The sequence below is a fragment of the Rhizobium sp. BK098 genome (assembly GCF_014193155.1).
Classification (GTDB): Bacteria; Pseudomonadota; Alphaproteobacteria; order Rhizobiales; family Rhizobiaceae; genus Rhizobium.
Window position 1 is genome coordinate 228,624 of sequence record NZ_JACHYY010000001.1, and the last position, 113,512, is coordinate 342,135.

At 59.8% G+C, this 113,512-nt stretch carries 104 protein-coding genes and 3 pseudogenes (2 of these 107 only partly in view); 52 read left to right on the forward strand and 55 right to left on the reverse strand.

Going from position 1 to position 113,512, the window contains the following annotated elements; all coding sequences use genetic code 11:
* Both FHT73_RS01110 and FHT73_RS01115 read right to left on the reverse strand, forming a co-directional pair.
* Positions 1–21 carry the beginning of a hypothetical protein gene (locus FHT73_RS01110; RefSeq protein ID WP_015340735.1) on the reverse strand. 294 nt of this gene lie to the left of the window's left edge, so the window shows 21 of its 315 coding nt (coding positions 1–21); the start codon lies at positions 19–21; its stop codon lies beyond the left edge, outside the window.
* A gap of 146 nt (positions 22–167) precedes the next feature.
* Complete coding sequence (locus FHT73_RS01115) at positions 168–1,754, reverse strand: trimethylamine methyltransferase family protein (RefSeq protein WP_112604676.1); 1,587 nt, start codon at positions 1,752–1,754, stop codon at positions 168–170.
* Between the two features lie 217 nt (positions 1,755–1,971).
* On the opposite strand from FHT73_RS01115, the gene FHT73_RS01120 reads away from it, so the two are divergent.
* Positions 1,972–4,785: a response regulator gene (locus tag FHT73_RS01120; RefSeq protein ID WP_183709344.1), complete on the forward strand. Its 2,814-nt coding sequence runs from the start codon at positions 1,972–1,974 to the stop codon at positions 4,783–4,785.
* Positions 4,786–4,853: 68 nt separating this feature from the next.
* Here FHT73_RS01120 and FHT73_RS01125 read toward each other — a convergent pair whose 3' ends face one another.
* The gene (locus FHT73_RS01125; RefSeq protein ID WP_183709346.1) at positions 4,854–5,681 is read right to left on the reverse strand and encodes an oxidoreductase; all 828 of its coding nucleotides are present in this window, start codon (positions 5,679–5,681) and stop codon (positions 4,854–4,856) included.
* A gap of 82 nt (positions 5,682–5,763) precedes the next feature.
* Here FHT73_RS01125 and FHT73_RS01130 point away from each other — a divergent pair, with 82 nt between their 5' ends.
* Positions 5,764–6,693: an AraC family transcriptional regulator gene (locus tag FHT73_RS01130; protein ID WP_183710117.1), complete on the forward strand. Its 930-nt coding sequence runs from the start codon at positions 5,764–5,766 to the stop codon at positions 6,691–6,693.
* Positions 6,694–6,732: 39 nt separating this feature from the next.
* Here the strand turns inward: FHT73_RS01130 and mnmD are convergent, their stop codons facing one another.
* A complete protein-coding gene (gene mnmD / locus FHT73_RS01135) occupies positions 6,733–7,467 on the reverse strand; it encodes a tRNA (5-methylaminomethyl-2-thiouridine)(34)-methyltransferase MnmD (protein WP_183709348.1) in 735 nt (244 codons plus the stop codon).
* On the opposite strand from mnmD, the gene FHT73_RS01140 reads away from it, so the two are divergent.
* From FHT73_RS01140 to FHT73_RS01175, 8 genes are all read left to right on the forward strand, one after another.
* Complete coding sequence (locus FHT73_RS01140; protein ID WP_183709350.1) at positions 7,466–8,650, forward strand: FAD-binding oxidoreductase; 1,185 nt, start codon at positions 7,466–7,468, stop codon at positions 8,648–8,650. The genes mnmD and FHT73_RS01140 overlap by 2 nt on opposite strands.
* Before the next feature lie 103 nt (positions 8,651–8,753).
* Entirely contained in the window at positions 8,754–9,461 is a 708-nt protein-coding gene (locus FHT73_RS01145) for a DUF1045 domain-containing protein (protein WP_112334229.1), read from the forward strand.
* A gap of 117 nt (positions 9,462–9,578) precedes the next feature.
* A complete protein-coding gene (gene puuE, locus FHT73_RS01150) occupies positions 9,579–10,502 on the forward strand; it encodes an allantoinase PuuE (RefSeq protein WP_183709352.1) in 924 nt (307 codons plus the stop codon).
* Between the two features lies 1 nt (position 10,503).
* Positions 10,504–11,001 (forward strand): 2-oxo-4-hydroxy-4-carboxy-5-ureidoimidazoline decarboxylase, encoded by a 498-nt coding sequence (gene uraD, locus FHT73_RS01155; RefSeq protein WP_183709353.1) that lies wholly within the window; start codon positions 10,504–10,506, stop codon positions 10,999–11,001.
* Positions 11,002–11,230: 229 nt separating this feature from the next.
* Entirely contained in the window at positions 11,231–11,593 is a 363-nt protein-coding gene (locus FHT73_RS01160) for a HepT-like ribonuclease domain-containing protein (RefSeq protein WP_183709355.1), read from the forward strand.
* A 7-nt stretch (positions 11,594–11,600) separates the two neighbouring features.
* Positions 11,601–12,101, forward strand: coding sequence for an ureidoglycolate lyase (locus tag FHT73_RS01165; RefSeq protein WP_183709357.1), 501 nt, complete (start codon positions 11,601–11,603; stop codon positions 12,099–12,101).
* The gene (gene uraH, locus FHT73_RS01170; RefSeq protein ID WP_183709359.1) at positions 12,098–12,454 is read left to right on the forward strand and encodes a hydroxyisourate hydrolase; all 357 of its coding nucleotides are present in this window, start codon (positions 12,098–12,100) and stop codon (positions 12,452–12,454) included. Before FHT73_RS01165 ends, uraH begins: the two co-directional genes overlap by 4 nt.
* A gap of 3 nt (positions 12,455–12,457) precedes the next feature.
* Positions 12,458–13,198, forward strand: coding sequence for a metallophosphoesterase family protein (locus tag FHT73_RS01175; protein WP_183709360.1), 741 nt, complete (start codon positions 12,458–12,460; stop codon positions 13,196–13,198).
* Here the strand turns inward: FHT73_RS01175 and FHT73_RS01180 are convergent.
* Genes FHT73_RS01180 through puuD form a run of 3 tightly spaced genes read right to left on the reverse strand, consistent with a single transcriptional unit; the run spans position 13,195 to position 16,924 of the window.
* Entirely contained in the window at positions 13,195–14,334 is a 1,140-nt protein-coding gene (locus FHT73_RS01180) for an alpha-hydroxy acid oxidase (RefSeq protein WP_183709361.1), read from the reverse strand. The genes FHT73_RS01175 and FHT73_RS01180 overlap by 4 nt on opposite strands.
* A gap of 47 nt (positions 14,335–14,381) precedes the next feature.
* Positions 14,382–15,689: a guanine deaminase gene (gene guaD, locus FHT73_RS01185; RefSeq protein WP_183709363.1), complete on the reverse strand. Its 1,308-nt coding sequence runs from the start codon at positions 15,687–15,689 to the stop codon at positions 14,382–14,384.
* Positions 15,686–16,924, reverse strand: coding sequence for a urate hydroxylase PuuD (puuD, locus tag FHT73_RS01190; RefSeq protein WP_183709365.1), 1,239 nt, complete (start codon positions 16,922–16,924; stop codon positions 15,686–15,688). The genes guaD and puuD overlap by 4 nt, the downstream gene beginning before the upstream one ends.
* Before the next feature lie 216 nt (positions 16,925–17,140).
* Between puuD and FHT73_RS01195 the strand changes: the two genes are divergently transcribed.
* Positions 17,141–17,476 carry a hypothetical protein gene (locus tag FHT73_RS01195; RefSeq protein WP_015340716.1) on the forward strand — a complete coding sequence of 112 codons (336 nt, stop codon included), beginning with the start codon at positions 17,141–17,143 and terminating at the stop codon, positions 17,474–17,476.
* Positions 17,477–17,479: 3 nt separating this feature from the next.
* Here FHT73_RS01195 and FHT73_RS01200 read toward each other — a convergent pair whose 3' ends face one another.
* A complete protein-coding gene (locus FHT73_RS01200) occupies positions 17,480–18,376 on the reverse strand; it encodes a LysR substrate-binding domain-containing protein (protein WP_112604717.1) in 897 nt (298 codons plus the stop codon).
* A gap of 102 nt (positions 18,377–18,478) precedes the next feature.
* Between FHT73_RS01200 and FHT73_RS01205 the strand changes: the two genes are divergently transcribed.
* On the forward strand, positions 18,479–18,682 hold the full coding sequence (locus FHT73_RS01205) for a hypothetical protein (protein ID WP_112604720.1): 204 nt from the start codon (positions 18,479–18,481) through the stop codon (positions 18,680–18,682).
* Between the two features lie 32 nt (positions 18,683–18,714).
* On the opposite strand, the gene xdhB is transcribed toward FHT73_RS01205, so the two are convergent.
* The 3 genes from xdhB to FHT73_RS01220 all read right to left on the reverse strand — a co-directional run bounded on the left by xdhB (position 18,715) and on the right by FHT73_RS01220 (position 23,626).
* The gene (gene xdhB, locus FHT73_RS01210) at positions 18,715–21,051 is read right to left on the reverse strand and encodes a xanthine dehydrogenase molybdopterin binding subunit (RefSeq protein WP_183709367.1); all 2,337 of its coding nucleotides are present in this window, start codon (positions 21,049–21,051) and stop codon (positions 18,715–18,717) included.
* A 260-nt stretch (positions 21,052–21,311) separates the two neighbouring features.
* A complete protein-coding gene (gene xdhA, locus FHT73_RS01215; protein ID WP_183709369.1) occupies positions 21,312–22,778 on the reverse strand; it encodes a xanthine dehydrogenase small subunit in 1,467 nt (488 codons plus the stop codon).
* A gap of 71 nt (positions 22,779–22,849) precedes the next feature.
* Positions 22,850–23,626 (reverse strand): 3-hydroxybutyrate dehydrogenase, encoded by a 777-nt coding sequence (locus FHT73_RS01220; protein WP_183709371.1) that lies wholly within the window; start codon positions 23,624–23,626, stop codon positions 22,850–22,852.
* A gap of 221 nt (positions 23,627–23,847) precedes the next feature.
* Here FHT73_RS01220 and glpK point away from each other — a divergent pair, with 221 nt between their 5' ends.
* From glpK to map, 9 genes are all read left to right on the forward strand, one after another.
* On the forward strand, positions 23,848–25,344 hold the full coding sequence (gene glpK, locus FHT73_RS01225; protein ID WP_183709373.1) for a glycerol kinase GlpK: 1,497 nt from the start codon (positions 23,848–23,850) through the stop codon (positions 25,342–25,344).
* A 184-nt stretch (positions 25,345–25,528) separates the two neighbouring features.
* Complete coding sequence (locus tag FHT73_RS01230) at positions 25,529–26,332, forward strand: membrane-anchored protein (RefSeq protein ID WP_183709375.1); 804 nt, start codon at positions 25,529–25,531, stop codon at positions 26,330–26,332.
* Positions 26,333–26,431: 99 nt separating this feature from the next.
* Entirely contained in the window at positions 26,432–27,346 is a 915-nt protein-coding gene (locus FHT73_RS01235) for an LD-carboxypeptidase (RefSeq protein WP_246712023.1), read from the forward strand.
* Between the two features lie 80 nt (positions 27,347–27,426).
* The gene (locus tag FHT73_RS01240; protein WP_015340707.1) at positions 27,427–27,801 is read left to right on the forward strand and encodes a YciI family protein; all 375 of its coding nucleotides are present in this window, start codon (positions 27,427–27,429) and stop codon (positions 27,799–27,801) included.
* Positions 27,798–29,054: an RNA polymerase sigma factor gene (locus tag FHT73_RS01245; protein WP_183709377.1), complete on the forward strand. Its 1,257-nt coding sequence runs from the start codon at positions 27,798–27,800 to the stop codon at positions 29,052–29,054. The genes FHT73_RS01240 and FHT73_RS01245 overlap by 4 nt, the downstream gene beginning before the upstream one ends.
* Positions 29,055–29,153: 99 nt before the next feature.
* A complete protein-coding gene (locus FHT73_RS01250) occupies positions 29,154–29,624 on the forward strand; it encodes an SRPBCC family protein (protein WP_112334248.1) in 471 nt (156 codons plus the stop codon).
* A gap of 30 nt (positions 29,625–29,654) precedes the next feature.
* Positions 29,655–30,083, forward strand: a complete 429-nt coding sequence (locus tag FHT73_RS01255) for a DoxX family protein (RefSeq protein WP_183709379.1) — start codon at positions 29,655–29,657, stop codon at positions 30,081–30,083.
* A gap of 51 nt (positions 30,084–30,134) precedes the next feature.
* Entirely contained in the window at positions 30,135–30,647 is a 513-nt protein-coding gene (locus FHT73_RS01260) for a GNAT family protein (RefSeq protein WP_112334250.1), read from the forward strand.
* Between the two features lie 149 nt (positions 30,648–30,796).
* Positions 30,797–31,549: a type I methionyl aminopeptidase gene (gene map, locus FHT73_RS01265; RefSeq protein ID WP_183709381.1), complete on the forward strand. Its 753-nt coding sequence runs from the start codon at positions 30,797–30,799 to the stop codon at positions 31,547–31,549.
* A gap of 9 nt (positions 31,550–31,558) precedes the next feature.
* Here map and FHT73_RS01270 read toward each other — a convergent pair whose 3' ends face one another.
* A complete protein-coding gene (locus FHT73_RS01270; RefSeq protein WP_183709383.1) occupies positions 31,559–32,143 on the reverse strand; it encodes a PadR family transcriptional regulator in 585 nt (194 codons plus the stop codon).
* A gap of 424 nt (positions 32,144–32,567) precedes the next feature.
* Between FHT73_RS01270 and sbmA the strand changes: the two genes are divergently transcribed.
* Positions 32,568–33,833, forward strand: coding sequence for a peptide antibiotic transporter SbmA (gene sbmA / locus FHT73_RS01275; protein WP_183709385.1), 1,266 nt, complete (start codon positions 32,568–32,570; stop codon positions 33,831–33,833).
* Positions 33,834–34,071: 238 nt separating this feature from the next.
* Here sbmA and FHT73_RS01280 read toward each other — a convergent pair whose 3' ends face one another.
* Positions 34,072–35,052, reverse strand: a complete 981-nt coding sequence (locus FHT73_RS01280; protein ID WP_183709387.1) for a polysaccharide deacetylase — start codon at positions 35,050–35,052, stop codon at positions 34,072–34,074.
* A gap of 179 nt (positions 35,053–35,231) precedes the next feature.
* Between FHT73_RS01280 and FHT73_RS01285 the strand changes: the two genes are divergently transcribed.
* The 3 genes from FHT73_RS01285 (at position 35,232) to der (ending at position 38,153) form a co-directional block, all read left to right on the forward strand.
* Complete coding sequence (locus tag FHT73_RS01285; RefSeq protein ID WP_183709388.1) at positions 35,232–35,813, forward strand: NnrU family protein; 582 nt, start codon at positions 35,232–35,234, stop codon at positions 35,811–35,813.
* A 214-nt stretch (positions 35,814–36,027) separates the two neighbouring features.
* Positions 36,028–36,711 carry a tetratricopeptide repeat protein gene (locus FHT73_RS01290; protein WP_183709390.1) on the forward strand — a complete coding sequence of 228 codons (684 nt, stop codon included), beginning with the start codon at positions 36,028–36,030 and terminating at the stop codon, positions 36,709–36,711.
* Positions 36,712–36,722: 11 nt separating this feature from the next.
* The gene (gene der, locus FHT73_RS01295; protein WP_015340696.1) at positions 36,723–38,153 is read left to right on the forward strand and encodes a ribosome biogenesis GTPase Der; all 1,431 of its coding nucleotides are present in this window, start codon (positions 36,723–36,725) and stop codon (positions 38,151–38,153) included.
* A 41-nt stretch (positions 38,154–38,194) separates the two neighbouring features.
* Here der and FHT73_RS01300 read toward each other — a convergent pair whose 3' ends face one another.
* Positions 38,195–38,635, reverse strand: coding sequence for a MarR family transcriptional regulator (locus FHT73_RS01300; RefSeq protein WP_183709392.1), 441 nt, complete (start codon positions 38,633–38,635; stop codon positions 38,195–38,197).
* 524 nt (positions 38,636–39,159) lie between these two features.
* On the opposite strand from FHT73_RS01300, the gene FHT73_RS01305 reads away from it, so the two are divergent.
* Positions 39,160–40,305, forward strand: a complete 1,146-nt coding sequence (locus FHT73_RS01305) for an FkbM family methyltransferase (protein WP_348648113.1) — start codon at positions 39,160–39,162, stop codon at positions 40,303–40,305.
* Between the two features lie 63 nt (positions 40,306–40,368).
* On the opposite strand, the gene FHT73_RS01310 is transcribed toward FHT73_RS01305, so the two are convergent.
* From FHT73_RS01310 to FHT73_RS01340, 7 genes are all read right to left on the reverse strand, one after another.
* Complete coding sequence (locus tag FHT73_RS01310; RefSeq protein WP_112604766.1) at positions 40,369–41,475, reverse strand: glycosyltransferase family 1 protein; 1,107 nt, start codon at positions 41,473–41,475, stop codon at positions 40,369–40,371.
* 123 nt (positions 41,476–41,598) lie between these two features.
* A complete protein-coding gene (locus tag FHT73_RS01315; RefSeq protein ID WP_112605608.1) occupies positions 41,599–42,516 on the reverse strand; it encodes a sugar kinase in 918 nt (305 codons plus the stop codon).
* 98 nt (positions 42,517–42,614) lie between these two features.
* Entirely contained in the window at positions 42,615–43,601 is a 987-nt protein-coding gene (locus FHT73_RS01320) for an oligopeptide/dipeptide ABC transporter ATP-binding protein (RefSeq protein WP_112604769.1), read from the reverse strand.
* On the reverse strand, positions 43,594–44,589 hold the full coding sequence (locus tag FHT73_RS01325; RefSeq protein ID WP_112604772.1) for an ABC transporter ATP-binding protein: 996 nt from the start codon (positions 44,587–44,589) through the stop codon (positions 43,594–43,596). Before FHT73_RS01325 ends, FHT73_RS01320 begins: the two co-directional genes overlap by 8 nt.
* Before the next feature lies 1 nt (position 44,590).
* On the reverse strand, positions 44,591–45,508 hold the full coding sequence (locus FHT73_RS01330) for an ABC transporter permease subunit (RefSeq protein ID WP_069612725.1): 918 nt from the start codon (positions 45,506–45,508) through the stop codon (positions 44,591–44,593).
* Positions 45,505–46,428: an ABC transporter permease subunit gene (locus tag FHT73_RS01335; protein ID WP_183709396.1), complete on the reverse strand. Its 924-nt coding sequence runs from the start codon at positions 46,426–46,428 to the stop codon at positions 45,505–45,507. The genes FHT73_RS01330 and FHT73_RS01335 overlap by 4 nt, the downstream gene beginning before the upstream one ends.
* A gap of 51 nt (positions 46,429–46,479) precedes the next feature.
* The gene (locus FHT73_RS01340) at positions 46,480–48,060 is read right to left on the reverse strand and encodes a peptide ABC transporter substrate-binding protein (protein ID WP_112399129.1); all 1,581 of its coding nucleotides are present in this window, start codon (positions 48,058–48,060) and stop codon (positions 46,480–46,482) included.
* A gap of 291 nt (positions 48,061–48,351) precedes the next feature.
* Between FHT73_RS01340 and FHT73_RS01345 the strand changes: the two genes are divergently transcribed.
* On the forward strand, positions 48,352–49,998 hold the full coding sequence (locus tag FHT73_RS01345) for an alpha-glucosidase family protein (protein WP_183709397.1): 1,647 nt from the start codon (positions 48,352–48,354) through the stop codon (positions 49,996–49,998).
* Here FHT73_RS01345 and ade read toward each other — a convergent pair whose 3' ends face one another.
* From ade to FHT73_RS01385, 8 genes and pseudogenes are all read right to left on the reverse strand, one after another.
* Entirely contained in the window at positions 49,999–51,696 is a 1,698-nt protein-coding gene (gene ade / locus FHT73_RS01350; RefSeq protein ID WP_183709399.1) for an adenine deaminase, read from the reverse strand.
* A gap of 121 nt (positions 51,697–51,817) precedes the next feature.
* Positions 51,818–52,266, reverse strand: a pseudogene (locus tag FHT73_RS01355) (DUF559 domain-containing protein).
* 120 nt (positions 52,267–52,386) lie between these two features.
* Positions 52,387–53,715 carry an aspartate aminotransferase family protein gene (locus FHT73_RS01360; RefSeq protein WP_112399126.1) on the reverse strand — a complete coding sequence of 443 codons (1,329 nt, stop codon included), beginning with the start codon at positions 53,713–53,715 and terminating at the stop codon, positions 52,387–52,389.
* 341 nt (positions 53,716–54,056) lie between these two features.
* On the reverse strand, positions 54,057–54,374 hold the full coding sequence (locus tag FHT73_RS01365; RefSeq protein ID WP_015340680.1) for a metalloregulator ArsR/SmtB family transcription factor: 318 nt from the start codon (positions 54,372–54,374) through the stop codon (positions 54,057–54,059).
* 372 nt (positions 54,375–54,746) lie between these two features.
* Positions 54,747–55,232 (reverse strand): annotated as a pseudogene (locus FHT73_RS01370) (pyridoxamine 5'-phosphate oxidase family protein); the annotation flags it as partial.
* A gap of 36 nt (positions 55,233–55,268) precedes the next feature.
* Entirely contained in the window at positions 55,269–56,318 is a 1,050-nt protein-coding gene (gene choV / locus FHT73_RS01375; RefSeq protein WP_112411580.1) for a choline ABC transporter ATP-binding protein, read from the reverse strand.
* A complete protein-coding gene (gene choW / locus FHT73_RS01380; RefSeq protein ID WP_112604793.1) occupies positions 56,315–57,172 on the reverse strand; it encodes a choline ABC transporter permease subunit in 858 nt (285 codons plus the stop codon). Before choW ends, choV begins: the two co-directional genes overlap by 4 nt.
* 172 nt (positions 57,173–57,344) lie before the next feature.
* Positions 57,345–58,301: a choline ABC transporter substrate-binding protein gene (locus tag FHT73_RS01385; protein ID WP_183709403.1), complete on the reverse strand. Its 957-nt coding sequence runs from the start codon at positions 58,299–58,301 to the stop codon at positions 57,345–57,347.
* 234 nt (positions 58,302–58,535) lie between these two features.
* On the opposite strand from FHT73_RS01385, the gene FHT73_RS01390 reads away from it, so the two are divergent.
* From FHT73_RS01390 to FHT73_RS01405, 4 genes are all read left to right on the forward strand, one after another.
* Positions 58,536–59,117 carry a thymidine kinase gene (locus FHT73_RS01390; RefSeq protein WP_183709405.1) on the forward strand — a complete coding sequence of 194 codons (582 nt, stop codon included), beginning with the start codon at positions 58,536–58,538 and terminating at the stop codon, positions 59,115–59,117.
* Positions 59,118–59,206: 89 nt separating this feature from the next.
* Complete coding sequence (locus FHT73_RS01395) at positions 59,207–59,593, forward strand: c-type cytochrome (RefSeq protein WP_183709407.1); 387 nt, start codon at positions 59,207–59,209, stop codon at positions 59,591–59,593.
* Between the two features lie 66 nt (positions 59,594–59,659).
* Positions 59,660–60,682, forward strand: coding sequence for a hypothetical protein (locus tag FHT73_RS01400; protein ID WP_183709409.1), 1,023 nt, complete (start codon positions 59,660–59,662; stop codon positions 60,680–60,682).
* A 197-nt stretch (positions 60,683–60,879) separates the two neighbouring features.
* Positions 60,880–62,019 carry a DUF2333 family protein gene (locus FHT73_RS01405; protein ID WP_183709411.1) on the forward strand — a complete coding sequence of 380 codons (1,140 nt, stop codon included), beginning with the start codon at positions 60,880–60,882 and terminating at the stop codon, positions 62,017–62,019.
* A 135-nt stretch (positions 62,020–62,154) separates the two neighbouring features.
* On the opposite strand, the gene FHT73_RS01410 is transcribed toward FHT73_RS01405, so the two are convergent.
* Positions 62,155–62,886 carry a LuxR C-terminal-related transcriptional regulator gene (locus tag FHT73_RS01410; protein WP_015340671.1) on the reverse strand — a complete coding sequence of 244 codons (732 nt, stop codon included), beginning with the start codon at positions 62,884–62,886 and terminating at the stop codon, positions 62,155–62,157.
* A gap of 565 nt (positions 62,887–63,451) precedes the next feature.
* Between FHT73_RS01410 and FHT73_RS01415 the strand changes: the two genes are divergently transcribed.
* Complete coding sequence (locus FHT73_RS01415) at positions 63,452–64,417, forward strand: hypothetical protein (protein ID WP_183709413.1); 966 nt, start codon at positions 63,452–63,454, stop codon at positions 64,415–64,417.
* A 14-nt stretch (positions 64,418–64,431) separates the two neighbouring features.
* On the opposite strand, the gene FHT73_RS01420 is transcribed toward FHT73_RS01415, so the two are convergent.
* Positions 64,432–64,947 carry a TIGR00645 family protein gene (locus FHT73_RS01420; RefSeq protein WP_183709415.1) on the reverse strand — a complete coding sequence of 172 codons (516 nt, stop codon included), beginning with the start codon at positions 64,945–64,947 and terminating at the stop codon, positions 64,432–64,434.
* Between the two features lie 168 nt (positions 64,948–65,115).
* On the opposite strand from FHT73_RS01420, the gene FHT73_RS01425 reads away from it, so the two are divergent.
* Together FHT73_RS01425 and FHT73_RS01430 are read left to right on the forward strand one after the other, a co-directional pair.
* Complete coding sequence (locus FHT73_RS01425; RefSeq protein WP_183709416.1) at positions 65,116–66,798, forward strand: formate--tetrahydrofolate ligase; 1,683 nt, start codon at positions 65,116–65,118, stop codon at positions 66,796–66,798.
* 160 nt (positions 66,799–66,958) lie between these two features.
* On the forward strand, positions 66,959–67,744 hold the full coding sequence (locus FHT73_RS01430) for a methyltransferase domain-containing protein (RefSeq protein WP_348648114.1): 786 nt from the start codon (positions 66,959–66,961) through the stop codon (positions 67,742–67,744).
* 101 nt (positions 67,745–67,845) lie between these two features.
* Here the strand turns inward: FHT73_RS01430 and FHT73_RS01435 are convergent, their stop codons facing one another.
* Positions 67,846–68,691: an extensin family protein gene (locus FHT73_RS01435; RefSeq protein ID WP_183709418.1), complete on the reverse strand. Its 846-nt coding sequence runs from the start codon at positions 68,689–68,691 to the stop codon at positions 67,846–67,848.
* Between the two features lie 274 nt (positions 68,692–68,965).
* Between FHT73_RS01435 and FHT73_RS01440 the strand changes: the two genes are divergently transcribed.
* Together FHT73_RS01440 and FHT73_RS01445 are read left to right on the forward strand one after the other, a co-directional pair.
* Positions 68,966–71,221 (forward strand): TonB-dependent hemoglobin/transferrin/lactoferrin family receptor, encoded by a 2,256-nt coding sequence (locus tag FHT73_RS01440; RefSeq protein WP_183709420.1) that lies wholly within the window; start codon positions 68,966–68,968, stop codon positions 71,219–71,221.
* A 420-nt stretch (positions 71,222–71,641) separates the two neighbouring features.
* Entirely contained in the window at positions 71,642–73,165 is a 1,524-nt protein-coding gene (locus FHT73_RS01445; protein WP_183709422.1) for an ABC-F family ATP-binding cassette domain-containing protein, read from the forward strand.
* Between the two features lie 12 nt (positions 73,166–73,177).
* Here FHT73_RS01445 and FHT73_RS01450 read toward each other — a convergent pair whose 3' ends face one another.
* Positions 73,178–74,077 carry a LysR family transcriptional regulator gene (locus tag FHT73_RS01450; protein WP_183709424.1) on the reverse strand — a complete coding sequence of 300 codons (900 nt, stop codon included), beginning with the start codon at positions 74,075–74,077 and terminating at the stop codon, positions 73,178–73,180.
* Between the two features lie 123 nt (positions 74,078–74,200).
* On the opposite strand from FHT73_RS01450, the gene FHT73_RS01455 reads away from it, so the two are divergent.
* From FHT73_RS01455 to FHT73_RS01465, 3 genes are all read left to right on the forward strand, one after another.
* A complete protein-coding gene (locus FHT73_RS01455) occupies positions 74,201–74,566 on the forward strand; it encodes an antibiotic biosynthesis monooxygenase (protein WP_183709426.1) in 366 nt (121 codons plus the stop codon).
* Between the two features lie 265 nt (positions 74,567–74,831).
* Positions 74,832–77,021 (forward strand): anthranilate synthase, encoded by a 2,190-nt coding sequence (locus FHT73_RS01460; protein ID WP_183709428.1) that lies wholly within the window; start codon positions 74,832–74,834, stop codon positions 77,019–77,021.
* Between the two features lie 53 nt (positions 77,022–77,074).
* The gene (locus tag FHT73_RS01465) at positions 77,075–77,860 is read left to right on the forward strand and encodes a TIGR02117 family protein (RefSeq protein ID WP_183709430.1); all 786 of its coding nucleotides are present in this window, start codon (positions 77,075–77,077) and stop codon (positions 77,858–77,860) included.
* An 86-nt stretch (positions 77,861–77,946) separates the two neighbouring features.
* Here FHT73_RS01465 and bluB read toward each other — a convergent pair whose 3' ends face one another.
* Positions 77,947–78,687, reverse strand: a complete 741-nt coding sequence (gene bluB, locus FHT73_RS01470; RefSeq protein ID WP_246712036.1) for a 5,6-dimethylbenzimidazole synthase — start codon at positions 78,685–78,687, stop codon at positions 77,947–77,949.
* 405 nt (positions 78,688–79,092) lie between these two features.
* On the opposite strand from bluB, the gene emfA reads away from it, so the two are divergent.
* Positions 79,093–80,007: a CDF family cation efflux transporter EmfA gene (emfA, locus tag FHT73_RS01475; RefSeq protein WP_183709432.1), complete on the forward strand. Its 915-nt coding sequence runs from the start codon at positions 79,093–79,095 to the stop codon at positions 80,005–80,007.
* Position 80,008: 1 nt separating this feature from the next.
* The gene (gene queF, locus FHT73_RS01480) at positions 80,009–80,473 is read left to right on the forward strand and encodes a preQ(1) synthase (protein ID WP_112604840.1); all 465 of its coding nucleotides are present in this window, start codon (positions 80,009–80,011) and stop codon (positions 80,471–80,473) included.
* A gap of 59 nt (positions 80,474–80,532) precedes the next feature.
* On the opposite strand, the gene FHT73_RS01485 is transcribed toward queF, so the two are convergent.
* Positions 80,533–81,345, reverse strand: a complete 813-nt coding sequence (locus tag FHT73_RS01485) for a DUF2076 domain-containing protein (protein WP_112604843.1) — start codon at positions 81,343–81,345, stop codon at positions 80,533–80,535.
* 231 nt (positions 81,346–81,576) lie between these two features.
* On the opposite strand from FHT73_RS01485, the gene FHT73_RS01490 reads away from it, so the two are divergent.
* The gene (locus FHT73_RS01490; protein WP_112340662.1) at positions 81,577–82,164 is read left to right on the forward strand and encodes an ATP-dependent Clp protease proteolytic subunit; all 588 of its coding nucleotides are present in this window, start codon (positions 81,577–81,579) and stop codon (positions 82,162–82,164) included.
* Positions 82,165–82,361: 197 nt separating this feature from the next.
* Here FHT73_RS01490 and FHT73_RS01495 read toward each other — a convergent pair whose 3' ends face one another.
* The 3 genes and pseudogenes from FHT73_RS01495 to FHT73_RS01505 form a co-directional block, all read right to left on the reverse strand.
* A complete protein-coding gene (locus FHT73_RS01495; protein WP_183709434.1) occupies positions 82,362–82,745 on the reverse strand; it encodes a VOC family protein in 384 nt (127 codons plus the stop codon).
* A pseudogene (locus FHT73_RS01500) lies at positions 82,711–83,903 on the reverse strand (MFS transporter). The gene FHT73_RS01495 and the pseudogene FHT73_RS01500 overlap by 35 nt, the downstream one beginning before the upstream one ends.
* Before the next feature lie 22 nt (positions 83,904–83,925).
* Positions 83,926–84,711, reverse strand: coding sequence for a DeoR/GlpR family DNA-binding transcription regulator (locus FHT73_RS01505; protein ID WP_183709436.1), 786 nt, complete (start codon positions 84,709–84,711; stop codon positions 83,926–83,928).
* Between the two features lie 190 nt (positions 84,712–84,901).
* Here FHT73_RS01505 and FHT73_RS01510 point away from each other — a divergent pair, with 190 nt between their 5' ends.
* Together FHT73_RS01510 and leuA are read left to right on the forward strand one after the other, a co-directional pair.
* Positions 84,902–86,086, forward strand: coding sequence for a benzoate/H(+) symporter BenE family transporter (locus tag FHT73_RS01510; RefSeq protein ID WP_183709438.1), 1,185 nt, complete (start codon positions 84,902–84,904; stop codon positions 86,084–86,086).
* A gap of 328 nt (positions 86,087–86,414) precedes the next feature.
* Positions 86,415–88,121 carry a 2-isopropylmalate synthase gene (gene leuA, locus FHT73_RS01515; RefSeq protein WP_183709440.1) on the forward strand — a complete coding sequence of 569 codons (1,707 nt, stop codon included), beginning with the start codon at positions 86,415–86,417 and terminating at the stop codon, positions 88,119–88,121.
* Positions 88,122–88,190: 69 nt separating this feature from the next.
* On the opposite strand, the gene FHT73_RS01520 is transcribed toward leuA, so the two are convergent.
* The 5 genes from FHT73_RS01520 to FHT73_RS01540 form a co-directional block, all read right to left on the reverse strand.
* Positions 88,191–90,035 (reverse strand): ABC transporter ATP-binding protein, encoded by a 1,845-nt coding sequence (locus tag FHT73_RS01520; RefSeq protein WP_183709442.1) that lies wholly within the window; start codon positions 90,033–90,035, stop codon positions 88,191–88,193.
* A 272-nt stretch (positions 90,036–90,307) separates the two neighbouring features.
* The gene (locus FHT73_RS01525; protein ID WP_015340649.1) at positions 90,308–90,511 is read right to left on the reverse strand and encodes a hypothetical protein; all 204 of its coding nucleotides are present in this window, start codon (positions 90,509–90,511) and stop codon (positions 90,308–90,310) included.
* Between the two features lie 100 nt (positions 90,512–90,611).
* On the reverse strand, positions 90,612–91,451 hold the full coding sequence (locus FHT73_RS01530; protein ID WP_183709444.1) for an anti-sigma factor: 840 nt from the start codon (positions 91,449–91,451) through the stop codon (positions 90,612–90,614).
* A 3-nt stretch (positions 91,452–91,454) separates the two neighbouring features.
* Positions 91,455–91,967, reverse strand: coding sequence for an RNA polymerase sigma factor (locus FHT73_RS01535; RefSeq protein WP_112334292.1), 513 nt, complete (start codon positions 91,965–91,967; stop codon positions 91,455–91,457).
* Between the two features lie 387 nt (positions 91,968–92,354).
* On the reverse strand, positions 92,355–93,293 hold the full coding sequence (locus tag FHT73_RS01540) for a metallophosphoesterase (protein ID WP_183709446.1): 939 nt from the start codon (positions 93,291–93,293) through the stop codon (positions 92,355–92,357).
* A 50-nt stretch (positions 93,294–93,343) separates the two neighbouring features.
* Between FHT73_RS01540 and FHT73_RS01545 the strand changes: the two genes are divergently transcribed.
* Positions 93,344–93,835, forward strand: a complete 492-nt coding sequence (locus tag FHT73_RS01545; protein ID WP_112604864.1) for an NUDIX domain-containing protein — start codon at positions 93,344–93,346, stop codon at positions 93,833–93,835.
* A 15-nt stretch (positions 93,836–93,850) separates the two neighbouring features.
* Here FHT73_RS01545 and FHT73_RS01550 read toward each other — a convergent pair whose 3' ends face one another.
* The gene (locus FHT73_RS01550; protein ID WP_183709448.1) at positions 93,851–94,840 is read right to left on the reverse strand and encodes a glutathione S-transferase family protein; all 990 of its coding nucleotides are present in this window, start codon (positions 94,838–94,840) and stop codon (positions 93,851–93,853) included.
* 324 nt (positions 94,841–95,164) lie between these two features.
* Between FHT73_RS01550 and FHT73_RS01555 the strand changes: the two genes are divergently transcribed.
* Positions 95,165–95,737, forward strand: coding sequence for an N-acetyltransferase (locus tag FHT73_RS01555; RefSeq protein ID WP_183709450.1), 573 nt, complete (start codon positions 95,165–95,167; stop codon positions 95,735–95,737).
* 34 nt (positions 95,738–95,771) lie between these two features.
* Here the strand turns inward: FHT73_RS01555 and FHT73_RS01560 are convergent, their stop codons facing one another.
* The 5 genes from FHT73_RS01560 to FHT73_RS01580 are packed head-to-tail and all read right to left on the reverse strand — an operon-like array spanning position 95,772 to position 103,050.
* Positions 95,772–96,194 (reverse strand): GNAT family N-acetyltransferase, encoded by a 423-nt coding sequence (locus tag FHT73_RS01560; protein ID WP_112334296.1) that lies wholly within the window; start codon positions 96,192–96,194, stop codon positions 95,772–95,774.
* Between the two features lie 2 nt (positions 96,195–96,196).
* Positions 96,197–98,269 (reverse strand): hypothetical protein, encoded by a 2,073-nt coding sequence (locus tag FHT73_RS01565; RefSeq protein ID WP_183709452.1) that lies wholly within the window; start codon positions 98,267–98,269, stop codon positions 96,197–96,199.
* A gap of 1 nt (position 98,270) precedes the next feature.
* Entirely contained in the window at positions 98,271–101,093 is a 2,823-nt protein-coding gene (locus FHT73_RS01570; RefSeq protein ID WP_183709454.1) for a DUF4159 domain-containing protein, read from the reverse strand.
* Positions 101,090–102,010: a DUF58 domain-containing protein gene (locus FHT73_RS01575; RefSeq protein ID WP_183709456.1), complete on the reverse strand. Its 921-nt coding sequence runs from the start codon at positions 102,008–102,010 to the stop codon at positions 101,090–101,092. Before FHT73_RS01575 ends, FHT73_RS01570 begins: the two co-directional genes overlap by 4 nt.
* A 26-nt stretch (positions 102,011–102,036) precedes the next feature.
* Positions 102,037–103,050, reverse strand: a complete 1,014-nt coding sequence (locus FHT73_RS01580) for a MoxR family ATPase (RefSeq protein ID WP_183709458.1) — start codon at positions 103,048–103,050, stop codon at positions 102,037–102,039.
* A gap of 167 nt (positions 103,051–103,217) precedes the next feature.
* Between FHT73_RS01580 and FHT73_RS01585 the strand changes: the two genes are divergently transcribed.
* From FHT73_RS01585 to FHT73_RS01595, 3 genes are read left to right on the forward strand one after another with little or no spacing between them, the layout of a single operon-like run.
* Positions 103,218–103,841, forward strand: a complete 624-nt coding sequence (locus FHT73_RS01585) for a DUF1285 domain-containing protein (protein ID WP_183709459.1) — start codon at positions 103,218–103,220, stop codon at positions 103,839–103,841.
* Entirely contained in the window at positions 103,838–104,473 is a 636-nt protein-coding gene (locus FHT73_RS01590) for a CoA pyrophosphatase (protein ID WP_183709461.1), read from the forward strand. The genes FHT73_RS01585 and FHT73_RS01590 overlap by 4 nt, the downstream gene beginning before the upstream one ends.
* Positions 104,470–105,726, forward strand: a complete 1,257-nt coding sequence (locus FHT73_RS01595) for a CCA tRNA nucleotidyltransferase (protein ID WP_183709463.1) — start codon at positions 104,470–104,472, stop codon at positions 105,724–105,726. The genes FHT73_RS01590 and FHT73_RS01595 overlap by 4 nt, the downstream gene beginning before the upstream one ends.
* Before the next feature lie 41 nt (positions 105,727–105,767).
* On the opposite strand, the gene FHT73_RS01600 is transcribed toward FHT73_RS01595, so the two are convergent.
* The 3 genes from FHT73_RS01600 to hemF form a co-directional block, all read right to left on the reverse strand.
* The gene (locus FHT73_RS01600) at positions 105,768–105,953 is read right to left on the reverse strand and encodes a DUF1059 domain-containing protein (RefSeq protein ID WP_015340634.1); all 186 of its coding nucleotides are present in this window, start codon (positions 105,951–105,953) and stop codon (positions 105,768–105,770) included.
* Between the two features lie 126 nt (positions 105,954–106,079).
* Positions 106,080–106,358: a hypothetical protein gene (locus FHT73_RS01605; RefSeq protein WP_015340633.1), complete on the reverse strand. Its 279-nt coding sequence runs from the start codon at positions 106,356–106,358 to the stop codon at positions 106,080–106,082.
* 184 nt (positions 106,359–106,542) lie between these two features.
* Entirely contained in the window at positions 106,543–107,454 is a 912-nt protein-coding gene (gene hemF / locus FHT73_RS01610) for an oxygen-dependent coproporphyrinogen oxidase (protein ID WP_183709465.1), read from the reverse strand.
* A gap of 171 nt (positions 107,455–107,625) precedes the next feature.
* On the opposite strand from hemF, the gene FHT73_RS01615 reads away from it, so the two are divergent.
* Positions 107,626–107,886, forward strand: a complete 261-nt coding sequence (locus FHT73_RS01615; protein WP_183710121.1) for a hypothetical protein — start codon at positions 107,626–107,628, stop codon at positions 107,884–107,886.
* A gap of 87 nt (positions 107,887–107,973) precedes the next feature.
* Here FHT73_RS01615 and FHT73_RS01620 read toward each other — a convergent pair whose 3' ends face one another.
* Both FHT73_RS01620 and FHT73_RS01625 read right to left on the reverse strand, forming a co-directional pair.
* Positions 107,974–109,125, reverse strand: a complete 1,152-nt coding sequence (locus FHT73_RS01620) for a hypothetical protein (RefSeq protein WP_183709467.1) — start codon at positions 109,123–109,125, stop codon at positions 107,974–107,976.
* A gap of 77 nt (positions 109,126–109,202) precedes the next feature.
* Positions 109,203–109,700, reverse strand: coding sequence for a tRNA (cytidine(34)-2'-O)-methyltransferase (locus FHT73_RS01625; protein WP_112604897.1), 498 nt, complete (start codon positions 109,698–109,700; stop codon positions 109,203–109,205).
* 395 nt (positions 109,701–110,095) lie between these two features.
* Here FHT73_RS01625 and FHT73_RS01630 point away from each other — a divergent pair, with 395 nt between their 5' ends.
* Positions 110,096–111,949, forward strand: a complete 1,854-nt coding sequence (locus FHT73_RS01630) for an ABC transporter ATP-binding protein (protein WP_112604900.1) — start codon at positions 110,096–110,098, stop codon at positions 111,947–111,949.
* Between the two features lie 107 nt (positions 111,950–112,056).
* On the opposite strand, the gene FHT73_RS01635 is transcribed toward FHT73_RS01630, so the two are convergent.
* Positions 112,057–112,668, reverse strand: a complete 612-nt coding sequence (locus FHT73_RS01635; RefSeq protein WP_112604903.1) for a LysE family translocator — start codon at positions 112,666–112,668, stop codon at positions 112,057–112,059.
* Between the two features lie 835 nt (positions 112,669–113,503).
* On the opposite strand from FHT73_RS01635, the gene petA reads away from it, so the two are divergent.
* On the forward strand, positions 113,504–113,512 hold the 5' portion of the coding sequence (gene petA / locus FHT73_RS01640; protein ID WP_112413579.1) for a ubiquinol-cytochrome c reductase iron-sulfur subunit. It continues 570 nt past the right edge of the window; 9 of the gene's 579 nt are visible here — the first part of the coding sequence; it begins with the start codon at positions 113,504–113,506; its stop codon lies beyond the right edge, outside the window.

Below are 113,512 nucleotides of genomic sequence, written 5' to 3' on the forward strand. Positions count from 1 at the left end.
TAATGTGCGAAGCACAGACATTGACATCCCTTTCCCAAAACACAGGCTGGCTCCTAGCCTAAGCCGAGTTTGACGTTGTGCAGGAAAGGGGGCGAAGTCGCGGCCAAAAAGAGGTTCGCGACATTAAATTTCGTCCATGATTTGAGGCGTAAAGCCTTTGTTTTCAATCAGAAATCTGTGGGAACGCCGCCCTCTGCCTTGCGCTTAGCGACAAAGGCATCGAGTTCCTCCTCGATTGCGGGATCGAGCGGGGGCCGTTCATAACGCTCGAGCGTTTCCTTATAGACGCGGTTGGCGTGATCGTAAGTCGTAGGGCTCCCGGCTTCCGTCCACGTCTCGTTGTTTCGCCAGTCCGACAGGATCGGAGAATAGAAGGCGGTTTCGTAGCGGGCAAGCGTGTGCGCCGTGCCGAAATAGTGGCCGCCGGGGCCGACATCGCGCACGGCATCCAGTGCCAGGGCGTCGGCACTGACATCGAGCGGCTTCAGGAATTCCGCGACCATCTGCAGCATGTCGACATCGAGGATGAATTTCTCGAAGGAGGCGGTCAGCCCGCCCTCGCTCCAGCCGGCCGCATGCAGCACGAAATTGCCGCCGCCCTGGGTCAATGCCCACAATGACAGCGCTGATTCGTAGGCGGCCTGCGCATCGAGCGTGTTCGAGGCGTTGGTGTTCGAAGTGCGGTAGGGGATGCCGTAGCGGCGGGCGAGCTGGCCGCCCGCGATGACCGCCTTCATATATTCCGGCGTGCCGAAGGCGGGTGCGCCCGTCTTCATGTCGACGTTCGAGGTGAAGCCGCCATACATGACCGGCGCGCCCTTGCGCACCATCTGGGTGAAGGCGAGGCCGCAGAGCGCCTCGGCATTCTGCTGCACCAGCGCACCGGCGATGGTCACTGGCGCCATGGCGCCCGCCAGCGTGAACGGCGTCACCACGACCACCTGGCCGCGCGAGGACATTTCGATGATCCCCTGCAGCATCGGGCCGTCGAGACGCAGCGGCGAGGAGGAGTTGATGATGGTAAAGAGCGAGGGTTCGCGCTCCATCTGTTCCATGCTGATGCCGCGGCCGATGCGGGCGATCTCGATCGCGTCGAGATTGCGCTGCTGGCCGAGCGAATAGCAGTGAAAGGCCTTGTCGGTGAGCTTCACGATGTCGGAAAGGCAATCGAGATGGCGCACCGAGGCATGGATATCGATGGGTTCGACCGGATAGCCGCCGGTCATATGGATGATATCGAAGGACTGTGCGAGCTTGATGAGCTTGCGGAAATCCTCCTGATTGCCGGCTCTCCTGCCGCCGTCGCGGTCGGCGACGAAGGGGGCGGAGGCAACCTGCGCGAAGACGAGATTGCGGCCGCCGATCTCTACGTTTCTCATTGGGTTGCGGGCATGCAGCGTGAAGTTCGAGGGGATCGAAGCGATCAGCTCCATGATCATGTTGCGGTCGAAACGAACGCGTTCCCTGCCGGGCGTAACGTCCGCGCCGGCAGCCTTCATGCGCTCGCGCGCTTCCGGCAGAATGATATCCATGCCGATCTCTTCGAGAATGGTCAGCGACGCCTCGTGGATATCGTCGAGCGCTTCGGGCGACAGCAGCTCCGTGCGAGCGAGATTGTTGACGAGGTTGAGGTATTTCGTGCCGCTCGGTTTGCGGCTGCGCTCGGCCCCGCGTCCTCCAGCCCGCCGCCGCCGTTCGCCCGTTGCCGTTGCGATCTGCGCTTCGTTCAAGGTCAGGCTTTCTTCGTCGCTCATGGCGCTCGCTCCCAATGATCCGCTGACGGATTCTTGGCAGAGTTTCCCCCGGTATGCCGCCGTCGTTTGCGACCAAGGCATGACCGTTATAGGACAGTGCATGGTCTGAACGCGACGTCGGTGCGATGGTTTAAACATGGTTAACGCCTTGTTAAAGCCAATTATGCTAGAGCGTCGTTCCATGAACTATCATGCGCGGTGAAAAGAGAGGCTCCGTTTGACCTTGGACGGTGAACTGCTCGACATAGCGTGCCGCCGGATCGCCAGTCTGGACAGGCCCGCCTACATCAAGAACAGCGAGCTTCGTTACGTCGCCGTCAACGATGCCTATGCGCGGTTCTTCGGGCACGATATCTCTGATTTCATCGGCAATCGCAGTCACGATCTCCTCGATGCCGGGGAGAGCGCCGACAGGGAAGATAGGGAGCGCCGGGCACTGGTCTTCGGTTCGGAAGAGATGGCACTGTGCTTCGACGCATCCGGCCGTGAGCGATCGCGCATTCAGATCGAGAGTTTTTCTCCTTCGGAAGACCGCGTCTATATTTTCGGTGTGTTTCTGGAAGCGCCCGCGAGGAGACTGCATCAGGATCTCGACAATATTCTTCGCTCGATGCCGATCGGTGTTCTGATCCATGACAGCGGCTACGTCGTCGAATACGTGAATGACGCCTTCTATGACATTTTCGAATTCTCGAAGGACGAGCGCTTCGAAGGCCGCCCCTATCGGGATCTCATCGCAAAACACTATGAGCTGGCGCGTTTCGATTCCGACGGCCGTAGCATCGACGACATTTATCAAGCGCGCCTGGCGGCACTGCGCAAGGCTGGCGAGCATCTGCAAACGGAAGTGAATTTTACCGACGGCAAATCCGTCATCATCGATGCGCGCCGCATCGCCAATGGGCGGACGCTGATGTCTTATACGGACATCTCCGCCGTCAAGCAGCAATTCCGTGAGATCACCGAAGCCCGGCTGGCGCTGGAACGCCTCGGCGAGCTGATGGCGGATGCCATGCAGGCCATGTCCCAAGGCCTACTGATCGTTCAGGACGGTACGATCATGCTGGCCAACGACCGGCTGAAGGATATGTTGAAGCTGCCAGCCGATCTCCTCGAGGTCGGTAAAAACTGGTCTGCGGCCTTCGATTATTGCGCGCAACGCGGGGACTTCGGTGAGGATGCCGAGGCTTTGCGGGCGTCCTGGGGGGAGAGCATTGCTGCCGGCAAGCCGATCTCCTGTGTATTCCAGATCAAAGGCGACCGCTGGATGCAACTGGACGCCGCCCTCGGCGAGCATCGCCGCTGGACCGTGGCGCTGACCGATGTCACCGAGATGAAGGAACGCGAGGCGGATTTGCAGCTGCTCCTGGCGCGCAGCAATGCCGCGGACCGGGCGAAATCCGAATTCCTGACGCATATGAGCCATGAAATCCGCACGCCTATGAATGGCGTTCTCGGCATGGCGGAACTGCTTGGCAAGACTGATCTCGATGCGAGGCAGAAGACCTTCGTCGATATCATCGTCAAGTCGGGCAATGCGCTGCTGACCATCATCAACGACATTCTCGATTTTTCCCGCATCGATACCGGCGAAATGCATCTGCGCAAGATGGCATTCGATCCCGCCGAGGCTGTCGAAGATATCGCGACCCTGTTGGCTGCGGCCGCATCGGAGAAAAATATCGAGCTGATGGTGCGCATCGCTCCCGGTGTGCCGGCGGCGATACTCGGCGATGCCGGTCGTTTTCGGCAGATCGTGACCAATCTCGTCGGCAATGCGATCAAGTTCACAGAGCGCGGTCATGTGCTGGTCGAGCTGGATAGCCAGCCCTCATCGGACGACAACATATTGCTCATGCTGCGTGTCGAAGATACCGGGATCGGCATACCGGAAGAAAAGCTCGATACGATCTTCGACAAATTTTCATTGGCGGATTCGTCTTTTGCGCGGCGGCTTGAAGGCTCGGGTCTTGGTCTCGCCATCACGGCCGGTCTCGTCGATCTGTTCGGCGGTTCGCTGTCGGTGGAGAGCGAATGGGGCAAGGGGTCGGTTTTCACCGTCCATCTGCCGATGCCGTTGGTTGCCGCGCGCGGCAAAGTCGCGGAGCTGCCGGCCAATGTCAGGGATGCCCGCGTCCTGATCGTGGAAGACGACGCGATCCATCGGCGCATCTTGAGCGAACAGTTGCTGCAATGGGGTTTCGACGGGCATGTCGCCGAGGATGGCAGGATCGCGCTCGCCATTCTGGAAGCTGCCTTCGATATGGGCGTGTCGGTCGATGCGATTATCGTCGACTACAGCATGCCCGGCATGAATGGCTATCAGATCGCGAACGCATTGCGCGCCGATCCGCGTTTTTGCGCTCTGCCGATCGTGTTCCTGACGTCGATGGGCGTCGCCGGTAGCGATAGGGAATTCGCCGCCGTCAACGGCCAGGCGCATCTTATGAAGCCTGTGAGGGCCAATGTGCTGCGCGGCACGATCATCGATGTCGTGCGCGCGTCGCGGCGGAAGAAACTTGGAGAGCGATTAGGCCCCGTTGAACGTCGGCTACCGATAGAGACGGAAGCCGCAGCCGCGATCGAGGCCACCGATCGGATGACGTCGGCCAAGTCAGGCAATACCATCGACGTTCTCGTCGCCGAGGACAATGAGGTGAACCAGATCGTCTTCACGCAGATCCTGCAGGCGACCGGCCTGCGGTTTCTCGTCGTGGAGAATGGCCAGGCGGCCGTGGACGCATGGCGCCAGCTCCGGCCGTCGCTGATCCTCATGGATGTATCCATGCCGGTCATGAATGGTCATCAGGCGACCCGTACGATCCGGCAGCTCGAGACGCAGGCCGGGCAGGGATGGCATGTTCCCATCGTCGGGGTGACCGCGCAGGCCCTGGATGTCGATCGCATGATGTGCATGCAGTCGGGCATGGACGATTGCATATCCAAGCCAATCAGCCCCGAACTCCTTGAGACGAAGATCCAGCAATATCTCGGTAATGTCGTTTTCCGGGAGGATCGGTCCAAGAACTAGGGTTCCGATCTTTAGACTTGAGCGCATGGCTGAATGCGGCCTTTGTGCAATCGCAACTGTCGCAGCCATCAGCCATCGGTGCAAACGGTAACGGCCTTCCAGGCTTCGATCTCCTGCTTGAGGCGCTCGATCCTATCAGTCACAAGTCCAAGAGCATCGCTGCCCAGCAGGAGTTGCGGTGGGGGCGTGTCGGACTCGATCAAGTCCAGAACGGCAGCCGCAAGCTTGTCGGGATCGCCGAGCTGCTTACCGCTTTTGGATTGCCGCGCCTGCCGAATCGGATCGAACAGCGCATCATAGTCCGCGATTGATCGCTCGGTCCGGACCATCGAGCGCCCGGCCCAGTCGGTCCGGAAGGAGCCGGGGCAAAGGGCGGTCACCCGAACGCCGAATGGTGCCATCTCCGCTCGCATGACCTCCGAGATGCCCTGAAGGGCGAACTTGCTTCCGCAATAATAGGCGATGCCGGGCATGGTGATCATGCCGCCCATAGAGGTGACGTTGACGATGAAGCCGCTGCGCCTTTCGCGGAAGCGCGGCAGGAAGGCCTTGGCGACCGCAACGGCGCCGAAGACGTTCACGTCGAACTGGCGGCGCATCTCCTCAAGGGGCGACTCTTCAAGAATTCCCTCGTGGCCGTAGCCGGCATTGTTGATTAGCACGTCGACCAATCCATGATCTTCCTCCGCCTGCCGAACGACATCCGCTATGCGGTCGAACTCCGTCACATCGCACAGGATGGGCCGCACTGCCGGCAAGCGTTCTGTCAGGGCTGCCCGCGACTGTTCCGAGCGGATGGTGCCGATAACCTTGTGGCCATTCCGGATCGCGGCGGCTGCAATTGCGAAGCCGAAGCCCGAATTCGCTCCGGTGATGAAAAATGTCTTCTGTGACATGGTCGAAATCTCGTCTTGATTGCTTGATGCCTATGACAGATAGTCTTCGAAATCATCGCCTGCGATTGCAAAACCTATGGGTATCTTGCCAAATCCTATGAAACCGAGCGATGAGGGTTCAAAGCGCCGGGAGTTGGTAGAGCTGGCAGGCCGTCTTGCTCCCGGCCAGGGATACAACCCAACGGCACTTGCCAGTGTCCGCATTCTCAGGACCGAAGCGATCCTTCATGATGTTCCCGTGCTCTACAAACCTGGCGCGGTCTTCGTCCTGCAGGGCCGAAAGCAGGGCATGCTTGAAGGCGAGGTCTATCTCTACGATGAGGAGCATTATCTGGCCGTGTCGGTGCCCGTTCCGTTCCGGATGGAATCGTCAGCCAGCGTCGAACGCCCTTTGCTTGCCGTTTATCTCGAGTTCCACATGCTTCTCGCTGCGGAGATCGCCTCGGACGTGGGGGCGAGACAGTCCGGAGCAGCGACCGGCAAAGTGAGAAGCCTGATATCGAGCAGAATGGAGCCGATGATCGAGGATGTCTTGCTGCGTTTGCTGCGGGCGCTCAGCGATCCTGTTGAGCTTGCGGTTCTGGGAACAGGCATCCTGCGTGAGCTGCACTACCGGGTTCTGGTCGGCCCGCAAGGCGGAGCGATGATCTCAGCTCTTCAGCAACAGGGCATTTCCGGGAAGATCGTGCGAAGTCTGGCCCGATTGCGCGAAGCCTACAATTCCGAGATTTCGGTTGCCGCGCTGGCGCGTGAGGCGGGGATGAGCGTTCCCTCCTACCACGTCCATTTCAAAGCCCTGACGGGCAGCAGTCCGATGCAATATCTGAAGGCAATGCGGCTCCACGAGGCGCGGTTGATGATCGCGCGCCACGACGGAACGATTGCGGAGGTGGCGGCATCGGTCGGCTATGCCAGTCCTGCTCAGTTCAGCCGAGACTTCAAACGGCATTTCCGGCGGACGGCCTCGGAAGAGGCCAAGTGGGTTCGCCAGCATCTTGGCGAGCTCATCTGAATCTCACGAGATGGTTGCCGCCTGGCCTGTACATCGGCCTCAGGCCGGCTTGATGCCGCAGAGCATTTCGCGCTTGCCGGCGAAGCCTTGGCGTCGTTCCACCACAAATCCTGCCGCCTGCAGGTTTCGTCGCACGAAGCCAGCCGCCGCATAGGTGGCGAAAGTGCCGTTCGGAACCGTCTTATCGTGAAGCGTCTGCATCAGTTCCGGCGACCACATGTCGGCATTGCGGGAGGGTGCGAAACCGTCGAGATACCAGGCGTCAAAGCCCTGTTCGGCGCGGCTGACACCTTCGAGAGCCGGACCGCAGACGACGCTGAGGCATGTATGCGCATCGAGCCTCAGGGACACGACACCCTGCGGCTTGTCCGGCCACGCGGCGGCAAGCGCCTGGCGCTCCCTATCAATCTGGGGCCAGTGCGACAAGGCACGGTCGATTTCCTCGGCCCGCATCGGATAGAGTTCGAAGGACATGAAGTGCAGGTTCGAACCGGGGGCAGCCTTCTGCTGCCACTGGCGCCAGGTTTCGCAGAAATTCAGGCCGGTGCCGAAACCGAGTTCACCGATGAGAAAATCCTGCCGTCCCTGCCAGCGGTCGGGAAGGCCATTGCCGGCCAGGAAGACATGGCCGCATTCCAACCGGCCGTCGGTCTGGCAATAAAAATGGTCGCCAAATGCGGTCGAATAGGGCATATCGCCGTCGCGCCATTCGAGCTCCGCGCTTGCTGCAGACGTTTCGGACGCCTTGGTCCGATCGGAAACTGGATTTGTCATGGAAAGAGCCGATAATCCTCCAAGAGTTGCTGGTCAATCGTCCGTCGATCTGTTGATTGTCGGTGGCGGGATCATGGGCCTGTGGGCGGCCGTTCATGCCGAGCGTCTTGGTATCCAAGTGCTGCTCGTCGAAGCTGGCCGTCTCGGGCAGGGGGCGAGCGGTGGCCTGCTTGGCGCGCTGATGCCGCACATGCCGGATAAATGGTCGGACAAGAAGCAGTTTCAGTTCGATGCGCTTGTCGCACTCGAGGAAGAGATCTCGATCCTGGAAGCGGAGACCGGTCTTTCGGCTGGCTATTGCCGCGCCGGCCGGTTGATTCCGCTGCCGAAGCCGCATCTTAGGCAGATCGCGCTTGGCCATTCCCATGATGCGGAAACGCATTGGCGGCATGGGGATCGGCAGTTTCACTGGCATGTGCTGGATGCGGCGCCCGTCGAAGGCTGGGTCGAGCCGTCCCTTGCCGAAAGCGGATTTGTCCACGATACGCTGGCGGCGCGCGTCGCGCCGCGCGCGTTTCTGGAGGTCCTGCGGAGGTTTCTCGCAGCGGCGCGACATGTTCGGCTTTGCGAGGGCGTTACCGTCGAGAATATCGATCCGGAGCGCGGCATTGTGCGTTCAAGCGATGGCGACATTCGCTTCGGCCGTTGCATCCTTTCTGCCGGCTTTCGCTCGTTTCCGATCCTTGATGAATTAACGGAGGGACGCAAAGCCTCGCTCGGCCAACCGGTCAAAGGGCAAGCGGCGATGCTGAAGGCCGATGTCGACGGCGACATGCCTGTTATCTTCCGCGATGGCCTCTACATCGTTCCGCATGAGAATGGATTGGTCGCGGTCGGCAGCACGAGCGAGAACCGATTTGACGATCCCTTATCGACGGACGGGCAGCTCGATAACTTGCTCAATGCGGCGCGCATCATGGCGCCGGTGCTGGCTGGCGCGGACGTCGTCGAGCGTTGGGCGGGCTTGCGTCCGAAGGCTGTGGATCGTGATCCGATGGTGGGTGCGCATCCCGATCATCCCTCGCTGATTGCCCTGACTGGTGGCTTCAAGGTGAGCTTTGGGCTGGCGCATAGGCTCGCGGAGGCGGCGGTGGGTGAGGCGGTGGGCGCACCCGGTTGCTTCAACTTGCCGCCGAGTTTCACTTTAGCGAGTCATATTTCAGTCATATCACATAAAACGTGAATGCAAGCCTCTTTCGGGTCGTCAATCTGTCACGCAAATCACCTATCTCCTTGGCCATCGGTGCCGGTTCGGTCTGCCTGACGTTACGCCCTGGAGGAATTTTATGCGGTATGCCATTTGCTTCACACCGTCTGCGAGCGATCCGCTGACGCTTGTGGCGGCGAATTGGCTCGGCCGCAACGTCTATTCCGGCGAGATGGTCGATCCGCCGGCGGTCCGTGGGCTTGGTATCCATGAGATCGCCTTCTACACCGCGGTTCCGCGCCGCTACGGCTTCATGGGAATTTTAAAGGCGCCGTTCCGGTTGGCCGAGGATATGTCCGAGGCGGGGCTGCTGCGCGATCTGATGCGGTTCTCCGGCACGGTCGCGCCCTTCGAAATCCCGAGGCTTGAGGTCGCGCGGCTCGGCGGCGCGCTGGGCCTCGTTCCCTCCGCTCCAAGCCAGCAGATGCATTTCCTGGCGGCATCGCTGGTGCAGACCTTCGATCAATACAGGGCTCCCTTAAGCGAAGCCGAAATAGAGCGCATCGATCCGGATGGCCTGTCGGCGACGCAATTTGCCAATCTGCATCGCTGGGGGCATCCGCACGTCATGGACGAGTTCCGCTTTCAGATGATGCTGACGGGTACGGTAAGCCCCGCCGACATGGCGCGCATCGAGCGTGCGCTGCGCGATTTCTTCGAGCCTGCCTTGGCTGCGCCCATCCCCGTTTCCAACATCGCGCTCATGATGGAAGAAGGCGCCGGTGGTCCCTTCCGAGTACACTCGCTGCATCCTATGGGAAAGGTCAGCGCCCGCAAGATCGCCTAGATTAGCGGATGGCGTTCACGCCAATACCCCGCTTTGAAGCGAAAGTGATTTTCCCACTTTCCGTCTCGACTTTCGCGGCGTGGATGCTACCGTTCCGCGATCAGAGAAGGTGCTTCAATGTCGGAAATCTATCCCCGTAATCTTATCGGCTACGGCCGCCACACGCCGGATCCGAAATGGCCTGGCGATGCCCGCATCGCGGTGCAGTTTGTGATCAATTATGAGGAGGGCGGGGAAAGCTGCATTCTCGACGGTGATCCTGGGTCGGAAAACCTGCTGTCCGAGATCGTTGGCGCGGCCTCCTGGCCGAACCAGCGCAATCTCAATATGGAATCGATCTACGAATATGGCTCGCGTGCCGGCTTCTGGCGGCTGTGGCGCATGTTCACCGAACTCAAGGTTCAGGCGACGGTCTATGGCGTGACGCTGGCCATGGCGCGCAATCCGGAAGCGGTTGCCGCGATGAAGGAAGCCGGCTGGGAAATCGCCAGCCACGGCTATCGCTGGCTGGAATACAAGGATTTCTCCGAGGATCTGGAGCGCAAGCACATTCTCGAAGCCGTACGGCTGCATACCGAACTCACCGGCGAGCGGCCCTACGGCATGTACCAGGGCAAGCCGTCCGACAATACGCTGCGGCTCGTCATGGAGGAGGGCGGTTTCCTCTACTCCTCCGATTCTTATGCCGACGATCTGCCCTTCTGGGTCGATGGTCTGAACGGCAAGCCGTTCCTGATCATCCCCTATACGCTTGAGACCAACGATATGCGCTTTGCGACGCCGCAGGGCTTCAATTCCGGTGACCAGTTCTTCACCTATCTCAAGGATGCCTTCGACACGCTCTATGAAGAGGGCAAGCATGGTAGCCCAAAGATGATGTCTATCGGCCTGCATTGCCGTCTCGTCGGCCGCCCCGGTCGCGCCGCGGCCCTGCGCCGATTCATCGAATATGTGCAGAAGCACGACAAGGTCTGGATCCCGAAGCGGATCGAGATCGCCAACCACTGGTATGAGAATCACCTTCCCGGGGGCGCGCGCTGATATGATCTCGCGGGACGATTTTGTCGGCCGCTTCGGCGGTGTCTTCGAACATTCGCCTTTCGTTGCCGAGCGCGCCTATGATGCCGGCGCCATAGTCGAGCCGCTGACCTCCGGCGGCGTGCACGCTGCGCTGATTCGGGCCTTCCGTGCCGCCAGCGAGGCGGAGCGACTTGGCGTGCTGCGGGCACACCCCGATCTCGCCGGCCGGCTGGCGATTGCCGGCCAGCTGACCGAGGATAGCCGCAAGGAGCAGGCCGGAGCCGGGCTCGACCGGCTGACCCCCGAGGAACACGCCCGGTTTACCGAACTCAATGCTGCCTATGTGACGAAATTCGGCTTTCCGTTCATCATCGCGGTCAAGGGGCTCGGCAAGGACGATATTCTTGCCGCCTTCGAGACGCGTGTAGATAATAGCAGGGATGCGGAGTTTGCGACCGCAGCAGCTCAGGTCGAAAAGATCGCCTTGCTGCGTCTGCAATCCATGCTGCCTGAAGCCTGACGTATAGCCTCAGGGCTGCGTCCTTCCTGCGTCTGGCCCAGCGCGGGTTTTCCCATTGAGGTATGCGCTATTTTTCGATCTACTCATGGCTTAGTATCCGCTTGGCAGGATACTAAGCCATGGGGCCACGGAACGCATTGGACAGAGATAGAAGCGGATGGATGATTGGTGACGCCAAGAGGCGCGTCATCGCACCGGAATCGGGTATTGCTGGCGGAGGAAAGCCAGCATGAGCCTGGATCGACTGATTACCTACCTCGAACGCATGCAGGAGGCTGCATCCGAAACCGGCCATTTCCTTAGGGAAATCAATCAAGTGACATTCTCCAAGAATGTCGAGAAACAGCGCGCCGTCGGCATGAATCTTCTGCTGGTCGGCGAGGCTGCCACACGCATTGCCGAGGACTATCCGGAGTTTGTTGTTGACCATCCGGAGCTGCCTTGGCATGTGATGCAGGACTTCCGGAATCGGATTGCGCAAGGGTATGTCGACATCGAGTTGGCGGCCCTGTGGGATATCGCTCACAAATCTCTTCCGGAGTTGCTCCTGCAACTGGACTCCATTCGCCACTGGCGAGCGGAGGGCGAATAATCATTCAATGACACAGCATCTCGATATCAATCCTTTGACAAAGGCCGCATTCGCGCCGTTCGGCGATGTCATCGAGGCCGATCCAGCAACCATGCGGTACATTAATGGCGGCACGACAGAGCGTTTCCATGCTTTGTCCAGCGCCGAGGCTATCGGAGAGGGAGCGCGGGTTATCCTGAACCTCTTTCACGGCCAGCCGCGGGCTTTTCCCTTCTCGATCGACATGATGGAGCGCCATCCGTTCGGCAGCCAATGTTTCGTGCCGCTGAACGGCCGTCCGTTCCTCGTCGTCGTCGCAGAGGATGAGGGCGGCAAGCCCGGCAGGCCGAAGGTTTTCCTGGCGCGCGGCGACCAGGGCGTGAATTACCGGGTCAATGCCTGGCATTATCCGCTGATGGCACTCGACGAGCCAAGCGATTTCCTTATCGTGGATCGCGATGGGCCTGGAAACAATTTGGAAGAGTACTTCTTCGACACGCCCTTCATCATCGGAGCACCGACGCTATGACCGGACTGACCACCCATGTGCTCGATACCGCTCTCGGCAAGCCGGCCGAAGGCTTGGTGATAGATCTCTTCAGGATCGACGGCGATGCCCGCAGGCATTTGAAGACGGTTACGACCAACTCGGACGGTCGCGTGGATGGTGGTCCAATTCTCATCGGCGACAGCTTCGTTGCAGGCACTTACGAGCTGCTGTTTCGGGCCGGGGACTATCTGCGTGCCAGCGGCACCAAGTTGCCGGAGCCGGCTTTCCTTGATCTCGTGCCGATCCGCTTCGGCATCGCCGATACGACGGCGCATTATCATGTGCCGCTGCTGATCTCGCCCTACGGCTATTCCACCTATCGCGGGAGCTGAGACATGCGCTTTGCAGCTATTGCGGACATCCACGGCAATCATTTAGCGCTCGAGGCGGTGCTTGCGGATATCCGCAGACAGGGCATCACCAATATCGTCAATCTGGGCGATTGCTTCAGCGGCCCGCTTACCGCGGGCAAGACGGCGGACATGCTGCTGGAATTGAATGCGCCGACGGTGCGCGGCAATCACGACCGCTATCTGATCGAACTGGCGCCGGAGGCGATGCATGTTTCAGATCGGGCAGCGCATTCTGAATTGACGGAACGTCACCTTGAATGGCTGCGCGCCTTGCCGGTCAGCACAGTTTATCTGGATGAGGCTTATCTCTGCCACGCGACACCGGCTGATGACAATGTCTATTGGCTCGAATCCGTCTCTACGGACGGTCAGGTCTATCTGAAGCCTCTGGAAGAGATCGAGGCGCTGGCTGCCGGCATCGATCTTCCGCTCATCCTGTGCGGGCATACCCATATTCCGCGTGCCGTCAGGCTTTCCGATGGGCGCTTGATCGTCAATCCCGGCAGTGTCGGCTGCCCGGCCTATGACGATGATCTACCCTATTTTCATAAGGTGGAAGCCGGCCATCCCTTTGCTTCTTACGCCATTCTGGAAAAGACTGGTGATCATTGGCTGCCGGTCTTCCGCCAGGTCGTCTATGATCACTTGGCGATGGCGAAGCTCGCGGCGCAGAACGGCCGCGAGGAGTGGGCGAGCGGTCTTGCGACGGGCTGGCTGCGTTAGAAATCAGCTAGAATCGACCGATCCACGGCCTTGATGTCCCGCTTGCCGCAGAGGGCCATGGAAATATCCAGCTCCTTGCGGATGATCTCGAGTGCGAGCGTCACCCCGTCCTTGCCCATGGCGCCGAGGCCATAGAGGAAGGGGCGGCCGATGAAGGTGCCCTTGGCGCCGAGTGCTACGGCCTTGAGCACGTCCTGACCTGAGCGTACGCCGCCATCCATATGGACCTCGATCCTGTCGCCGACGGCATCGACGATCCGCGGCAGCATACTGATGGAGGAATGGGCGCCATCGAGCTGCCGACCGCCGTGATTGGAGACGATGATGGCGTCGGCGCCGGTATCGACGGCCGCTTTTGCATCCTCGACATCGAGAATGCCCTTGATGATCAGCGGGCCACCCCATTGCTCCTTGATCCAGGCGACATCGCTCCAGGAAAGCTTGGGGTCGAACTGCGAATGCGTCCAGTGCGACAGCGTCGTCATATCGGAAATATCCTTGGCATGGCCGATGATATTGCCGAAGGAGCGGCGCTTCGTCTTCAGCATGCCCATGCACCAACCCGGTCGCATCGCCATCTGCCAAAGGTTTTTCGCCGTCATTTTCGGTGGAGCCGACAATCCATTACGGATATCGTTGTGGCGCTGGCCGAGGATCTGCAGGTCGGCAGTCAGCACCAGCGCCGAGCATTTCGCCGCCTTGGCACGATGGATAAGGTCGAGGACGAAATCGCGATCCTTCATCACGTAGAGCTGGAACCAGAAGGGCTGCTTCGTCACCGAGGCGATGTCCTCGATCGAGCAGATGCTCATGGTCGACAGTGTGAAGGGTATGCCGAATTCCTCGGCCGCGCGCGCGGCCAGAATCTCGCCATCGGCGTGCTGCATGCCGGTCATCCCTGTCGGCGCCAGCGCCACCGGCATCGAGGCCTTTTGGCCGACCATCGTGGTCGCCAGCGACCGGTCGGAAATGTCGACGAGGACGCGCTGGCGCAGCTTGATCTTGGCGAAATCCGCCTCGTTCGCCTCATAAGTCGACTCCGTCCACGAACCGGAATCGGCATATTGGAAGAACATTTTCGGCACGCGCCGCTGCGCGAGCGTCTTCAGTTCGGCGATGGTCAGCGGCGCGGTCATGGCTCTTTGCCTTCTGAATAGTTATACGGAGGTGGGTTCGGATTGCCTCATTGCAGGGTCGATTTCATCGGCTGTCCGGCGACATAGGTCTCGACGACGGCGCGGTCGTCACCCATGGTCTGCAACAGGAACAGTTCTTCGGTGAGGCTTTTCGTCACCTCCATCTTCAGCGCCATGGCCGGGGTTGCGGCTGCGTTGAGGACGATGAGATCGGCTTCGGTTCCGGAGTCGAGCGTGCCGATCTTATCGACGAGGGAGAGAGACTCGGCATTCCCACGGGTCATGTAATAAAAGCTCTCCAACGGGTTCAGCCGCTCGCCGAGCAGCTGCTGGATCTTGTAGGCCTCGTCCATGGTGCGCAGCATGGAATAGCTGGAGCCGCCGCCGATATCGGTGGCGACACCGATGCGAACGGGTTTCTCGCGGCGAGCCAGCGCCTTCAGCGGGAAGAGGCCGGAGCCGAGGAAGAGGTTTGAGGTCGGGCAATGCACGGCGACGGCACCGGCTTCGCTCATCGCGTCGGCTTCGCGCTCGGAAAGATGGATCGCATGGCCGAACAGGCTCTTCGGTCCAAGTAGACCGTAATGCGCGTAGATATCGGTGTAGTCGATCGCGTCCGGATAAAGCTCGCAGGTAAACTTGATCTCGTCGTGGTTCTCGGAAAGATGTGTCTGGATATGCAGATCCGGGAATTCGCGGGCGAGCGCGGCCGTTGCCTCCATCTGCGCCGGCGTGGAGGTGATAGCGAAGCGTGGGGTGATGGCGACATGGTTGCGGCCCTTGCCGTGCCAGTCAGCGATCACCTGGCGGGTCTCGTCATAGCCCATTTCGGGCGTATCGAGCAGGCCCTGCGGGGCATGGCGATCCATCATCACCTTGCCGCCCACCATGCGCATGTTGCGGCGCATGGCTTCGGCAAAATAGGCGTCGGCGGAGGTCTTGTGCACAGAGCAGTAGGCGACGGCCGTCGTTGTGCCGTGGCGGATCATCTCGTCATAGAAATGCGTGGCGATACGCTCCGCATGCGCACTTTCCACGAAGCGGCATTCCTCGGGGAATGTATAGGTGTTCAGCCATTCCAGAAGGTTGGCGGCGTAGGAGGCGATTACCTGCATCTGCGGGAAATGCAGGTGCATGTCGATGAACCCCGGCAGGATCAGATGCGGCCGATGGTCGATTTCGGTTGCACCTTCCGGCGCCTGCGCCTTGATTTCGGCATAGCGGCCCGTCGCGACGATCAGGCCGTTTTCGATCAGCAGGCCGCCATCACTTTCATAAGTATAGCTGTCGGCATCATCAAGGCTTTGCGGCAGGCGCTTGAAGGAAAGCAGGCGGCCGCGCAGAAGGGTGGTCATTGGCTCTTTTCTCCGATGGAGCTTTCGAACCAGGCGACCAGCAGCTTGCGTTCCTCCGGCGTGACGTCGGTGACGTTGCCGGGCGGCATGGCATGGCTGCGGCCGGCCTGGATATAGATCTCCCGGGCATGCATAGCGATTTCCGCGTCATTTTCCAGCGTTACGCCCTTCGGCGGGCGGACAATCCCCTCATAGACGGGTTCGGCCGCATGGCACATGGAACAGCGCGTCGAGACCATCTGCTTGACCGCTGGGAAATGGGCGTCGGAGGCGAATTGCTGGAAGGCGGGAGCGACTGCGTTCGCTTCCTTCTCGCCAGTCAGCACCCTCGGAACGGTCGAGAGCCACATGATGACGATGAAAAGGACTATCGTGACGATCCAGGTCCAGGTCGGGCGGCCTTTGCGCGCATGCGTGGTGTTGAACCAGTGACGGATGGTGACGCCCATCAGGAACACCAGCGCTGCGATTATCCAGTTGAACTGCGTGCCGAAGGCCAGCGGATAGTGGTTCGACAACATGAAGAAGATGACGGGCAGCGTCAGGTAGTTGTTATGGAGTGAGCGCTGCTTAGCGATGCGGCCATATTTCGGGTCCGGCGTGCGGCCGGCGATGAGGTCGGCGACGACGATCTTCTGGTTGGGGATGATGATCATGAAGACGTTGGCAGACATGATCGTCGCGGTAAAAGCACCGAGATGCAGGAAGGCGGCGCGGCCTGTGAAGAGATGCGTATAGCCCCAGGCCATGAAGACCAGGATGGCATAAAGCACGATCATCAGCCCCCAGGTGTTGTTGCCGAGCGGCGACTTACACAGCAGGTCGTAGATGATCCAGCCGATGGCGAGCGACGCCAGCGAAATCAGGATCGCGACGGGAACGCTGACATCGAGCACGTGGCGATCGATGAGGAAGAGGTTGGCGCCGCCGTAATAGACGATGCACAGCATCAGGAAGCCGGATAGCCAGGTAAAATAGCTCTCATATTTGAACCAGGTCAGGTGCTCCGGCATCTGTGCGGGAGCCACGAGATATTTCTGGATGTGATAGAAACCGCCGCCGTGAACCTGCCATTCCTCGCCATAGGCGCCGGGCGGAAGATGCGGGCGCTTCACCAGTCCGAGATCGAGCGCGATGAAGTAGAAGGACGAACCGATCCAGGCAATGGCGGTTATGACGTGGAACCAGCGGGCGGCAAAGGCCAGCCATTCCCACGCTATGGCGTATTCGTACATTCAGTTCCCCTTTTTCTTCCTCCGACTCGATACCTTGCAGAATGTTGAGAGCGGATGGAAGAGGGGTGTTTGATGTGCCGGTAAAAAGCAGCGGTCTTGTCTAGTGTCCGGGGCGCATTAGATCAGATTATGGCAGTTATTTAATAGAATGCCATTGGCTGCTTGGAGCGGGCCGTGTCCGCGGCGGCCGTCTATTTTTTCGACGGAGAATTGCCCATGCGTGGTATTCTGGCGTTCGTATTTTTTCTTCTCTCCGCAGCCTTTGCTCTGGCGCACGAGGCGCCCTCCGGCTGGTCCTACGACCCTTATTGCTGCAATGGCGACAGCAAGACGGGCGATTGCGAGATGATTCCGTCGCGCACCGTCACCATCGTGCCCGGCGGCTATCGAGTGACGCTCAATCCTGGCGACCATCGCTATGTAACGCACGCGCATATCTTCAATCTGCCGCAGGGTAAGACGATGCGCTCCCCGGACGGAGCCTATCATCTCTGTCTGTTTCCGGACGAGAACACCCCGCGTTGCTTTTATGCGCCTGACATGGATTACTGAGCGCTATTCCAGCGGCATGCCGAATTCGCAGAGGAGCCAATCCCTGAAGGCGCGGATTCGCGGCGTATGACGCCTGTTTTCCGGATAGGCGATCCAGTAGTCCGTATTGTCGGACGAAAGAATATCAAAGGGTTGGATCAGCCGGCCAGAAGCGAGATCATCCGCATAGAATTCCGGGGTCAGGATGGCGACGCCCTGACCGGCCAATGCCGCGCTCGCCTCGAAGGACTGGGCGCCGAGCCTGCTGCGCGGCCGGCCCTGAAGGCCAGGGTCTGGAACACCGGCTTCCTGAAACCATTGAGCCCACCATGGGTCGCCTGCGTCGATGATGCGGAGCTTCAGAAGGTCTGCCGGTTCGTGTATGCCGCCGATCGTCTCCGCAAGCGCCGGGCTTAGCATCGGCGTAAAATAAACCTTCATCAGCAGGTGCGCACGTAGTCCCGGCCATTCGCCACGCCCGTGGCGGATGGCGATGTCGGCGGACTCCCGGGCGAAGTCTATGATCGAGCCCGAGGTATCCAGCCGGACAGCGATATTGGGATGCTTCAGCTGAAACGAACCGAGATGACGGGCCAGCCATTGCGAGGCGAAGGTGGGGGTCGAATGGATGCATAGCGTCGTTTCGACTTCGCCTCTGATCGAAGTCATGGCCTCCTGCACCATGGCAAAGGCTTCCGACACTTTCGGTGCAAGCTGTTCTCCGGCCTTGGTCAACAGAATCTGCCGCGGGCGGCGCAGGAATAGCGGCTCGCCCAAAGTCTCTTCCAGCAGCTTGATCTGATAGCTGACCGCCGTCTGTGTCATGCCAAGCTCTTCGCCGGCCCGCGTGAAACTGCCGTGCCGGGCGGCGGCCTCAAAGACGCGGAGCGCATTCAGCGGAAAGCGCATGGACAATTTCATGGATAAGTTCTCTTTATGTATGCAGACGATAGTTCGATTGGAATTTCAGCATTTTTCGCGCCAGACTGCAATTCATATCATTGATCTAACTGAGGTATCGTCATGGATTGCTATGTCGTGGAACAGGTGGAAACCGCAAGGCCAAGCATTCTGGCTCGTCTTCTGGAATCGGTGACGCAGGCCTTTGTCAGCCACGCGGAGCCGTCGCCGCATCTCGATCTTGATGAGATGTCGGACCGCCTGAAGCGGGACCTTGGATTTCTTGATGGGCGGGAGCCGCGTTATGAAGACTGCCGACTGTTGTAGGGGGTAGGGAGTGAAAGCCCAGAGAAGGACAATCACATCCCCTTCAGCCGCTCGACCGCCATGAGCACCCGTTCCGGTGTCGCCGGCGCATCGAGGCGCGGGCAGATGCGATAATCCGCGACGCTGGCGACCGCCATCGATAGTGCCTCCAGCACCGAGATCGGCAGCATGAAAGGTGGCTCGCCCACGGCCTTCGAGCGGCCGATGGTGGCCTCGGTATTTTCGGACCATTCCGCCAGCCGCACATTGAAAATCTTCGGACGGTCGGAAGCGAGCGGGATCTTGTAGGTGGACGGCGCGTGGGTGCGCAGCCGGCCCTTCGCATCCCACCAGAGCTCCTCCGTCGTCAGCCAGCCCATGCCCTGCACGAAGGCACCTTCGACCTGGCCGATATCGATCGCGGGGTTGAGGGAGCGACCGACGTCATGAAGGACATCGGCGCGGTCGATCAGGTATTCGCCCGTCAACGTATCGATCGACACTTCCGAGCAGGCGGCGCCATAGGAGAAATAATAGAAGGGCGTGCCGCGGCCGGCCTTGCGATCCCAATGGATCTTCGGCGTCTTGTAGAAGCCGGCAGCCGAGAGCTGGACGCGGGCGAAATAGGCCTGCTTGACGAAATCGGGGAAGGGGATTTCGTCTTCGCCGACACGCACGCGGTTTGGCAGAAACCGTACCTCCTCGGCACCGACACCCCATTTTTCGGCCGCGAAGGCGACGAGCCTTTCCTTGATCTGCCGGGCAGCGTCATAGGCTGCCATGCCATTCAGGTCGGAGCCGGAGGAGGCCGCTGTCGCCGATGTATTCGGCACCTTGCCTGTAGTCGTCGCGGTGATCTTCACGCGGTCGATATCGACCTGGAAACTATCGGCCAGAACCTGCGCCACCTTCACATAGAGGCCCTGGCCCATTTCAGTGCCGCCATGGTTCAGGTGGATCGAGCCATCCTGATAGATATGCACCAGCGCGCCTGCCTGGTTGAAGGCGGTCATGGTGAAGGAGATGCCGAATTTCACCGGCGTCAGCGCGATGCCCTTGCGGATGAAGCGGCTGGAACGGTTGAACTCGATGATGGCCTTGCGCCGCGCCTGATAGTCGGAACTCTGTTCCAGCTCGTCGACGATGCGGTTGATGATATTGTCCGTGACCTCCTGATGATAGGGGGTCAGCGTCCGGCCCGAGCCCGGCTGGCCGTAGAAATTGGCGCGGCGGATTTCGAGCGGGTCCTTGCCGAGCGCGTAGGCGATCTCCTCGATCATGCGCTCGCCGCCGACCATCCCTTGCGGGCCGCCGAAGCCGCGGAAAGCGGTGTTGGAGACGGTATGCGTCTTCAGTGGCTTCGAGACCAGATGCACATGCGGGTAGAAATAGCTGGAATCCGCATGGAACAGCGCGCGGTCGGTGACGGGGCCGGAAAGGTCGGAGGAAAAGCCGCAGCGCGCGGCATAGGTGGCGTCGACGGCCTGGATGCGGCCTTCGTCGTCGAAACCGACTTCGTAGTCCACGAGGAAATCGTGGCGCTTGCCGGTGGCGCTCATGTCCTCGTCGCGGTCCGGCCGGAATTTCACGGCGCAGCCGAGTTTCTTGGCGGCGACGGCAGCCAGCGCCGCAAACTGGTTGCCCTGCGTTTCCTTGCCGCCGAAGCCGCCGCCCATGCGGCGCACATTGACGGTGACGGCGTTGGACGGGATGTTCAGGACATGGCCGACGATGTGCTGGATTTCGCTCGGATGCTGCGTCGACGACCAGACGGCAACCTCATCGTCCTCGCCGGGGATCGCCATGGCGATATGGCTTTCGAGATAGAAGTGCTCCTGACCGCCGATGCGCATCTGCGCCTTGATCCGATGCTTGGAATTCGCCATCTCGGTTTCGGGCTCGCCGCGCTTCAGGGTCATCGGCTCGTAGACGAGCGGTGCGCCATTGGCCAGCGCGCCATCGATATCGCTCCAATGCGGCAGGTCGCGATAATCGATCTTGGCAAGACGCGCGGCACGCCGGGCGGCATCGCGGGTCTCGGCGATGACAGCGAAGATCGGCTGTCCGTGGAATTCGACCTTGGTCTCGGCGAGCAGCGGCTCATCATGCCTACCGTTGGAGCTGGTGTCGTTGACGCCGGGAATATCGGTCCCCGTGAAGACCCAGACGACGCCCGGATAGGCTTTTACTGCCGAGAGATCGATGCCGGCGATCTCGGCATGAGCACGGTCGGAAAGGCCGAGTGCGCCATGCAGCAGGCCGGCTGGTTCGGGAATGTCATCGATATAATCGGCGGCTCCGGTGACGTGCTTATGTGCGGAATCATGGCGTAACGAGCCGTGCATCGAGCCGTTGATGACCTTGCGCTCCTCGAAGGTGGATTTGTCCATGCTTCAAGCCTCCAGGGTTCCCCTTCTCCCCAGTGGGGAGAAGGTGGCCGACAGGCCGGATGAGGGGGATGCATCGCGAAGCGATGCGTGTCCTGAGACTGGATAAAAGGAAGCTTGCTCTTTGCCGTGTAACCCCCTCATCCGCCCTTCGGGCACCTTCTCCCCGAGGGGAGAAGGTGGAAGGAAGCGGCTGCCGTCATCCGGCGAAAAGTGCCGTGCCGTGCCTGAGAAATACGGTCGAATAAACCCGAAATCCGTCATCATGCCAGCACCTCGAAGCGTCTCAATTCCTGCGGCGCACCCGATGTTTCCAGGTAGAAGCGGATGAGAAGGTTCTTGGCGGTCAGCTGGCGGTATTCGGCCGAGGCGCGCCAATCGGTGAGCGGCGTGTAATCGGCGTCGAAGGCGTTGCGTGCGGCCATGACGGTTGCTTCCGTCCACGGCTTGCCGATCAATTCCGCCTCGACGGTGCGAGCGCGCTTCGGCGTACCGGCCATGCCGCCGAAGGCGATGCTGATATCTGCGACATTACCGGCTGAATCCAGTGACAGATGGAAGGCGCCGCAGGCGGCCGAAATATCCTCGTCACGGCGCTTGGAGATCTTGTAGACGGCGAAATGCGCATCCTTGGCCGGATAGGGCACGAAGATGCTCTCGACGAATTCGCCGGGATTGCGGTCCTGCTTGCCGTAATCGATGAAAAAATCTTCGAGCGGCAGGTTGCGCGTGCCTGCCGTCGAACGCAGCCTAACCGTTGCGCCAAGGGCGATCAGCGGCGGGGGTGTGTCGCCGATCGGCGAGCCGTTGGCGATATTGCCGCCGATCGTGCCCATGTTGCGCACCTGCTCGCCGCCGATACGGTTGATGAGGTTGGCAAAAGCGGGGATCTTTTCGGCGATAACAGCAAAGGCGCGGCTGTAGGTGACGCCGGCGCCGATGGTCAGGCCTGCATCTTCAAGGGTAATTTTCTGCAGATCGGTCAGATGGTTGACGAAGACGACCGGGTTCAGCCGGCGCATCTGCTTGGTGACCCAGAGGCCGACATCGGTCGACCCGGCAACGACGGTCGCGGTCGGCTCGTCGGCAAGCACCTGCGCCAGTGCCGATACTGAACCGGGCACGATGAGACGATCCTCGCCCTCGGAAATCTCGATGGTATCGCCACCCTGCATTGCCCAGAGGCGGGCGATGATATCGGCCCTGGTCTTTTCGAGCGGATCGAAGAGCGCGCTCGGCCGCTTCTGGCTCACCTGTTCGGCGGCCTTGACGATCGGCTCATACCCCGTGCAACGACAGAGATTGCCCTGCAGCGACTTTTCGATCTGCGCCCGGCTCGGCTTTTCCGTCGTCAGCCAGAGGCCATAGAGCGACATAACGAAGCCCGGCGTGCAGAAACCGCATTGCGAGCCGTGGCAATCGACCAGCGCCTGCTGCACTGGGTGAAGCGTGCCATTTTGAGCTGCAAGATTCTCGACGGTGACGACATGGGTCGCATGCAGCGAGCCGACGAAACGGATGCAGGCATTGACGGATTCATAGTACAGCCCGCCATCGATCAGCCGTCCCACAAGCACCGTGCAGGCGCCGCAATCGCCCTCCGCGCATCCTTCCTTCGTTCCCGTCAGCCGCCGGTTGAGACGCAGGAAGTCGAGCAGCGTCTCGGTGGGGCGCAGGCTGGATAGAATGATATCCTCGCCGTTGAGGATAAAGCGGATGCTGTCGCTCATGTCGTTCCCGTTTATTGTCCATTTTGCGGGGCCGGAGGCGCTCACGCGAATCCGGCCCTAACCGTCAATGGTTATTCCGCGGTCCAGCCACCGTCAATCGAGACATGCGTGCCGGTCACCTGGCGCGCCTCGTCGCTCGCAAGGTAGAGCGACAGGGCACCGATTTCCTCGGCCTTGACGAACTCATGCGTGGGCTGGGCCTTGAGGATGACTTCGTTCTTGACCTGCTCCTCGGTCATCCCGCGTGCCTTGGCCGTGTCCGGGATCTGCTTTTCCACAAGCGGGGTCAGGACGTAGCCAGGGCAAATGGCGTTCACCGTCACGCCGAATTCGGCAAGCTCGAGCGCCGCCGTTTTGGTCAGGCCTAATATACCATGTTTGGCCGCGACATAGGCGGCTTTGAAGGGCGAGGCGACCAAGCCATGCGCCGAGGCGATGTTGATGATGCGCCCGTATTTCTTCGCTTTCATCAGCGGAATGGCGGCGCGGATGGTGTGGAAGGAGCTGGAGAGATTGATCGCGATGATCTGATCCCATTTCTCGATCGGGAAATCCTCGATTTTCTCGACATGCTGAATGCCGGCATTGTTGACGAGGACATCGACGCTGCCGAAGGTGGAGTTGGCAGTCGCGATCAGATCGGCGATCTCGGCGGGCTTCGTCATGTCAGCCGGATGATAGATCACCTTGCCGCCGCCGGAAGCTTCGAGCTTCGCCTTGATCGCATCGATTTCCTCGGGCTTTCCGAAGCCGTTGATGACGACGTTATCGCCCTTGGCGGCGAAGGCGGCCGCGATGGCGAGGCCGATACCGCTTGTGGAACCGGTGACGACAACTGTTCTTGCCATGATCTTCTCCTTGGACAGCGCAGCTTCCTGCTGCAGTGCAAACCGTTTCAGCCTAGTCCCAAACCCGCGGATATGGCAATCGTAATGCTGCCAGCCCTTTGGCCACGATGCCGTGAACCGGAAAGTGTAGCCTTCAGCGAAAAAATTTCGTTTTGCTTTCTTTTCACATTCGTTTTGCTCGCGTATCTGTTGCTTCGGGATGCAACAGGCGGGAGGAATGCATGAGCGGTTATGTCTTGGCGATCGATCAGGGAACGACGTCGACGCGGGCTATCGTTTTCGACGGCAAGATGAAGGTTGCCGGTGTCGGGCAGAAAGAATTCACCCAGCATTATCCGAAGCCCGGCTGGGTCGAGCACGATCCGGAAGAAATCTGGTCGTCCGTTCTCGTCACCGTCCGCAAGGCTATCGAAGCCGCCGGCATCACCGCTAAGGATATTGCTGCCCTCGGCATCACCAATCAGCGCGAGACCGTCGTCGTATGGGATCGCGAGACCGGCAAGCCAATCCATAATGCCATCGTGTGGCAGGATCGCCGCACGGCGGGTTATTGCGAAAAGCTCAAGCGCCAGGACCTAGAAAAGCTATTCACTCGCCGCACGGGCCTGCTGCTCGACCCTTATTTCTCCGGCACCAAACTGTCCTGGCTGCTCACCAACGTGAAGAGTGCGCGTGCCCGCGCTGCCAAGGGCGAGCTTTGCTTCGGCACCGTCGATACATTCCTGATCTGGCGTCTGACTGGCGGCAGGAGCTTCGTCACCGACGCCACCAATGCCTCGCGGACGCTGATGTATAATATCGGCGCGAACGAATGGGACGAGGAGCTGCTCGATATCCTGCGCGTTCCCGCTGCCATGCTGCCTGAGGTCAAGGATTGTGCCGCCGATTTCGGCGTCACGGAGGTCACGCATTTCGGCGCTGAAATCCCAATCCTCGGCGTTGCCGGCGATCAGCAGGCGGCGACGATCGGCCAGGCTTGCTTCGAACGCGGCATGATGAAATCCACCTATGGCACCGGCTGCTTCGCGTTGCTCAACACCGGCGCGGACATGGTGCGCTCGAAGAATCGCCTTTTGACCACCATCGCCTATCGGCTGAATGGCGAGACGACCTATGCCCTCGAAGGCTCGATCTTCATTGCTGGCGCTGCGGTACAGTGGCTGCGCGATGGGCTGAAGGCCATCCAGCGCGCTTCGGATTCCGGCGAACTGGCGGCCAAAGCCGATCCGCTGCAGGAGGTCTATCTGGTGCCGGCCTTTACCGGCCTCGGCGCACCGCATTGGGACCCGGATGCGCGCGGCGCGATCTTCGGGCTGACGCGCAATACCGGACCTGAGGAAATCGTCCGAGCGGCGCTGGAGGCCGTCTGCTATCAGTCGCGCGATCTCCTGGATGCCATGCATAGGGATTGGCGCAACGGCAACGGGGAAGGGACAGTATTGCGCGTCGACGGGGGCATGGTCGCCTCCGACTGGACCATGCAGCGGCTTGCCGATCTGCTGGACGCACCGGTCGATCGCCCGACGATCCTCGAGACGACCGCGCTGGGCGCCGCCTGGCTTGCTGGCAGCCGCGCCGGCGTCTGGCCGGATCGCGCCGGTTTCGCCAAGGCCTGGGCACGCGACAAGCGCTTCGAGCCTGATATGGACGCCAAGACCCGAAATGCGAAGCTCAAAGGCTGGAAGAACGCGGTCTCGCGCACCTTGAGTACACGGTAGAGGTGATCGGTACTCATCGACTGCTCACCCCAGGTTATGCCGTGTAAGATTTCTTTATTTTGCTTATATAAGTGCGCGCAGCGATACTCGTCTTGTTCGTGGCTCGGGGAAGATTGCGGGCCACGTTTCGCCGGACCGCGCCTTTTAAGGGCGGACGCCTTCTCGAGAGACGATAAAGCGAATAATGGCTGCTCAATTTTCTGAACTGAAAAAACATTACTATCGGCAGATCAAATATCATCTGACCCGGCCGAAGCCGCCGATGCTCGCCGAGCGGTTCGATGGGCCTGTTCTGGTGGTCGGCTCGGCGCCGGTTTCGAACAAGCCGGTGGATTTCGATGAAAGCTTCAAGGTTATCACCATCAACGGTTCGCAGATGGTGACGAAGGCCTGGGGGATCGAGGCGCCCGACGTGACGCTCGTCCAGTTCAACCAGATCGAAGGCACGAACACCAATGCCGTCGAGGTGCGCCGCGTTTTGAACGGCGAACGGACCAAGATGCTCTACGTCCTGCTCTGGCGGAAGGGGCGCGAGCGGCTGGAAGAGGGGTTGCGGAAGTTCAATTACAGCTACGACAAGCTGGAGATCGTCGATCGCTACAAGCGCATGGCGCTGCTCGACCGCGTCGGCGGGGTGAAATGCAGCGAGCTCGGTGCGGACGACAAATGCTCGAACGGTATAAATGCCGTGCTCTTCGCGATCTATAACGGCGCGACCGAAGTCATCATCACCGGCATCAATCCCGATTCCGGCGGGCACGTCTATAATCAGGAAAATCTGGCGCGGCTGCATGTGCGCAAGGACCGAGAGGTTCTCGAGCGGCTTCTCGAGCGCGGCTATCCGGTATTTACAAGCGACCCAGCCGTGTCGCAATCGATCGGTCTACCTTTATGGAAGGGCAAAACGGGGGCCGGCCGGACGGTGGAAGCCGATGCCCAGGGCAAGCGGCCGGCACCGCTAACGGCTGCGGCCGTCATCAATTCTTGAGATAAGGGCTCGCCAACGGTCAATCTGCGGCTGACGTTGGTCGTGATTCCGTGCCAAGATCGCAGCTTAGAATCACTCGATTGCGCAGAGGTCAGTCCAATGCTGATGCCGCCGCCACTACGGCCGGGCGACAAGGTGCGCTTTGTCTCGCCCGCAAGTTCGCCCGACAGAGATATGGTTCTGAGGCATGCCGAAATCCTGAAAGGCTGGGGGCTGAACGTCGATTTCGGCGAACATGCCTTTAGCAAGTGGAGTTATCTTGCCGGTACCGATGAGGAGCGGCTGGCGGATCTCAACGCTGCATTTCGCGATCCCAAAGTTCGGGCGATCTTCACCACGCGTGGCGGCAAAGGATCATACCGCATTGCTGATCAAGTAGATTTTGCTGCAGTTCGACGTGATCCGAAGTTCGTTATCGGCTTCAGCGACATCACAGCATTGCATTTGAGCCTGCTGAAACATTGTCATCAGGTCGGCATTCACGGCGCATTTTCCATGGGGCCGAATGAAGATGGTGTCAGTTCCTATACGCATGACGCGTTGCGTCAGGCATTGATGACAACCGAGGATGTCGTCATCGCCGCGCGCCCGGAAGAGCCGACATCGCGATTGACGACAAGCGGAACGGCCGAGGGTCGGCTGATTGGCGGCAATCTCGATATGGTGGCGGCGTCGGCCGGCTGGGCGTTGCCGGATATGCACGGTGCCATCCTGCTGCTTGAGGCCACCGGTCTGTACCCCGGCCAGGTGGATCGGCAGATGACCATGCTGCAAAAGGCGGGGCATCTGTACGGCCTGCTGGGGGTCGCAATCGGCCAGTTTACTAACTTCGAGTTCGATCGCTCTTATTCGGTGATCGATATTCTGCGCGAACATCTGGCCGAACTGAAGGTGCCGATCCTTGGCGGCTTGCCGCTCGGGCACGGCGATCGCCCGGCAAGCGCTTTTATCGGAGCCATTGCGGAGCTTGATGCCAAGGCCGGTATCCTGGCGATCCGGTGCGGAAACACCTGACGCCCTCTTCCATATTTTTTTGACGTAGCCTGTCGGTGCAGGTGATATTCCTTCGTCTTTAAAGGGAGAAGGGAATCTCAATGCTTTACGCGATCCTATGCTACAACGACGAAGACACCGTGTTTGCCTGGTCTAAGGAACAGGAAGACGCGACAATGGCACGGTTGATTGCCGTGCAGGAGCCGCTGGCAAAGGCTGGCAAGCTAGGGCCCGTGGCACGGCTGATGCCGACGACGGCAGCAACGACCCTGCGCAAGGGCAAGAACGAGCCGATCGTGATCGACGGTCCCTTCGCTGAAACGAAGGAGCAGTTGCTCGGTTTCTACGTGGTCGATTTCGAAACCCTCGACGAAGCCATCGGTTTTTCGAAGGAGCTTGCCGCGGCCAATCCCGGCGTCGGCTCCTATGAAATCCGTCCGCTTTACGTCTTCCGGCCGGGAGCTGTTGCAACATGACCGACATTGCCTGGATCGATATCGCGCTTACCAATGCCCGGCCACAGGTGATGGGTGCGCTCTTGCGCTATTTCCGCAATCTCGATACCGCCGAGGAGGCCTTTCAGGAGGCCTGCCTCAGGGCCTTGAAGACCTGGCCCGATAAGGGACCGCCGCGCGATCCCGTCGCCTGGCTGATTTTCGTCGGCCGCAATAGCGGTATCGATACCGTGCGAAAGCAGGCCAAATTGCAGAGCCTGCCGGATGAGGAGACGATCTCCGATACGAGTGATGTGGAGAGCGATCTGGCCGAGCGGCTCGATGGCTCGGGATATCGCGACGATATTCTCCGGCTGCTGTTCATCTGCTGCCATCCGGATCTGCCGGCAACGCAACAGATCGCGTTGGCGTTGCGCATCGTTTCCGGCCTTTCGGTGCAGCAGATTGCCCGCGCCTTCCTCGTCAGCGAAAGCGCTATGGAGCAGCGCATTACAAGGGCTAAGGCGCGCGTCGCCGCAGCAGGCGTTCCTTTTGAGACGCCGGGCGCGGTGGAGCGAAGCGAAAGGCTGGCGCTCGTCAGCGCCATGATCTACCTCATCTACAACGAAGGCTATTCGGCCGGCGGAACGCATCGCGAGGCGGCCGCCTTCGCCGACGAGGCGATCCGGCTTGGCCGGCTGCTGTTGCGGATCTTTCCCTCCGAGCCGGAAACCATGGCGCTGCTGGCGCTGATGCTCCTGCAGCAATCGCGCAAGGCGGCGCGGTTCGATGCCAATGGACAGATCGTCCTTCTGGAAGATCAGGATCGTTCGCTCTGGGATCGCACGTCAATTGATGAGGCGCTGGCCCTCCTCGACAAGGCGATCCGCCATCGCCGGCCCGGCCCCTATCAGGTTCAGGCGGCAATCGCAGCGCTGCATTCCCGGGCAAAGCGGGCTGAGGATACGGACTGGGAAGAGATCGACCTTCTCTACCAGATGCTGGAGCGGCTGACGCCGTCACCCGTCGTCACGCTCAATCGCTCGGTTGCGCTCTCAAAGCTCAAGGGGCCGGAGGCCGCTCTGGCGCTTATTGCAACGCTGGAAGCACAGCTCGACAGCTATTTCTACTTTCATGGCGTCAGGGGTGGCCTGCTTGCACAACTGGGCAGCTCGCAGGAGGCACGCGTCGCCTTCGACAGGGCGATCGCGCTCGCCCGTTCGCCCGCTGAAGCAGCTCATATTCGTTATCAGCTCGATCGTCTGAGCGCGGATGCTCTTGCGGCTGCAAAATAATCAAAAAATTTACGTCTGTGCTGTCGGCAAACGGCAGTCTCGAACGTCATTAAGGTATAGGCCGAACAGGCCGCGTCAAACAGCAGGGAGAAACAAGACATGACTGAGCAGCCCCAGCGCCACGAGCTTTCCCTGACCCGCGTCATCGATGCGCCGCGCGAGAAGATTTTCCGTTGTTGGACCGAAGTGGAGCTTCTGAAGCAATGGTTCGCGCCGCTGCCATGGACAGTGTCGGCCGCCAGCGTAGACGTTCGAGCCGGGGGCTCAAGCTCGATTACCATGCGCAGCCCCGAGGGGGAGGATTATCCGGGCAACGGCGTTTATCTGGAAGTCGTTCCGAATGAGCGGATCGTCTTCACCGACGCCTTCGCCAGCGCCTGGGTGCCGTCGGCCAAGCCTTTCATGGTGGTGACGATCCAACTCGACGATCTCGGTGGCGGCAAGACCCGTTACACCGCGACTGTCCTGCACTGGTCGGCTGAAGATCGCGAAGCGCATGAGAAGATGGGCTTCCATCAGGGATGGGGCCAGTGCGCCGAGCAGCTCGCGGCACTGGCAGCCAGAATCTGAATTTCCGATTCAATTCCGGGGGATACGACAATGTCTTATGCAGTCGATTCATCTTTGCCTTCGGTTACGCGGGCTCAGCGCGTGGCGGGCACGATCCTTAGCGGACTGGTCATTGCCTTCCTGCTGTTCGATGGCGTGATCAAGCTCGTTCCGTTGCCGGTGGTGACGGAGACGATGGCGGGGCTTGGTTATTCGGCCGATCCGGCGCTCGCCCGGCTGCTTGGCGTCATCACGCTCGGTTGCGCCATTCTCTATGCGATCCCGAGAACGTCGGTCCTCGGCGCAATCCTGCTGACAGGTCTGCTCGGTGGGGCGATTGCGACGCATCTGAGGGTCGGCAGTCCGATCTTCTCGCATCTGCTGTTCGGCGTTTATCTCGGCGTGATTGCCTGGGGCGGACTTTATCTTCGCTATGAAGCGGTTCGGAAAATGATTCCGCTCTTTCAGCGAAGCTTTTGATTTCGGATTCGATTTGCTAAGGCTCGCTCCCGAACAAGGACGGAGCGAACCATGCCGCAAGTGATCATCGCGCCTGTCAGGCAATCGGATGCGGACGAGCTGATCGCCGCCAATATCGCCAGCCGCGCCCATCATGTGCCCTGGGCCTATCCGTTCCTCGATCGCGACGGTTTCGACGCATGGTTCGGCCAGACGGTGACAGGCCCGAATATAGGCCTCGTAGCGCGCGATCCGGGCTCCGGCGGGATTGTCGGCGTCGTCAATATCAGCCAGATGGTGTGGGGCGGCTTCCGCAGCGCCTTTCTCGGCTATCATGGCATGGTCGGATTTGCTGGCCAGGGCTTCATGACCGAGGCCGTTCGGCTGGCGGTCGCCCACGCCTTCGACGCGGTCGGCCTGCATCGGCTGGAGGCCAATATCCAACCGGGCAATCATCCCTCGATCGCGCTGGTCAAGCGGCTGGGTTTCCGCAAGGAAGGCTTCTCGCCAAAATATCTGAAGATCGGCGGCGTCTGGTGCGACCACGAGCGCTGGGCATTGCTGTCGGACGACCCGCGCTCTTGAGCTCTTTCGGAATCGGAAAGTCGCGCTATCTGGCAGAAAGCCTGAGAACGCCTCAGAAAAACGTTGACTGCCGGGAGGGAAGGGGCGAAAGCCACCTTGAGCCTCTCGCCGAACCGCTGCTGAGAGAGCGGGAGTGCCGGAAGCCGTAGATGATCGTTTCGACCGAAGAAGAACTGACCAAGCTCAAGGATATCGGGCGCATCTGCGCCAACGCGCTGCAGGCCATGGCCTCGGCCCTGGAGCCGGGCATCACCACGCTGGAGCTGGACGCGATCGGCCGCAAGGTGCTGGAGGATGCCGGCGCGCAATCGGCGCCGGAACTGGTCTACAAGTTCCCCGGCGCGACCTGTATCAGCGTCAACGAGGAAGTAGCGCATGGCATTCCGGGTCCACGCGTGATCAAGGCGGGGGATCTGGTCAATCTCGATGTATCGGCCGAGAAGGACGGCTTCTTCTCCGATACCGGCGCATCCTTTACCGTGCCGCCGGTCAAGCCGAAGATCGAGCGCTTGTGCCGCGACGGCAAGCGGGCACTCTGGGTCGGCCTCAATCAGGTGAAAAGCGGTGCGCCGCTTGCGAAGATCGGGCAGGCTGTCGGAGCCTTCGCGCAGAAAAACCGCTACACGCTGATCGCCAATCTCGCCAGCCATGGCATTGGCCGCTCCCTGCACGAGGAGCCCGCGGAGGTTTCCACCTGGGCGGACCCTTCCGAGAGCCGGATCATTGAGGATGGGCTTGTCTTTACCGTCGAACCGTTTCTTTCACTCGGCGCGATCTGGGCAGAGGGCGGCGATGATGCTTGGACACTCTACGCCGATCCGCAGGCGCCCACGGTCCAGTACGAGCACACGATCATTGCCACCCGCAACGGACCTGTCATTCTGACATTGCCGGACAAGTGAGGTCCCGACTTAGTCGTCGGCCTGTGTCTTGTCTTCGTTTTTCGTTTCGCCGCGGATAATGTCAGCGGCGGCGCGCTCGAGGATTGCCGCGATGCGGGCGCCTTCGGCCTTGCTCCAGGGGAACTTTGAGCGAAGCGCGGAACGCAGCAGGTGGCGGGCGCGATGCACGTCGCCGCTGCCATGGCGATCGAACGAATTGTCGCGACCGTCCTCATCCCCCCCGTCGAAGACCTCGCGAACGCGGGCCATTTTCTCGCCGATGGCGGTGAGCTTGGCGAGGGTCACCTCGACCAGATCACGATTGTCGTCGACACGCTTCTGGCCGCTTTCGGTGATACGGTAAAGCTTCTTCGTGCCGCTGACCTCGACTTCGGCCTGGCCGGTCTCCTCGAGATAGGTCAGCGCCGGGTAGATAACGCCGGGGCTCGGAACATAGAAGCCGCCGGAACGCTCCTCGAAGATCTTGATCAGTTCATAACCGTGGCGGGGCTGCTCGGAGAGCAAAGCAAGGATGATGAGCTGCAGGTCGGCCGCATCGAACTTGCGGCCGGTGCGAAACCCGCCGCCGAACATGCCGCCCTTGAAGCCTCTCATGAAGTCTCTCCTATGCTCGCCGCGTGATTCACGGCCTCGGCCATGTCGTAGGATATATGCCTCGACGATGTCAAAGCCATCTCCGAACATGCGATCTCTGAAACCTCTCATATCGTTTCTCCTTGTGAAGTGTGAGAGTTTATATCGTTAGTCATGTCGTAAGATATATATCGTAAGATAGTATTCTGCAAGAGGCGGTTTGCGGATGAGATGGGCTGGAGGAGAAAGTGTGACCATATGGGGGAAGGAGTTCATCCCATGGGTGAAATTTCGTTGCTGAACAACTGCATCACGATCATGGGATAAGCGATTACATCTACGTAAGAACAGGCTTCTGGCGGTTGCCGCTCCCGGCGAACTGTCCTAGGCTCGCCTCAAATTCACGCCATTGCGGTCGTTCGAACCAACAGGAAGCCTAACCGTCGTGTTTCATTCTTTCTTCCCTCAGCCGAAACTCTTCTTCACTTCGATGGTGGTCTGGACGCTACTCTGCATCGCGGCCTGGTATTCCGTCGTCTCCGACCTGGGAACGCATCTGGGTTTCATCATGCCGCCGGAGGGGCAGCAGCCTTACGACCTGAGCTATTTCCTGTTGTGGGGGAACCTCTGGTTCTATGCTTTTTTCTTTCTCTGCATCGTTCTTTTCTGCGGGACGTGGCACCTTCGCGCCCGGGAAAATCCGTGGAAGCTCTGGTCGATATGGGGCTCTGCCTTTATCATTTTCGTCACCTTCTTCGGCGTGCAGATTTCGGTGGTAATCAACAATTGGCGCCGGCCGTTTGGGGATACGCTGCAGAACGCCTTGGCGAAGCAAGCGAATGTAACGGTCGGGGATTTCTATGGCCTGATGCTGACTTTCGTGCAGATCGTCTTTCTCAGCATGTTTGTCTCGATCCTGACGGACTTCTTCACCAGCCACTATATTTTCCGGTGGCGGACGGCGATGAACAATTTCTATATGTCGAAATGGGAGAAGCTGCGCCATATCGAAGGGGCGTCCCAGCGTGTTCAGGAAGACACCATGCGCTTTTCCACCGTGCTGGAGGGCCTGGGCATCAGCCTGATCAACTCGGTCATGACGCTGATCGTATTCCTGCCGATCCTGTTAGCGCTTTCGACCTATGTTACGGAACTCCCTATCATCGGCAAGATTCCTCATTCGCTCTTCTGGCTGGCGCTGTTCTGGTCTGTTTTTGGCACGGTGTTGCTGGCACTCGCCGGTATCAAGCTGCCCGGCCTAAACTTCAAGAACCAGCGTGTCGAAGCCGCTTACCGCAAAGAACTTGTTTACGGCGAGGATCATGAGGATCGTGCGCAGCCGGCAACCGTCAACGAGCTTTTCGCGAATGTGAGACGGAACTACTACCGCATCTACTTCCACTATCTTTATTTCAACGTTGCCCGCTATTTCTACCTTCAGGCCGACGTCCTGTTCGTTACCTTCATGCTGGTTCCGACCATCGTGGCTGGCGTGATCACCTATGGTATATTTCAGCAGATATCGACAGCCTTCGGCCAAGTCAGCAACTCGTTCCAGTATCTCGTCAATTCCTGGACGACGATCATCGAACTCCTGTCGATCCATAAGCGTCTCAAGACCTTTGAGGCAGCGATCGATGACGAGCCGCTTCCGTCGATCGATCAGCGCTACCTGGAGCGCGAAGCAGGTGTCGTTCACGCGGATGGTTGACGACAAAAGGTTGTGACCTTTTCATTGGTCAAAATATCCGGGCCATCCTCGCCCTTCGGCAAGCTCAGGGTGAGGATGGTGCAGGTTGCCGCGTGAAGCCAGTTTAATAGCAGTCTTGCGCAGAGGGAGCTCTCATGGTGAGGAGACCCGAAGGACCGTCTCGAACCACGAGGGCGAGTGGCGTATGGCGATACCTTCCCTTCCAATCTCGAAAATCGAGCACGCTCCGCCCGACCGCTTAGCCCTGCTGTAGCTTGCCGCGTGCTGCGATCAGCGGAATTGCCTCGGAATAGCTGACGCAGGCGACATCCTGTTTGTGGCAGACATCGCTGACGAAACGGTCGAGGGCGCGCCAATAGGCGCCGTCATTCATTTCGACGAAATGGAAGCCTAGCTGCAGCGGAATGCGCTCGCCGTCATATTGCTTGTTGAAGGCGGCTTCGAAGGCATCGAAGGTGCGGTCCTCATAGGTCTTGGCATTGGCCTTGTCCTCGACGCCCTTTGAATGGCGGACATAGAGATTGTAGTCCATGCCGATGACCGGGCGCTGCTGGGGGCCTTCTGGGATCAATGGCAGCCCGAAGCGATAGATGCCGTCGATCACCTGCGGCAGGGCAGGGCCTTTGGTGACCAGGCTTGCATCATACTGAAAGCCCATCTCTTTTTCCGCCGGCACGAGACCGTCGCTGGTGGAAAGATAGGGTGCGCGAAATCCCTTGACGTCATTCGTGGCGAAGTCTTCCCAGCCCTGGGGCTCCTTGTCGGCGAGGCCGACATTCTTCCAGGCGTCGCGAAGCGCAATGCGGGCATTCATGAATTCCTGTTTCCAGTCGGAGGCACTCCAGCCCTTGCCGTCAAAATGGCCGCAGGCGTGACTTGAGATGTCGTGACCTTCCTGGTGTGCGCTCCAGATGTTGGCGATGCGCGTGCGCACATCGTCCTCGCTCCTGGCAAAGCCGACATTCGATTTACCCGGCCGCTGTTTCGGCCCCTGGTAGGCCTTGGCCTGCGCCTTGTTCATCAGGAAGGTGCAGGAGAGAAAATAGGTGAAATGCGCGCCGTTGCGCGAAGCGATCTCGCGGCTCTTGGTCCAAAGCGCATTGTCATGGGCGCCATCGAAAGAGATCATGACGAGTTGCTTGGGCTTGCCATCGGCCAGGGCGGCTGCGGGCAACCCTAAGGAAATGGCGAGGGAGAGACAGGTAGCTAAGCGAAACATGGGCACCGAACACTGATTGGATCGAGCACGGCTTACGAGGGATCATCCGGCGATATCGGGTGGCGTGCTCCGGGTCGCTTCCTTCCTTTCGCGCAAATGCGGCGAAGCTGCGGTGATGCTGGCATTTTTTTACGGCAGCCGATAAGGATGTGACTACAAGACCATAAAGGATTTCATCCATGGCATTGCTCATTCTCGGCATTGTTCTTTTTCTCGGCCTCCATCTGATCCGCGTCGTGACACCCGGCCTGCGGACGTCATTGATTGCCAGCCTTGGCGAAGGCGGCTGGAAGGGTGCCTATTCGATCGCGAGCGTCATAGCTCTGGTCGTCCTGATTTACGGCTTCGGTCAGGCGCGCGACATGACGCCGGTCTGGTCGCCGCCGTTCTGGATGAGCCACATCACCATCCTGTTGATGCTGTTCGCTCTCATCTGTCTTGTCGCCTCGCTGCTGCCGGCGGGGCATATCGCGGTCAGGACCAAGCATCCGATGGTGCTTTCGGTGAAGATCTGGGCGCTGGCGCATCTTCTCTCCAATGGCGACGGTGCTGCCATATTGCTCTTTGCTGCCTTCCTGGCTTGGGGCGTGATCCTGCGTATTTCGTTCAAACGGCGCGAGCGGGCCGGCGAAATCACCGTGCGCCCCTTCGTCTCGGCGAAATATGATCTTTATGCGATCGTTATCGGTGCTGTCGTCTGGGCCTTGATCATTTGGAAGCTTCATGCGTGGATTATCGGGGTTTCGCCGCTCGTTATATGACGATTTCCACCATTCCCCCTTACATAAACCGCAAAATGGAGTAGAAGGCCCCACTAGAGCCGGATGATTTTAGGTCCGATAGACCTAAAATCTGAATCCGCTCTAGCATCATGGAATTAGAGCATGATGTCGTCCGAAAACCGCTCACAATTTTCGGCATCATGCTCTAACCCCTAAGCTTGTTGGAACTATTTGGCCTGGGCCGGAGACAAGAATGGCATTCAATGACGATAGCTTCATCCGTGAGGTGAACGAGGAACTGCGCTCGGACCAGTTGCTGTTCATATGGCGCCGTTTCGGCAAGCTCATCATCGGTGCTGCGGTGCTCGTCGTTCTCGGTACCGCAGCCTACAGCGGCTATCGCTATTGGGCCGGCAATCAGGCTGGCAGCGGCGGTGATCAGTTCATTGCCGCGCTGACGCTGGCCGATCAGAACAAGACGGATGAGGCGCTCGCCGCATTCGCCGCCATCGAAAAGAACGGCCCTGGTTCCTATCCGGTGCTGGCGCGGCTGCGCGCCGCGACGCTGCAAGTGCAGAAGGGTGACAAGGCCGCGGCCATCGCCACCTTCTCGGCGATCGGCAAGCAGACGGACCTTCCGGTCGTTATCCGCGATGCGGCGCGCCTGCGGGCTGCCTATCTGCTCGTCGATACTGGCACCTATGACCAGGTCGCTGCCGAAGCGCAGGAGCTTGCCGTCCCGGCTGATGCCTTCCGGCATTCGGCGCGCGATGTTCTCGGCCTTGCTGCCTATAAGGCCGGCGATTTCGCCAAGGCGCGGCAATGGTTCCAGGCAATCGTCGACGATCCGCAGAGCCCGCGCAACGTTGCCAACCGTGCCCAGATGCTGCTCGATCTCATCACTGCATCCGGCAAGGCTCCGGTCGCAAAAGGCTGAAGGATCGCCCAATGAGTTTTACGGTCGCGATCGTCGGTCGCCCGAATGTCGGCAAGTCCACGCTGTTCAACCGTCTGGTTGGCAAGAAACTGGCGCTCGTCGACGATACGCCGGGTGTCACGCGTGATCGCCGCCCGGGTGAAGCCAAGCTGATCGATCTCCGTTTTCGCATCGTCGATACCGCCGGCCTCGAAGAAGCTGGCGAGGAGACGCTGGAGGGCCGCATGCGCGCCCAGACGGAAGCGGCGATCGATGAGGCCGATCTGACCTTGTTCGTCGTTGATGCCAAGATGGGTTTGACGCATGTCGACAAGACCTTGGCCGAAATGCTGCGCAAGCGCGGCCGGCCCGTCGTGCTCGTCGCCAATAAATCCGAAGCGCGCGGCTCGGACAGCGGCTTCTACGATGCCTATACGTTGGGCCTTGGGGAGCCTTGCCCGATCTCGGCCGAACACGGCCAGGGCATGATGGATCTGCGCGACGCCATCGTCGAGGCCATCGGCCCCGAACGCGCCTTCCCGGAGGACGAAGACGAGGCGGAGACGAATGTCAGTATTCCGCGCTCGGAAGTCGGCGAAGATGGCGAGGAGATCGACGAAGAACCGGCCTATGACGACACGCGCCCGTTGCGCGTTGCGATCGTCGGCCGCCCGAATGCCGGCAAGTCGACGCTCATCAACCGCTTTCTCGGCGAAGACCGGCTGCTGACCGGCCCGGAAGCTGGCATTACCCGCGATTCCATCTCCGTCGACTGGAGTTGGCGCGGTCGTACCGTCAAGATGTTCGATACCGCCGGTATGCGCCGCAAGGCGAAGGTCATCGAGAAGCTGGAGAAGCTTTCCGTCGCCGACACGCTGCGCGCGATCCGCTTCGCTGAAACCGTCGTCATCGTCTTCGACGCGACCATTCCCTTCGAGAAGCAGGATCTGCAGATCGTCGATCTCGTGATCCGCGAGGGGCGCGCCGCCGTGCTCGCCTTCAACAAGTGGGACATGATCGAGGATCGTCAGGCCGTGCTTGCCGATCTGCGCGAAAAGACCGACCGGCTGTTGCCGCAGGCACGCGGCATTCGCGCCATTCCGATTGCCGGCCAGACGGGCGAGGGGCTTGACCGCCTCATGCAGGCAATCGTCGATACCGACAAGGTCTGGAACAAGCGCGTCTCGACCGCGCGCCTCAACCGCTGGCTCGAGACGCAGCAGGTTCAGCATCCGCCACCGGCCGTTTCCGGCCGCCGCATCAAGCTGAAATACATGACGCAGGTGAAGGCGCGGCCTCCGGCCTTCATGATCTCGTGTACTCGCTCGGATGCTCTGCCTGAGTCCTATGTGCGTTATCTGATCAACGGTCTGCGCGCAGATTTCGCAATGCCCGGCGTACCGATCCGCATCCATTTCCGCACGTCGGAAAATCCTTACGAAAACAAGAAGAAGCGAACCTGAAGCACCTTGCCCGACCGGATGGTCGGGGAGGGTGCATCCGGTCAGACCGCGTTCCTGCTGAGCGCCTGGCGCAAAGCGATGATTTCACTCTTCAAGCGTGTCAATTCGTCGGGTGTTTGCTCCGTGGCATCGAGAATGCAAGGGGGAACAGTTGCCGCCTTCTTCTTCAGCGCCTTGCCTTCGCCGGTCAGCTGAATCAACACCTGGCGCTCGTCTTCCTTGCTGCGAATGCGCTTGATGAAGCCGGCTGCCTCCAGACGCTTCAACAGCGGCGTCAGCGTGCTTGATTCCAGGAACAGCTTTTCACCGATACCGCCGACGGTCTGTCCGTCTTCTTCCCATAGCGTCACCATGACGAGATATTGCGGATAGGTGAGATTGAGCGCATCCAGCATGGGTTTATAGAGCCGGTTCATCGCATGGTTCGCCGAATAGAGCGCGAAGCAGATGAAGTTATCCAGCTTTAACAGGTCGTCAGTCATCTCAAGAACTCCCTGAGAGGTCTTATGTAGATCGTGCGATAAATAATTGTACACCCAAATTTATGCCCGGGCTATGGATTTCTTCTGCTTTAGGAAGTCAGCGCAGCGGACAATATCCCCATTGCTCTCGTGACGATCGCCGATGTCCTGGAAATTTGCTTTTCAAGAATGCGTTCTGCTGTGTGAGATACGGAAAGCAGGAACGGCGAGAGACATCGATAGGACTATGATCGCCGCCTTTCTCCAGGATCCGGCCACGCTGCCCCGACGATGAGAGTAGCGTAACGGTCAGGGACATGATCGAGGACGTATAGCGCCCCGTTTGGACGGAACGCGCCCATCTTTCCCCAGGGCAAAATTTATCCTTGTCAAACATAGGCTTAGATATCAATCTCGCGCCGGAACCGAGCTTCCGGCAGGGCTTGTTATCTATGAGACGCTTTTTGTCTCTGTTGCCAAGAAGGAAACCGACTTTGTTCTACTCCGCGATCGGGCAGGTTGAGAAGGTACAAGGAAATGAACGCGTGTCCGTCAAGAAGGGACAGGCGGGATGGGTGCTTTACGGCCCCTACGTCACCCTGTCCCCAGGACGTTATGTTGTCGAATTTCATATCGATGCTGACCCCTCCGCGCCATCGAAAGAGGTCTGTTGTTCTATCGATGTCACTGCAGGTTTTGGCGCCCGTCAATTGATACGAAGGGAGCTAACGGGCGCGGATATAGTGCGGTTTGGTAAGGGTGTGACCTTGCAGTTCGACGTACCGGAAGAGGATGTTTTCGAGTTCCGGATCGATTCAACTGGGGTTGGAGCATTCGCCGCTTATGCTCACCGGCCCCTGAAACGAATCGATCAAGAGAGCGGGCGCATGTCGGATGTCGTATTGCCTGACACTGCCAATCAATTCTTTAATACACATATCTATGATTTCAAGGTGCTCGAGAAAAATGGCTTCACTTTTCACGTCGGTGCGGAAGAGGTAATTGCCGAATTTTCAGGAACTCGGCTCTATGTTAACAATGCCGAAGATTTCCAGGTTCTGAGCGAAATTTTCATTCACAACGAATATAATTTCATCACCGGGCGCGACAAAATCATCATCGATATCGGCATGAATGCCGGTCTTGCGTCGCTCTTTTTGGCGAGAGACCCTTCGGTGCGGGAGATACATGCATTTGAGCCCTTCGCTCTCCCCCATGCGCGAGCACTGAAGAATTTCGCGCTAAATCCGAACGTGGCGGCCAAGATCAGGCCAAACCAATTTGGGCTTGGCGAGAGGGACGAGCAGATGGAGGTCATGGTCCGCTCAGATGCAACGATCGGCATCTCCGTAAGGGGAGCAGATTCTGGCAAGCCGGAAACGATCCATATCAAGGAGGCGGCTGGCGTCATCGCACCGCTTGCGGAGCGTGCGCGGAGAGCGGGCATGGATCTGGTCATCAAAATGGATTGCGAGGGATCCGAGTTCGGGATTTTCGAGACCCTGGCGAGACACGACCTCTTCGGATCGATCAATGCCATGGTCATCGAATGGCACAAATGGTGGTCCAAGGACAAGAACCAGATGACGCTTATCGCACCGTTACTGAATGCGGGTTTCATCGTGCTGGACAAGACCCAGCTATCCAACCCGCATGCTGGCTTATGCTATGCTGTAAGAGCAGCGCGCTGATCCGCGAAGACACACGAACTGAGACGCGGTAAGCGAATTCCGGGTGGATCATCGGCCCGGAGTTCACTCCTTGTAGGCTTGTAATCGACCCCGATGATTGGCAATGCGGACATTGCCGATAAATTGCGTTGTTGCCGCTTCCCAGGAGTAATTGAGTGCCAAGGAGCGCGCTGCCTCGCGTGAGCATGAGAGCGCGGCGAGGCAGGCGGTGGCCAGGTCCGCATCCACGACGCCAGCCGCCCTGTTTCCTCCCAGAATGTCCGCGGGGCCGGTAACCGGGTAGGCGGCGACCGGAACGCCGCTCGCCAATGCTTCCAGAATGGCGTTGCCGAAAGTGTCGGTCTTGGACGGGAAGACGAACACGTCCGCCTGCGAATAGGCATGCGCCAATTCCTCACCGAATTTCGCTCCCAGAAAATGGACATCCGGATAGAGTGTCTGCAACTCCGCCCGCGCGGGGCCATCGCCGACCACTACTTTCGATCCGGGCAGGTCGAGGTCGAGGAAAGCGGGCAGGTTCTTTTCCAGCGCCACGCGACCTACAGTCATGAAAATCGGACGAGGCAGGTCGAAGGGTGCGTCGTCCTGGGCCTGCGGTCGAAACAGTGAGGAGTCGATGCCACGGCTCCAGGGCAGCAGGTTGCGAATGCCGCGTATCTTGAGTTCGTTTGCGAGACTTGGTGTCGCCACCATGCAGCCATAGCCCGCATTGTGAAACCATTTGACGAAGGCGTAGAGCCAGCTTTCCGGTATCGGCAGGCGCGCCGCGACATATTCGGGAAAGCGGGTGTGATAGCTCGTGGAAAAAGGCATGCAATTTCTCAGGCACCAGCGCCTTGCGGTAAGCCCGAGGGGACCTTCAGTGGCAATGTGGACATAAGTCGGCCGGAGCGCCTCTATTCTCGCGGCAATCTTGCGATAGCTGGCAATCGAAAGCCGGATCTCTGGGTAGGTCGGGCAGGGGATGTTGCGAAAGCCGTCCGGCGTGATCATCGAAACCTCGATGCCCATGCGCGTCAGTTCGCGGTTGGTGTTCTCGATGGAGCGAACGACACCGTTGACCTGCGGATGCCAGGCATCGCTGACGATAAGTAGCCGTTCAGGTACTGCGACAGGTGTCGCCGCCTGCGCCCAGGTGGTTTGATCGATGTCTGACAAGCGTTGCAACATGCCCAAAACAGTCCATCCGCACCGCATCCTCATGACGACGGTGCCAGCGATTGCGGTGTTTCAAACATGATTCCCGCGCCCACTCTATTGTGGGGGGTGTCCATGATGGAAATATTACAGCGTCTAGCGGATGGATTTCAGCTTCTCGGGCGAGACGAGCGCACCGTATTCCTGAATGACCCTAGCAGCGATCTTGGCTGCGAAGCCGGCGGCGGTAATTGCATTTTTGTGCTGCAGATAGTGCGCCAGAAATGCACCGTTGAAACTGTCGCCGGCGCTGGTTGTGTCGATAACCTTGACGACCTTGACCGCCGGCACGAGTGTCTCCTGAACGCCGTCGCCAATGGTCGCGCCATCAGGGCCATTCTTGACGATGACCATCACTGCTCCATATTGCCGATAGCGGCGGATCGTGGCGGTAATCGAATCGTCACTGAAATGCGCGGCTTCATCATCGAAGCTCGGCATGACGAGCGTCGCTGCACGCGCTCCCTCGGCGATCATCGTATGCATCGCGTCCAGGCTGGACCAGAGGCGAGGGCGCAGATTGGGATCGAAGGCGACCAGCTTGCCGGCGGCTTTGGCACGGCGCAGCTCTGCGAGCAAGGTGAAGGCATCTTCGCGCGACAGGATCGCGAGTGTAATGCCCGAAAAATAAAGGACGTCGGAGGCCTCGATTGCGGCACGTAACGCATCGCCGTCGGTCGCAAGCTGGCGGGCGGCAGAGCTGTCTCGCCAATAGCTGAAGGAGCGTTCGCCGTCCTTCAGATTGATCATGTAGAGGCCGGGCGTCTTGCCGCGAAGGCGGCGGATGCTCTGCGTGCCGATGCCGGCCCTGCCCATGAAGGCGATCATCTCGTCGGACATGGCATCGTCGCCGAGCGCGGTGAAGTAATCGATCGCCCAGTCCTCAGGCAGGCAGGCTCGGGCATACCAGGCGGTGTTGAAGGTGTCGCCGGCAAAGCCTTTGCGCAGGTGTCCGTCATCGGCCTGCGACAGTTCCACCATGCATTCGCCGATCGATAGAAAACGCCCACCCAAGACTGCCTCCTGCATTTGCCTTGGTGCTGCATACGCGGAAGCGGCGGCTGGGGCAAGCTGGACGGCGGCAGCCGCCGTCCACTTTTGCTGGCGCTGCTTTACGGCCGGTCCATGTGATAGCAAGCCGCCGTCTGGCCTGGGCGCACGTGCTCGGTCGGTGGCATCTTCGTGCGGCAGATATCCGTCGCCTTCCAGCAGCGGGGTGAGAAGACGCAGCCCGGCGGCGGATTGAGCGGCGAGGGCGGATCGCCCTGCAAGCGGATGCGCTCGCGGCCACGTGCAAGCTTCGGATCGGGGATCGGCGCGGCAGAGAACAGCGCCTGCGTATAGGGATGCGCCGGATGGTCGAAGACCGTCGCAGCCTCGCCCGCTTCCACCACCTTGCCGAGATAGAGCACCAGCACGTCGTCCGAGATCAGGCGCACGACCGAGAGGTCGTGGCTGATGAAGATCAAGGTGAGGCCGAACTCCTTGCGCAGGCGGCGCAGGAGCGTGATGACCTGTCCCTGGATCGAAACGTCGAGCGCCGAAACCGGCTCATCGCAGATGATAAGCTTCGGCCGGGTGATGACGGCGCGGGCAATGCCGATGCGCTGCGCCTGGCCGCCCGAGAATTCGTGCGGGTAGCGGTTGATCATCTCAGGCACCAGGCCGACTGCCGCCATGATCTCGCGTACGCGATCCTGCCGCTGCGCGCGGCTCAGTTTCGGTTCGAAGACGGTCAGCGGCTCCGCGATGATGTCGCCGACGGTCATGCGTGGGTCGAGCGAGGCGATCGGGTCCTGGAAGATGATCTGCATGTCGCGCCGCGCGGCGCGCATCTCCTCTTCGGTGAGATCGAGCAGGTTACCGCCCTGCCAGAGAATGCGGCCCTTCTGGGCCTTGATCAGCCGCAGGATGGAGCGGCCGAGCGTGGACTTGCCGCAGCCGGACTCGCCGACGATGCCGAGCGTGCGGCCGGTCTTCAGCTCGAAGCTGACATCGTTGACCGCGGTCAGGATCATCGGCGGCTTGAAGAGGGATTTCGAGGGTAGTTCAAATTCGGTCGTCAGATGCTCGACCTTCAGAAGCGTTTGCTCAGCCATGGACGAGGCTCCGTTCCTGATCAGCCGAAAGGGGGTGGAAGCAGGCCGCGCAACGGCGTGGCGCCAACGGATCGAGCGGCGGGGCCGCGTCCAGACAGTCGTCCTGTACATGGGCGCAGCGCGGCGAGAAGGAGCAGCCGCGCGGCAGGTGCATCAGGTTCGGCGGTCGTCCGGGGATGACGGTGAGATCGTCGACATCCTGATCCGGCCTCGGGATCGCCGAGTGAAGCGCCGCCGTATAGGGATGGGCCGGGCTTTCGAACAGCTCCTCGACCGGCGCTTCCTCGACGATACGGCCGGCATACATGACGGCAACGCGGTCGGCGAGGCCGGCGACGACACCGAGGTCATGGGTGATCATGATAAGCGCCGTATGCATTTCCGCCGTCAGCTCATTGAAGAGATCGAGGATCTGCGCCTGGATCGTCACGTCGAGTGCCGTCGTCGGCTCATCGGCGATGAGGAGCTTCGGTTTGGTCAGCAGCGCCATGGCAATGACGATGCGCTGGCGCATGCCGCCCGAAAGCTCATGCGGATAGAGGTTGAAGCGGCGTGTCGGATCAGGGATGCCGACCCGTTTCAGCATATCGAGCGCCGCTGCCGAAGCTGCTCGCGCTGTCAGGCCGCCATGGACTTCCAGCTGCTCCGTCAGCTGCCGCGAGATGCGCAGCGACGGGTTAAGCGCGGTCATCGGGTCCTGGAAGACCATGGCCATGTCCTTGCCGCGCACATGGTCGAGCTCGCGCGGCTTCAGGGTCAGCAGATCCTTGCCGTCGAGCAGCGCCTGGCCGCTGGTGCGGCCGTTCTTGGCGAGCAGGCCCATCAGGCCGAGGAAGGTCTGGCTCTTGCCGGAGCCAGACTCGCCGACGACGGCGATACGTTCGCCGCGGCCGATCTTGAGGTTCATCTTCGAGACCGCCGCCACTTCGCCTTCTGGCGTGCGGAAGGTGATCGAATAGTCTTTGAGTTCGAGAAGTGTTTCTGTCATGTCAGCGATCCTTCGGATCGAATGCGTCGCGCAGACCGTCGCCGATGAAGAGCAGGCTCATCAGCAGCGCGACCAGGAAACCGGCCGGGAAGAACAGCAGCCAAGGCGTCGTCTCCATACCGGCCGAGCCTTCGGCAATTAGGGTGCCGAGCGATGTCAGCGGCTCCTGAACGCCGAAACCGAGATAGGAGAGGAAGCTCTCCGTCGCGATGATTTCCGGGATGGTGAGCGTCGCGTAGATGACGACCGGACCGACGAGGTTCGGCACGATGTGTTTCAGGATGATCTTAAACGATCGCTGCCCCGATGCACGGGCGGCCTCGATGAATTCCCGCTGCTTGATCGACAGGGTCTGGCCGCGCACGATACGGGCCATGGTGAGCCATTCGAGTGCGCCGATCGCCGCAAACAGCAGATAGACGTTGCGGCCGAAGATCACCATCAGCAGGATGACGAAGAGGACGTAGGGCAGGGCGTACATGATATCGACGAAGCGCATCATGATTGCATCGACGCGACCGCCGAAATAACCGGCAACGGCGCCGTAGAGCACGCCGATGACGACCGAGACGAGGGTGGCGACAAGTGCGACCGTCAGCGAAACGCGGGTGCCGTAGAGCGTGCGCGCCAGCAGATCGCGGCCGTTGCCGTCGGTGCCGAAATAGTGGCCGGCGGCAAAATCCGGAGCGCCTCGGAAGGACGTCCAGTCCGGATCCTCATAGTTGAAGGGCAGGAAATACGGGCCGAATATGGCGACCAGAACCAGCACAGCCAGTATGACCAGCGAAAGTGCCGCTGCCTTGTTGCGCAGAAGACGACGCATTGCGTCGCCGGTGAGGGATCGCCCCTTGGGTGCGAGCCCCTCTGCCGAAAGCAATTCCGCTTCCAGCAATTCTCTCTTGGCGGAATTGAGGATCATCGCATTCTCACTTTCGGGTCGAGCCAGGCATAGGCGATGTCGACCAGCAGGTTGAGGACCACGATCAGGACCATGTAGAAAACGACCGTGCCGAGGACCATGCCGTAATCGCGGTTGAGCGCTGCGCCGACGAAGTAGCGGCCGACGCCGGGGAGGCCGAAGATGCTTTCGACCACCAGCGAGCCGGTGAGGAGGTAACTTGCCGCGGGTCCGAGATAGGAGACGACGGGCATCATGGCCGGCTTCAGCGCGTGGCGCATGATCGTCAGCCGCGGGCCGATGCCCTTGGCCTTGGCGGTGCGAATGAAGTTCTGGCCCATCACTTCGATCATCGAGCCTCGCATCAGGCGAGAGATGCGAGCCGCGTGCGGCAGGGTCAGGACGATGATGGGCAGGATCAGGAACTTGATCGAGCCGTCGCCCCAGCCGCCGACCGGCAGCCAGCCGAGCGTATTGCCGAAGATGAGCTGAAGGATGGGGGCGATGAGGAAGCTTGGCATGACCAAGCCGATGAGGAGGCCGCCGCCCAGCCAGTAATCCGCTGCGCGATTCTGGTAGAGCGCCCCGAGACAGCCTATGAAGACGCCGACGATAGTCGCGAGCACGAAGGCGGAGCCGCCGATGGTGAACGTATAGGGGAAGCCCGACATGATCTGCTGGGTGACGGTGAAGTCCTGATTGGCGAAGGAGGGGCCAAGGTCGCCCTTCATGACATCGCCGACATAGATCAGGTATTGCTCAACCAAGGGCTTGTCGAGGTTGTAGTGAGCCGCGAGGTTGGCTTTGACTTCCGGCGGCAATGGCCTTTCGCCATCGAAGGGGCCGCCGGGAGCGAGGCGCAGAATGAAAAAACACACTGTCACGGCAATCCACAGAACGGGGATTGTCGACAGCAAGCGACGGAGAGCGTAGCCAAACATGATCTTAGACGGCTCCCTCCCGGTTGTGTTCGGGAGGGAGCCTGTTCCCAATTATTCTTTAACCGACAGCCAGCGCGTACGGTGGATGTCCTGGATGTTGTCGACGAAGCCCTGGACCTTCGGGGCGACGATGTTCTGGGAAACGTAGTAGTAGATCGGGATTGCGGCGCTGTCGTCGAGGGCCAGCTGCTCGGCCTTCTTGTAGATCTCGGCGCGCTTCTTCAGATCGATCTCTTCATTGCCCTGCTTGATCAGAGCATCGTAGTCCTTGTTGCTCCAGCGGCCGTAGTTCATTTCGACGCCGGTGGACAGCAGGTTCAGGAAGTTGATCGGATCGTTGTAGTCGGCGAGCCAGCCGGCACGGCCGATCTGCACCTCGCCGCGCTGCATTTCATCGTAATGCACCTTGGTTTCGGTGTTGTAGAGCTCGATATCGACGCCGAGCGGCTTCCACATGGCGGCGATCGCAACGGCGATGCGCTTGTGGTTGTCGTTGGTGTTGTAGCGTAGCTGAGCCTTCAGCGGGTGATCGGGACCGAAGCCGGCTTCCTTCAAGAGCTTCTTGGCTTCTTCGACCTTCTGCTTGTAGGGCTCGTCCTTCCAGCTGACATAGGCCGGTTCACCGTAATTGGCGGTACCTGGCGGTACCCAGGAATAGGATGGCAGTTCGCCGGTGCCGAGAATCTTCGGGCCGATGACCTCGCGGTTGACGGCCATGGAGAGAGCCTGGCGCACGCGCTTGTCGTTGAAAGGCGGCTTGGTAGAGTTCAGGACGTAGTAGTAGGTGCCAAGGAAGGGCACCACATGCGCCTGGCCGGGCAGGTTCTTCTGGATCCAGTCGAACTGGTCGGCCGGGAAGGAGGTCAGGATATCGAATTCGCCGGCGCGATAGCGCTTCAAGGCAGCGGCCTGATCTTCCAGCGTGTAATAGTTGACGTTGTCGATCTTGATGTCCTTGGCGTCGTAATACTGGTCACTCTTGACCATGCTGACGTGCGAACCGGGCACCCATTCGGTGGGCTTGTACGGGCCGTTGGTGACGATGTTGCCGATCTTGACCCACTGGTCGCCCTTGGCTTCGACAACATGCTTCGGCAGCGGATAGGCCGTGTAGTGCATCAGGGCGTTAAGGAAGTAGGGTGTCGGGTTTTCAAGCGTGATTTCGAGCGTCTTGTCGTCGATCGCCTTGACGCCGAGCTGGGTCAGATCCTTGATCTCGCCCTTGTTGATCTTTTCCGCGTTCAGGATCGTGTACTGCAGATAGGCGTATTGCGCGGCGGTCTTCGGATCCATCAGGCGCTGGAAGGCAAAGACGAAGTCCTGAGCCGTCACAGGTTGGCCATCGGACCACTTGATGCCGTCGCGAAGCTTGAAGGTATAGACCTTCTGGTCGGGCGAAATGGTCCAGCTTGCAGCCTGGCCGGGAATTGGGTTGTCCTTGGGATCTTCGGTCACCAGCCCTTCGAAGATATCGCCGTCGATACGGTTTTCCCAATCGCCGGAAATTTTTTGCGGATCGAGCGAAGTCGGGTCGCCGCCGTTGTGGATATTGAGGGTCGCGGCATGCGCGGAAACGCTCAATATCGTGCTGACGAAAGCCGCAGCGATAAATTTTCTGGTGATATGCGCCATATGTTTTCCCACCTTTCTGGAGTTCTTGTCCTTGTTTTACAAGGGTGTTTTTGATCCGCAGGTGACCTGTACGTGCAGGTCAATGCGCGAAGTTATCGAAAGCGACGTCGCTTTCAAGTTAAAAAAAGTCGGGCATGCTTAGCGTGTGAACTTTCATATTGATAATTCGCTTAAATTGATACTGCGAATTTATCCGCCGATGGTTGAGCTTTTCGGATGGCCGATTTGCGGCTTGCCGCCTGCGCACGAGTGTGCAAACTGGAAGGCCTTGTGCGATATCGAGGCGGTTTGATGAAATCGACGAATAAAGCGGCGGGAGCCGACTGGTGGCGCGGAGCCGTGATCTATCAGGTCTATCCGCGGTCGTTTCAGGACACGGATGCCAACGGACTGGGAGATATCAAGGGGATCACCCGGCGCCTGCCTCACATTGCTGCACTCGGGGTCGACGCAATCTGGCTGGCGCCGTTCTTCACCTCGCCGATGGCCGATATGGGCTATGACGTCGCCGATTATTGCGATGTCGATCCGATCTTCGGCACGCTTGCCGATTTCGACGAGATGATGACGGCAGCACACGACCTCGGGCTGAAGGTCATTATCGACCAGGTTATCTCGCACACCTCGGACCGGCATCCCTGGTTCGTGGAAAGCCGCGCAAGCCGCGACAATCCCAAGGCGGACTGGTATGTCTGGGCCGACCCGAAGCCGGATGGCACCGCGCCGAACAACTGGCTGTCGATTTTCGGCGGGCCGGGTTGGGAGTGGGATGGCGTACGCCGGCAATATTACCAGCACAATTTTCTGACCTCGCAGCCGGACCTGAACTTCCACAATCTTGAGGTCCAGGATGCTGTGCTCTCGGCCGTCAAATTCTGGCTTGATCGCGGCGTAGACGGTTTTCGTCTGGATACGGTCAACTACTATTTCTGCGACAAGAAGCTTCGCGACAATCCGCCGGCGCTCGTCGCAACCGGCGGGCTCGATGCCCCCGAGAGCAACCCTTACGGGATGCAGAACCATCTCTACGACAAGACGCAGCCGGAGAATATCAGCTTCCTGCGGCGGTTCCGGGCATTGCTCGACCAATATGAGGATCGCGCGACCGTCGGCGAAGTGGGGGATGGTGCGCGCTCGCTGCAGACCGTGGCCGCCTATACCAGCGGCGGCGACAAGCTGCATATGTGCTACACGTTCGACCTTTTGGGGCCTGATTTCACGCCGGCGCATTTCCGCCGTTGCGTCAGCGATTTTCAGGACAATGTCGTCGATGGCTGGGTCTGCTGGGCCTTTTCCAACCACGATGTCCAGCGGCATGTCAGCCGCTTTGCCAAAACGGAGGAGGAGCAGCCGCGTGTTGCAAAGCTCGCGATTTCGCTGCTTTCCACATTGCGCGGTTCGATCTGCCTCTATCAGGGCGAAGAACTCGGTCTGCCGGAGGCAGAGTTAGCCTTCGAGGATCTGCGCGATCCCTATGGCATTCGCTTCTGGCCGGCATTCAAGGGGCGTGATGGATGCCGCACGCCGATGCCCTGGGAAGCGGGCCGTGCTCATGCGGGCTTTACAACGGCCGACAAGTCATGGCTGCCGGTTCCCTACCAGCACGCGGCTCTGGCTGTGGACAAGCAGGAAGCGGATGAGCACTCCGTGCTGCATCACTACCGGCAGACGCTTGCTTTCCGTGCAGAACATCCGGTCCTGCGCGACGGCGATATGACCTTCCTCGACACAGAGGAAGACGTTCTCGCCTTCACGCGCTCCAGGGGCGGCGAGACGCTGCTCTTTATCTTCAATCTCTCCCGCAAGCCGGTGAAGATCGCACTTTCCAAGGATATCAAGCTCGGCAAGACCATCGCCATGCCGGGGTTCGGCACGGCGGATGCCGGAGCGACGGTGGCGCTTGCCGCGCTTGATGTTTATTGCGGCAAGCTTGCCTGATCAGCCGATCAGCATGAACTTGTCGACGTCGACCAGACCCTTGTCCGATATCTTCAGATGCGGGATGACGGGCAGGGGCAGGAAGGCGAGCTGGAGGAAGGGCTCTTCCAGCGTTGCGCCGAGGGCATAGGCCGCCTGGCGCAGGTGATGCAGCGTGTCGCGCACGCTTTCATAAGGCTCGAGGCTCATCAGGCCGGCGACGGGCAGGGCGATTTCACCTGTCACGACGCCATCCTCGACGACGACAAAGCCGCCATTGATATCACTGAGGCGGTTGGCGGCGAGCGCCATGTCATCCTCATTGACGCCGACGACGCAGATATTGTGGCTGTCATGGCCGACTGTGGAGGCGATCGCGCCTTTCTTCAAACCAAAACCTTGGACGAAGCCGTTGGCATGGTTGCCGTTCTTGCCATGCCGCTCGATGACGGCGACCTTGATGATATCGTTACCGAGGTCGATAGCGGTCTGGTTGCCCTTGGTCGGCAGGCGATAGCGGCGATGTTGAGTGATGATCTTGCCAGGCGTCACGCCAATGACGGAGCTCTCGCCTTCTGCTACCGGCACACCGAAATCGGCGGCATTGATCGGGCGGGCCTTGACGCTGTCGAGGCCGACCGGCTCGACCGAACCGCGGGCCGCAAAGAGTTCGGCGGTAACGCGGCGGCCTGCGGAAAAGACGATCTCGGCCTTGCAGTTTTCCAGGCTGTCGACAACCACGAGATCGGCGCGCCATCCAGGTGCCACGAGACCGCGATCCCGAAGGCCGAAGGCGCGGGCTGCGGAGATCGAGGAGGCGCGGTAGATCGCCAGCGGCTCGACGCCATGGGCAATCGCCGTGCGGATCATGTAATCGAGGTGGCCCTGTTCGGTGATATCGAGCGGATTTCGGTCGTCTGTGCAGAGTGCGAGGTGGGGTGACAGGCGCTCGGTGATAATAGGCATCAGCGCGTGCAGATCCTTGGAGACGGAGCCCTCGCGCACGAGGATATGCATGCCTTTGCGGATCTTTTCCAACGCCTCCTCTGATGTCGTCGATTCATGCTCGGTGCGGATGCCGGCCGCGAGATAGCCGTTGAGGTCATTGCCGCGCAAAAGCGGCGCGTGGCCGTCGATATGGCCGCCCTGGAAGGCTTCGAGCTTCGCCATGCAGATGGGATCCTTATGGACCACGCCGGGGAAATTCATGAATTCGGCAAGGCCGATAACCTTGGGATGATTGCGGAAGGGCAGGAGCTTCTCGATCGGCAGATCGGCGCCGGAGGTTTCCAGATGCGTCGCCGGCACGCAGGAGGAAAGCTGGACGCGGATATCCATGATGGTTTCCAGCGAACAGTCGAGGAAGTAGCGAATGCCCTCGGTGCCGAGCACATTGGCGATCTCATGCGGATCGCAGATGACGGTGGTAACGCCATAGGGCAGGACGCAGCGATCGAATTCGAGCGGGGTCACCAGCGAGGATTCGATATGAAGATGGGTATCGATGAAGCCCGGCACGACGATGCGGCCGGCAATATCGATCTCTTCGCGTCCCCGATAATCGCCGCAGGTGCCGACGATGCGATCGCCGCAAATGGCGATGTCCGAAGCGACCAGCTCTCCCGTCACCAGATCGAAGAAGCGTCCGTTTTTCAAAACGATATCCGCAGGCTCCCGGCCGACGCCCTGGTCGATATAGCGTTCGAGTTTGGTGGTCATGGCTTTCCTACCCGCTGTGATTCCGTATAGCCCCTCACCCTAGCCCTCTCCCCGTTCTACGGGGAGAGGGGATCTGTCCGAATTTGTTGATAGGGCAGTGTTTCTTACGGCCTGGCGAGAACTAAGACTCCCTCTCCCCGCGAGCGGGGAGAGGGCTGGGTGAGGGGCATTTCGAACACGCTGCCGGAAGAAATTTGAAATCACGAGCCGCTACAGCTTCGGTCAACCTGCCTTCGCAGATCGCTACGATGGTTTCGAGAACTGCCGGCATGGCTGTGAGGACATCAATGTTCCAGAAGCGTGCGACAGACCAGCCTCAGCGGTCATGAATTCATCGCGAATGGTATCGTGCTTGCTGTTGGCATGTTGACCGCCGTCGATCTCGATGACCAGGGATCGCTCTCGGCAGGCAAAGTCAGCGAAATAAGGACCGATTGAAAACTGCCGAACGAATTTGAAGCTGTTCAGTCGACGGTTGCGAAGTTCCGACCAAAGTTTTGCCTCGGCATCGTTGTCCGATTGCCGAAGCATTCTTGCGCGCTGTGTCGTTTTAGGTTCCGGACCGCGCATCTCATTGTCCCCGTGAACGGCCCCTCACCCTAACCCTCTCCCGCAGGCGGGGAGAGGGGATACCTCGAATGCGCAGATATCACTGTGCCTCATTGAGAAGAGGCAATGAGATATTTCGCCTCAGATATTATTCTGCAAGATCTCTCTCAGCTTGCCGAACAACTCGTCGATGTGATGTTTCTCGATGATCAGCGGCGGCGACAGCGCGATGATGTCGCCGGTGGTGCGGATCAGAAGGCCCTTTTCGTAGGCCTTCAGGAAGGCGGTGAAGGCGCGCTTGGTAGGTTCGCCGGCGATGGGATCGAGCTCGATGGCGCCGATCAGGCCGGTGTTTCTAATGTCGATGACGTTCGGGCAATCCTTCAGGGAGTGCAGAGCGTCGGCCCAGTAGTCGGAGAGCTCGGCTGCGCGCGTCAGCAGGCCTTCTTCCTTGTAGGTGTCCAGCGTCGCCAATGCCGCGGCCGAGGCGATCGGGTTGCCGGAATAGGTGTAGCCATGGAAGAACTCGATCATGTGCTCGGGTCCCTGCATGAAGGCGTCGTGGATCTCCGAGGTGACGAAGACCGCGCCCATCGGAATGACGCCGTTGGTCAGGCCCTTGGCTGTCGTGATGATATCCGGCTTCACATCATAATATTGGGCGGCAAAGGGGGTGCCGAGGCGGCCGAAACCGGTGATGACTTCGTCGAAGATCAGCAGGATGCCGTGCTTGGTGCAGATTTCGCGCAGCTTCTGCAGATAGCCCTTCGGCGGGATGAGCACACCGGTGGAGCCGGCGACCGGCTCGACGATGACGGCCGCGATCGTCGAGGCGTCATGCAGAGTGACGATGCGCTCCAGTTCGCTGGCAATATCGCCGCCATGCTCTGGCTCGCCGCGCGTGAAGGCGTTCTTGCCGGGCACATGGGTGTGCGGCATGTGGTCGACACCAGTCAGCAGCGTGCCGAACATCTTGCGGTTGGTGACGATGCCGCCCACGGAGATGCCGCCGAAATTGACGCCGTGATAGCCGCGCTCGCGGCCGATGAGGCGGAAGCGCGAGCCATTGCCCTTCACGCGATGATAGGCAAGCGCGACCTTGAGCGCGGTCTCGACCGATTCCGAACCGGAGTTGGTGTAAAGAACGTGGTCCATACCCTCAGGGGCAATATCGACCAGCCGGTTCGCCAGTTCGAAAGCTTTGGGGTGGCCGAGCTGGAAGGCGGGTGCGTAGTCGAGTTCGCCTGCCTGCTGGCGGATGGCCTCGGTGATCTTCGGGCGGCAGTGCCCGGCGTTTACGCACCACAGGCCCGCAGTTCCATCCAGCACCTGCCGACCATCATGGGTAGTGTAATACATATCCTTGGCGCTGACGAAGAGGCGCGGTTCCTTCTTGAACTGGCGGTTGGCCGTAAACGGCATCCAGAAGGCGCGCAAATCGTTGGGGGCGGCATTCAAACGGTCCGACATGCTGTTCTCCAATGGCCAATTCGGGGGGCCATTTCCCGGCCACGGCCTACGCCGCGCTATTATATTTACTGCTTGGTCAAATTATCAGCCGCCTTTTTGGCGTCAAGGCAAAGATGGCGGTGAAAGCGACAGGTTGAGCCTCGAAGAATGCGTGTCAACATGTCGGGGAGGAAAACGGGCCACGAAGCACCGTGAGGTAGTCCCCATATGAAAAAACTGGCAAATCCTAGGATTTGCCAGTTAAAGCAGTAAAACACCTGGTAATGAAAGCAAGTCGATCTTTCGAGATCTAAATTGTCCCCAAAGATCATGCGTCGACAGGCCGGGAGCTATCTTAGCTCTTAGGCAGCCGATCTACTTTTTTCCGGCTCGCAATAAATGTCTTCCAGCGTTTCGAGAACACGGATCACGGATTCCGATGTGCTGGAGTAGTAAATAGTTTGAGCATCACGACGCGTCTTGACCAGCTTTTGGGCACGAAGCTTCGAAAGATGCTGGGAAAGTGCTGATTGGCTCAGTCCGACCTGATTGGCAAGAACGCCAACTGGAACTTCGCCTTTAACGAGACTGCAAAGGATCAAAAGACGCTTCGGGTTCGCCATTGCTGATAATAGTGCTGCCGCAACATTAGAGTGTTCGGCCAAATCTCTTGTCTTCATCTTTTAAACTTCCCAATGCGGAGCGAACATCAGAAATTGTGCTATTTCCAACCCGGTCCTTACCGATATCTAACAATACCAAGAGCGGTCGAAGATTGTATATACCTAAATTTAAGGTATCGAGTATGCTGTTTTAGATATGTACGTATGATGCTCCGGCGATGATGCAGGCGTCCCCAACGTCCCATCCAGGGGCTCGATTAGACCAAAATAGGTCGATTCTTATCGTTTCGGAGCAGCAAATATGCCAAATTTGGTCACCGAAGATTTGCAACCCGCCAATATCAGCCGTTTCTACTTCGAGCTGTCCGACTACTAATTCTCGCACTATTGTATGACTTATTGCCCGCGCGCTCTGTTTTCGGCTTAAAGCATCATCAGGTCCTGCGAGGACAAGATATAGGCCCTTCCGAAGCCGCCGTTCAGGCTGGCATCCAGAGGAACGAGGCGGAAGAAGCAGAAGTCCGGAAGGTCGATATAGAGCTTGGATTTCGGATGACGATCGAGAAAAAGCGTTCGGATGCGATTGTGAGCCTGGCTTTGCCGATGGATGCGCTCCGCGCTGCAGCGTAGGGTCAGGCGAGGATGGGCGAGAGGATCGCCCTTGCCAGGCTCGCCGAAGAGCGCCGAAGCGCGGCTGTCCTTCATCAAAGCCTTCGTATGTGAGGAGAGGCCGGACACCAGGATGACCGGAGTGCCATCGGCATCCATGGCAGTCAGGACGCGACTGACGGAGGGAAAGCCGGTGTCGTGATCAATGACGGCCAAGGCTGCGTGTGCGGCTTTGTGCATGAGGTCGCGCGCCTGAATGCGCGCATCCTCATCCGTTTCCCTCAGCACCGATGGCTTGTCGTTCATTGCCTGCTCCATGAATTGAGGAGCAGTCGCGAACGACTACTCCTTTCGCCGGTGGCTGGTGAGGCCCGACACCACGTCTTGCGCGGAGATCGTTCCGATAATCGTGCCATTGTCAACAACGCCGATATTGCCCGGCTGGCGCGTCAGGGCGTCAAGGATATCGATGAGCGGTGTCGCGGCGGTTGCCGTCGCGGTGACGGAACCTGCATTGGCTGAATGTCCGACGCCCTGCTGCATGACATCCCGCGCCGTCAGCATGCTGATCGGGTTCATGTGCTGCACGAAGTCGGCAACATATTGGTCGGCAGGGTTCTTGACGATCTCCTGTGGCGTTCCGCACTGAATGATATGGCCGCTTTCCATGATGGCGATGCGGTTGCCGATGCGGAATGCCTCGTCCAGATCGTGGCTGACGAACAGGATCGTGCGCTTCAGGCGGCGCTGGAATTCCAGGAGTTCGTCCTGAAGGCGGGTGCGGATCAATGGGTCGAGGGCGGAGAATGGCTCGTCCATGAGCAGGATCGGCGCTCCGGTCGCAAAGGCACGGGCGAGGCCGACACGCTGCTGCATGCCGCCCGACAGCTCGTTGACCTTGCGATTGGCCCATTGCGTGAGATTGACGAGCTGCAGCTGCTCGTCGACGCGCTTCTTGCGCTCGGCGTCCGGAACGCCGGCGAGCTCAAGCCCGAAGCCGACATTGTCGGCGACCGTCCGCCAGGGCAGCAGCGCGAACTGCTGGAAAACCATCGAGACGGTGTGCATGCGCAGGTCGCGCAGGGCCTTGGGGGTGCAGGAATAGGGGTTGACGGCGCCGTTCTTGGTGTTGACGGAGACCTCGCCGCGCACAACCGGGGCCAGGCCGTTGACGGCACGCAGCAGCGTCGATTTGCCGGAGCCGGACAGGCCCATGAGCACGAGAATTTCGCCCTCTTCGATTTGCAGGGAGGCATTGGCGACGCCGAGCACCATGCCCGTGGACTTGCCGATCTCGTCGCGCGACTTGCCTTCGTCGACGAGTTTAAGCGCGGCATCGGAACGATCGCCGAAGATGATGCTGACATTTTTGAAATCGACGGCGACAGTCATGAGTGGTCTCCTTCGCCGGGCGCGCGGAACATACGGTCGAGAATGATCGCCAGGATGACGATGCAGGCGCCGGAATCGAAGCTCTTGGCGACATTTACGCTATTCAGTGCGCGCAGCACGGGCACGCCGAGCCCGGGGGCGCCGACGAGTGCCGCGATCGAGACCATCGAGAGTGACAGCATGATGGTCTGCGTCAGGCCAGCCATGATCTGCGGAGTGGCAAAGGGCAGCTCGACCTTGCGCAGAACCTGGCGAGGCGTCGCACCGAAGGATTCAGCTGCCTCCACAAGCGAAGGGGGAGTGGAAATGATGCCGAGGCGGGTCATGCGGATCGGTGCCGGAAGAGCAAAGACGACGGTGGCAACCAGGCCCGGGACCATGCCGAGACCGAGCAGGATCATTGCCGGCACCAGATACACGAAGGTCGGGATGGTCTGCATCAGATCGAGTATCGGTCGCATGATGGCGTAAAGCCAGGGACGGCGTGCTGCCGCGATGCCGAGCGGCACGCCCACCAGCATGCACACGAAGGTGGAGGCCAATACCAGTGCCAGCGTCTCGGTCGTCTCTTTCCAATAGCCCTGGTTGATGGTGATCAGCAGGCCGATCAGGGTGAGGACCGTGATGGTGACGCTCCGGCGCATCCAATAGGCAAGTGCCGTGAAGGCGACGACGACGATCAGCGGATGCGGTGCCTGCAAGAGGAACAGCAGCCCTTTGATTCCGTGCGCGACCAGGAAGGAAAGGCCGTCGAAGAACCACGTGACGTTGCTCGTCAGCCAGTCGACGACGGCTTTGGCCCATGGCCCGATGGGGATGCGGTAATCGGTTAACCAGTTCACATCTTTGCCCATGATTGGGGGCGGCGTTTCCGATTGTTGCGTATGATGCCGGAGATGCCGCCGTAGAATAACGGTCTGTCACGCCAGGCGGACCATTGTCCGAGTGATGGCGGGACGCGAAAGCAAGCAGTCCGTTCAAGGAAGAGAAAGGGGCGGTTTGGCCGCCCCTCCATCCATCCTCGTATTACAGGCCGAGCTTGGCCTTGACCGCCGCCAGGCCGTCACCGCCATCCTTGGTGGTGACGCCGGCAAGCCAGGGCGTGACCGCCGACGGATTGGCCTTCAGCCATTCGGTGGCAGCCGCTTCCGGCTCCTTGCTGTCGTTCAGGATCTTGCCCATGATTTCGTTTTCCATCGGCAGCGAGAAGACGAGATTCTTGACGAAGGCGCCGACGTTCGGGCATTCCTGCAGGTAGCCGGCCCGGACGTTGGTATAGACCGTCGCGCCACCGAAGTTCGGTCCGAACACATCGTCGCCGCCGGTGAGGTAGGTCATCTTGTAGGTAGTGTTCATCGGATGCGGCGCCCAGCCGAGGAAGATGATCGGCTTGCCTTCCTTATCGGCGCGGGACACCTGCGCCAGCATGCCCTGCTCGGAGGACTCAACCACTTCGAAGCCTTTGAGGCCGAAGGTGTTCTTGTCGACCATGTCGATTACCAGACGGTTGCCGTCGTTGCCCGGCTCGATGCCGTAGATCTTGCCGTCGAGGTCATCCTTGTGGGCGGCGATATCCTTGAAGTCCTTGATGCCGAGATCCGCGCCCTTTTGATTGGTCGCCAGCGTGTACTTGGCGCCTTCCAGATTGGCGCGTACGGTCTCGACCGATTTGTCCGCGGCGAACGGCTTGATGTTCTCGGCCATGGAGGGCATCCAGTTGCCGAGGAAGACATCGATGTCCTTGTTCTTCAGCGACTGGTAGGTCACCGGGACGGCGAGCACCTTGACGTCGGTGTCGTAGCCGAGCGCCTTCAGAAGAACGGAGGCGGTGGCCGTGGTGGAGGTGATGTCGGTCCAGCCTACATCGGCGAAATGTACGGTGCTACAGCTCGCCGGCTCGGCCGCGGAGGCCGCGGTGGCGCCCAATGTCAGTGCGGAGAGAGTTGAGGCGAAAGCGAATGCAGTAAGGGTCATTTTTATCATTGCGTGACTCCCAGTCTAACGTTCCCAAGCAACCATCAATAACTGACATTTTCAAGCGACCACAGTGTATTTGCGGCGGTTTGAGGGGGCTGAATGCGACGCCCGTCTTTTTATGTCCGCCGGTTGCCAAGGCTTTTGCGCCCTCGGCCATGCCTGTCTGAATCCTGTGGTTTTCGCCAAGACTATCTTTTCTTATCGTCGCGCAGCTCCCATGAAGCATTCAAGGAGAATGTCATGGCCAAGCTCTACTTCCATTATTCGACGATGAATGCCGGCAAATCGACCATGCTGCTGCAGGCTGCCTATAATTATCAGGAGCGCGGCATGCGCACGGCGGCTTTCATCGCGGCTCTCGACGATCGCGCCGGCCGCGGCACGATCGCCTCGCGCATCGGACTGACGATGGATGCCTTGCCGTTCGAAACCAGCGACGATCTCTATGCGATGGTCGATGAAATGCATGCAAAGGAGCCGCTTGCCTGCGTCTTCGTCGATGAGGCCCAATTTCTGACGCGCGAGCAGGTCTGGCAGCTTGCCCATATCGTCGATCGCCTCGATCTTCCGGTCATGAGCTACGGGCTACGCACGGATTTCCATGGACATCTGTTTCCGGGATCGCAGGAGCTGCTGACCATCGCCGACGAGTTGCGCGAGGTGCGCACCATCTGCCATTGCGGGCGCAAGGCGACGATGGTGGTGCGCTTGGACGCTGCCGGCAATGTCGTCCGCGAAGGCGCGCAGATCGAGATCGGCGGCAGCGACAAATATGTCTCGCTCTGCCGTCGTCATTGGGAAGAGGCGATTACCTGCGAGTGAAGCAGCCGCTCGTGCAGGCTTTCGATAGCGGTTCTGACTATTTTCGGCACGTAATTGCCTATGGAAGTCGAGGCTGACGGGGAGAGACGATGAAACTGCAATGTCTGGCGTCGGCGGTCATTCTGTTCGCTTCGGCTTCCTTTGTGCTCGCGGATGGCGACGCGGTCGCAGGTGCCGCCGTTTTCAAGAGATGCGGGGCATGTCACACGGCGACCAGCCCCGATAATCGCGTCGGTCCCTCGCTGATGGGGATCGTCGGGCGAGCCGTCGCAAGCAAGCCGGATTACGCCTACTCGCCGGCGATGAGGGCATTCGGGGCTGATGGCAAGGTCTGGGATGAGGCGTTGCTGCGGAAATATCTGCCGGCGCCGCAATTCCTCGTCAAAGGCACCCGGATGGCGTTTCCAGGCCTGAAAAGCGACAAGGATCTCGACAATCTCATCGCCTATCTGAAGAACCCGGCCGCTGCTCAATAGCTTTCGAGCATTTCCTTCGCCTCCGGAAGCAGCTAGTCTTGCCAAAGGTAAGGTGGGAATGTTTTCATGCTCAGGCCTCATTCCTTCGATGGCATGCTCGACAGGGCGCGCACGACGCTCGAAGACGCTATGAACGACGCGAATTCGGCAGTAGCGACGCTTGCCCGCCACGCCAGGGACAGCGAGCACGCCGCAGCAGTTAATTTTCCCGTCGAAGAGGCATTTGTTCGCGAAGCGGTCGAATTGCTCGACCGTTGGAAATCAGTCGCCCTGTCGCTCGTCAAAGAGCTGGATCGTGCGACCGACGAGGCTGATCTGCAGCATCGGCGATTGTTCAATGAGAAGATTGGCCTTGAAAATGCAGGCTTGCTCAGCCGGGTGCTTGCACGCAGACCCATGGGGCCGGATGAGATCATCGTCAATGTCGACGCGGCCCTTGCTGTATCGGCCGAACTCGATCTTCTTTTCAAGCAGGCGAGACCCATCTTCTCCCGGTGCTTTCGTGAATGCGAACTTCAACTCGAAGGCGTGATCGAGAGGCGGAGGAAGCTCGATTTCGAGATAGAGGAGGTGCAGCGCCGGGCCGATGTCTTGGCGGAAAAGCTCATGTATCAGAGGCGCAACCGCCCATCTTCACGCCATGCCGATCTGCAGTCCGAACTCGAAGCGGACTATCGCGCTCTGGTGACCGAGCAGGATGATATTCGGCGGCAAGAACAGGAGCTTCAATCCCGCCGCACCGTGCGGCAGCGCCTCATAGACATTTACGAAGGGCTGGCGGCTGCCCTGAACAATCAGATCGCCGCCATCGGCGCGATGGCAGCCAAGCTGAGCGTCGATATCGAGCAGCGGATCGCCCTGCTCAAGGCATTGGCGTCAGAAGTGGAGCCGGCATCGATTGGGGTTTCGCGAACGGGAGCGGTCGAGAGCCTGATCCAGGCCTTCGAGGCGAATGTGCTGGCCGGGCATGATCTTGCCGTGCGCAAGGCTCATGTAGATGCTGTCTTCAAACGACGGTTGGAGCCTCATCCGCTGCACGCATCCTCAGATTCGAGCGAAGTGGCGGAAGAGACGCAACCTGAGGGTTGATTGCTGTCCGTCACGGAAAATTCCGTTCGGACGGTTGTTGTTTTTCCCAAGAACACATATTTGCTGGAACGCGAGTGGCGATAAGGACTTAATGATCCGAGGACCGCGGCGATTTTCGCGGCGTCCATTGCGCAGGTTGGTGTGGTGCGTCTTTCGCGTGTCGGCGGGATGCGCGGTAGGGTTTAGGAGGCGTGTCCATGCTTGACTCGATCACGGCGTTCTTCAAGCGGATCTGGGCCGCTATCGCACGCTGGCTGGGACTGGTTTTCGTCGGGCTAAGCTGGCCATTTCTCGCCGTTCATGGCTGGTATCGGCAGCGCAACTGGCTGATCAAGCTGCCGCTTGCTGCCTTCGTGGCGCTGATGGCACTGCTTTATGTCTATTTCGTTTGGCAAACGCAGGTCTGGACCGGGTTCAATCCGGCCTATCCGGACGTCTACAAATTCTCCGAGCGCAAATATTCCGCCGGACAGGAGCTGCCTGCGACGGATGGTCAGCAGGCGGCTGCAACAGCACCTAAGACTTGCCAAACCTCGGCTGTCGTCGACGTTGCCACCGATCTGACCGATTTCAACGTCAACCAGAATGCCTGGATTTCCTCGATGCTGCTCTACAAGCTCGGCTTCTTCGGCATTTCATGGGATGACACGCCCTTCCTCGACAACAAGGCTTCCTTCCAGCGGGGCATCAATTCGGTCGTTCGCCGCACCTCGGCGGAGTTGGTCGATACGCTCGGCCGTGTACGCGGAACATCCGGTATCAACAGCGATCTGCAGAAGGCGCGCGGCAACCTGCAGTTCGACGAGTCGAGCTGGTATTTCGGCCTGCATCCCTTCGGACCGAAGACGCCGAGCCCAAGCTATTATCGCGCTGCAATGAGCGATCTGCGCAGCTTCAATAGCGACCTCGGCAATTGCAAAGCGATTTTCGATGGACGTGCCGACAACCTCCTGCAGTTCGTCGACCATATTGCCAACGATCTCGGCAGCACGGCGGATATATTGGCCCGGAGGGCGGGGGATCACAGCTATGGCTGGCTGGATATGCGGGCTGACGATCGTTTTTGGTTTGCCTATGGGCAGCTTTATGCGAGCTACGGTATCCTGATGGCGGCCCGCTCGGATTTCCAGCAGGTGATTGCCGAACGCAATGTCGCCACGCTCTGGGCCGATGTCACGACGCAGCTGCAGACGGCTTTGCGCATTCAACCTTTCATCATTTCCAATGGGCCTGAAGACAGCTCCTTCATGCCGAGCCATCTTGCAACCATGGGCTTCCATATTCTGCGGGTGCGTTCGAGCCTCGTGGAAATCCGCACGGTCCTGGGCGGTCGCTAAACGAAGCTTAGCGGGCGTAGACCCAGTAGGCGGACACCGACGCTGAGCCCGGCTGCCGGGCTCAGTTTTGCGTCCGGAACTGCGTAAGAACAAGAAGATAAAGCGTTTTCGCGATTCGAAGAAAAGCGGAAAGCTCTAGCTGATCAGCTTCAGGCGGATGGCTTTTGCGACGAGCTGGGTACGGTTGACGCAATCGAGCTTCTTGATCGCGTTCATCATATACGCGTTGACCGTATGGTCGGAGAGCGAAAGAATCTGGCCGATCTCGACCGAGGTCTTGCCTTGGGCCGTCCAGCGGACCACTTCCAGCTCGCGCGCGGAAAGCGAATGCGGCGCGGCACCACCGTTGCGCTTGAGGCAATTATAGGAATCGAGCGCCTGCAGCATGATCAAGGTGAGTTCGTTGATTTCACTCTGGCCGAGGCTATTGCGATTGCCCATGAACCAGAAAACGAGGCGCTGGCCATCCGGAGCATTGACCGGGATTATGACGCTCATCGGACAATTGTAGCTAATCAGGAGTGCTCGAAGCTCGCCCGGTACATCGGCGTCAGGTTCGGCATCTTTTTCCAGCAGATGCCACGCGCGCGGCATCACTGAATCACGCGTGCGCAGCAGCATAGGACAGCGGCGAACCAGATGATGCCGATCGAACTCACGCACGAACTGTGCGGGCACCGTCCCCTCGATAAGCAGCGGCGTCATCATCGTATCATCGGGAACCGGGGCGTTCATCAGAGCCACATGGCTGAAGCCAAAAGCCGATCCCGTCCGTTCCAGGCCCATTGCAAACGCCGCCTGTGTCCGAGCGGCAGCCAACTCGGCAGAAAGCAGCAATTGTCTCTCGGCGGTAATGATATAGGACATATGAGTTAAGGTGTCCGCGGCGTGGTATCGATATCAAATACTCGATTTATGAGTGAATGCTAGACGCAAAAATACCACACGGCCAGAAATAATTTTCATTTTCATATATTTTAATATTTAAACATACAATTCTCCCAGTCTTCGCCCAAAATGGGCGATAAGTGCCCGCGACCACTCTTTCGTTGGCCGGATCTCGACGAGATCATACATTTGACGTCATCGCCGAGCCGATCGAAGGGGTCTGACGACGCTTCCCCACTATGTCAAAATTAAGCCTAAAACCGAGGTTTTGAACTGGGTTCTGCACTTTGGGCGGCGCGTCAGGAATGCCTGTTTTGTACCGTTCGCAGTTTATCGCCCACAGCATAAGCTGGCATGAGATCTCACGCTTTTGAGTTCGTCGGTAGCCAATTTTTGGAAACGTACTTCTTTGCACGCGGGACTTTCCGTGAAGGCGGCCATGAGTTTTAATCAAATGATGCATCGCCGTGTTGGTGCGCCTTGCGGAGGCCCAAAGCGGTTGCTATCGGTCTTGCCAAAGTAATCGCTTGCAGGCGTATAGCTTATGAATTTTCGCTTCTTTCCGCAGCTTGGGGCGTGCTGTTATCAAACGCTGTTGTGGTTCGTCACCGGCGTTTCGCTTTTTCTGGTTTCGCCTGCGCTGGCTGAAGCTGCCGGCGCGGTCGGTGGCGCGCCGATGCAGTTTTTGCTCGTTCACGGTGAGATGGGCCAATGCCGAGCCGATAGCACTTGCCCGGACTGGATCTCCGCCGAAGGGCAGATCATGGCGGATACGCCGCGGAAGCTGCAGAAAATCCTGAAGCAGGTTGGCAACCGTAAACTGCCCGTCGTCGTCAGTTCGCCGGGGGGCGATGTCAAGGCAGCGATGGAGATGGCTCGCATCATTCGCAAGCAAAAGCTTTCGATCGCAGTCGGCCGCACCCGCTCGCGGGCGTGCCCCTATGCCGAGCCGATCTGCTCGGCTGCTTTTGCCAAGGACGGCTCGATCACAGGTCAGCCATTTTCCGACGGCGCAATCTGCTTTTCGGCCTGTCCGCTGTTTTTTGCAGGCGGCGTTCAGCGCGTTTCCAGCCCCTTCGCGCTGCTGGGCGTTCATCAGATCACCACCACCTATAGTGAAGTGCGCGTCCAATATCGCACCGAATATGAGATGGTGGACGGCAGGCGCAAGATCATCTCCAAGAAGGAAATCGGTCGCAAATTCGTCGGTAAATACGATACGACGAAGCTCGACAAGGCGCAGAGGACGAGGCTGGTGAGCTTTCTCGACAAAATGGGTGTGGACCGGGGACTTGTCGATCTGATGCTTGGAACCGACCCGAACGGCATTCATCTGCTGTCGCAGATGGACGCGTTGAGGCTGAAGCTGACGACGGAGCTTGCCGATGCCGACGCTCTAGTCTCGGCGCGCAACTGCAAGGAAAATCAATCGATTTCCGATTGTGTCGCGCCGGCACCGTCGACGACCGTCGCGCGGATGACCAGCGCATCGGCAATGGCCGGCAAGTAGCCGCTGACCCGGCCTCAGCTATCCTTGGCTTTTGCTTTCGCCATGATCTTTTCCAGGAAGCCCAACAATAGCGCGGACACGACGAAGGCCAGGTGGATGATTGTGAACCACATCAGCTTGGCGTTGTCGTATTGAGTAGCGTTCAGGAAGATCTGCAGCAGGTGGATCGAGGAAATGGCGACGATCGAGGATGCGACCTTGATCTTGAGGCTGCCTGAATCGAGCTTGCCGAGGAAGGAAACCTCGCCTCCATTTTCGGCCTCGTCGAAGCGGCTGACGAAATTCTCGTAGCCCGAAATCATTACCATAACGATCAAGCTTGCCACCAGGGCGGCGTCGATAAGGCCGAGAATGGCGAGGATCATGTCGGCTTCGTCATAGGCGAAGACGTTGATCGCCACCTTGTAGAACTTATAGGCGAACGAAACGGCGTAGACGGCGAGCGAGGCGGCAAGGCCGAGATAGAAGATCACCAGGAGCCAGCGACTGGAGAGGATGATGCGCTCGACCAGCAATTCCAGGGACTTCATATCTTTATCTTTCCTTCTCGGTTTTCATTGGACGCCGAAAATAGGCATGCCTGCGTCCTGAGACAAGGCGGTGCGTTTCGACGAACGGAGTGCTTCGCCGCTATTCACACCCGATAGATATTGGTTTATCCCGACAGGGAAATGACCGTATGTTTGGGGGCGAGACTTATGGCGACGACCGTGGCATCCGATATCGAGATTGCGCGCGCAGCAAAGAAGCTGCCAATTATGGAGATCGGCGCAAAGCTCGGGATTCCGGCGGAAGATCTCGCACCTTACGGCTACGACAAGGCAAAGATCGGTGCTGGGTTCATCGCATCGCAGGCCGGCAAGAAAGATGGCAAGCTGATCCTCGTCACGGCGATCAATCCGACGCCGGCGGGCGAGGGCAAGACCACGACGACGGTTGGCCTCGGCGACGGCCTGAACCGCATCGGCAAGAAGGCGGTAGTCTGCGTGCGCGAGGCCTCGCTCGGTCCGTGTTTCGGCGTGAAGGGCGGGGCGGCCGGCGGTGGCTATGCGCAGGTCATCCCGATGGAGGACATCAACCTCCATTTCACCGGCGATTTCCACGCGATCACGTCGGCCCATAATCTGCTCGCCGCGCTGATCGACAATCACATCTACTGGGGCAACGAGCAGAATATCGACCTCAGGCGCATCACGTGGCGGCGCGCGATGGACATGAACGATCGGGCGCTACGCGATATCGTATCGTCGCTTGGCGGCGTTGCGAACGGCTTTCCGCGCGAGGGCGGCTTCGACATCACCGTTGCCTCCGAGGTGATGGCGATCCTCTGTCTGGCATCCGACCTCAAGGATCTGGAAAAGCGGCTCGGCAACATTATCATCGGCTATCGCCGCGACCGCACGCCGGTTTATGCCCGCGATCTGAAGGCCGATGGCGCCATGGCCGTGCTCCTGAAGGACGCCATGCAGCCGAACCTCGTGCAGACGCTGGAGAACAATCCTGCGCTGGTGCATGGCGGCCCCTTTGCCAATATCGCCCATGGTTGCAATTCGGTGATCGCGACGCGCACGGCGCTGAAGCTTGCAGATTATGTGGTCACGGAAGCCGGCTTCGGCGCCGATCTCGGAGCGGAAAAATTCTTCGACATTAAATGCCGCAAGTCCGGGCTTTCGCCGGATGCGGCCGTCATCGTCGCGACCGTGCGGGCCTTGAAGATGAACGGCGGTGTCAAAAAGGACGATCTTGGCGGGGAGAATGTGGAAGCTTTGGTGAAGGGCTGCGCCAATCTCGGTCGACATGTCGCCAATGTCCGCAAGTTCGGCGTTCCCGTCGTCGTCGCCATCAATCATTTCGTTTCGGACACGGAGGCCGAAATCGAGGCGCTGAAGAATTATGTCGCACGGCTCGGCGCCGAGGCGATCCTTTGCCGGCACTGGGCCGAAGGTTCGGCCGGCATTACCGACCTCGCACATAAGGTGGTGGAGCTTGCCGAATCCGGGCAGGCGAAATTCCAGCCGCTCTATCCGGACAATCTGCCGCTCCTGGAGAAGATCGAGATCGTCGCCTCGAAGATCTATCATGCCGGCGAGGTGACCGCCGACAAGGCCGTGCGTGATCAACTCAGATCCTGGGAGGATCAAGGTTACGGCCATCTGCCGGTCTGCATGGCGAAAACACAATATTCCTTCTCGACCGATCCGAATGTCCGGGGAGCGCCCGAGGGCCATATCGTGCCTATTCGCGAGGTACGGCTTTCGGCCGGGGCCGGCTTCGTTGTCGTCATCACCGGCGAGATCATGACCATGCCCGGCTTGCCGAAATCGCCGGCTGCCGAGAGGATTTTCCTCAACGATCAAGGCTACATCGAAGGATTGTTTTAAGTTCAGAATCCGATTCAACTTGTCTGTCAGGAAGTGCCGGTTCGGCGGTTGCACCCAGGACTGTTGTTATCCGATCCCGTTACGATATCTAACGTATTGACCTTGGCGGAGGCCGAAAGAAATCGGTACGGTCCAAGCATCGTCAAGACGGAGACGGAGCGTGACTGCTGATAGCCGCGCAAGTTTGGATGAGATACGGGACTTCCATGCGAAGATGATGGCAGCTGCCAGCAATTCTTCGGATGAAAGGCTGGAGCAGGCCTTTCGCCTCGTTCGCCGTGAGGCCTTCATGGGGCCAGGGCCTTGGCGGATTGTGGTCAAGGGACGCCATCTCGAAACGCCAAGCAGTGATCCCGCTTTTCTCTATCAGAATGTTTTGGTCTCCCTGGACAAATCCAAGGGCATCAACAATGGCGAGCCGTTTCTCCATGCTGCCTTCTTGGGTGCCGTCGCGCCGCAGCCCGGTGAAACGGTCATCCAGATCGGCACGGGAACTGGATATTACACGGCCATTCTGTCGACGCTGGTGGCACCGGGCGGCCATGTTCACGCCGTCGAGATCGATGAGGCATTGGCCAGCCGCACCCGCGATAATCTTGCCTCGTTCGAGAACGCCTCCGTCATCTGCGCCGATGCGACCGAGCTGGAGCTTCCGCAAGCGGATCTGATCTACGTGAGTGCGGGGGTGGTGGCGCCGCCGATATCGTGGTTGCAGGCGCTGCGCCTCGGCGGCCGGATCATCGTGCCCTGGCAGGCGAATGATAAGGTCGGGCTTGCCGTCCTGATCACGCGCAGAGCAGGGGTTCAGCGCCCGCGCCTTGATGCCCGCCTATTTCATCCCCTGCATCGGAGCTTCCGATCCCATGCAAACCACGAAAACGCCAAGTGGAGGCGAGGCTCGCTCCATCCAGTCGGTTTGGCTCACCCAGGATCGAGCGCCGGATGAAACGGCGGTTGCGATCTACAGAGACCTGTGGTTCTCGAATGCAGGTCTCTGAATATGACGGAATTTAAAGATCAACGCCCCGTCGATTCCGCGACGCATTTCTAGTGGCAATAGCGAAAGCCGCCATTCCTCTCGATGACGTCGAGATGGAAATGGCTTTCGTGCGCGGCATCGCTCTCCGGGTCCAGAACGGTCGTGAAATAAAGGCAGGCCGAGGCGCTGGCTGCGCGCTGGAATGCGCCTGTGAGCGTCGGATCTTCACGCCGCGGCTCGATCGCAATGGTCTTGCCGTTTTCGAAGGTGAAGCTCGCGACATCTATGGCGTTGCCACGGGCATGCTCGGAGATCTTGCCGATGGAAGCATTGTTGCGTAGCCGGCAGACATAGGTCGATGCTTGGTTAATCGTGACGATCTTGCCATTGTCCAATGCCGAGGCTGACGGATTGACACTTTCCTTCATCCATTGAGCCAAGGCGAGAGCGGCTTCGCACCGCATTTGCCCTTCGGGCTTGAATTCTATGCCCGGCAGCGGGGAGCTAAGCGCGATCGGCTTGTCGATGCCGCAGCCATTGCCATCGTCGATGCGGGCGATCTCTTTGAAGGTTGCTCCGATGGCGGTCAGCGCCTTCAGGCAGGCCTGGTGTTCGTCATCCGGTTCGGAAGCGATGGTCAGAGGTGGACGGGGAGGGCCTTGCATCTGTTGGCCGCTTGTTTGCTCCTCCGGCTGTGAAGCCGGCTTTTCCTCGGGTTGAGCCGTCGGTTTGTCCGCCGGAATGACGGGGCCGTTTGGTGATGCTGCGGGTTTTTCTGTAGGGATCGGCGCTTTGCCATCCGGCTGAACTTGTTCCTGATCCGGTTTTTGCTCAGGTATCGGGCCGGTCTGAGGGAGAGACGTGGCCATGAGAAGGACGGCGGCGGAGACTAATGAGATAATTCTAAACAGCATCAAGTAATTCAGCCAATTCTAATGATGATGCCGATAGAACGCGCGAGGTTGTGATTTCGTTGCAATTCAGCAACGTTCATCTCTTGTCTTAAAAGGTGACAATTTTATTCATGATTATGCACTCCGAATATATTGACAATAATACTCATGTTTTTTATGCGGCAGAAAGAAGGCGGGATATTTCCGCCCGTTAACAAGATAACCTAGCCAGCCCCTTGCCTGCATTCGACGCAGCAACCAGCCAGCCCGGTGAAGCAATTCGAAAGGAATGGTTATGGTTGTCCGGCGATCCCGCTCGGTTCTTTTGGCATGCACCGCGTTTCTGGCCCTGGGGCTGGTAACGACATCCTTCGCGCAAACCGCAGCCCCGAATGACGAGGCGACGGGCGAGGCGGCAAAGGGTGACCGCGTCACCAATCTGAAACCGATTGTGGTGACTGGGAAGGGCAAGGCAAACAAGGATGTGCTTGCCGACTCTCCGACCACAAGTGAGACGACGGCCCAGGACATCGACGACAAGCAAATCACACGTATCGAGGATCTCGGCCGCAGCACCGAGGTCGGCGTCGGCTTCAACCGCGCTACCGGCGGTGTCAATATTCGCGGCCTCGGTGATGACCGTGTGCTGACGACGGTCGACGGCATTCAAATTCCTTTCCTTCTCGATGCTTCGCGCGGCAGCGCCAATGGCGCCAATAATGGTGGTAATGGCGGCGTCAACAGCTTTGATTTCAACGCGCTTTCGAGCGTCGATATCGTGCGCGGCGCCGATTCCAGTCGTGCCGGTTCGGGCGCTCTCGGCGGCGCCTTCGTGCTGCGTACGCTGGAGCCGGAAGATCTGATTGCGCCCGGTTCTACCTGGGGCGGTGTTTTCAAGTTCGGCTATAATGGCGACGACCGCAGCATCGGCGGTTCAGCCGCGGTTGCCAAGCGCATCGACAATACCGCCGTTCTCTTCCAGGGCGGCTACACGCATGGTCATGAGCTTGAGAACAACGGCGATATCGGCGGCTATTCGACCAAGCGTACCGAGGCTAACCCGGCTGACTACAATCAGAGAAGCGGCCTGTTCAAGATCCGTCAATATACCGACGTCGGCACCTTCGGCATCACGGCCGAGCACTACAACAAGGACAAAGACACCGATCTGATGACCCTGCAGAGCCCGACCGGAAACTTCCGGCCCGGCAACTATAACGGGACAGACAATGTTGAGCGCAATCGCGTGTCGCTCGATTACAAATATGAAGCCGAGAGTGCCGATTCGCTGCTCGATACCGCCAACGCCGTTTTCTACTGGCAGAATCTTCGGCGTGAAGGTGGTGTGGAAGGCTATCGCTATACATCCGTCACCGGCGACTATTGGCGCCGTAATGAAATGGAAGATCGCAGCATCGGCTTCGCCGGCAATGCATCGAAGTCTTTCGATACCGGCAGCCTGCATCACCAAGTCACTCTTGGTCTCGATGTTGCCTTCGACAAGGTTCACCAGTACTCGGCCGGCGAGGATAGCTGCGCACTTCCTCGCTGGCGTGCTTCTTGCGCCTTCCTGCACACCAACCAGTCCGATATGCCCGATGTCGATGGCAAGCGCGTCGGCGTCTTCATCGACGACAAGATCGAATTGGGCTCCAGCAATTTCTATTTGACGCCGGGTCTTCGCTTCGACTGGTACGATTACTCGCCGAAGAACACGGCTGCCTATCGCGACAGCGCCAACTATAATGGCTTGCCCTCCGGCCAGTCCGACAGCCGCTTCTCGCCGAAGCTGCGCGCCTCCTATCAGCCTCAGGACAATATCGAGCTCTATGCGCAATGGGCGAGGGCCTTCCGTGCGCCCAGTGTCAGCGAACTCTACGTCAACTACGGCGTGCCCGGCGGTTATGTCACCTACGGCAACCCCGACCTGAAGCCCGAAACCAGCAACGGCGTCGAAATCGGCACCAACCTCGGCGATGACGATTTCGGCGGTCATATCGGTGCGTTCTACAACAAGTACAAGAACTTCATCGACACGCTGAATTATCGCGATCCCACAGGCACCTATCCGCTCGGGATTACCGAATACTTCAATCGCGCCAACGTCCGCATGTTCGGTGTCGAGGTCAACGCGCACAAGAAGTTCGACAACGGCATCCACATAAAGGGCTCCGTCGCCTATGTGAACGGCAAGGACTCCGATACCGGACAATGGATCAATTCCGTCGCCCCGGCCAAGGCTGCCTTCACCGTCGGCTATGCGACCGAAGTCTGGGGAACGGATTTGACCTTCATCACCGCGGCTCGCGAGGCGAAGAAGACAGGCGACACGCTGCAGACCCCCGCCTACGGTATCTTCGACCTCACAGCATGGTGGGAACCGGAGCAGGTGAAGGGCCTCAGCATTCGCGGCGGCGTCTACAACATCTTCAACAAGACCTATTACGACGCGCTCAACGCGCCGTCCTATAGCGGCACGCTAACCCAGCCTGCTTCCTACTATTCCGAGCCCGGCCGAACCTTCAAACTGACGCTGACGCAACGGTTCTAAGCGGTTACATCAATGCAGCAACCTCGGGCGGTGCTTCGGCATCGCCCTCTTTTTTGCCCTCATGCGTAGCGTCCCGTGGTTTGTGCAATTGAAAATCGCAACGCTTGATGCTATTCGAGCGGCACAGTCTTAAACCCGTCGAGAGAAAAGAGAGGAGGACCATATGAGCAAGATAGTCTGGCATATTCGCCAGTTCGGTCCGACTCGTGCCCTGCAGATGCGTTTGCAGGGCTGATCAGAGGCTGTTTCTCACTCATTCCTCCTGGTCTGCCCCTTGGGCGACGCGAGTTCACGCATCCGCGTGGCCGCGTCATGACATGTTTTCGAGCATTGGCCGATACGGCCATCGGCATCGATTTCGCGCGGCAAAAGGAGCCGCCGGCGATGCCTTGAGATGCTCGATCGAGACCGGAAAAGACCATGACTCTGATCAATCTCCGCAATCTGGGCGTCACCATGAGTGCGCCGCTGTTTTCCAATCTCAACTTCACCGTCGATGCCGGTGACCGCGTCGGCATCGTCGCCGCGAATGGACGCGGGAAGACCACGCTGCTCAACTGCATCACGGGCAGGCAGGAGCCGACCATGGGCGAGATCACCCGCGCGCGAGGCTTGCGCGTCGGCTACGTCGAACAGAATGTGCCGGCGGATCTTATGGATGTCTCCTTTTATGACGCCGTTCTGCGCGCTTTGCCCAAGGAGCAGGTAGAGAGCGAGAGCTGGCGCGTCGACGTCACCCTTGATTCGCTCGATGTGCCAGAGGCGATGCGGGAGAGGACGTTGGCTCAGCTCAGCGGTGGCTGGCAGCGGCTTGCCATGCTTGCCCGCGTCTGGGTGACGGAGCCCGACCTGCTGCTGCTCGACGAGCCGACCAACCATCTCGATCTCGCCAAGATCGCGTTGCTGGAGGATTGGCTGAATGCCCTGCCGCGCGACGTGCCCGTCATCATCGCCAGCCACGACCGTGCCTTCCTCGACGCTGTCTGCAATCGAACCCTGTTCCTGCGCCAGGACCAGTCGCAAACCTATGCGCTGCCATATAGCCGGGCGCGGGCGGCGCTGGACGAGGTCGATGCTTCGGATGAACGCCGCTATCAGAAAGAGATGAAGACGGCACAGCAGCTGCGCAAGCAGGCGGCCAAGCTCTACAATCTCGGTGTCAACTCCGGCAGTGATCTCTTGACCGTCAAAACGAAGCAACTGAAGGCGCGGGCCGAGAAACTGGAGGACAGCGCGAGGCCGGGCTATCGCGAGCGCTCTTCCGGCTCGATCAAGCTCGCCAATCGCGGCATTCACGCCAAGGTGCTGCTGACGCTGGAGGAGGCTGCGGTAACGACGCCTGACGGTACGCTGCTGTTCAAGACCGGTCAGCAGTGGATTTGCCAGGGCGACCGCATCGTGCTGCTCGGGCAGAATGGCGCGGGCAAGACGCGGCTCGTGGAGATGATCCGGAAGGCCATTGCCGATTCGTCTGCCGGCGGCGCAATCAAGCCGACGCCATCCATCGTACTCGGCTATAGCGATCAGCGGCTCTCCAATCTCGGCCAAAAGGACACGCCGCTCGGCATGATCACGCGCCTGTTCGAGCTCGGCGAGCAACGTGCCCGCACGCTGCTGGTCGGGGTCGGGATCAATATCGATATGCAGGGCAAAGAAATCGGACGTCTGTCCGGCGGGCAGAAGGCGCGGCTTGCCATGCTGGCGCTGCGGCTGACCAATCCCAACTTCTACCTGCTCGATGAGCCGACAAACCATCTGGATATCGACGGCCAGGAGGCGTTGGAGGGCGAGCTGACGGCAAATGAGGCAAGCTGCCTTCTCGTCTCGCACGACCGCAGCTTCGTGCGGTCGGTCGGCAATCGCTTCTGGCTGATCGACCGGAAACGGCTGGTCGAGGTGGATGGGCCAGAAGAGTTCTTCGAGGCGGCGAGAGTGCAAGAATAGGAAGGCCAGCCTTCAGGCGGCCGGCTGCTCCGAAAACAGATTGGCCGCCATGAAATCCACGAAGATCCGTATTTTCGGAGAGAGATAGCGGCTTGTGGGCCACAATATGCGGAAGATGCCTGTCTTCGCGATATGGTCTTCGAGCAGTGGCACGAGCCGGCCATCGGCGATTTGTGCGCTGACGGCAAAGGGCGGCAGGCATGTGATGCCGAATCCGTTTTCGGCAAGATGGATGAGCGGTTCGATAGTGCTGGCGATCGTCGTCGTCGGCAAGGTGAGCCGCAACTCCTCCCCATTGCGCACCAGAGGCCACGGCTCCAGCTTGCCCGTGCTGGGATAGCGATGATGCAGGCATTTGTGCTGCAGCAGGTCTTCAGGTGCAAGCGGGGTTCCTTCCGCTTTCAGATAGTCGGGTGCGGCGACGATTTGAAAGCGGAATGTGCCGAGCTTGCGGCTCATCAGCCTCGTGTCCCTGACGTCGCCGGTCCGGATGACCGCATCGAATCGCTCCTCGATTACATCGACCAGCCGGTCGGTAAAGTCCAGATCCAGCGTGATATCGGAATAGGTGCGCATGAAGGCCGATATCGCCGGCATCAGCAGCATTCCGGCCAGGGGGAGGCTGACGCGAAGATGACCGCGAGGAGCCGCGTGCGATTTCGAAAGCTCTGTCTGAGCCATATCCAGCTCGGAGATAATGTGCCGGCAGGTGTTGAGAAAGAAGCTGCCTTCTTCGGTCAGGGTCATGCTCCGGGTCGAGCGGTGAAAGAGGCGGACCCCCATCTCTTGCTCAAGGCGGGCGATCGCCTTGCCCACGGCGGAACTGGAGAGGCCAAGCCGTCGCGCGCCTGCGACGAAGCTGCCACCTTCCGCCGTCTGCACAAAGATGCCGAGCGTTCCAAGCCTGTCCATCGCCACTCCGATTGCGGAATATAATTCCGATCTTATGAGAATACCGGATCATTTATCCGCTATCTCAACCTCGATATCCAGTGTCGGCGCGGCAATGACGCCGCTTTTCCAGAAGGAACCGCAATGAATACGAATTCCGCACATTTCATCGCCCAGCCGCAGCCGACCACCTTCATCGTCAATGTCATCCACGTTCATCCCGGCAAGCAGGAAGAAGCCTTCCGCGTGATCCAGGATGTCGTTCACTACGTCGCCGAAAGGAAAGAAGGGTTCCTCTGGAGCAATCTCGCCAAGAGCACGGACGGTCTGACGGTTGTGAATATCGAAGCCATCAAAGGCGCCGGCAACGTCGACGATTTCTTTTCCGATCCGGTCTTTGTCGAGAAATTCCGCAGGCTCGACGACGTTTCGACAAGCGAATTCCATACCTACACCGTTGGCGATCTGGTTTTGCCGAAGCTCCGCCATTCCGAAAGTGGTCGCGTCTAACGAACCTTGATCGATCGCGGGCGGAAGCTGCTATCCCATACCGGAAATTTCCTTCCATCTTCCGCTTGCGCATCGCGGCATCTCACGCTAACAATTCCTGCCATGAACATGTCCTTGAACAACATCGCAGTTTGGTGGTGGGCTCGCTGAGGCGGCCTCGACCAATCGTGTTCAAAGACGACGAGTGAGCCGCCCGAGATTTCGAGGCGGCTTTTTTGTTATATTGGCCGCCTGTCATCCAGGCCCGATAACGGAGTGAGGAACAATGGTAACGATCCTTCGGGATGACGGTGCGGAAATCTACGAGACGAAGGGCGGCATCACCGTCACCCGGCAGCGCCGGCCGACGCCCTATGCGGATGCAGTGTCGTCCTATATCGACAAACTCGACGAGCGCCGTGGCGCTGTCTTCTCCTCCAATTACGAATATCCCGGCCGCTATACACGCTGGGACACCGCCATCGTCGACCCGCCGCTCGGTCTTTCCTGCAACGGGCGCGATGTCTGGATCGAAGCCTACAACGAGCGCGGCGAGGTCATCCTCGGCTTCATCGCGGAGAAGCTGAAGACAGTTTCCGAAGTGGTGCTTGGCGCCTCGACGCCCCGCCGGCTCGATCTGACCGTAAAGACGCCGGATCGCGTCTTTACCGAGGAAGAGCGCTCGAAGATGCCGACGGTCTTCACCGTGCTGCGCGCCGTGACCGACCTCTTCTACTCGCAGGCGGATGCCAGCATCGGCTTCTACGGTGCCTTCGGCTATGATCTCGCCTTCCAGTTCGACGCGATCGATCTGAAGCTCAAGCGCCCGGACGACCAGCGCGACATGGTGCTTTACCTGCCCGACGAAATCCTGGTGGTGGACAACTATTCCGCCAAGGCCTGGATCGACCGGTACGATTTCGCCAAGGGCGGCGTATCGACCGAGGGTAAATCGGACGAGATCGCGCCCGAGCCGTTCTGGCACACCGATGCCATTCCGCCGAAGAGCGATCATCGCCCCGGCGAATATGCCGAGCTGGTGGTCAAGGCGAAGGAGAGCTTCCGCAAGGGCGATCTTTTCGAAGTCGTGCCAGGCCAGAAGTTCATGGAGCGCTGCGAGAGCAAGCCATCGGATATTTCCAAGCGCCTGAAGGCGATCAATCCGTCGCCCTATTCCTTCTTCATCAATCTCGGCAATCAGGAATATCTCGTCGGCGCTTCGCCTGAGATGTTCGTGCGCGTATCCGGCCGCCGCATCGAGACCTGCCCGATTTCGGGCACGATCAAACGCGGCGACGACCCGATCGCCGACAGCGAGCAGATCCTGAAGCTCTTGAACTCCAAGAAGGACGAATCCGAGCTGACCATGTGCTCAGACGTCGACCGCAACGACAAGAGCCGCGTCTGCGAGCCAGGCTCGGTCAAGGTTATCGGCCGCCGGCAGATCGAAATGTATTCGCGCCTCATCCACACGGTCGATCATATCGAGGGCCGCCTGCGCGACGACATGGATGCCTTTGACGGTTTCCTCAGCCACGCTTGGGCCGTCACCGTCACCGGCGCGCCGAAGCTTTGGGCCATGCGCTTCATCGAGAGTCATGAAAAGAGCCCGCGCGCATGGTATGGCGGCGCGATCGGCATGGTCGGCTTCAACGGCGACATGAACACCGGCCTGACACTGCGCACTGTTCGCATCAAGGACGGTATTGCCGAGGTGCGGGCCGGCGCGACGCTGCTCAACGACTCGATCCCCGAGGAAGAAGAAGCCGAAACCGAATTGAAGGCCTCCGCCATGCTTTCCGCTATCCGTGATGCCAAGGCCGGCAATTCCGGCAAACAGCAACGGGACGTCGCTTCCGTCGGCAAGGGCGTGAAGATCCTGCTTGTCGACCATGAAGACAGCTTCGTCCACACGCTTGCCAACTATTTCCGCCAGACGGGTGCGACGGTTTCGACCGTGCGTACGCCGGTGCCGGAAGAGGTTTTCGACCGGCTCGATCCGGATCTCGTCGTGCTATCGCCTGGTCCCGGCAATCCGAAGGATTTCGATTGCAAGGCGACGATCAAGAAGGCGAGGGCGCGCAACCTGCCGATCTTCGGCGTCTGCTTGGGCTTGCAGGCCCTAGCCGAAGCTTATGGCGGCGAGCTGCGCCATCTGGCGATCCCGATGCATGGGAAGCCCTCGCGCATCCGCGTGCTGGAGCCCGGTCTGGTCTTCTCCGGTCTTGGCCGCGAAGTGACCGTTGGTCGTTATCACTCGATCTTTGCCGATCCGTCGAGCCTGCCGCGCGACTTCATGATCACGGCCGAGAGCGAAGACGGCACGATCATGGGCATCGAGCATGTGAAGGAGCCGATCGCGGCCGTGCAGTTCCACCCGGAATCGATCATGACGCTTGGCGGCGATGCCGGCATGCGGATGATCGAGAATGTCGTGGCGCATCTGGCGCGGCGGGCGAAGACGAAGGCCGCCTGAGGCCAGCGTTTGGAGCGCAGAATTTGCTAGTCCCATGCACTCGGAAAAAGTGCATGGGACTATTTTTATGCCTTGAAAGAGCCAACAAACCGCTGGAAGAATTGAATGATGGCGGGGGCGTTCAGTCGGTGATCTCAAGGATATTCAAGGGCGTTCTCTACGTCGTTCTTGCCGTCGGGCTCCTCGGCTGCCTCGGCATCGTGGTGCCACGGCCGCTCTGGCACGATGCGCCGACCGCGAAAGCTGAGGGATTCCAGCAAATCCTCATGCTCAGCAACCCTATCCATACGGATGTCGCCATACCCGTCGATGACGATCTCCTCACACGTTTCGCCTTCCTGCGGACTGCCGGGCTCGATCTCGACAATCCCAACCTCCGCTATCTCGTTTTCGGCTGGGGTGGCCGGAGCTTCTATACGGAGACGCGGACATGGGCCGATTTGAAGGCTGGTCCCGTGTTGAAGAGTTTCGCGCTGGACCGTTCCGTCATTCATGCGGAGCTGGGGGGCGATATCCCGCTGGATGCATCGGCTGTGACGGTCGTCGACATCGATGCCGAAGGGCTGGAGCGGTTGAAGCAGTTCATCCTTACCAGCTTTGATCGCTCCGACAGTGGCCCGATACCTCTGCCTGGCAGCAATTACGGGCCAAACGATGCGTTCTTCGAAGCGCAGGGTTATTTCAACGCGCTGATGGGATGCAATACTTGGACGGCTGCCGCGCTGAGGCAGGCTGGATTGACCTCCGGCTTTTGGACGTCATTGCCGTGGATGCTGCGAATGTCCCTGAGGCTGCATAATGACGATAAACGCTTTGTAGCACGCCACGCCCTGCCTTGAGGCGGTTTGACTTGCTGGGCGCAGAAGAACGTCAGCATTCTGCGGTTTCATCACCAATGCCTGGAGTTGCCGGAAATCGCCGGCCCTCACATATCCTCGCAGTCCTGCCAGCCTTCCTCGAAGACGAGCTTGTCGAGCGGCAGGCGGTCACGCCATCCTTTCACGGCGAGTTCCGGCATGTCGTAGAGCTCGTCGACATAGCCGACACAGAGCCATGCGACGATCTTCACATGCTCGGGTATGCCGAGGATCGCCTTGATGGCATCCTCATGAAAGATGCTGACCCAGCCGACGCCGACGCCCTCGGCTCTTGCTGCTAGCCAAAGATTCTGGACAGCGCAAACGGTCGAATAGACATCGGTATCCGGATTGTGCGTGCGACCGAGCACGACGGGACCGCCGCGCTTGGTGTCGCAGGTAATACAGATGCTGAGCGGCGCTTTGCGGATGCCTTCGAGCTTCAGCCGCTGATACTGCGCGCGGCGATCGCCCTCGAACATCGCGCAGGCTTCCTCATTGGCCTGATGGAAGGCCTGCCACACGCGTTCGCGCGTCTCTGGCTGACGAATGAGGATGAAGTTCCATGGCTGCATGAAGCCGACCGACGGTGCCGAATGGGCCGCCTCGAGCAAGCGCCGGACGAGATCATCGGGAAGGGGATCGGGTCTGAACTGGTCGCGCACGTCACGCCGGGTCTCGATGGCGCGATAGACGGCGCTGCGTTCCCCCTCCGAAAATGCCCCGGCTGTGACCAGATGGTCCGACACACCCGCGGGAGCGTCGGCGATGGACGGTGTATCATCGGCAGTCTTTTCAGGAGCGGGCATGTTCAACCATGATTTTCATTAGGCGGCGGCGTATCGGCCGGTATCGCCGACCCTCGCACACCAGGCTGAAGCACAGCTTAGTGCTGGATGGCAAGCCAAACTACCAGGACGATTTTCCTCAGGCGAGCGCATTATCGGCTTCCAATTGTCGTGGAACGGCGGTTTAGGAAACGTCTTCCTCATGTTCCGCGAATGTATTGCCCGGATGGCGCTTCCTTCAATCCGCACATCGGCAACGAATTGTCGTGTGAAAAGATGACTGCCTTTGACAAACGCGAAGTCCTGGCCCATATGGACCGTCAATAAGCCGCCTGCGCGAAAATCCGCGCGGGCGGTTTTGCATTTCAACGGCGCCTTTTTTGCAATTCATTCGCATAAGCACGGCGCGGGATACTGGAGAAGGGCATGAGTGCTCAAGGAAACGATACGATCAGGCGGCTCGCCTTTTGGGGCATTCCGCTGTCGCTCGGCGTCATGGGGCTGAAGATGCTGGCCTGGTGGCTGACGGGCTCTGTTGCGCTTCTGTCTGATGGACTTGAATCGCTCGTCAATGTCGTTGCCGCCTTCATCGCCTTTTTCGTCATCCGTTACGCGCAGAAGCCGGCCGATCACGATCATCCCTTCGGGCATCACAAGGCGGAATATCTCTCTGCCGTTACAGAAGGTGTGATGATTGTCGTTGCGGCGCTGATGATCGTGCAGGAAGCGGTCGGGCATCTCGGCAATCCGCAGCCGATGCAGGCGCCTGTGCTGGGTCTCGCCATCAACTTTGTCGCCGGCGTCATCAACGGCGTGTGGGCCCTAACGCTGATCCGGGCCGGGCGGACGCATCGCTCGCCGGCTTTGACGGCGGACGGCCAGCACATCATGTCGGATGTCTATACTTCGATCGGCGTGCTCATCGGGCTATTGCTGGCGCTTGGCACCGGCCAGCCGATCTTCGACCCCGTGCTTGCCATTCTCGTTGCCATCAACATTCTCTACCAGGGCTGGAAGGTCATCTCCACTTCGATTGACGGATTGATGGACAAGGCCGTCCTGCCGGAAGAGGAGGAGACTATCAAGAATGCGATCGCGGGGAATGCCGAGGGCTCGCTTGGCGTGCACGATCTCAAGACACGCAGGGCGGGGGCAGTGACCTTCGTCGATTTTCATATGGTCGTGCCTGCCGCCATGCCTGTGCGGGAGGCCCATCGAATCTGCGACCGCCTTGAAGATGCCATAAGGGCGATCCATGCGGGCGCCGAAATAACCATTCATGTGGAGCCGGAGGGCGAGAAAGCCCATGGTATCCGCGTCAAAGTGATCAAGGAGACCTGAGATGCCAAAGACCGATGTGTCCGGCCTGTCGATGCTCGGCAACCAGACGGAAACGGCCAGCAATCCGGAAGAGGCCGTTCTGGAGAAGGTGCCGTCCGGCCATGCCGGCGCCGATTATGTCGTGCGCTTCACCGCGCCCGAATTCACCTCGCTCTGCCCGATGACGGGTCAGCCGGATTTCGCCCATATCGTCATCGACTACATTCCGAACGAATGGCTGGTGGAATCGAAATCACTGAAGCTTTTCCTGCATTCCTTCCGCAATCATGGTGCTTTCCACGAGGATTGCTCGATCTATATCGCCAAGCGCCTGGTGGATCTGCTGCAGCCGAAGTGGCTGCGCATCGGTGCCTACTGGTATCCGCGCGGCGGCATTCCGATCGACGTCTTCTGGCAGACCGGCAAGCCGCCAGAGGGTGTGTGGCTGCCGGATCAGGGCGTGCAGCCCTATCGCGGCCGAGGCTGAATGAAAAAGCCGCCATCCGGAGATGGCGGCTTTTCTGCTAGATGCGATGAGGTTGCGGCTCAGGCAAACGAGTTGTCGTCGCCATTGTCATAGGACGAGTCATCATAATCGTCGTCCTGAGCGTCTTGGGCAGCATCCTGGGCGTAATCGGCCGCGCTCTGATCATTCTGATCGCTATTATCGTCATTGCCGAAATAGTTGTTGTTGATGATCGTTTCCTGCACCGGCTGTTCGGCTGCATTGGCCGCCGTTCCACCGAAAAGGCCGCTGCCGGCATTGCCGCCGAAGAGGCCGCCGCCAGTTCCGCCCAGATGCGGGCTGAAGAGGCTGGAAAGTGATTCCGCCAGCATTACGCCGCCGGCCACGCCAGCCGCTGTGCCAAGCGCGCCGCGCAGAAAACTGCCGCCGGCCGAAGGCGCTGATGCCTGCTGGCTCCAAGGGCCTGACGGCTGTGGTTGCGGCTGGCCAGTCCAAGGGCCGGGCTGAGGCGCATTGCGGGCATAATCGTCATAGAGGCGACCTTGCTGCTGCGGGTTGCTACCCTGTGGTGCGGCGGCGCGCTGCTGCTGGCCGCCGCCGAAGAGCGAGCCGATCCCGCCCAAGAAACCGCCGCTCTGGCCTTGCGGATGGTTGTCGGCGCCCTGCTGCTCGAGCTCGTGCACGCGGGCTTCGAGCTGCTGGATGCGATCGGCTGCAGCCTTCATGCCCTGTTCCTGCATGATGACGGCCTGCGCCAGGAAATAGGGCGCATAGGGCTGGTCGCGGACCGACTGGTTGATGAAGGCCTCTGCATCGGCGTCGCGCTGCGTGCTGGCGGCACCGCGCACGCGATCGAAGAGAGAAGCAAGCAATTGACGTTCTTCCGGCGACATGATGGCCTCCTTGGCTATCCGTGCTGCAAATTCGTAACGCAGTCCTCGACCGCGCTCACCTGACGTAGGATCAAATCTCGGCTTTTCAAAGCCATTCAAGTTACATTTCGGTAATCCGCAACCATAACACCATGTTGTCAGCCGCTATTCCCGCCTTGTCTTTTTCCGGCATTGTTTTACGCATTGAGTCGCACTATGTGCGGTGAACGACGCATCATGCTGGAGAGTTGAATGAACGACGAAGACGAACAGGAAGACAAGAAGACCGAGCAGCCCTTGGGCAAGGACGCGGAGGCGAATCTTTTCAAGTCGCGTTCGATCTTCATCTATGGCGGCATCACGCAGGAACTGGCGCAGAAGGTCTGCTCGCAGCTCGTGGCGCTTTCCGCCGCCAGCGACGATGACATCCGCATCTATGTGAACTCGCCCGGCGGCCACGTCGAATCAGGCGATTCCATCCATGACATGATCAAGTTCATCAAGCCGAAGGTCTGGATGATCGGTACGGGCTGGGTCGCCTCCGCCGGAGCGCTGATCTATGTCTCCGCTCCCAAGGAGCGTCGCATTTGCCTTCCGAACACGCGCTTCCTGCTGCACCAACCGTCGGGTGGCACGCGCGGCATGGCCTCGGATATCGAAATTCAGGCACGCGAGATCATCAAGATGAACGAGCGCCTGAACAAGATTTTCTCGGAAGCCACCGGCCAGCCGATCGAAAAGATCGCCAAGGACACGGACCGCGACTACTGGCTTTCTGCTGAAGAAGCCAAGGCTTACGGCCTGGTCTCGCGCATCGTGACCTCGCAGGCAGAGATCTGATCTGACGGGTTTTCCCGATTGAATTGAGCGCCCTCTCTTGCCGGATGGCATGCGGGGGCGTTTTGCGATGAATCAGTTTTGATAAAGCCCAAAGCTGGCGGCAGAAATCTCCGCCGCCAGCCTTCGCCACTCGGGAACTGCAACGTTTCCGAGGAGCGGCGAACTCGAAAGCTTAAGTTACAAGCGGAGTGCGCCTCCTAGATGGTAATCTCCACCGGTGTTCCCTCGGGCATGGTGATGACAGCCTCATAGAAGCCGTCGCCAGTGGTGCGCGGCGTTGATTTCAAGCAGTTATCCCTCTTGCATCGTTCAGCCAGCGCATCCACGGCAGCTTTGCTGCCGAGCGATATGGCAATGTGGTCCCAGCCGATGCGTTCACTTTGCGGGTCACAGGGAAGCCAGGGGCCGGTCATCAGTTCGATCTGGGCGTTGCTTTCCGGCAGGGAAATGAAGCGGGAGACGAAGCCAGGCCGTCGCTGGCTTCGATAGGGTTCACCGACGGTCGCGCCGAAATAGGTCTCCCAGAAATTCGCAGCGGCATCGAGATCATGCGTCCATAGAGCGGTATGAGCGATCCGCATTGGTCTCTCCCTGTTCCTGTTCGTGATTGCGGGTAACGATGCCGGCGCAGAGAGGAGCGATGCAGAGCAACAGAGCGAGCATCCAGAAGGCGCCGGGCAGGCCAAGATGATCCGCGACGAAGCCAACGCCGGTGGGGCCGACCAGCACGCCGGCATATCCCGTCATGGTGATGGCCGCGACGGCAAGGCCCGGCGGCATGATCTTTTGCGCGCCGCCCTTGCGGAAGAGCGCCGGGACGATGTTGGAGGCGCCAAGACCGATCAGCAGGAAACCGCCCATGGCGAGGATTGTGATCGGGCTGAGGAGGAGGATGACAAAGCCTGCCACCGCGACGATGCCGCCCCATAGCATGACCGCCCTGTCTCCAACCCTTGCGATGATGGCATCGCCACTCAGACGGCCCGCCGTCATTGCAATGGCAAACAGCATGTAGCCGAGGCCGCCATGGCTTGCATCAACCCGGCCTTGCGTGGTGAGGAGAAGCGCGCTCCAATCAAGGATGGCGCCTTCGACAAGGAAGGTGATGGCTGCAAGAGCCGCCAGCAGCAGGACGAAGCCACGTGGCATAACGAAAAGCGGGGCGTCTTCCGCGGGGACGGTCCGCAACAGTCGCGGCCACGCGACGATCATGGCGACCACCATCACGGCCGAGCTTAGAAGCGTTGCGGCAAAGGGGCTGGCCTTGATCGACAGCAAAAGCGTGACGAGCAGGGAGCCGATAAAGCCGCCAATGCTGAACAGGGCATGGAAGCCGGACATCAATGGCCGACCCGCGCCTTTCTCCACTTCGACGGCGTGGATGTTCATAGCAACGTCGAGCGATCCGAGGCAGGCGCCGAAGGCTGCCAGCGCAATGCCGAGGGTGAATGGCGTGCTCGCCACCGCCAGCGTCGGCAAAATGAGCGCGAGACCGAGGCCGCTCGCGATGATGATCGGCTTGCTGCCATATCGGGCGCTCAGCATACCGGTCGCCAGCATCGCCGCCACCGAGCCCAGGCCGAGGCAAAGCAGCAGCATGCCAAGCACGCCGTCATCGACCCCGAGGCGAGCTTTGGCGAAGGGGACGAGGGGAGCCCAGCAGGCGAGGGCGAAGCGCCCCCGACCAGAAAAGCAAGTCGTGTTGCCAGCCGGGTTTCCGGCCGATCCGTGGATTGCATGGTCATTTCTTGTCTTTCGAAATCAGGAGGATGACGTGACGTCGCTTGCTTTGACGAGCGAGAAGCCGGCGTCTGAGGCCGCCTTTTCGTCTGCGGCAGGCAAGTCATCCTCGACAACGAGCCAGTCGATATCGTCGGCGCCACCGATGCGGTGCGGTGCGCGTTCGTGAAATTTCTCCGAAGTAATCAATGCGATGCGGGCAGCGCTTCTCTTCAGTAGCGTCCGCTTGAAGATCGCATCTGCATGTTCGTACACGCTGATGCCGTTTCTTGCCGAAACGGCGCAGACGCCCAAAAAACAACGGTCGATGTTCATGGCTTCGATGGCCGCAACGGCGGACGCATCGACGCTGCCGCCGACGACGGGATCGACGGCGCCGCCGATCAGGACAAGCGGGATATCGCCGCGCTTCATGATGGCGCTGGCGATATCAATGGAATTCGTTGCGATGGTCGCTTTCAGATCCTTCGGTAGAAGATCGACTATTGCGAGATTGGTGCTGCCGCTGTCGAAAAACAGGAATTCGCCTGCCTCGATCATCGCAACGGCGGCTTTGGCCAAGGCTTTCTTACGGCCTGATTCCTGTCCGACGCGGGCGGCCATGGGCTGCGATGGTGTCAGCAGGGGGAGCGCGCCGCCATAGACGCGGCGGCATTTACCCTCTGCGGCAAGCGCCCGCAGGTCGCGGCGCACGGCATCTTCGGACACGTTGAATTCGACAGCCAGAGATGCAGCAACGATCTGCCGGCCCTCTGCGAGCCGCGCTTCGATAACGTCCCGGCGGGACAAGGGGAGTGGATTGCTCATGATTATGCATTAACGTGCATAAATGAGAGAGTCAATTTGCATATTTGTACACGATTTGAATCATGCATGATACAGACGGCGATCGATCGGCCTTCCCGCCGTCAGTTCGTCCAGAACTGCACTTGCACGCCCGATGCTTGTGATGCTCCATGCGGTTTCAATCGATCATCGCCTCTGAGTCTCCGCCGCCATGCTCAAAGATTTTTCCATCCAAAGCCTCTTCATGGGATGCCTTACGGCTTTCGTCGGCTTTGCCAGTTCCTTCGCCGTGGTCTTTAACGGTCTGCAGGTGGTGGGCGCCACGGATGCGCAGGCGGCCTCCGGGCTGACGGCGCTCTCAGTGGCAATGGGCCTCTGCGCGATTGTGCTCAGCATGGCGACGAGGCTTCCGATCAGCATTGCCTGGTCGACGCCGGGCGCGGCGCTGCTGGCGAGCGCCGGAGCGATCGAGGGCGGCTTCCCGGCAGCTGTCGGTGCATTTTTCGTTTGCGGCATATTGATCGTTATTGCCGGGCTTTTTCGGCCTTTCGGCCGGGCGGTCGCATCAATCCCGGCGCCGCTCGCCAATGCCATGCTGGCCGGTGTTCTGCTCGGCCTCTGCTTTGCGCCCGTCAAAGCGATTGCCTTTAATCCCGCCTTCGGTCTGCCGATCGTCCTTGCCTGGATCGTCGTTGGGTCTTTCAAGCGGCTATGGGCGGTGCCAGCGGCACTTGCCGCTTTCGCGCTGGTGCTGGCCTTCGGCGTGAAGATACCGGATGGTGCCTTTGCCTCGCTCGAACATTCGCTGCTGCCGACGGCCGAATTCGTGAAACCGGTCTTCACGCTTGCCGGCATCGTGTCCATAGCGCTGCCGCTATTCATCGTGACGATGGCGTCGCAGAACATTCCCGGCATCGCGGTGTTGAAGGTGCATGATTACGATCCGAAGCCAGGTCCGCTGTTTGCCGTGACCGGCGTGTTCTCGCTGCTTGCCGCTCCCTTTGGAGGTCATGCCGTCAATCTGGCGGCGATCACCGCCGCCATGTGCGCCGGACAAGATGCGCATGCCGATCCCGCGCGGCGCTATTGGGCGGCGATCGTCGCCGGCATCGGCTATGTAATCCTCGGATTGTTGGCGAGTGCTGTGACGGCTTTCGTGGCACTGGCGCCGCCTGTTCTCATCGAGGCGGTGGCCGGCCTGGCGCTGGTCGGTGCGCTTTCGAATTCCGCCTTGAACGCCTTCCAGCAGCCGGAATCACGCGAGGCCGCCGCCATCACTTTTCTGGTGACGGCATCGGGCGTATCGTTCGGCGGGATTTCCGGCGCCTTCTGGGGGCTGATCGCAGGCGGATTGATGCTGGCGCTGTCGCGCGGCGTGCAGATGCTGAAGAAGTAGGCGAGGGGTTGCTTCTTTTTGATCCGGCGGCTATAAGCGCGGCCATGAAGCTGAATGGCGCAAAGATTTCCGAACAGATTGCACGTGGGCGCGTTGCCTTGCGTGACAATACGCGCGCCCTTACCTCGCTTCTCCTCCTCGGCCTTACGCGCGGTTGCCGGGTCCTTTGAGGAGCGCCCGGCGGCCGAAAAGCCCGCTGGCTATCGCTCCTCGCGACTTACCCTAAAATCGACAGCTTACCCGCAAAGGGTCCGCATTTGTCATCGCCAAGCCGCATCCGATCGGCTAAGACGCGGGACAAAATGACGGGAAAGGAAGAGACGAGACCATGGACGCGAACAGCCATTCCCCCAAAGGCATGCCCGAGGCAGCGGTGAAATACCGCGCCTATCCCCAGATCAACATTCCCGACCGGACCTGGCCGTCCAAGGTCATCACCAAGGCGCCGATCTGGTGCTCGGTCGACCTGCGCGACGGCAATCAGGCGCTTGTCGATCCCATGGGCCATGACCGCAAGGCGCGCATGTTCCAGCTGCTGCTGGATATGGGCTTCAAGGAAATCGAGATCGGCTTCCCGTCGGCTTCGCAGACCGACTTCGACTTTGCCCGCTGGTGCATCGAGCAAGGCAATGTGCCTGCCGACGTATCGCTGCAGGTTCTGGTCCAGTGCCGCCCGGAATTGATCACCCGCACCTTCGAGGCTCTGGAAGGCGCCAATAAGCCGATCGTCCATTTCTACAATTCCACCAGCGAGTTGCAGCGCCGCGTTGTGTTCGCCAAGGATGTGCAGGGCATCAAGCAGATCGCCGTCGATGCGGCCAAGATGATCACCGACATGGCGGCCAAGGCCGGCGGCGGCTATCGCTTCGAATATTCGCCTGAGAGCTTCACCGGCACCGAGCTGGACGTGGCTTTGGAGATCTGCAACGCCGTCATCGACGTCGTGAAACCGACGCCTGATAACAAGCTGATCATCAATCTGCCGTCGACGGTCGAAATGGCGACGCCGAACATCTATGCCGACCAGATCGAGTGGATGTGCCGCAATCTCGACAACCGCGAAAACCTGATCATCTCCCTGCATCCGCACAATGATCGCGGCACCGGCATCGCCGCCGCCGAGCTGGCGCTGATGGCGGGCGCCGATCGCGTCGAAGGCACCTTGTTCGGCAATGGTGAGCGCACCGGCAATGTCGACGTCGTCACCATGGCGCTGAACATGTTTACGCAAGGGGTCGATCCGGAGCTGGATTGCTCGAATATCGAGCGTATGAAGGAAGTCTTCGAATATTCAAACCAGATGGCGATTGGCGAGCGTCATCCTTACGTCGGCGAGCTGGTCTATACCGCCTTCTCCGGCTCGCATCAGGATGCGATCAACAAGGGCATGAAGGCTGCCAAGGTCGCCAACGATCCGGTGTGGGAAGTGCCCTATCTGCCAATCGACCCGCAGGATGTCGGCCGCACTTATGAGGCGATCATTCGCATCAACTCGCAATCCGGCAAGGGCGGCATTGCTTATATCATGCAGCAGGACTACGGCTTGAACCTGCCGCGCAATCTCCAGGTGGAATATCGCGAGGAGATCCAGCGCATCACCGACGAGGAAGGCAAGGAACTGCCGTCGAAGCGCATCTACGAACATTTCATCGAGCGTTATGTGACGCAGCCGGACGCGCGGCTCCGCTTCGTCGATCACCACACTTTCGCCGATCCCGAGCATAAGGGGCAGCGCATCGTCGCGGCCGAGATCACCGACAATGGCGAGGTAAAGCGCATCGAGGGCAGGGGAAATGGCCCTATCGACGGCTTCATCAATGCGCTCTCGATTTATCTCGGCATTCCGATGTCGGTCGAGGATTATTCCGAGCATTCGCTCCAGCATGGCTCTAACGCTTCGGCGATCTCCTATGTCGAGGTCTCCTATCCGGGCGGCAAGCTTTTCGGCGCCGGCATCAACACCAATATCGTCGCGGCATCCCTCGAGGCGATCGTATCGGCGGCGAACCGGGTGCTTGCAGTCAAGGCGGCGTAAGGCTGAAACAGTCTCTGCGGTGCTGATTTAAAAGCCCCCTCGGTTTTCGAGGGGGCTTTTTATTGCGCGTCAGTCGGCCGTCGGCTCGTCGTCTTCGATGAAGCCGCCGGATTGATGCGACCACAGCGTCGCGTAGATGCCGTTCCGGGCGATCAGCTCTGAATGCGTGCCGTCCTCGACGATACGGCCTTGGTCGAGCACGACAATGCGGTCCATCCGTGCGATGGTCGACAGGCGATGCGCGATGGCGATCACGGTCTTGTCTTCCATGATGCCGTAAAGCGTATCCTGAATTTCGGCTTCGACTTCCGAATCGAGGGCGGAGGTTGCCTCGTCGAGCACCAGGATCGGGGCATCCTTCAGGATAGCGCGCGCAACTGCAACGCGCTGCTTCTGACCGCCCGAGAGCTGGACGCCGCGTTCGCCGGCGTGAGCGTCGAAGCCCGTACGCCCCTCCTGATCCCGCAGCTTTGCTATGAAATCGCTGGCGGCAGCCTTCTCGGCGGCAGCCAGAATCGCATTTTCCGAAAAGTGCGGATTGCCATGGGCGATGTTATCGCGGATGGAGCGGTGAAGGAGCGATGCCTCCTGGCCGACCACGGCAATCTGCCGGCGCAGGCTATCCTGCGTCACCTGCCGAATATCCCGTCCATCGATTTCGATGATGCCACCCTCCGGATCGAAGAAACGAAGCAGCAGATTGACCAGCGTCGATTTGCCGGTGCCGGAGCGACCGACAAGGCCGACCTTCTGGCCCGCCGCAACTCGAAGCGAAACGCCGTCGAGCCCGCCATCTCCCTTGCCGTAGTGATGCGTGATTTGCCGGAAGACGATCTCGCCCTTGGTGATGGCAAGCGGCTCGGCGTCCGGCGCATCGGTAATCGCAAGGGGTTGCGAGACGGTCATCAGTGACTGCCGCATGGCGCCGAGATGGGCAAAGAGCGAGGAAACGGCATCCAGCATCCATTCGGCCATGCCGGTTATGCGGAAGCTCAAGGCGAGTGATGCCGCGATCAGCCCTAGCGGCGCGCCACCGGACTGCCAGAGGACGACCGCATAGCCGACAAGCGCGACGATGAGGAAACTGCCGAGGAACAGCATGCTCGAATTGACAAGCACCTCAAGCTTCTGCACCCGAACGAATGTCTCGCGGGTTTGAGCGAAACGACGACGGGCTTCCTTGTCTTCCGCCTTGGCATCGGCAAAAAGCTTGATGAGGTCGATATTGGCATAGCTGTCCACCAGCATTCCCGTCAGCTCGGCATAGGCTCCCTGATATTGCGCGGAGGCCTTCTGCAGGCGAGGGATGATGTAGGCCATCAGTGCGAGATAGCAGAGAAGCCAGACGGCGAGGGGCCAGATCAGGCGCGAGTCGATCGAGGCCATCAGCCAGAGCGAGCCGGCCACATAGATCGTGACGAAAGACAGCGTGTGCAGCACAGCATAGGCGGCGCCCGTTGCGGCGGTGCCGATATCTCGCACCTGGCTCGCGATACGCCCGGAAAAATCCTGGCGAAACCAGCCGACTGATTGCCGAAGAACGTGACGATGAGCCCGCCAACGGAACAAGGTCTCAGCATTTGGCCGGAACGCGATGTCATCCAGGCTTTCGCGGAGATAACCGGCAAGCGGCCTTCCGATCAGGACGAGAGCGGCTGCAGCGAGCAAGCCCAACCCTTCGGATACCCAAAAGTCTTCCCGCCGGGCGACGGCCAGATTATCCACCAGCCTGCTGGAATAGCCGATGAGCCAGATCTCGATGACGGCGCCGATGACAGTCAGGCTGAGGCTCATCGCCATGACTGTGCGAAACGGACGAAGGTTGGTTAGGAGATAGCGCCAGGCCTTGAGTGATGGCTGCGGCTCGTCATGATCCTGAAATGGATCGACAAGCTCTTCGAAGCGACGAAACATGAGTGCCCTCCAAGGGCGAAGATATCAATCTGATGGTCGGGCCGATAAAGCAGCCCTTCACGGCACTGCTTTTCAGCGGTGGTTTCCTGTGCCGTGATTTTTCATCAGAGTGCTCTCCTCATTGGTCGCTGCAACCTACATAGCTTGTATCGGTGCCGATGTCAGCAGCAATTGTATCGGGGATCGTTCGACATAGATGAGCGAATACCGTCCTTTACACGGCTCGCGTCGAGGCCGTCCGAGGATATATATGTTTCAATGGTGAATTTTGCTCAGGCCTGGCCTTTGGCAAGTTCATCGCGTCGCTTCGTCAGACGCTCGAGCTCTTCTTCCTGTTCGGCTATCCGCTCGGACGCCCGCTCTTCGTCGGCGGCGCCGGAAAAGGCTGCTGCCTGCTCAATCAGTTCGCGAAGATTTTCCCTGATCGCCGCAATACGCCTGTCGATTTCAGGAATGGTCAGCAGAACGTCGGACATGTTGAAACTCCAGCAAGACTATCGGACCCCACGCGATTACCGCACCCATTATCCATCGACCGGCTGGTAGCTGCAAGCGGCAAAACGGATGGGATATCAGTCATATCTCCGAGGATACCCGATTGGCGATCTGATCGAGCATCGCATTCGAGGAGGGGCCAACGATCGCATAGGTGGTGCCGTTGCGATGCCAGGATACGATGCTGATATCGTCCTTGATGGTTTCGCTGAAATCGTCGTCGGCGATGCCGTCCGTCTTGGTAAAGCAGATGGCGACGACATCGCCATCGAGGTTCTTGTAGATCAGCTGGCCGACAGGCTTACCGGCGGCGATGGACATGCGCGCGCCCTGGAAGACGAGACCATCAGCTGCGAGATCCGGAAAGTTGAATTTGACGCCGGCGGTGCTTGCCAGCCACTTGGCGATCTCGTCCAACTGGCTTGCCTGCAACTCTACCATATGCTGCGGCTGGCGCGCATAGATGCGGTGGTAGGCGGCAATATCGTCCAGCCAGTTGCGAGTCATAAGCTGTGACGGGGTCGGCGGAGGGCTCGCCGGGACGTCAGCGGGCTGCATACCGAAAAGATAGCCGATGCCGCCGCCGACGGCGAACAGGATAAGGGCCGCGGCCAATGATTGCTTGCCTGTCGGCGCCAGTTTCAGCGAATGCCTGGTAATACGCGGAGATGGCTCTCGGGTCTTCGGAGGCTGAGCGCTCTTGATGGAGCGAACAAGGGCCAGCGGTACCGGCTCCTTCAGGACCTCATCGAAAGCCTTGCGGCCGACATCGGAGCCGTGTTTCAGCTCATCGAAAATACGCCGGGCGTCCGCGTCGGAAGCAATGAGCTTTTCCAGCTCTTCTTTTTCTTCGCGGCTCGTCTCGCCATCCATGAAGGCGGACAAGCGGACTTCGAGCGGCGTTTTCTTCATATCTTGCAATGCTTAAAACCTTCGGGACGAGCGGCTATGACCCTGGGAGGCGAGGTAAAGGCGTGCGCTGGAGAGCCTTGATGTCACCGCCGCCAACGGGATGCCGAGAACATCGGCCGCCTGCTTGTAGCTGTGTCCTTCGACATCGACCAGCAGGAAGACACTGGCAAGTCCTTCTGGCAAAGATGTGACCAGGCGATGCGCTTCACCGGCTTCCACCGGATTTAAATGGGTTTGTGATGCCGGATCGCCCTGTTCCAGCGCATTGCCCTTGCCGGCGGGACGCAGCTTGTGACGTCGCGCTTCGTCAACCCATTGGTGCCGGGCCATGGTATAGAGCCAGCTTTCCAGCTTGCCGCCGCTGTTCCAGAGGTGGAACTTGGCTATGCCGCGCTGACAGACGTTTTGGACAAGCTCGTCCGCCTCGGCAAGATCGCCGGTCAGCGTCACAGCAAAGCGGCGAAGCTTCGGAAGAAGACCGACCAGATCGCGTCTGATATCGATGGCTGCTACCGGCGTTGGCATGATGGTTCCAGGAAGGCGTTGGAGGTTGTCAGATCGGCAATTTGCTTCCGCGATCGACGGCCTTCCCCGTAAGAAAGGTGATGCGAGCGGAATAATCGTCCTGTGCTGGTATGAACCATTTTCCTGCCGTTTCGCAAGTCTTCAAAAGCACCCGCGCGTTTGACCGTCATCCTTAATGCGCTATCCCACAATGTCCCAACCCGTACTGCACCAATGTTGGCCCAAGCTCTCCAAGGAGCAGTAAACTAGTCAGATACAGGCTTCGAAAGCTGGCATGCGTCGCTCCTCACAATGCATCCCTTATTTCGGAATTTCAGTGCTTAGATTGTAGCTCCGTATCTTAGAAAACGCTACCGAAACGATGCGCGCGACGACGCAAAAAGCTCGTCATGTCGCCAGAATATCGAAGCCTTCGGGGTCGACGCCGCTGCCATTGTCGCTGAGGCTATAACGCTCCGCTTTCAGTTCCCAGGCGCCGGGACGGCCGGCGATGGTGAAGAGATTATAGGCGGCGCGCGGCTTCAATCCGCCGACCCCTTGCGATGCGGAGGCGATCCCGACGACGGGAACCGAACCCATGTGCCCCCGCAGCCAGTGCAGGGTGTTGAGATGTGTATGGCCATGCAGGACGAGTTCGGCGCCGCCGGTGGAGATTACGGCTGCGAAACGGCGAATGCCGATCATCCGCTTGTAGAAGCTGGTCGCGCCGCGAATCGGCGGGTGATGGATCATGACGACACGAAAGAGCCCGGCATCCCCGGCGGCGCGCAGTATATTCACCGTCTCGCGGGCCTGGCGTGAGGAGTAGAAGCCGCTTGCGGCAAAGGGTGGGGTGGCGACGGCTGTGGAGCATCCCACAATAGCAACCTGACCGCGGATACGCAGATAAGGGAAAATGCGCTGGTCCTCCTGCCATTCGGCGGGAGCCTCGTCGCCGCGAACATAGGGATACCAGGAGCGCATGGCCTTTTCGTATGCGCCCGGCACATAGGCATCGTGGTTGCCGGGAACGACGGATGTGTGAAAGGGATCGCCGACAGTCTTCAGCCATGCGGCAGCTGTCTGGATCTCCATGCCGCTCGCAAGGTTGACGAGATCGCCGGTTACGGCCAGATGATCGACCTGTTTCGCCTTGATGTCGTCAAGAAGGAGATCAAGCGTATCGCCAAAAAGATGCTTGCGCCGGTTCCGGTGCCAGTTCACAAATCCGGTAATGCGTTTGGAGGCGAGTTCTCTGATCGAAAGACGTGGCAGCGGACCAAGGTGAACATCGGAAATATGCGCGAGCTTGAACATGGGATGAGACATAGCCCACTCTATTGTCAAAACAAATACATCCTCGATCCGATTGCAGATCACGATGCCGGGGTTCAGGCATGAGTGAAGACAATCGACGCGATGAAAGGCAGGGTTTGGCTGTGCGTCTGTTCGGCCGCGCGTTGCATGTCTATTTCGTGCTGACCCGCAGCATGACGATCGGCGTGCGCGCCGCCTGCTTCGATGGCGAAGGGCGGATTTTTCTGGTTCGGCATTCCTATATCGCCGGGTGGCATATGCCCGGCGGCGGCGTCGAACGCCATGAGACTGTGGCGCAGGCGCTTGAAAAGGAGCTGCGCGAGGAAGGCAATCTGGTGATCTCAGGCAAGCCGCAGCTCTTCCACGTCTATTTCAACAATCACACCAGCAAACGCGACCACGTCGTCTTCTATCGCGTCGAGGTCACCCAGACCTCGCCGCGCAAGCCGGATCGCGAAATCGTCGAAAGCGGCTTCTTTCCGGTCGATGCGCTGCCGCCAGGCACGACGAAGGCAACCTATCGCCGGCTGAAGGAGCTGGAAGGTGCATCGGCTCCCTCCAGCTACTGGTAGCCTCCGAGGCTTGGGTCAGGCGACTTTTGCCAGCCGCTCACGCCCGTGCGGGCGATCGAAATCGAGTTCCGGCCCGATCGGGACGATGCCTGTCGGGTTGATGGTCTTGTGGCTGCGATAATAGTGGTTCTTGATGTGGTCGAGATTGACGGTCTCCGCAACGCCGGCGACCTGATAGAGATCCCGCAGATAAGCCGAGAGGTTGGCATAATCGGCGATGCGGCGGATGTTGCATTTGAAATGCCCGACATAGACGGCATCAAAGCGGACGAGCGTCGTGAACAGCCGCCAGTCGGCCTCCGTCAGGCGATCTCCGAATAGATAGCGCTGCGTTGCCAGTCGTTGGTCCAGCATGTCGAGGGTTTCGAAGAGACGGAGCGCGTTTTCCTGATAGGCTTCCTGCGAGGTCGCGAAGCCGGCCTTATAGACGCCGTTGTTGACCGTATCGTAGACGCGCTCGTTCAATGCATCGATGTCGGCCCGCAAATCAGTAGGATAGAAATCCGCCGTGGAGCCGGTCAGGCTGTCGAAGGCCGTGTTGAACATGCGGATGATTTCGGCAGATTCGTTGTTGACGATCGTGCCGGTCTGCTTGTCCCAGAGAACGGGAACGGTCACGCGGCCGGAATAATGCGGATCGGCTTTGACATAGACCTCCCAAAGCTTCGTTGCGCCAAAGAGATGGTCGACGGTGCCGCCGTCCGTTCCTTTGAATTCCCAGCCGTTTTCAACCATCAGCGGATCGACGATCGAGACGGAGATCAGCTCCTCCAGCTTCTTCAGCTTGCGGAAGATCAGGGTGCGATGCGCCCAGGGGCAGGCAAGTGCCACATAGAGATGATAGCGACCGGCCTCTGCCTTGAAGCCGCCGGTGCCTGTGGGGCCGGCGCTGCCATCGGCGGTCACCCAGTTTCGAAACTGCGAGGCGGCGCGCTTGAAATGGCCTTTCGTCTCCTTGGTATCGTACCAGACGTCATGCCAAACGCCGTCCACCAACATGCCCATTGCTTCATCCTTTCGGGAAACTGCCGAACTCTATCTCCAGAGATACGGCATGCACGCCGGATTTCGAGACGGCAAATGATGAACACTGCGTCATAGGTGCCGTCAAGGTCGAGAAAAGACGCGATGTCGACCGATCTTGCATGAATGAACAGCTGGATGCATTTTGCATTGGACGCGCCGAATATTTCCTGCTATCGGGCTTTTCACAGTTTAAGGACCCCTTGTCATGAAAGTAACCAGAAGCCTGCGACGACGCCGATGATCTTGAACGCTCGATGAGCGCTTTCGGGAACAATATCGTCCGTCTACTGGTTGTCTGGGCTAATGTACAAGCACGATCTGGTCTACCTCACTGAGGATGCGTCGCACGACGCTGCAATCGAACTCATCAACGAAGAAGCTTTCGGTCCGGGACGGTTTACCCGTGCCGCTGCTCGCATTCGCGAGCAAGGGCCGCATGACCATTCGCTGTCCTTCATCTGCGCCGATGATGGCGAAACGATCGCCTCCGTGCGGATGACGCCGGTGCTGGCCGGATCGGTCAAGGGACATCTCCTCGGTCCGCTCGCCGTACGTCCGTCGCACAAGAACAAGGGGATCGGCCGCGAGCTTGTGCGGATCGCGGTGGCCGCTGCTCAGCGCAAGGGATCGGAAGCCGTCATCCTGATCGGTGATCCGCCCTATTATTGCCCGCTCGGTTTCGAAAAGGTTGCCTACAACGCACTGACCTTCCCGGGGCCTGTCGATCCCAATCGGGTGCTGGTGGTGCCGATCGCCGCAGACACGCATGCGCGGCTGCAAGGCTCGATCGCATGGCGCGATGATTCCACTGCAGCTGTGGAAGCCGAAGACGACGATCTGGACGATGTCGTGCAGCTCACGGCGATTGCCGTCTAGGGCGTTATCATCGAAAGATTGCCCCGCTCGAATCTCAGCGGGGCGACAATTTCTTCTGCAGAAAGAACCGGCTGCGACCGGCCGGGAAATCCGGCAATTCGCCGAAGACGGCATAACCCTGCCGCTGATAGGCTTTCAGCGCCTGTGGATTGAAGGTATCGATCCACGCGCCGAAACAGCCACGCGCGCTTGCTTCCGCCTCCGCCGCGTCCAGAAGCTTTCCGGCCATGCCCTGGCCGCGCAGGCTTTCCGGCACGAAAAGCCATTGCGTGAACAGCCACCCCCAGGCGGTATAGCCGGATATGCCGCCGATGGTCTTGCCCGTATCGTCGCGGATCAGAACAGCCAGGGATTGCCGAGCGGATGGCCCGACGTCCGCGGTGTTGAACGCCGTCAATCCTTCGCTGATAGCCGCAAGGTCGCTTTCCGATGGCGTATCGGTCACGTCGATCTTCATGGTCACCGTCCTTCGCGCCACCACGTGGCGGAGAAAGCAAAGAGGAGGGCGGCGAGACCGGCAAAGCCTGCAAACAAGGGCAGGGTATTGATCCCCTTCAGCACGGTTTCGTCGGTCATGCGGATGGTCAGGCGCTGACCGTCGGCGACGCGAACGGCGCCGCGAACCGGCAGAACCTGCGGCACCGTCACGCCGCCATTTGCACCGGTAACGCGGGTAACGAGACCCTTGGTCTTCTGTGCGAGCGGTTTCAGTGTTTCGGTGGTCGAGATCATGGCCTTGAATTCCGGAGCGTCGATGGCGCCGATATGGACCAGCGTCGACAGATTGCCGCTGGCGATCTGGTAGAGACCGATCTCGCCCATATGCTTCTCCGCCTGATAGAGACCTGGCTGCGTCTGCTTCAGCGGCAGGGTGTCCGTCTTGCCCGATGGCGTTTTAATCGTGGCGAGACCGGGATCGTTGCCGATCGTCTGGCGCGTTACCTGCAGCGTGCGCCCGGCGGCATTGGCGGTCAGGGCTTCTTCTTCCAGCGATGGCTCCTTCAGCAGCCAATGGGCAATGCGACGGTAGAGGGACACATGCGGGCCGCCGCCTTCGAAACCGCGCGCCCAGAGCCAGCCTTCGTCGGAGAGAAGCATAGCGACACGACCCTGGCCGACGCGGTTCAGCACCAACAGGGGACTGCTATCGGCGCCGACCATCACCGTCTGGCCTTGCGGCCTCTCCACATCCACGCTGCGGAACCAGCGGCCCCAATGCGGTGGCTCGGTTTCGGAGCCGTCCAGCCCCCGCGTGACGGGGTGTTTCTTGCCCTGGTCCGAAAGTCGCGGATAGAAAGCTTTCTCGATCATCTGGCCCGTCGGCTCGGCCGGCAGGACCGAGGCAAGCGGCGTCAGAGCGATCGAGCTGCCGCCGGCATGTTCGGGGCCGGCCGCGACAAGCAAGGCGCCGCCATTTTCGACATATTGAGCCATGTAATCATAATAGATCGTCGGCAGGACGTTCTGGCGGTCCTGATAGCGATCAAAGATGATCAGGTCGAAAGAACTGATTTTATCGACGAAGAGCTCGCGCGTGGGAAAGGCGATCAGCGACAGCTCGTTGATCGGCGTGCCGTCCTGCTTGTCCGGCGGACGCAGGATGGTGAAATGCACGAGATCGACCGATGCGTCCGATTTCAAAAGGTTGCGCCAGGCACGTTCGCCGGCATGCGGTTCACCCGAAACGAGGAGAACGCGCATGTTCTGGCGGATGCCTTCGATCACTTGGACCGTCTGATTGTTGATGCCGGTGACTTCGCCAGGCACTTCGGCGACCGCAAATTCGAGGACATTGTTGCCGGCACGCGGCACCTTGAAGCTGAAGGGTGTGTCCTGGCCGGACGTGGCCTGCAGTGTGGCAATCTCGTCGCCATTCATCTTGACTGTGACTGCTGCGGTACCGCCAGGGCTCTTGCCGTCGTCGACGACGCGAAAGACCAGCTGCTGTTCATCGTTGACGATGCCGAAGCGCGGGGCGCGCACGATCTCTATGCGGCGATCGAATTCGTCCGGCTTGCCTGTGATCAGCCCGTGGACGGGCGCGTCAAAGCCGAGCTGCTGATTGACGCCGGGAATGTCATGGATCTGGCCATCGGTCAGGAAGATTGCACCGCCGATGCGGGCGGGCGGCACGTCCGCGATCGACGAGGAGAGGGCGGAAAAAAGCCTTGTCGACGGCGATTCCGATTCCGCCGGATCGCGGAATTCCACAATGCGCGGCTCAATACGGGGGAATTGGGCCAGCCGATCCTTGAGCATCGCCAGAGCTTCGTCCGTCATTTTGGTACGTTCCGGCGTCTGCTGGCTGAGGCTGCGGTCAACGACAACGGGAACGATCGTCGACAGTTGATCGCGATCTTCCTGCATCAGCACCGGGTTGGCGAGTGCCGCAAGCAGAGCGATGCCCGCCAGAGCGCGAATCCAGCCGCCCCGCAGGCGCCTGTAGATTGCGAGCGCCGCGATGGCGAGCGTCAGCACCGCCAAAGCGGCAAGCACGGGCCAGGGGAGGAAGGGGGCAAAACCGATATTCATATTATTGCCCCAAACGCTGCAGGATATCGGGAACGTGGACCTGATCGGACTTATAATTTCCGGTCAGCATGTACATCATGATGTTGACGCCCGTGCGGTAGGCATATTCGCGCTGGGTCTCGTCCGGAGGCACGGTCGGCAGCAGCGGCGAGCCGTTATCGGCCACGGCCCAGGCGCCGGCAAAATCATTGCCGGTGATCATGATCGGAGTCACCCCGTCGGAGGTCGCGACCGCATTCGCGTCGCGACGCGAATCCTGGCGTGCCTCCACCCAGAGCGGGCTGTCGGCATAGCGCCCGGGGAAGCTCGACAGCAGGTAGAAGGACTTGGTCAGCACATGGCCCGCAGGCACCGGTTCCAGGGGAGGGATATCGAGATTGGCAAGGATTTGCTGCAGCCGCTGACCGTTCGGGCTTGGCGACGAGGTGTCGCCCATCGTATCGATGGCGTCGCGGGTGTCGAAGAGCACGGTTCCGCCGTTGCGCATATAGGCGTCGATGCGATTGATGGCGTCGTTGGACGGCATGGGCGCGGTTGCAGAAATCGGCCAATAGATCAGCGGATAAAAGGCGAGTTCATCCTTTGCAAGATCCACCCCTACCGGCGGGCCGGGTTCGAGCGTCGTGCGATAGGTGAGATAGTCGGAGAGCCCTGCAAGCCCGCGCTCCGAAATGTGATCGACGTCGGTTTCTCCTGTCACGACGTAGGCAAGGTGTGTCTTGTCCAGCCGCGAGAAGATGGTGTCGTCGCCCGGTTTGGAATCGTCGGCCAGGACGCTTACCGGATGTAAGAACATGGCGAGCGAGACGGCCAGCAGCAGCATTGCCGCACCACCCGCGATCGTCTTCGCCGATCTGCCCAAGCGCGGAAAGGCGCCGTTCATAAACAGCACGATGATGCTGTCCGCCAGCAGGACGAGGAAGGCGAGGGTGAAGAGGATCGGCTTTGCCGACCAGGCCTCGCCGCCGATCAGGCCCTCGCGTGCGACCGCACCAGCTGCCGAGGCATCCAGCGGCTTGAGCGCTGTGCCGCTCGGCAGGGTATTGAGCGCGCTGAAGCCCTCTTCGGAACCATAGAGGCCGGGCGGGTTGTCGAAGCTTGCGACTGCGGCTCCCTTGTTGTTTGGTTCCAGCGGGCGGGCACTGCCGATCTCGCTGGTCAACACGCCCTTGGCGGTCAAGAGCCGGTAGGGCGGCATCGCTTCGCTTGCCTTGGCAACTCCTTGTCCCGACGCGACGCCCCCGGCGCGGGACAGCTGAACGATACGGCGCAGCATCTCAACGAAATCACCCGATATCGGCAGATCGGACCATTGCGGCTCGGCACTGACGTGGAAGAGCACGATGCGGCCGGCCTGCATCTGCTTTTCCGTGACGAGCGGCGTGCCGTCGGCAAGGCTTGCCCAGGTGCGCTCGGCCAGATCCGGTGTCGGCTCGGCCAGGACCTGCCGCTTGATCAGGACATTGTTCGGCTTCGGCATGCCAGCGAAGGGACCGAACGACGGAAAATCGGCAAGCGGCTGCGGTTCGGCCCAGGAAAGGGCGCCGCCGAACGTGCGCTCGCCCTGCCGCAGTGTGACCGGGACCAAGGGATCGTCGGCGGGTGCCGCGGCAAGGCGCGGGCCGGCAAAGCGGACAAGCGTGCCGCCATTTTCGATCCACTTCTGCAGCGGCGCATAGGTTTCCTGCGGCAGGCGGCCGACATCGGCCATGATGATGACGGAGGGATTGCCCGCGAGCAGTTGCGGGATCGACTTCGCCAGATCGGCGCTATTGGGCTGGGTCAGATCGGCATAGGGTTGAAGCGCACGCTGGATATAATAGAGCGGCGACAGGATCGGCTGGAATTCGTCGGCGGCCTGTCCGGAGAGGAGCGCCACGCGGCGGCGGCGAAAACCGTCGTCCAGCAGATAGACGCTGCCGGCGCTTGCCTGACGATCGATGCTGATGCGGGCGAAATCATTGCGCATTTCGAAGGGCGCGGCGATGGACCCGGTCGCAACTGTCTGCCCGCCCGCAAAATCAAGCGAACCGACGGCAATCGGCCGTCCCTGATTGTCCTGTGCCGTCAGCCCGAGGCGCATCGGGCCACTGCCGTCCAGCCGTGTGGCCGTGACGGTCATGTTGCTGGCGGTATTGGCTGCGCCGGTAAGCGCCATGATATCGCGGCCATCGCCCTCGATGAGCCGCAGCTCGCTTGGCTGCAGGGCAGCAAGGCGGCTGACGATATCGTCCTTGGCCTTGCTCTCGATACCGTCGGAGATGAAGGCGATGGTGCCGGGCTTGCTGCCATTGAGCGCCGCCTTGACGGCATCGGTGGCGCGTTGCCGATCCGGCACCAGCGGCCTCGGGTTCATTGCATGCAGCTTGTCTCGGGCAGCAATTGCCGCACTCGGGGTCGCATCGTTACCCTGCTCGGCAGTGAAGGTGATTGAGACGGGAATGCCCTTGGCGTCGGCATCGTCGATCAGCGCGTCAGCAGTACGCACACGGCGTTCCCAGTCGGAGACGCTCGCCCAGCTATTGTCGATCATCAGCACTAGCGGGCCGCCGCTCGACAGCGTGTTGGTGCGCGGATTGAACATGGGATTGGCGATGGCGAGAATGACCAGGGCGGCAAGCAGCATGCGCAGCAGCGTTAGCCACCAAGGGCTGCGGGCCGGCGTCTCCTCGCGCTTGAGGATGCTCGCCAGAATGCGCAGCGGCGGGAACACCTCGGTTCGCGGCTGCGGTGGCGTCAGGCGCAGCAGCCACCAGATCGCAGGAAGCAGAATGAGCGCTGCCAAGATGGCCGGCGATGCGAATGCGAAGGAGAGACCGCTCATGGCTGGCCTCCAGAGACGACCCTCGCGGGCATGCCTGAGAGATACATATGCACGGCGACCAGGGCTTCGGAAGCCAGCCGGTCGGTGCGGTGGCTGACGAAGGTCCAGCCGAGATGACGCAGCGACTGGCCGAGATTTTCGCGCCGGGCGAGATAGGCGCGCTGATAGTCGTCACGCAGGTTTTCCGCGCGGCCGGCGATTAGCTTCGAGCCCGTTTCTGGGTCGCTGAACTCGGTGCGCCCGCTATAGGGAAAGAGTTCTTCGGCGGGGTCGGCAACCTCGATCACATGACCCCGCAGACCGCGACGTGCCAATGGTCCGATCCTGCCCATGACGCTATCGGCATCGTCGAGAAAATCGCCGATCAGCACGATATCGCTCCAGCCGCGGATCATCGCCGTCTGCGGCAGGCCGCCTTCGAGCGGCGTATGCATCAGCGCTGCGGCCAGGCGCTCGGCAGCATTGCGGGTCGAAACCGGCTCCATGATGCCGGGGCAGCCGATACGCTCGCCGGAGCGGGAAAGAATTTCTGCCAGAGCCAGCATCAGGACGAGCGCGCGACCCTCCTTGGACACATGGCCATAGGTCGACTTATACATCATGGATGGCGAGATATCGGCCCAGAGCCAGATCGTGTGGGCGGCTTCCCATTCATGATCGCGGATATAGGTATGATCGTCGCGGGCCGAGCGCCGCCAGTCGATGCGCGACAGGCTTTCACCTTCGGTATAGGGGCGGAACTGCCAGAAATTCTCGCCGATGCCGCGCTTGCGGCGGCCGTGCCATCCGGCAATGACCGTGTTGGCGATGCGCTTGGCCTCGACGAGACAATCCGGCACGAGGGCGGCACGGCTGCGGGCTCGGGAGAGGGCATCATTGCCTGAGGTCGGTCTGACGGTCTGTCCGATGGATGCCACGCGCTATACTCTCCTCGACATCCGGGTCACGATTTCGACTGCTTGACCAGCCCTGAAATGACATCGCGTACGGACATGCCTTCGGCGCGGGCTGCAAAAGTCAGCGCCATGCGGTGTTCCAATATTGGCTCGGCAAGTGCGTGAATATCGTCGATCGACGGGGCAAGCCGGCCCTCGTAAAGGGCGCGGGCACGGGCGCAGAGCATCATCGCCTGGCCGGCACGCGGACCTGGACCCCAGGCGACATGCTTATCTGTGGAGGCATTGCCCTGGCCCGGACGGGCAGAGCGCACGAGTGACAGGATCGCATCGACGACGCCGTCGCTTACGGGCATCTGGCGGATGAGCTGCTGGATTTCCAGCAAGCGTTCGGCGTCGATGACAGCCTGCGGCGTCACTTCGCTCAAGTCTGTGGTTTCGAGCAGGATGCGGCGCTCGTCGGCAAGTTCGGGATAGTCGACGTCGACCTGCAGCAGGAAACGGTCAAGCTGGGCTTCCGGCAGCGGATAGGTGCCCTCCTGCTCCAGCGGGTTCTGCGTTGCGAGAACGTGGAAGGGCGCGGGCAGGTCATAGCGCTGGCCGGCGATGGTGACGTGATATTCCTGCATGGACTGCAGAAGGGCCGATTGCGTGCGCGGCGAGGCGCGGTTGATTTCGTCGGCCATCAGCAATTGCGCGAAAACCGGACCCTTGACGAACCGGAAAGAGCGGCGGCCGGTTTCGTCCTGGTCCATCACTTCTGAGCCGAGAATATCCGAGGGCATCAGGTCCGGCGTGAACTGCACACGATTGGAGGCAAGGCCGAGGACTGCGCCGAGTGTCGTCACGAGCTTCGTCTTGGCGAGGCCGGGTACGCCGACCAGCAGGGCATGACCGCCGGCAAGAACGGCCAGAAGCGTGTTTTCCACGACGCTTTCCTGGCCGAAAATGACCTTCGACACCTCTTCGCGGACGCGGGCGATATCGCCCAGAGCCTTTTCGGCTGAGGCGATGATGGCCTGCTCATCGAGGCTCGTTTCGGTCGATTTGATCATGCCCATTTGCGTCTCCAATGGCAGAAAAAGGGTGCGCGTGATTCGCAGACGTTACACATTTGCCTCATAATCAATACAACTTATCGCCAGCAAGACCGCTGACAAGCACGTTTCAAATGACTATCTCGTGAGAACTGTCATATTCGTGACTAACGACCAACCGGGACAGAAGAATGGCAACCGAGGAAATCAGGACAACGGGCGATGCCGCAAGCCTCGCGGCGCTGATTTCGCGCGCGGCAGGCGATAGCGGCGGCTCCAAGAAGGGTCTGCCGCCGGTCGATCGCTGGAATCCGCCGTTCTGCGGCGATATCGACATGGAGATCCGCGCCGACGGTACCTGGTTCTATCTCGGCACGCCGATCGGCCGCGCGCCTTTGGTGCGGCTGTTTTCCACAGTTCTGCGCAAGGATGACGACGGCAAGACCCATCTCGTCACCCCTGTGGAAAAGGTGGGCATTCGCGTCGTCGATGCGCCGTTCGTGGCCGTCGAGATGAGCGTGACGGAGCGTGAGGGCAGACGGGTGCTGACCTTCCGCACGAATGTCGGCGATGTCGTCGAGGCGGGCAGGGACCATCCGATCCGCTTCGTCATACGCGGCGAGAACGACGAGCTGAAGCCTTATCTGCATGTCCGCGGGCGGCTCGAGGCCCTGGTGACGCGTGCGGTCATGTACGATCTCATCGAACTCGGCGAACCGGTGGAGATTGCCGGGCGAGAGATCTTCTGCGTGCGTTCCGGCAGCTCCATCTTTCCCGTCATGCCGGTTGCCGAATTGGATGCACTTACTCGATGAATGAATTTCCCCTTTATTCCGCGGACGAGTTCCGCCGTCGCGCCCTCCATCAGAGTGGCGGGCCGGTAGAGCTTGCCTGGCGCGATCACGGCGATCATCTCCTCAATCCCGAGACCATATCCCAGGTCGCGGACCTGAAGCTCAAGGATGCCGCGGTGCTTGTGCCCGTCGTCGACAGCGGAGACGATGCCAGGGTGATTTTTACGCTCCGGACATCGACGCTCCGCAAGCATTCCGGCCAGATCGCCTTTCCGGGCGGGGCCATCGATCCGGAAGACGCGTCGCCGGAAATGGCGGCGGTGCGTGAAGCGGGGGAGGAAATCGGGCTTGCCGACATCTTCATCGAGCCGGTGGCGCGGCTGCCGCATTATCTGGCGGCGACCGGCTTTCGCATCACACCCATTCTTGCCGTGGTAAAACCCGGTTTTCATCTGGCCCTCAATCCGACCGAAGTGGAGGATGCCTTCGAGGTGCCGCTCTCCTTCCTGATGGACCCCGACCATCACGTGACCGACACGATGCTCTGGCAGGGGACGGAACGCCATTTCTATCGCATGCCCTATGGGCAGCGCATGATCTGGGGCATTACTGCGGGTATCGTCCGCACACTTTATGAAAGGCTCTATAGATGACGTCCGTTGCCGATGAGGCCTGGTTTCGCGATGAGGCATTGCAGCGGGTGCTGGCGCTGCTCGATGCCGATGGCGGCGAGGGGCGCGTGGTCGGCGGCGCCGTCCGCAATAGTCTGATGGGCCTGCCAGTCGCCGATATCGACATTGCGACGACCCTCCTGCCCGAAACGGTCGTGGAGAGAGCAGAAGCCGCAGGGATCAAGGCGGTGCCGACGGGCATCGCGCATGGCACGGTCACTTTGGTCATTGATGGAAAGCCGTTCGAAATCACGACCTTGCGGCGTGATGTCGAAACAGACGGGCGCCGTGCCGTCGTGGCCTTCAGCCGGGATTGGCAGGCTGATGCCGAGCGGCGCGATTTGACCATCAATGCGCTCTATGCATCCGCCGATGGCGAGGTCGTGGATCTCGTCGGCGGGCTGGCCGATCTGGAGCGCCGCAACATTCGCTTCATCGGCGATGCCGCGACGCGGATTGCCGAGGATTACTTGCGCATCCTGCGTTTCTTCCGCTTCTTTGCCTATTATGGCACCGGCCGCCCCGATGCGGATGGTCTGCGCGCCTGTGCTGCGGCAAAATCAAAGATTTCAACACTCTCGGCCGAGCGTGTCTGGTCGGAAATGAAGAAGCTGCTCGCGGCTCCAGACCCGGGCAGGGCGCTGCTTTGGATGCGCCAGATCGGCATTTTGACCGAAGTGCTGCCGGAAACCGAGAAATGGGGGATCGACGCCATTCCCGGACTGATCGCCGCCGAACAGGCTTTTCGTTGGCCGGCGGAGGCTCTACTTCGCCTTGCTGCCATCGTACCGCCCGATGCGGCAAGGCTTGCCAAGCTTGCCGAGCGGCTGCGCCTCTCGAGGGCCGAAGGCGCCTATCTGCAGGCCTGGGCGAATGCGCCGATCGTGAAGGACGACATCTCGGAAGTGGCCTTCGATCGCCTGCTTTATCGCCATGATCAAACCGGCGTTGCGGCTTGCCTGAAGCTCGCGCTGGCCGTTGCCCGCAGCAAGGCGGAGGGCGATTTCGAGGAAATGGCGCGCGTGGCGCGGCTTGGGAAATTGCTGGAACGAACGGCAAACTGGAAGAAGCCGGCTTTTCCGCTTAATGGCGCAGATGCGCTTGCCGCGGGCGTCAATGCGGGGCCGCGCGTGGGCGAGCTTCTCGGCAAACTCGAGCAGGAGTGGCTCGATGGGAATTTTGCGATGAACCGGGCGAGCCTTCTCGCCCGACTAAAGGATTTGGCCAGTGCCTGATAACGGGGCCTGATCCCCGGGACTGACTTGCCGGCCTCCGATCAGGCCGCGTTGGCCTCGTCGCGAATCCGGGCCTTGATATTGTCGACCATGTTTTCGCGGATGACGGTTTCGCCATGCGCTTCGCGCATGTGCTCGACCGCGCGGCGCACCACCTCGGCGTCATCCTTGGCGCGGGTGTGCCAGGCGCAACCGGGCACGAGCGTACCACATTCAAACAGTCGCATATCTTCCTCCTCATCTTTCAACGGATTCTCGCCCTACAAAGGACCTAAAGGCCTAAACGCAACGAACGAGAAAAGGTTTCTGCCGTTCGGCAAGCCTTCCGCTTGCCGGTGGCGGCCTTCCGGACATTAATCCGGCATTGCCCAGGATTTGAAGCAATCCGAGGATTGATATCGTGTGATAGGCGCCTGCTTGGCCGAACGATCGGCCGCGAAGCGGGCGATATCGCTTGGAGATTTGCCCGCCAACTGCATCCTCACCTGCTCCAGGAAGCAGGAGAGGGGTAGATCGGATCCACTGCGGGTCCGCATATCCTCTGCCAGTCGGATGATGAATTCCGGGCTATCGACGGTGCGCGATAGTTTCTGTTCCTTCGAAGCTTCCGTGACTTGTTTCTCTGCTGCCATTACAACCTCCTCCGATTGAACGAGCATTAGGTCACTTAGGCACTCCTCCCGCTGATTTCAGGGCGTTGTCCGATCATTTAATGTTGAACATCCAAGCGCATCGCGATCTTTCAATCTTTTGTTGCGCTTGAAGTTTCCCGCATGCCGCGATCGCAAAATTGCCGCCCAGCTTACGCGACACGTTTCAAGGCCAACGCACCACCGGCGGCAGAGACGATAGGATCGACTCGACATTACCGCCTGTCTTCAACCCGAATATTGTACCCCTATCGTAGAGCAAATTGAACTCCACATAACGTCCGCGGCGAATTAATTGCTCGTCGCGGTCTTCTTCCGTCCATGTTTCGTTGAAATTGGATCGGACGATGCGCGGATAGACCATCGCGAAGGCGCGGCCGACGTCGCGCGTGAAGGCGAAATCCGCGTTCCAGCCACCGGCTTCCTCTGTCGAATGCAGCCAGTCGAAGAAGATGCCGCCGATGCCGCGCGGCTCGTTGCGGTGCTTCAGGAAGAAATATTCGTCACACCAGCTCTTGTAGCGCTGATAGTCGGCGACGGCATGACGATCGCAGACGATCTGCATGGCGCGGTGGAAGAGGGCGCTGTCCGGATCTTCCTGGGAGCGGCGGCGATCGAGCACTGGCGTCAGGTCGGCGCCGCCGCCGAACCATTGGCTCGTCGTCACCACCATGCGGGTGTTCATATGCACGGCCGGCACATTCGGATTGACGGGGTGGGCGATCAGCGAGAGCCCCGAGGCCCAAAAGCGGGGATCTTCCTCGGCGCCAGGAATCTGGCTGCGAAAGTCGGGAGAGAATTCGCCATAGACTGTCGAGGTGTGGACGCCGACCTTTTCGAAGACGCGGCCCTCCATCATTGACATGCGGCCGCCGCCGCCCTGGCCCTTGTCGCGCTGCCAGTCCTTGGCGATGAAGCGGCCCGGTTCCTGGTCGGAAAGAGGGCCGGTCAGCTCGCTTTCCAGCTGCTCGAACTCCGCGCAGATCGTGTCGCGCAGGCCTTCGAACCAGTGTCGCGCTGCCTCCTTCTTTTCTTCAATATCCTCGGGTAATCCCTTGGGGAGATTGGGTCGTTCCATTCACGCTCTCCGACGATGCGAGCAGCCGGCGGCCCGCGATTCGCACCGTATGTATCGTGATTTGGAATATCAGCAAGATTGCGGCGCAGCCAGTGCAGCAACGCCGCAGGAGAATCGACTCGCAAATTTCACACTGCGGTATTATGTTCCCTCTCTCAAAGGCGAGGTTTTATCATGAAGATACCCGGACCGCCGCCCCTGGATGGGTTGAGAAACAGAATATTCCGTTACCGGCAGGACCATCCCGCCGGTGGAAAGAGCGAATTCGTTCGCGAGACCTTTTGTCTCAGTCGCCCCGAAGCGCGTGAAAAGGCGCGCGAGTGGTTCACCGAATTCCCGAAAGCTGCCTACTGGACCGAAGTCGAAAGCTGGCGCCAGGTCGACGGCGATCGCATCGAGTTCACCATGCGGCGTCTGCCATCGGCCGATTGAACTGGACGACATGGCCCGCATCGACGGGTGATGGCTCTCGAAGTGCGTTCCCGTTTCTCCGAGGCGCGTTGGCGATGTGCTGCGAGTTCAATGCGGTATGGGCGATGGCGGATCATCCGACGGGCCGAATGCGGGCGGCTGAGCGCTTGGCATCGGCCTCGCGGAGATAGCTTTCTTGACCTTCTCGATTGCAGTCGTAGTGCCGCCGGCCGGAGCCGGAGGAGACTTTGCCTCTGGTATTGCCGCCGGTTCGGCCGCGGCACCGAGCCTTGCAGCTTGGTGTTCTCCAGCTTTCTGATTTCCGGCGACGGGCGATGCCGCGAGAATTTCCATCAGCGTGGTGGTCACCGGCAGGTGCCCGCCCAAGTCGGTGTTCGTGTGATGCCACGCTTGCGCAACACGCCGATCGGCATGAATGAATGCTCGGGAGTTGATTTCGCCGAACCAGTCCCATTCCCCCGTGACGTCGACGACATCCGTGAAAACAGGCGGCATAGCGATGCGTGCGCCGATCGTCACGATCTTTGCATGCCGCGCCAGCTCGGTGATCCGCGCTTCGTCCTGTTTGCAGAGGTTATGGAGTGCAGCCGACAACACGAGGTTTCCCTTGGAGTGGCCGGTCAGCAGACGGAAGGAAAGGCGGGGATCGGCAAGAAGCGCCTGCACCGTTCTGGTGTCCAGGCTGGTGCGGGCCGCAGTTCCATCGCGCTGCGCTCCAACCTTGGGCCGGCCGGCAAGATCATCCAGGCTTTCAAGCAGCGGCCGCAGCCCTCTCAAATGACCGAAGAAAAACGATCCGCCGAAGGCTTCGGTGATGGCATCGGCTATGCCGTAGCCTGAGACGACGACCGCGACCGGTGCGTCGATCGCATCGGCCACATTGCGGGCAAAGGCGGCTGCGCCGAGCGCGGAACCGCCGATGCCGGCGACTGCGAGCGCCCGGGCATTACCGCCGCCGCGCAAGACGAATTCATCGATGGTTTCGCAGAGGGTGAGTGCTCCAAGACCGCTTGGCGGCACGATCAGGATCGCGCCTTCGGCGGCGAGCGAGTCACTGATGTAGAAGGCTTCTTCGGGTGTGATGACCTTGACGTCGTAGAACAGCGCATCGAGAGCGAGGTTGCGCTGGCGAAGGCCTTCAAGCGCAAGGTTGCGCAAAGGGGAGTGCTGGAGCCGTTCGGGGAGGCTTAGTGTACGGGCGAACTGCGTAAGGGAAAGCGTGAATGCCGTCTGGAACATGGGTCACCTCGTCAAGGCTGCCTGAGTTAGAGCATTCCAGAGCGAAGCTTCTCACACTTTATCCGGCGTGCCAACGTCTATTCCGGTGCGACATTCAGGCTCGGTGCTGAGGACGACGGCCATTGCGTTTGCCGCAGTGCTTCACCTGAAATCATGGCGGCGGACATGGCGACATTGATCGAGCGCTGACCCTCGACCATGGGGATCAGGATGCGGCCATCGGCTCTGTCATGCACGTGCTCCGGCACACCGGCGCTTTCGCGGCCGAAGAGGAGAATATCGTCGTCGCGATAAGTAAAATCCGTGTAGCGCTGCGCCGCCTTTGTGGAGGCCAGCACCAGCCGTCGTCCGCTTTCTTGCCTCCATGCCTCGAAGCGCTCCCAATTGACGTGTCTAGTCAGGGTGACGGCGGCAAGATAATCCATGCCGGCGCGCTTCAGATTGCGGTCGGATATGTCGAAGCCGGCCGGCTCGATAATGTCGACGCCGAGGCCGAGGCAGGCGGCAAGCCGCAGGATCGTGCCAGTGTTGCCGGGAATATCGGGTTGGTAGAGGGCGATGCGGAGCTTGGTCATATGTTGCAACTAGCGAAATCGCCCCGATTTGTCTCCGGTTTTTCCTGGGACCCCTCGATTCCTGTGATGTCTCCCATCAGCAGAATTGAAGGATTCAGCCCATTTTTCAGGCATATTTCGCTTTTCAAACAGGAAAAGTCGCGCTAAAAGACGCGTGCTCTACAACTTGCGAAAGAAGGAGGCTCAGATGGATATCTTGTTTATGATGCTGCGCCTCGGTGCCGTGAACCCACGGATTTGAAGAGCGCTACAAGGCGCATATTCGCAAGTATCCCCCTTCTTTAAGTCATTGCGCGGCCACTATGGCCTCGTCGTTTTACCGCCCGGCCACCATATGAATCTGCGATCTTTCAGCGCAGTGGGTGGTCGAAGGGTCGAGTCTTTGGAGCATTTCCATGTTTAGCTGGTTCGAACGCCGACTAAATCCATTTCCGAGCGAGGTGCCGGATACGCCGCCGCGTGGCCTCTTCGCCTTCTGCTGGCATTATTCCAAGCCGGCCCTGCCTTGGCTGATCGCCATGAGCATTCTCACCATGTCGATCGCGATTGGCGAGGTGGCGTTGTTCCAGTTCCTCGGCGATATCGTCGACTGGCTGACGCATGCGGATAAGGCGACTTTCCTGCAGACGGAATGGCACAAGCTGTTCTGGATGGGGGCGATGGTGCTGATCGGCTTGCCGGCTGCGGCGATCCTCGACAGCTTCATCATGCACCAGGTGCTGCTCGGCAACTATCCGATGATCGCGCGTTGGCAGATGCACCGCTTCCTGCTGCGCCACAGCATGACCTTTTTTGCCAATGAGTTCGCAGGCCGCGTCGCCACCAAGGTGATGCAGACCTCGCTTGCCGTGCGCGAAACGGTCATGAAAATCCTCGATGTCTTCGTCTACGTCGTCACCTATTTCCTGTCGATGATCCTCGTCATCGCGGCTGCCGACTGGCGGCTGATGATTCCGATCCTGGTCTGGCTTGGCGTCTATGTCGCCATCGTCGCCTATTTCGTGCCGGTGCTGCGCAAGATCGCCGCGCAGCAGGCCGACGCGCGCTCGATGATGACGGGCCGCGTGGTCGACAGCTACACCAACATCGCCACGGTGAAGCTGTTCTCGCATGCCGGCCGCGAAGAGACCTATGCCAGGGCCGGCATGGAGGAATTCCTCGATACCGTGCACAAGCAGATGCGCAAGGTGACGCTGTTCCACGCCTCGGTCTATTTCAACAACTGCGCGGCGTTGTTCATCGTCTCGGCTCTGTCGATCTGGTTCTGGCTCAGCGGCTCGATCTCTGTCGGCTCCATCGCCATCGCCATCGGCCTTGCGATGCGCGTCAACGGCATGTCGCAATGGGTGATGTGGGAAGTTTCGGCGCTCTTCGAAAACATCGGCACCGTCTATGACGGCATGGAGATGATGACGAAGCCGCACGATATCGTCGACAAGCCCGCGGCATCGCCGATCATGGCCAAGCAGGGCGCGATCCGCTTCGACCACATTCGCTTCCATTACGGCAAGGCGAAGGGTGTCATGGAGGATCTGACCCTCGATATCCGCGCGGGCGAAAAGGTCGGCCTTGTCGGCCGTTCCGGCGCCGGCAAGACGACGCTGATGAACCTGCTGCTGCGCTTCTACGATCTGGAGGGCGGTCGCATTACCATCGACGGCCACGATATCGCGGGTGTGACGCAGGACAGCCTTCGCTCGATGATCGGTGTGGTGACGCAGGACACCTCGCTGCTGCACCGTTCCATCCGCGACAATATCGCCTACGGCCGTCCGGACGCCACCGATGAGGACATCATCCAGGCGGCCAAGCGCGCCAATGCCTGGGACTTCATCGAAGGTCTGGTGGATATGCATGGCCGCACCGGGCTCGACGCTCAGGTCGGAGAGCGGGGTGTGAAACTGTCAGGCGGCCAGCGGCAGCGTATCGCCATCGCCCGCGTCTTCCTGAAGGACGCGCCGATCCTGGTGCTCGACGAGGCAACCTCGGCGCTCGATTCCGAAGTGGAAGCGGCGATCCAGGAAAACCTCTTCGCGCTGATGCATGGCAAGACGGTGATCGCCATCGCCCACCGCCTGTCGACGCTGACTGAGATGGACCGCCTCGTCGTTCTCGACAAGGGCCGGATCATCGAGATGGGCACGCATCAGGCGCTGGTCCAGCAGGGCGGCATTTATGCCGAACTCTGGAGCCGGCAGTCGGGTGGCTTCCTCGCCGACCATGAAGAGGTCGAGACGGCGGCACAATAATGAGACGGACGACTGGGGCGCCAAGGTGCCCCAGTTGTTGTTTTCCTGAGTGCCTATTTTTCAGAAATTCAAAACGTAACAAAGAAGTCTGGAAACGATGTTGCGGGCTAGCGGCTCGCCAGAGCGAGTTGCGCCGCGAGCAATCCGAACGCAGTTGCGAAGCTTCGCCGCATCCATGATTGCACCGTTTGATTCGAGACGATATGGCGGCGCAGGTGAGCTGCGAATACGCCATAGGCTGCGAAAATGAAGAAGGTGAGCGCCATGAAGACCAGGCTGAGCTTCAGCATCAACATGATCGGGCTTGTCTGATCCGGCGTCACGAATTGAGGCAGGAAGGCGAAGAAAAAGATCGACAATTTGGGATTGAGCAAATTGATCAGGATTGCCGAGCCAATCATCTGTCGCGTGCTCTTGTCGGTCGGTGCGCCGTCAATGCGCAAAATACCCTTTTCCAAAAACATCGACCAAGCCATGTAGAGCAGATAGGCCACTCCCAGCCATTTGAGCGCTTGAAACGCCACGGCGCTGGTGTGCAGGAGTGCGGCGAGGCCGCTTATCGCCGCAAGCAAATGCGGGATGATGCCAAGCGTGCAGCCGAATGCGGCGACCACACTCGCCCTCGTGCCGCCAGACAATCCGGCGGCAAGCGTGTAGATCGCGCCCGTGCCGGGAGAGGCAACGATAATGAAGGTCGTGATCAGAAACTCGATGTTCATGCGACAGCCCCCACGGAGGAGGGGAATATCGGCGGTAAGGCCTGAGTCGAGATGCCTGTTTCGGCGGCTGATCCACGCGAGGTGTCCTGATGGACTCTCGGGGAAGCTTTCTCGACGACGTGAGCCGTCGCCGTACGATTTCGCGCGGTGAAATATCCGACTGTTAGGTTTGTCGCGGGCAAGGTGTCGAGCAACCACGGATGCTGTCGATACATGGCGTCGGCTTGGGTAGCGTGCATGACTCTCACTCGATAATCGCTTGCGGCAATATCGAGGCATCGCGTTTTCCGGTCTTGAATGAAATTGCAGTTCAACCGGCATTTTGCGCTCGACGCTCAATGCGTCGCTCACGACCGTTGGCAACTTGACCGGTCGATCCCGGCTCCGTTTTACAGTTCTTGTAGGGTTGCAGGGAATATGGCGTTCACTGATAAATCGCGGACGAAATTCGGTCTGCGTTCAGGTGAGGAAGGAGAGGTTGAGATCGGAATTTCGAGGAATTTTCATTGTTTTTGTTGCTGTGCGGTATTGTGCTGATCGCTTATTTTGCGTCGCGCCAGAGAAAAACGCTGCGGAATTCCCTAGTTTTTCATGTGCTTAACTTCTCTCCGTGGAGAAGGGGAAGATTGAGCTCCAGCCTTGCGACGCATTAACGCAGTTTTGCCGCGACATTGTGCCCTGACCCCTTGCCAAGACTGGACATAATTTGCGATCAAGCTTAGAACGCAGCGGGTTACGGAGGAATCTATGGCGGAATTATGGTCGCATTGATTCGCCGTTAGTGAGAGGGGTACCGCGGTTTTTGCCGTGGTTTGCGGGAAGAGGATGTGCAGCTTTGAGCGAG

Bases quoted from the DNA above. Each gene is read 5' to 3' on its own strand.
- FHT73_RS01285 (WP_183709388.1), top strand. From the start codon at position 35,232: ATGGCATTGCTCATTCTCGGCATTGTTCTTTTTCTCGGCCTCCATCTG.
- FHT73_RS01585 (WP_183709459.1), top strand. From the start codon at position 103,218: ATGGCAACCGAGGAAATCAGGACAACGGGCGATGCCGCAAGCCTCGCG.
- FHT73_RS01620 (WP_183709467.1), bottom strand. From the start codon at position 109,125: ATGTTCCAGACGGCATTCACGCTTTCCCTTACGCAGTTCGCCCGTACA.
- FHT73_RS01450 (WP_183709424.1), bottom strand. From the start codon at position 74,077: ATGGACAGGCTTGGAACGCTCGGCATCTTTGTGCAGACGGCGGAAGGT.
- FHT73_RS01340 (WP_112399129.1), bottom strand. From the start codon at position 48,060: ATGGCGCATATCACCAGAAAATTTATCGCTGCGGCTTTCGTCAGCACG.
- puuE (WP_183709352.1), top strand. From the start codon at position 9,579: ATGTCGGAAATCTATCCCCGTAATCTTATCGGCTACGGCCGCCACACG.
- FHT73_RS01330 (WP_069612725.1), bottom strand. From the start codon at position 45,508: ATGATCCTCAATTCCGCCAAGAGAGAATTGCTGGAAGCGGAATTGCTT.
- FHT73_RS01255 (WP_183709379.1), top strand. From the start codon at position 29,655: ATGTCTTATGCAGTCGATTCATCTTTGCCTTCGGTTACGCGGGCTCAG.
- choV (WP_112411580.1), bottom strand. From the start codon at position 56,318: ATGACTGTCGCCGTCGATTTCAAAAATGTCAGCATCATCTTCGGCGAT.
- FHT73_RS01240 (WP_015340707.1), top strand. From the start codon at position 27,427: ATGCTTTACGCGATCCTATGCTACAACGACGAAGACACCGTGTTTGCC.
- FHT73_RS01550 (WP_183709448.1), bottom strand. From the start codon at position 94,840: ATGGGCATGTTGGTGGACGGCGTTTGGCATGACGTCTGGTACGATACC.
- choW (WP_112604793.1), bottom strand. From the start codon at position 57,172: ATGGGCAAAGATGTGAACTGGTTAACCGATTACCGCATCCCCATCGGG.
- FHT73_RS01220 (WP_183709371.1), bottom strand. From the start codon at position 23,626: ATGGCAAGAACAGTTGTCGTCACCGGTTCCACAAGCGGTATCGGCCTC.
- FHT73_RS01595 (WP_183709463.1), top strand. From the start codon at position 104,470: ATGACGTCCGTTGCCGATGAGGCCTGGTTTCGCGATGAGGCATTGCAG.
- der (WP_015340696.1), top strand. From the start codon at position 36,723: ATGAGTTTTACGGTCGCGATCGTCGGTCGCCCGAATGTCGGCAAGTCC.
- map (WP_183709381.1), top strand. From the start codon at position 30,797: ATGATCGTTTCGACCGAAGAAGAACTGACCAAGCTCAAGGATATCGGG.
- FHT73_RS01140 (WP_183709350.1), top strand. From the start codon at position 7,466: ATGGAAAGAGCCGATAATCCTCCAAGAGTTGCTGGTCAATCGTCCGTC.
- FHT73_RS01280 (WP_183709387.1), bottom strand. From the start codon at position 35,052: ATGTTTCGCTTAGCTACCTGTCTCTCCCTCGCCATTTCCTTAGGGTTG.
- FHT73_RS01245 (WP_183709377.1), top strand. From the start codon at position 27,798: ATGACCGACATTGCCTGGATCGATATCGCGCTTACCAATGCCCGGCCA.
- uraD (WP_183709353.1), top strand. From the start codon at position 10,504: ATGATCTCGCGGGACGATTTTGTCGGCCGCTTCGGCGGTGTCTTCGAA.
- FHT73_RS01435 (WP_183709418.1), bottom strand. From the start codon at position 68,691: ATGCTGTTTAGAATTATCTCATTAGTCTCCGCCGCCGTCCTTCTCATG.
- FHT73_RS01195 (WP_015340716.1), top strand. From the start codon at position 17,141: ATGCGTGGTATTCTGGCGTTCGTATTTTTTCTTCTCTCCGCAGCCTTT.
- FHT73_RS01425 (WP_183709416.1), top strand. From the start codon at position 65,116: ATGGCGACGACCGTGGCATCCGATATCGAGATTGCGCGCGCAGCAAAG.
- FHT73_RS01200 (WP_112604717.1), bottom strand. From the start codon at position 18,376: ATGAAATTGTCCATGCGCTTTCCGCTGAATGCGCTCCGCGTCTTTGAG.
- FHT73_RS01520 (WP_183709442.1), bottom strand. From the start codon at position 90,035: ATGTTTCGTCGCTTCGAAGAGCTTGTCGATCCATTTCAGGATCATGAC.
- FHT73_RS01460 (WP_183709428.1), top strand. From the start codon at position 74,832: ATGGTAACGATCCTTCGGGATGACGGTGCGGAAATCTACGAGACGAAG.
- FHT73_RS01365 (WP_015340680.1), bottom strand. From the start codon at position 54,374: ATGAAGACAAGAGATTTGGCCGAACACTCTAATGTTGCGGCAGCACTA.
- leuA (WP_183709440.1), top strand. From the start codon at position 86,415: ATGGACGCGAACAGCCATTCCCCCAAAGGCATGCCCGAGGCAGCGGTG.
- uraH (WP_183709359.1), top strand. From the start codon at position 12,098: ATGACCGGACTGACCACCCATGTGCTCGATACCGCTCTCGGCAAGCCG.
- FHT73_RS01465 (WP_183709430.1), top strand. From the start codon at position 77,075: ATGGGACTATTTTTATGCCTTGAAAGAGCCAACAAACCGCTGGAAGAA.
- FHT73_RS01230 (WP_183709375.1), top strand. From the start codon at position 25,529: ATGGCTGCTCAATTTTCTGAACTGAAAAAACATTACTATCGGCAGATC.
- FHT73_RS01395 (WP_183709407.1), top strand. From the start codon at position 59,207: ATGAAACTGCAATGTCTGGCGTCGGCGGTCATTCTGTTCGCTTCGGCT.
- mnmD (WP_183709348.1), bottom strand. From the start codon at position 7,467: ATGACAAATCCAGTTTCCGATCGGACCAAGGCGTCCGAAACGTCTGCA.
- FHT73_RS01525 (WP_015340649.1), bottom strand. From the start codon at position 90,511: ATGTCCGACGTTCTGCTGACCATTCCTGAAATCGACAGGCGTATTGCG.
- FHT73_RS01290 (WP_183709390.1), top strand. From the start codon at position 36,028: ATGGCATTCAATGACGATAGCTTCATCCGTGAGGTGAACGAGGAACTG.
- FHT73_RS01390 (WP_183709405.1), top strand. From the start codon at position 58,536: ATGGCCAAGCTCTACTTCCATTATTCGACGATGAATGCCGGCAAATCG.
- FHT73_RS01310 (WP_112604766.1), bottom strand. From the start codon at position 41,475: ATGTTGCAACGCTTGTCAGACATCGATCAAACCACCTGGGCGCAGGCG.
- FHT73_RS01485 (WP_112604843.1), bottom strand. From the start codon at position 81,345: ATGTCGCCGGAAGAACGTCAATTGCTTGCTTCTCTCTTCGATCGCGTG.
- FHT73_RS01175 (WP_183709360.1), top strand. From the start codon at position 12,458: ATGCGCTTTGCAGCTATTGCGGACATCCACGGCAATCATTTAGCGCTC.
- FHT73_RS01415 (WP_183709413.1), top strand. From the start codon at position 63,452: ATGAATTTTCGCTTCTTTCCGCAGCTTGGGGCGTGCTGTTATCAAACG.
- FHT73_RS01335 (WP_183709396.1), bottom strand. From the start codon at position 46,428: ATGTTTGGCTACGCTCTCCGTCGCTTGCTGTCGACAATCCCCGTTCTG.
- FHT73_RS01635 (WP_112604903.1), bottom strand. From the start codon at position 112,668: ATGAACATCGAGTTTCTGATCACGACCTTCATTATCGTTGCCTCTCCC.
- FHT73_RS01180 (WP_183709361.1), bottom strand. From the start codon at position 14,334: ATGACCGCGCCGCTGACCATCGCCGAACTGAAGACGCTCGCGCAGCGG.
- FHT73_RS01560 (WP_112334296.1), bottom strand. From the start codon at position 96,194: ATGAAGATCGACGTGACCGATACGCCATCGGAAAGCGACCTTGCGGCT.
- FHT73_RS01580 (WP_183709458.1), bottom strand. From the start codon at position 103,050: ATGGGCATGATCAAATCGACCGAAACGAGCCTCGATGAGCAGGCCATC.
- FHT73_RS01625 (WP_112604897.1), bottom strand. From the start codon at position 109,700: ATGACCAAGCTCCGCATCGCCCTCTACCAACCCGATATTCCCGGCAAC.
- FHT73_RS01260 (WP_112334250.1), top strand. From the start codon at position 30,135: ATGCCGCAAGTGATCATCGCGCCTGTCAGGCAATCGGATGCGGACGAG.
- FHT73_RS01545 (WP_112604864.1), top strand. From the start codon at position 93,344: ATGAGTGAAGACAATCGACGCGATGAAAGGCAGGGTTTGGCTGTGCGT.
- FHT73_RS01235 (WP_246712023.1), top strand. From the start codon at position 26,432: ATGCTGATGCCGCCGCCACTACGGCCGGGCGACAAGGTGCGCTTTGTC.
- FHT73_RS01490 (WP_112340662.1), top strand. From the start codon at position 81,577: ATGAACGACGAAGACGAACAGGAAGACAAGAAGACCGAGCAGCCCTTG.
- guaD (WP_183709363.1), bottom strand. From the start codon at position 15,689: ATGACCACCCTTCTGCGCGGCCGCCTGCTTTCCTTCAAGCGCCTGCCG.
- FHT73_RS01145 (WP_112334229.1), top strand. From the start codon at position 8,754: ATGCGGTATGCCATTTGCTTCACACCGTCTGCGAGCGATCCGCTGACG.
- FHT73_RS01160 (WP_183709355.1), top strand. From the start codon at position 11,231: ATGAGCCTGGATCGACTGATTACCTACCTCGAACGCATGCAGGAGGCT.
- xdhB (WP_183709367.1), bottom strand. From the start codon at position 21,051: ATGGACAAATCCACCTTCGAGGAGCGCAAGGTCATCAACGGCTCGATG.
- FHT73_RS01570 (WP_183709454.1), bottom strand. From the start codon at position 101,093: ATGAGCGGTCTCTCCTTCGCATTCGCATCGCCGGCCATCTTGGCAGCG.
- FHT73_RS01405 (WP_183709411.1), top strand. From the start codon at position 60,880: ATGCTTGACTCGATCACGGCGTTCTTCAAGCGGATCTGGGCCGCTATC.
- FHT73_RS01385 (WP_183709403.1), bottom strand. From the start codon at position 58,301: ATGATAAAAATGACCCTTACTGCATTCGCTTTCGCCTCAACTCTCTCC.
- FHT73_RS01420 (WP_183709415.1), bottom strand. From the start codon at position 64,947: ATGAAGTCCCTGGAATTGCTGGTCGAGCGCATCATCCTCTCCAGTCGC.
- FHT73_RS01455 (WP_183709426.1), top strand. From the start codon at position 74,201: ATGAATACGAATTCCGCACATTTCATCGCCCAGCCGCAGCCGACCACC.
- FHT73_RS01410 (WP_015340671.1), bottom strand. From the start codon at position 62,886: ATGTCCTATATCATTACCGCCGAGAGACAATTGCTGCTTTCTGCCGAG.
- queF (WP_112604840.1), top strand. From the start codon at position 80,009: ATGCCAAAGACCGATGTGTCCGGCCTGTCGATGCTCGGCAACCAGACG.
- FHT73_RS01440 (WP_183709420.1), top strand. From the start codon at position 68,966: ATGGTTGTCCGGCGATCCCGCTCGGTTCTTTTGGCATGCACCGCGTTT.
- FHT73_RS01400 (WP_183709409.1), top strand. From the start codon at position 59,660: ATGCTCAGGCCTCATTCCTTCGATGGCATGCTCGACAGGGCGCGCACG.
- FHT73_RS01205 (WP_112604720.1), top strand. From the start codon at position 18,479: ATGGATTGCTATGTCGTGGAACAGGTGGAAACCGCAAGGCCAAGCATT.
- FHT73_RS01600 (WP_015340634.1), bottom strand. From the start codon at position 105,953: ATGCGACTGTTTGAATGTGGTACGCTCGTGCCCGGTTGCGCCTGGCAC.
- FHT73_RS01115 (WP_112604676.1), bottom strand. From the start codon at position 1,754: ATGAGCGACGAAGAAAGCCTGACCTTGAACGAAGCGCAGATCGCAACG.
- emfA (WP_183709432.1), top strand. From the start codon at position 79,093: ATGAGTGCTCAAGGAAACGATACGATCAGGCGGCTCGCCTTTTGGGGC.
- FHT73_RS01250 (WP_112334248.1), top strand. From the start codon at position 29,154: ATGACTGAGCAGCCCCAGCGCCACGAGCTTTCCCTGACCCGCGTCATC.
- hemF (WP_183709465.1), bottom strand. From the start codon at position 107,454: ATGGAACGACCCAATCTCCCCAAGGGATTACCCGAGGATATTGAAGAA.
- FHT73_RS01345 (WP_183709397.1), top strand. From the start codon at position 48,352: ATGAAATCGACGAATAAAGCGGCGGGAGCCGACTGGTGGCGCGGAGCC.
- glpK (WP_183709373.1), top strand. From the start codon at position 23,848: ATGAGCGGTTATGTCTTGGCGATCGATCAGGGAACGACGTCGACGCGG.
- FHT73_RS01325 (WP_112604772.1), bottom strand. From the start codon at position 44,589: ATGACAGAAACACTTCTCGAACTCAAAGACTATTCGATCACCTTCCGC.
- FHT73_RS01630 (WP_112604900.1), top strand. From the start codon at position 110,096: ATGTTTAGCTGGTTCGAACGCCGACTAAATCCATTTCCGAGCGAGGTG.
- ade (WP_183709399.1), bottom strand. From the start codon at position 51,696: ATGACCACCAAACTCGAACGCTATATCGACCAGGGCGTCGGCCGGGAG.
- bluB (WP_246712036.1), bottom strand. From the start codon at position 78,687: ATGCCCGCTCCTGAAAAGACTGCCGATGATACACCGTCCATCGCCGAC.
- FHT73_RS01445 (WP_183709422.1), top strand. From the start codon at position 71,642: ATGACTCTGATCAATCTCCGCAATCTGGGCGTCACCATGAGTGCGCCG.
- FHT73_RS01320 (WP_112604769.1), bottom strand. From the start codon at position 43,601: ATGGCTGAGCAAACGCTTCTGAAGGTCGAGCATCTGACGACCGAATTT.
- FHT73_RS01590 (WP_183709461.1), top strand. From the start codon at position 103,838: ATGAATGAATTTCCCCTTTATTCCGCGGACGAGTTCCGCCGTCGCGCC.
- FHT73_RS01555 (WP_183709450.1), top strand. From the start codon at position 95,165: ATGTACAAGCACGATCTGGTCTACCTCACTGAGGATGCGTCGCACGAC.
- xdhA (WP_183709369.1), bottom strand. From the start codon at position 22,778: ATGAGCGACAGCATCCGCTTTATCCTCAACGGCGAGGATATCATTCTA.
- FHT73_RS01165 (WP_183709357.1), top strand. From the start codon at position 11,601: ATGACACAGCATCTCGATATCAATCCTTTGACAAAGGCCGCATTCGCG.
- FHT73_RS01505 (WP_183709436.1), bottom strand. From the start codon at position 84,711: ATGAGCAATCCACTCCCCTTGTCCCGCCGGGACGTTATCGAAGCGCGG.
- FHT73_RS01510 (WP_183709438.1), top strand. From the start codon at position 84,902: ATGCTCAAAGATTTTTCCATCCAAAGCCTCTTCATGGGATGCCTTACG.
- FHT73_RS01565 (WP_183709452.1), bottom strand. From the start codon at position 98,269: ATGAATATCGGTTTTGCCCCCTTCCTCCCCTGGCCCGTGCTTGCCGCT.
- FHT73_RS01535 (WP_112334292.1), bottom strand. From the start codon at position 91,967: ATGCCAACGCCGGTAGCAGCCATCGATATCAGACGCGATCTGGTCGGT.
- puuD (WP_183709365.1), bottom strand. From the start codon at position 16,924: ATGTACGAATACGCCATAGCGTGGGAATGGCTGGCCTTTGCCGCCCGC.
- FHT73_RS01270 (WP_183709383.1), bottom strand. From the start codon at position 32,143: ATGAGAGGCTTCAAGGGCGGCATGTTCGGCGGCGGGTTTCGCACCGGC.
- FHT73_RS01125 (WP_183709346.1), bottom strand. From the start codon at position 5,681: ATGTCACAGAAGACATTTTTCATCACCGGAGCGAATTCGGGCTTCGGC.
- FHT73_RS01495 (WP_183709434.1), bottom strand. From the start codon at position 82,745: ATGCGGATCGCTCATACCGCTCTATGGACGCATGATCTCGATGCCGCT.
- FHT73_RS01605 (WP_015340633.1), bottom strand. From the start codon at position 106,358: ATGGCAGCAGAGAAACAAGTCACGGAAGCTTCGAAGGAACAGAAACTA.
- FHT73_RS01300 (WP_183709392.1), bottom strand. From the start codon at position 38,635: ATGACTGACGACCTGTTAAAGCTGGATAACTTCATCTGCTTCGCGCTC.
- FHT73_RS01360 (WP_112399126.1), bottom strand. From the start codon at position 53,715: ATGTCGGACCGTTTGAATGCCGCCCCCAACGATTTGCGCGCCTTCTGG.